Raw genomic sequence first — 115,343 nt, 5'->3', positions numbered from 1 at the left:
TCCTCGCACTCGCGGTCATCGCGGGCGGCCTCTACGGCGGCTACCGCTGGACGCAGACCCAGTACTACGTGGGCACGAAGGACAAGCACATCGCTCTCTACCGGGGCATCGACCAGGACCTGGCCTGGGTCAGCCTGTCGAAGGTGGAGAAGGACCACCCCGAGATCGAACTCAAGTACCTGCCGCCGTACCAGCGCAAGCAGGTCGAGGGGACCATCCCCGAGGACAACCTCGACGACGCCAAGGGCAAGGTCGAGGAGCTGGGCCTGCAGGCTTCCGCGTGCAAGAAGGACGCGGAGCGCCGGGAGGCGGAGCGCCAGAAGAAGGACAAGCCCGGCAAGGACGAGGGCGCGCCCGGCAACGTCGAGGAGAACGCGCCGACGGGCAATCCGACCGAAACCGGCAAGAACGACAAGAACAAGTCCAAGACCGCACCGACTCCCACACCCGGCCCCAGCCTCTCCGACGATGAGCAGAAGCTGGTCCCGCTGTGCGGTAAGCAGTAAGCAGCCGTTGGGGGCCCTTGCACGCCATGAGCAGTACTACACACACGTCGACGATCGGCGCGATCGGGGCGCCGAGCCGGCGCAACACCGAGCTCGCGCTGCTCGCGTTCGCGGTCGTCATCCCGCTGTTCGCCTACATGAACGTGGGCCTCGCCCTTGACGGCAAGGTCCCCACGGGCATGCTCGGCTACGGCCTGGGGCTCGGTCTCCTGGCCGGCGTCGGCCACATCGTCGTACGCAAGTTCGCCGCGTACGCCGATCCGCTGCTGCTGCCGCTCGCGACGCTGCTCAACGGACTCGGTCTGGTGATCATCTGGCGCCTCGACCAGTCGGAGAAGCTCCGGCAGCGCAAGAACTTCGTCGAGGCCGCGCCGGACCAGCTGCTGTACTCCGCGATCGGCGTCGCGCTCTTCGTCGGTGTGCTGCTCCTGCTCAAGGACCACCGCGTCCTGCAGCGCTACACCTACATCTCGATGGTCGGCGCCCTGATCCTGCTGCTCCTGCCGCTCGTGCCGGGTCTCGGCATGAACGTGTTCGGCGCCAAGATCTGGATCCGGGTCGGTGGTTTCTCCATCCAGCCCGGTGAGTTCGCGAAGATCGTCATCGCGATCTTCTTCGCGGGCTATCTGATGGTGAAGCGCGACGCGCTCGCGCTCGCCAGCCGCCGCTTCATGGGCCTGTACCTGCCGCGCGGCCGTGACCTCGGCCCGATCGTGGTGGTCTGGGCGATGTCGATCCTGATCCTGGTCTTCGAGACCGACCTCGGTACGTCGCTGCTGTTCTTCGGCATGTTCGTCGTGATGCTCTACGTCGCCACGGAGCGCACCAGCTGGATCGTCTTCGGTCTGCTGATGTCCGCGTTCGGCGCGGTCGGCGTGGCCACCTTCGAACCGCACGTGCAGCAGCGCGTGGACGCCTGGCTGAACCCGTTCGCCCCGGAGACCATCGCCCAGACCGACCAGATCGCCCAGTCGCTGATGGCCTTCGGCTCCGGCGGCGTCCTCGGCACCGGCCTCGGCCAGGGCAACTCCGACCTCATCGGCTTCGCCGCCAACTCCGACTTCATCCTCGCCACCTTCGGCGAGGAGATGGGTCTGGCGGGCGTCATGGCGATCCTGCTGATCTACGGCCTGATCGTGGAGCGCGGCGTGCGCACGGCGCTCGCCGCCCGCGACCCGTTCGGCAAGCTGCTCGCGATCGGCCTCTCCGGAGCCTTCGCCATCCAGGTCTTCGTCGTCTCCGGCGGCGTCATGGGCCTGATCCCGCTGACGGGTATGACCATGCCCTTCCTGGCGTACGGCGGTTCCTCCGTCATCGCCAACTGGGCCCTGATCGGCATCCTGATCCGGATCAGCGACACCGCACGCAGGCCCGCCCCGTCCCCCGCACCGAACCCCGACGCTGAGATGACCCAGGTGGTCCGCCCGTGAACAAGCCCCTGCGCCGGATCGCGATCTTCTGCGGGCTCCTCGTGCTGGCCCTGCTCGCCCGGGACAACTGGCTCCAGTACGTCCAGGCCGACTCCCTGGCCAAGCACGAGAAGAACCGCCGCGTCACCATCGAGCGCTACGCCCAGCCGCGCGGCGACATCATCGTCGACGGCAAGCCCATCACCGGCTCGAAGGCCACCCCGGGCAGCGACCTGAAGTACAAGCGCACCTGGAAGGACGGGCCCATGTGGGCCCCCGTCACCGGCTACTCCTCGCAGCGCATCGGTGCCAACCAGCTCGAGTACATCGACGACGGCATCCTCACCGGCAACGACGACCGGCTCTTCTTCCGCCGCACGCTGGACATGCTGACCGGCGAGAAGAAGGAGGGCGGCAACGTCGTCACCACCCTCAACTCCGCCGCGCAGAAGGCCGCGTACAACGGCCTGAAGAGCAAGGGCAAGGGCGCCGTCGCCGCGATCGACCCGTCCACCGGCGCGATCCTGGCGCTGGCCTCCACTCCGTCGTACGACCCCGGAAGCTTCGCGGGCAACACCAACGACGAGGCGCAGCACTTCCTGGACCTCGACAAGAACAAGGACAAGCCGCTGGTCAACCGCGCGCTGCGCGAGACCTACCCGCCCGGCTCCACCTTCAAGGTGGTCACGGCGGCGGCCGCTCTGGAGCACGGTCTGTACACCGACATCGACAGCAAGACGGACTCCCCGCTGCCCTGGACGATGCCGAACACCCAGACCGAGCTGAAGAACGAGGGCCCCATCCCCTGCAAGAACGCCACGCTGCGCGAGGCGCTGCGGGTGTCCTGCAACACCGTCTTCGGCAAGATCGGCTCCGATCTCGGCAAGGACAAGATGCTGGAGACGGCGAAGAAGTTCGGCTTCAACTCCGAGCAGTTCACGCCGGTCCGCTCCAACGCCTCCAACTTCCCCGAGGACATGGACAAGCCGCAGACCGCGCTGTCCTCCATCGGTCAGTTCGAGACCGCCACGACGCCCCTGCAGATGGCCATGGTCACCGCCGCGATCGCCAACGACGGCAAGCTCATGGAGCCGTACATGGTCAGTGAGCTGCAGGCCCGCAACCTGGACACCATCGAGAAGCACTCGCCCAAGGAGATGAGCGAGCCGCTCTCGAAGGAGAACGCCCAGAAGGTCCAGCAGATGATGGAGACGGTCGTCGAGAAGGGCACCGGAACCAACGCCAAGATCCCCGGCGTCACCGTCGGCGGCAAGACGGGTACGGCCCAGCACGGCGTCGCGAACAGCAAGAACCCGTACGCCTGGTTCATCTCGTACGCGAAGACGGACTCCGGTTCGCCGGTCGCCGTCGCCGTGGTGGTCGAGGACAGCGACGCCGACCGGGGCGACATCTCCGGTGGTGGCCTCGCCGCTCCCATCGCCAAGGACGTGATGAAGGCAGTCATCGACAGCAAGAAGTGACCCCCGTCACGGCCTCTCCACATCGGTGCACGTTGCGGTACCGGTCCGATATCGGGTGACGGTCGCGGCCGGGTCACGCAACTCGAGCCGGGTACGGTATGCCCGGACAGCACACCGCCGGACCACACAAAGGTGCGGTCGGGACCGACGGAGAGGGCTGGATTAGCTATGGAAGAGCCGCGTCGCCTCGGCGGCCGGTACGAGCTGGGCCAGGTGCTCGGCCGTGGTGGCATGGCCGAGGTGTACCTCGCGCACGACACCCGGCTCGGCCGCACCGTGGCGGTGAAGACGCTGCGGGTGGACCTCGCTCGTGACCCGTCCTTCCAGGCCCGGTTCCGCCGTGAGGCCCAGTCGGCCGCCTCGCTCAACCACCCGGCGATCGTCGCGGTCTACGACACCGGCGAGGACTACGTCGACGGGGTCTCCATCCCGTACATCGTGATGGAGTACGTCGACGGCTCCACGCTGCGCGAGCTCCTGCACTCCGGCCGCAAGCTGCTGCCCGAGCGCGCCATGGAGATGACGATCGGCATCCTCCAGGCCCTGGAGTACTCGCACCGCAACGGCATCGTGCACCGCGACATCAAGCCCGCGAACGTCATGCTGACGCGCAACGGCCAGGTCAAGGTCATGGACTTCGGCATCGCCCGCGCGATGGGCGACTCCGGCATGACGATGACGCAGACCGCCGCGGTCATCGGCACCGCGCAGTACCTCTCGCCGGAGCAGGCCAAGGGCGAGCAGGTCGACGCCCGCTCGGACCTCTACTCCACCGGTTGCCTCCTCTACGAGCTCCTGACCGTCCGGCCGCCGTTCGTCGGCGACTCCCCGGTCGCCGTCGCCTACCAGCACGTACGGGAAGAGCCGCAGGCCCCGAGCGTCTTCGACAACGAGATCACGCCCGAGATGGACGCGATCGTCCTCAAGGCGCTCACGAAGGACCCGGACTACCGCTACCAGTCGGCCGACGAGATGCGCGCCGACATCGAGGCGTGCCTGGACGGCCAGCCCGTCGCGGCCACCGCCGCCATGGGCGCGGTCGGCTACGGCCACCCCGACGACCAGCAGACCGCGATGCTGCGCCCGCAGAACGGCGGCGGCCAGACGTCCATGATGCCGCCGGTCAACCCGGACGACGGGGGCTACGGCTACGACGAGGGCGGCCACGGCCGCCGCCAGAAGAAGAGCAACACGTCCACGTGGCTGCTCGTCCTCGCGGGCGTCCTCGTCCTGGTGGGGGCGATCCTCATCGGGAAGTGGGCGTTCAGCGGCGACGGCGGTGACAGCACCACCAAGGCGCCGAACTTCGTGGGCGAGACGTTCAAGGCCGCCAAGGAGTCGGCGGAGAACGTCGGTCTGAAGCTGGAGAAGGGCGAGAGCAAGCCCTGCGAGAAGTACCCGAAGGGCGAGATCTGCGACCAGGACCCGGCGGCCGAAACCGAGGTCGACAAGGGTTCGACGATCACGGTCACGGTGTCCACGGGCGCGCCGAAGGTCGCGGTGCCGAACGTGATCGGCCTGGACATCGACGAGGCCACCAAGAAGCTCGAGTCCGACAAGTACCAGCTCAAGGTCAAGCGCAATCCCGTCGAGTCCACCCAGACCGCGGGCCAGGTCCTGGAGCAGGACCCGACGTCGAGCACCGAGGTGCAGAAGGGCAGCACGGTCACCCTCGACGTCGCCAAGAAGAAGGAACAGGCGACCGTTCCGGATGTGACCGGCAAGACCTGGGAAGAGGCCAAGCAGCAGATCGAGGCCAACGGCCTGGCGGCTTCCCGCGAGGACGTCGCCAGCGAGGACGTCGAGGAGGGCAAGGTCATCAAGACCACGCCCGGCGCCGGCACCGCGGTCGATCCCTCCTCCACCGTCACCGTCCAGGTGGCCAAGAAGGCCGAAGAGTCGACCGTCCCGCCGCTCGCGGGGCAGAAGCTCAAGGACGCCCGCAAGGCCATCGAGGATGCGGGCCTGACGGTCGGCAACATCCAGGGCCCGCAGGACGACGACGCCCTCGTGGTCCTGTCCCAGCCCGGCGCCGGTGAGAAGGCGGCCCCCGGCACGGCGATCAACCTGACCACCGCGGGCGGCAACGGCAACGGCGGGAACGGCGGAGACGACGGCGGCATCGGCGGCGGCTTGGTCGAGGGCATGGGCGGCTGGGGCCGTCACAACCGCGACTGATCAACCACCGCCCCGTCCACGAGAGAGCCCCGGTACCGCTGAGCGGTACCGGGGCTCTCTCGTGCGTACGGCTGCCTACTTCAGCTCGGCGGGCGGCGTCCGCTTGTTGTCGACCTTCTCGATCCGCTCCAGCTCGCCCCACACGATGTAGCGGTAGCGCGAGGTGTAGACCGGCGTGCAGGTCGTGAGCGTGATGTAGCGGCCGGGCTTCTTCACGCCCGACTCCTTGGGGACCTGGTCGAGGACCTTCACGTTGAACTTCGAGGTCTCGGGCAGCGTCTTGTAGACCTTGTAGACGTACCACTTGTCCCGGGACTCGTAGACGATCGCGTCGCCCTTCTTGAGCTTGTCGATCTTGTGGAACTTCGCGCCGTGCCCGTCGCGGTGCGCGGCCAGCGTGAAGTTGCCTTCCTTGTCCTGGGGGAGGGCCGACTTGATCGGGTCCTTGTAGTAACCGGCCACGCCGTCGTTGAGGACCTTGCTGCTGGTGCCCGCCTTGACCAGCACCTCGCCGCCGCCCATCGCGGGTACGTGCAGGAAGCCGATGCCGTCCTTGGTGTCGATGCTCCCGGGGCCGCCCGCCCAGCGGTCGCGCACCCGGTCGCCCTGCCGGTGCGCCTCACGATCCGCTATGACGTTCGTCCACCAGAGCGAGTAGACGACGAAGAGACCGAGCACCAGGCCAGCGGTGATGAGCAGTTCACCGAAGACGCTGACGGCGGTGGCGAGGGGGCCGCGGCCCCCTCGTCGTGGTGCCGGGGCGGGCGCGGGCGCCTCGTCCCGCTTCTCGTCCTGGTCGGTCGTGGCTGCCACTGGATCTGCCCCGTTCTCACCGTTCTAGTTGACGAGCACGCTCGGCTTTCCCTTGCCGCGCGGCCGTTCCTCGACCATCTTGCCCCAGACGATCATTCGATACTTACTCGTGAATTCCGGGGTGCAGGTGGTCAGTGTGATGTACCGCCCGGGTTTGGTGAAGCCCGAACCGGGCGGCACGGGGCCGATGACACTGGTGTTGCCGGGGCTGGTCTGCGGCAGGATGCTCGCCATCTTGTAGACGAAGTACTTGTCCTGCGTCTCCACCACGATGGGGTCGCCCGGCTCCAGGCGGTTGATGTAGCGGAACGGCTCGCCGTGGGTGTTGCGATGCCCCGCGACCGCGAAGTTGCCCTTCTCGGCGTCCGGCATCGGGGTCTTGGTGCTGCCCTCGTTGTAGTGACCGACCATCCCTCGGTCGAGGACCTGCTGCTTGTCGATGCCCTCGGCGATCGGGACGACGACGTCCAGCTTCGGGATGTGCAGCAGGGCGAAGCCCTGTCCTGGTTCGAAGGAGCCCGGCTTGCCCTTGCCCTTGGCCCAGTCGTCCTGCAGGTCGTGGGCGGCGCTGTTGGCCTGCTGGTGGGCCCGGATGTTGGTCCACCACAGCTGATAGGTGACGAAGAGGAGCATCAGGACGCCGACGGTGATGAACAGTTCACCGATTCCCCGGCTGAGCACGGCGCCCGGCGATGGCCTGCGGGCGCGCTCGGCACGGCGGGCCTCCAGGCGGGAGAGCGGGGCCTGCGGCGCCTCTGACGTCCGGCGCGGGGTCGGTGGTGCGCCGCCGCCCTTCTTGGCGGCTCTGCGACGGGCGGCCCGGCCTTCCGCGGGGCGCTCGTGCGCCGTCTCGCGCTCCGGTTCGGCTATTCGACGGGGGTCCGCCGTCCGCAGCCCCACCGTCTCGTCGTCCGGTATCGGTTCGTACGCCTGGGTGGGCCTCTCCGGGGCGTACGCGCCGTACAACTCCTCGTACGTCGGTTCGGGCGCCGGAGGCTGCGGGGAGGCCATCTGGCGCTGCGTCTGAGGCTCCTGCGGCCCGTACCAGTCGCGGACGTACCCCTCGGGGTCGTACCACTCCTGTTCCTGCGGCTGTTCCTGCGGCTGTTCGTGGGCCTCCGGCGGGACCGGCTCCGCGGCCGCGCTGCGGAACCACGGCGAAGGGTGCTGCCCCGGCAGCGGATCGGTGAGGGGGTCGGCCAAGTCGTCGACGGCCGCGGCGAACGCGCCGGCGTCCTCCTGCGCGTAGCCGTTCGCGTCCCCGTGCGCGCTCCCGTGCGCATCACCAGCGGAGTCCCCGTACGCGACGTTCTCGTACGCGACGTTCTCGTCGTCAGGGGCTCCGGAGGAGTCGCGCTCGGGGCGCAGGGCCGTCACGCCGTGGCCCTGCCCACCACCGGGGCGAGCCCGCTCGATCGCTCCACGGCCCCGGTGTCGCCGCACTCCACCAGCCAGTTGGCGAGCATCAGGTGCCCGTGCTCGGTCAGCACGGACTCCGGGTGGAACTGCACGCCCTCGACGGCCAGTTCACGGTGGCGCAGGCCCATGATGATGCCGTCCTCCGTGCGCGCGGTCACCTCGAGCTCGGCCGGCACGGTGGCGGGCTCGGCGGCGAGCGAGTGGTAGCGGGTCGCGGTGAAGGGCGAGGGCAGCCCGGCGAAGACGCCCTTGCCCTCGTGACGCACGAGCGAGGTCTTGCCGTGCAGCAGCTCGGGGGCGCGGTCCACCACGCCGCCGTACGCCACCGCCATCGACTGCATGCCGAGGCAGACCCCGAAGACGGGCACGCCGGTGGCGGCGCAGTGCCGCACCATCTCGACGCAGACGCCCGCGTGCTCCGGGGTGCCGGGGCCCGGCGAGAGCAGGACGCCGTCGAAGCCGTCCTGCGCGTGCTTCAGCTCGACCTCGTCGTTGCGCAGGACCTCGCACTCGGCACCCAGCTGGTACAGGTACTGGACGAGGTTGAAGACGAAGCTGTCGTAGTTGTCGACGACGAGCACGCGGCTGCGGCGGGCGCCGCCGGGGGCGCTCACTGGCCGTCCACGGTGACGTCGTTGAACGGCAGCAGGGGTTCCGCCCACGGGAAGACGTACTGGAAGAGCACGTAGACCACGGCGAAGACGAGCACCAGTGAGATCAGTGCCCTCAGCCACGCGTTTCCCGGCAGATGCCGCCAGATCCAGCCGTACATGCCGTCCCTTCCGTCGCGTACGGCACCGGGCCTCGCTCGCCGTACGGCACCAGACTAACGGCGCAGTGCCTCCGGTTTCCCGGCCTCCACGGGCTGAGTGGCATCGAGATGTGCCCAGGCGATCAGCCGGTGGCTGTGGCCCCACTCCGGTTCACAGGTCGTCAGCGTGAGGTAACGGCCGGGGCCGTCGTAGCCCGACTTGCGAGGGACCGGATCAATGACTCCGATGTCGCTGGGGAGCGTCCGGTAGGGCTTCTTGTCGATGCGGTAGGTGAACCAGGTGGCGCCGTCCGTCAGGACGACGGCGTCGTTCGGCCGCAGCTTCGGGAAGTCCTTGAACGGATCGCCGTAGGTACGGCGGTGCCCGGCCACGGAGAAGTTGCCCTTCTGTCCCAGCTGGGCGGTGGAGGCGTAGTGGCCGAGGCCCTTCTTGAGGACGTCGGTGCCGGTGCCCTGGAGCACCGGCTTGTTCCACGTGAAACCGAACCGCGGGACGTACATGACGGCGAACGCCTTGCCGTCCTTGTAGGGGGCGGGTTTCTGCGGCGCGGCGTCGTCGGCGCCCTTGCCGCCCCCGTCGTCGCCCTCGCCCGCGCCGCCCCGCCCGGTGGAGACCGCGCCCCGCGCCCACTGGTCCTGCAACGCGTCGATCTGGCTGTCCATGGCACTGTCGGCCTTCACGCCGGTCCAGAACAGGACGTACACCACGAAGAGCACGATCAACGTGCCGACGGTGACGCACAGTTCGCTGAACGTCCTGACGAGCACACGCACCGACACAGGACGGCCCCTCCCTGGGTGCTACTCCGGGTGCTACTCGGCTACTCGGCTACTCCACGGGCTTCGCGTAGTGGAGATCCACTGTGCCCGAGTAGCCCGGAAGAGTCACCGCCCCGTCGTCGTCCACTTTCCAGCCGAGGCCGTACGCGTTGACGTACAGCATGTAGTTCTGGATCTCGGGGGACGCGGCGAGCGCGTTCTTGAGCTTGTCGGGGTCGCCGACGGCGGTCACCTTGTACGGCGGGGAGTAGACCCGGCCCTGGAGGATCAGGGTGTTGCCGACGCAGCGCACGGCGCTGGTGGAGATCAGGCGCTGGTCCATGACCTTGATGCCCTCGGCACCGCCCTGCCAGAGCGCGTTGACCACGGCCTGGAGGTCCTGCTGGTGGATGACCAGGTCGTTCGGCTGGGGCTCGGGGTAGCCGGGCAGCTTGGCGGTGGCGTTCGGCGGGGCGTCGGCGAGGGTGACGGTGACCGCCTCGCCGCCGAGCTTCTTGGTCCCCGCGTTCTCCTCCAGGGCCTTGAGCCGGGCGTCGTCGGCCTTGGTGCCGCCGTTGTCGCGCTGCGCGAGCGATTCGACGTCGTCGCGCAGGGAGCCGTTGGACTCGTCGAGCTCGCCGTTCTTGTGGCTGCGCTCCTGGATGAGGTCGGAGAGTTTCAACAGGGAGGCATCGGTACGGATGTTGGTGCCTTTGGCCGTGTTGAAACTGGTGAAGAAGATCAGCCCGGCCAGCGCGAACACAGCGCCCGTAAGCACCCGAACCGGGCGCCAGCGGGGGCGGCGACCGGCACCTTTGTGGGAGTCGGCAGAATTGCTCAACGTACCCTTATCTCCTTCAGCGCCGCGGAAGCACTACGCTAACGGACGCCCGGGGGAGGCCCCAGCTCCCCGTAGCACCCCGCCCGGCGACAGACGACAGTTACCTGCGCGGCCACGCAGCGCATCGACAGGAGAGACCCTCGTGCCGAAGTCACGTATCCGCAAGAAGGCAGACGACTACACGCCGCCGCCCTCGAAGAAGGCGACGAACATCAAGCTGACCAACCGCAGCTGGGTGGCTCCGGTGATGCTGGCGATGTTCCTCATCGGGCTCGCCTGGATCGTCGTCTTCTACGTCACGGACGGCAAGCTGCCGATCGACCCGCTCGGAAACTGGAACATCGTGGTCGGTTTCGGCTTCATCGCGGCAGGATTCGGCGTCTCCACGCAGTGGAAGTAGGCGCGGCACCACGGAGCGCATCCGCGCTCCACGCACAAGCCTTGCCCTGAGTTATCCACAGCGCTATCCACATGGGGAAAAGGTCTGAAGATCTGTGGATAACTCTCCGGAGGTTGACGCCGGTGTGACTGACCCACCGGATCTCTGTTCGCCGCTCGCCCCTTGTCCTTCCTGGGGAAACCCAGGTCAGGGACAAGGGGCACGGTTGTTCCCCACAGCATGCACAAGATCCGGCACACGCTGTGGACAACGCGAGCACGTCAGGTGAGCTGACCGGTCCTGACGAGGACCATGACCAGGGACACCAGAACGATCAGCGCGACGCTGCCGTACTGGATGAGGTTCCGCCGCTCGCGGGGCGCGTGCACCATCGCGTAGCCGACGACGACACCACCGACGAGACCGCCGACGTGGGCCTGCCACGCGATGTTGAATCCCGGTCCGAAGGTGATGATCAGGTTGATCACCAGCAGGGCGATGACCGGCCGCATGTCGTAGTTCAGCCGCCGCATCAGGACCGCTGTCGCGCCGAACAGACCGAAGATCGCGCCGGACGCCCCGAGCGAGGGCTGGTTCGGCTCGGCGATGAGGTACGTCAGCGCGCTGCCCGCGATGCCCGACGCCCCGTAGAGCGCGAGGTAACGAGCCCGGCCGAACGCCGCTTCGAGCGGGCCGCCGATCCACCACAGGCTGAGCATGTTGAAGGCGATGTGCATATAGCTGCTGTGCAGGAACATCGCCGTCACCAGGCGGTACCACTGCCCCTCGGCGACGCCCTCGACCGAGCCGAGCTCCGGCACGAAGGCCCGCCCGATCAGGTCGAACCGGTCGGTGAAGCTGTCACCGACCGAGAGCTGCACCACGAAGAGGGCGAGGTTGATCCCGACGAGGGCCTTGGTGAGCAGGCGCGGATCGGCCGTGACCGCACCGCCCGCGACCGTGCGCGGCTGGTTGGCCGTCGGCGCGTGACCGGTGCCCGAGCCTTCCCTGACGCACTCCGGGCACTGGAAGCCGACCGAGGCACTGATCATGCACTCGGGGCAGATGGGCCGCTCGCAGCGCGTGCAGCTGATGCCGGTCTCACGGTCCGGGTGCCGGTAGCACCCGGGTAGGGCCGACGCCCCTTGCGGCTCCTGCGGGCTGCCTGGCGCCTGGTCCATGGGGTCCCCTCAATCTCCGTACGAAGGCACTGCGACGGCACGCGTGGCAACGCGCCGCCCCGCCCTTCCTTACGGACGGGCGGGGCGGTTTGGTTCCCTCACGCTGACGCACGACGCACCGGCGCGCGTCGGTACGCGTGGATCAGGCGTCGCGGGTCTCGATGACCACGGACTCGATGACCACGTCGTTCACCGGGCGGTCGGTGCGCGGGTTGGTCTGGGTGGCCGCGATGGCGTCCACGACCTTCTTGCCCGCGTCGTTGGCGACCTCGCCGAAGATGGTGTGCTTGCGCGTCAGCCACGCGGTCGGCGACACAGTCACGAAGAACTGCGAGCCGTTGGTGCCCGGACCTGCGTTGGCCATGGCCAGGAGGTAGGGCTTGTCGAAGGCGAGGTCCGGGTGGAACTCGTCCTCGAACTCGTAGCCAGGACCACCGGTGCCGTTGCCCAGCGGGTCGCCGCCCTGGATCATGAAGCCGCTGATCACGCGGTGGAAGACGGTGCCGTCGTACAGGCGGTCCGAGGTCTTCTTGCCGGTCGCGGGGTGGACCCACTCGCGCTCGCCCTGAGCGAGCTCAACAAAGTTCTTGACCGTCTTGGGCGCGTGGTTCGGCAGGAGCCGGACCTCGATGTCGCCCTGGTTGGTCTTCAGGGTGGCGTAAAGCTGCTCAGCCACGATCTGCCTTCCGTTGTCTTCTGTGACCCCCCGATCCTCGCACGGACCGGATTGGGACGAGTAGCCGCCGACTGGGCGCGCACCCGAGCTATCCGTGGCATTGTCGGCGAAGAGCTCTTCTTGCACCGAATCGATCGAATTGAACGGAACGCGCAAGTGACCCGGATGCCCGCCCTCACAGGTCTTCTTCACATCCAGAAGGCATGATCCCTGAAAGGGTGGAAAGGTGACATACCTATACGCCACCGAGGAGGAGGATCCCGTGACCCGCATCGACAGCGTGCGCGCCGCGACCGGCTCGGCCAAGGACAGCGTGCGTCACGCCGCGGACGCGGTGGCGCCCTACGCCGACACGGCCAAGGACCGGGCCGCCCACTACGCCCACGAAGCGCGCGTGCGGCTCGCACCCAAGGTGTCCCAGGCCGCCGAACAAGCCCGTGTCCAGTACGGCGCCCACGTAGCACCCCGCGTCGAGCAGGCCCGCACGCACGTGCCGCCGAAGGTCGACCACGCCGCGCACGAGGCCGCCGTCCGCACCCGCAAGGCTGCCCGGCAGGCCGCCGACTATTCCAAGCCGCGGATCGAGCACGCCGTGGCCGCCGCACAGCCCGTCCGCGACGAGGCCGCCGCCCGTGGCGCGGCCGCACTCGCCGCCCTGCGCGGCGAGGTCACGCCGAAGGAGATCCGGCGCCTGGCCCGCAAGCACGAGCGCCGGGCCAGGGCGGGCCGCCTCACCAAGAGGCTTGCCGTACTCGGCATCCTCGCGGGCGGCGCCTTCGCCGCCTGGAAGTGGTGGGACAAGCAGGCCAACCCCGACTGGCTGGTCGAGCCGCCGGCCGCCACGGAGGTCCCGGACACCACGCTGACCCCCGTCGACGGCAGCGCGCAGGCCGTTCTCGACCCCGAGGTCCAGGCCAAGCAGGCCGAGGCCGAGGCGGACGCGGCCGAGCGGGACAAGTAGCCGGGCTCAGCCGAGCGGACAAGTAGCCGGGCGCAGCCGGGCGAGCAGCCGCAGCGCCGACCACACCACGCCGAGGGGCGGGAGACCAACCGGTCTCCCGCCCCTCGGCGTTTCCCGTGTCCCACCCGTCACCGAACCGCCCGCACCCGTCGATGTTTCACGTGGAACAGCCCGCGAACACCGCTTCCCGAGCCCAAACTCACACTGTTAGAGTGGTCTAACACTGTTAGACAGATCCGCCGGACCAACAGGCGACAGACGACTCGACAGGACGGTGTGTGATGGCGGTCGACGCCCCCGCCCGACAGGGGCCAAGCCCTTACCGGACGCTCCCCGCGCTCTGTGTCCCACTCGCCCTGACGATGCTGCAGAGCACGGTGCTCTCCACCGCGCTGCCCGACATCCAGGACGACCTCAACGGCGGCATCCAGGACATCCAGTGGGTGATCAGCGGCTACTCGCTCGCCTTCGCCGCGCTGATGCTCACCGGCGGCGCCTGTGGCGACCGCTTCGGACGTAAGAAGACGTTCCTCACGGGCCTCGCCGTGTTCCTCGGCGGCGCGGTCTTCTCCGCGCTCGCCGGGTCGGTGTGGGTGCTCGTGGCGGCCCAGGCGGTGCTCGGCGTCGGCGCCGCGCTGCTGATGCCGAACACCCTCTCGATCATCCGGCACGTCTTCACGGACAGCGGCGAGCGCGGCACCGCCATCGGCATCTGGGCGGCGGTGGCGGGCGCCGCGGTGGCCTTCGGCCCGGTGGTGGGCGGCCCCCTGGTGGAGAACTTCGGCTGGGAGGGCATCTTCTGGATGTACGTGCCCATCGCGGTGCTCGGCTTCGTGCTCGCGGTGCGCATGGTCCCCGAGTCGTCCAATCCCGAGCGCCGCCTCGACCCGGCGGGGCTCGTCCTCTCGGTCGCCGCGATGTCCGCGATCGTCTACGCCACCATCGAGGGCGGCTCGCGCGGCTGGAGCGACCGCCTGGTGGTCGGCACCTACCTCGCGGGCGGCGTGCTCCTCATCGTGTTCGTCATCACCGAACTGCGCGTGCGCGAGCCGATGCTCGACCTGTCCTTCTTCCGCGACCGGGTCTTCACCGGCTCGGTGATCGCCGGGTTCGTCCTCTACTTCGGGCTCTTCGCCATCACGTACTTCCTGATGCTCTGGCTGCAGACCGTGCTCGGCTGGTCCGCCGTGGGCGCCGGGCTCGCGATCCTGCCGGGCATGCTGCTCGCCATGGTCTCCGCGCCGCTGGCGGGCTGGATGACGAGCAAGGTGGGCGGCGCGATCCCCCTCGGACTCGGCATCCTGTTCGCCTCGCTGACGATGTTCGGGGCGTCCCTGTACGGCGCGGACGCCCGCTACGCGGAGTACTGGTGGGTCGTCCTGCTCGTCGGCCTCGGCATCGGTCTGACCCTCACGCCGATCTCGACCCTGGTGATGATGCGGGTGCCCGCCGCGCGGTCCGGCATGGCGTCCGGCGCGAGCAACGCCACGCGTCAGCTCGGCAGCGTCTTCGGCGTGGCCGTGCTCGGCACCCTGCTGACCACGCGGATGACGGACAGCGTCCGCGACCGGCTCATCGACGCCCACGTGCCCGCCGCCGCACGCGAGGAGGTGCTGCGCGGCGTCGAGGCGGGCGGCGCGCAGAGCGCGGGCGGCGGGGGCAGCGCGCGGATCACCGCGCTGGTCAACGACGGTTTCGTGGACGGGCTCCACCTGGCGGAGCGGGTCGGCGGCGCGCTGCTCCTGGTGACCGCCGTGGCCGTGTACTTCCTGGTGCGCGGCAGGGACCGCGACGACATCGAGACCGAACTGACGGAGCGTACGGGTACCGAAGGCTCCGGTTCCGCCGGGCAGGTGGCCGGGCGCCTCTGAGGCGCCGCGCCAGCCCTCGCACAGACAGCCGGACGGGCCACCGCATTCCCCCGCCGGGGCCCGTCCGGCGCTCGTGTGTCCGCTCCCGAATGAGGCTCAGCCCGTACTGAGAACTCAGCCCGCACTGGGACTCAGACCTCAATGAGGTTCAGCCCGCCACCCGCACCGGCAGCTCGCACACGCCCCGCATCATCAGGTTGTCGCGCCAGCGCAGCCCCTCCGCGGGGACGGCCAGTTCGAGTCCGGGGAAGCGGGCGAACAGGCGGCCCACCGCGACGCGGCCCTCCGTGCGGCCGACCGCCGCGCCCATGCAGTGGTGGATCCCGTGGCTGAACGCCAGGTGCTGGCGGCCCGTGCGACCGCTGTCGAAGCGGTCCGGGTCCGGGAAGCGCTTCGGGTCGCGGCCCGCCGCGCCGAGCAGGATGAGCACCGGCTCGCCCGCCCGCACCTTCCGGCCGCCCAACTCCATGTCCCGCAGCGGAAACCGCCAGGTCGGGACCTTCACCGGGCCGTCCACACGCAGGACTTCCTCGATCACCCGCTCGACGAGCGCGGGCTCGGCGGCGAGCGCGGCGCGCTCGTCGGGGTGGCGCAGCAGCCGCAGCACGGCGTTGCAGATGAGGTACGCGCTGGACTCGTGGCCCGCGAAGAAGAGCTGGTAGACGAGGGATATCAGCTCGTAGTCGTCCAGTTGTTCCTCGCCGTGCGCGGTCACCAGGGCGCTCACCAGGTCGTCGGCGGGCTCCTCGCGACGGGCCGCGAGGAGCGGGACGAAGTACCCGGCCATCTCGTCCGCCGCGCCGTCGAAGGCGGCATCGTCCTGGAGTTCGGAGCGCACGAGCAGCGCGCCCCACTCCTGGAAGCGCGGGCGGTCGGCCGCGGGGATGCCGATCAGCTCGCAGATGACCTCCACGGCGAGGGGGAGGGCGTAGTCGCCCAGCACGTCGAACCCGGGTTCGCCCCGCGCGTCGAGCTTGTCCAGCAGCGCGTCCGCGAAGTCCCCGATCGGCCCTTCGAGGGCGCGCATCCTGCGGGCGGTCAGCGCGCGGGACATCAGCCGGCGCATCCGGGTGTGGTCCGGCGGGTCGACGCTCAGCAGGTGGCGGCCGAGCAGCGCGGTCTTCTCCTCGGCGCGGCCCACGGCGATGGCGTCCCTGACGGAGTCACCCGTGCTCGCCGGGTCGACGCTGAACAGCGGGTCGGAGAGGACCTCCATCGCCTCGTCGTAGCCGCAGACCAGCCAGGGGTTCAGCCCCGGCCGCAGCCGGACGCGGGTCACCGGATCGACGCGGTGCAGCCGCGCGTAGCCGGGCCCGGGGTCGGCCATGAACGCGGGGTTCAGGAGATCAATTGCTTCGTCAGGTACTCCATCGAGGGCCATGAGGTCGTTGGTAACAGCCGACGAGCGGACACTCAATAAATTCTCGGTTATCCAGTTCAAAGAAGAAGCAAAACGGAATTAGAGTCTTCGTTTACCGCTCAATTGGTCTCGCGAACAAGCCTTGTGCCCTCAGACAAACACTGTTAGTTTGCGGGACCGTGAGCCTGAAGTCAAAGCTCACAAAGCACACAGCAAGAAACATCAACAAGGTACGCAGACAAGGCGAAGAAGTGCGCCGATGTGCTCTGACGCGCACTTGTTCCTTAGGAAGGAGCTGTAATGAAGCTGCAGTCCGAGAAGGTCGCCGAGCACCGCAACAGCACCCCCCAGGCCGCCCTCGAGCCCTTCGGCGCGGGACGCGACGAGGCCGTTCTGGTCCCGGGCGCCTGTTCCTGCTGCTGCGGCGCTGTTGTCCGCAAGTAACCCGCAAAACCACGCGCGGCAGGTCCATGACCTGCCGCGCGTCGGTGAATTCAAAGAACGAAGGGACGCCATTACATGAGCGGTGCGGACAGCCCTGAACAAGCGCGTCTTATTCAATCTTCGGTGGCCACGAGCGCCTATCGGACGATGAGTCCGAACGCCTCGGGAGTCGGCCTGCAAACCAACTCGATGCGCTTCGAGAATCTGTCGTCGGGCACCTTCAGGCGCATCGCGGAAGAGTTCCTGATGGCCACGCGAATGCGGCGCTGGGACCGCTCCGCCCTGCTGTCGATCGGCTATTACTTCTCCGACGTCATGGCCGTGGTCCAATCCCGTCAGGACCGCGTTCCGCACCGGAGCGCACCACGCACTCCCCTCCCCGAAGGCGCGGACATCGACGCGGGCCTCACCGAGACGGTGCTGCGCAGGCGCAGCGGCCGCGACTTCTCCGGAGCCCCCGTCGGCCTCGACGAGATCACCTCCGTCCTGCGCTTCGCGGGCTCGGTCACCGCGGAGGCCGACATCGAGCTCGCCGACGGCGCGCCCCTCACCATGGGCTTTCGCACCGTGCCGAGCGCCGGTGGGCTCTACCCCGTGGAGATCTGGCTCGCCGCGCGGAACGTGGCGGGACTCGAACCGGGCCTTCACCGCTTCCTGCCCGTGGAGGAGTCACTGGCCACCCAGGCGGGCCCGGAGGCCGTCACCGAACTGATCGCCTCCTTCGACCCGCAGGACGGCTCCATCGACTTCGACCGCACGGCCGCGGTCATCCTGCTCGTCGGCAACCCCTGGCGTTCGATGCGCAAGTACGGGCCACGGGGCATGCGTTCGATGTTCCACGAGGCGGGCGGCATCGCGCAGAACGCCCATCTGGCCGCCACCGGACTCGGCCTGGAGAGCGTGGACTTCTCCGGCTTCTACGACGACGAGGCGCACTCCGCGCTCGGTCTCGACGGCGTGCACCGGACGCTGCTGCACACCGTGCTGCTCGGCGCGGCCTGACCTCCCGGACGTACCGAAGGCCGCGGAGAGCGGCAGAGAGGCTTCGCATGACAGACAACCGGCAGCCAACGGACAACGGGCAGCCCCGCGTCCGCCGTTCCTTCTCCGTCATCGGCCACAGCCCCGACGTCGTGGAGCTGCGCACCGGTGTGTGGAACGCCAAGTCCTACACGCTCACCGACGACTCCCGCTCCGGCACCCTCTTCAACCTGATCAGCGGCCTCGACGGCACGCTCTCCCGGCGCGACCTCGCCAAGCGCGAGGGCGTCTCGCGGGTCGAGGTCGAGGCCCTGGTCGACCATCTCTACGGCCTCGACGCCATCGAGGAAGCTCCTGGCAACGCCCTGGACGCCTACCTCGACGACATGGCCGCGCTCGGTGGCCGCACCGCGGAGCCGGTCGCGACGGGCGTCGTCCTGCTCGGCGACACCGACCTGTGCGAGCTCACCGCCTCCCTGCTGCCCGCCGAGGTCACCGGCGACGTCCTCATACCGGGCGCCGACCACCCCGTACGTGCCCGCCTCGACGCCCTCGCCCCGGCCGTGCTGCACGACGGCCTCGCCTTCGAGGAAGCCGTCGAGACGCTGCGCCCCTGGCAGGACAGCTATCTGCTGCTCGCCGAGAGGACCATCGACCCGGTGCGCGCCCAGCTCCTCAACCGGCTCACGCGCGCCGCGGGCATCGACTGGACGTACGCGGCGGTGGACGGCCCCTTCCTCTTCGTCGGCCCCACCATGGTGGCCGGGCGCTCCGCGTGCTTCGAGTGCTTCGAGACGCGCGTGACGATGAACCTCCGCGAGAGCGCCGGATACCAGCGCTACAAGGCGGCGCTCGCCCGCTCCGCCGTCCTCGCGGGAGCCCCGCCCGTCTACGGCCCCGTGCAGTCCCTGCTCTGCTCGCACCTGGCGATGGAGGCGACCAACTACCTCAGCTGCGGCTCGACGTTCACCGTCGAGAAGGTCCTCGGCTGCTACCTGCCGAGCATGGAGATCGCCTACCAGGAGGTGCTTCCGCTGCCCGGCTGCCCCGGCTGCGGCCCGGTGCCCGAGCGTGACGACGAGACGCTCCACTTCGACCCGCGCACCTGGCTGGAGGGCTGATGCGGCTCACCCTCCACCAGGACGAGGACACGCGCGTCCACCGGCTGCGCGCCCGCATGCACGGACCGCTCTGCGGAATCACCACGTCGATGGGCTTCCTGACGCGCTATCCGGGCGGTCCCCGGCTCCTGGTCGGCACCGCCGACATGACGGGCGTGCACGTACGCCAGGACCAGCCGCCGCCGAAGGCGGGGAGCTATCACATCGGCGGCTACGGCATCTTCCCGTTCGAGAGCCACATCCGCTCGCTCGCCGAGACGCTGGAGCGCTACTCCGGATACGCCGCGGCCCTCGACGGACGCTTCGAGATCCACCACCTCTCGTACGCCGAACTGGCCGCGCGTGGCGAGCCCGTGCTGCCGCGGAGCGCCTTCCGGCTCTTCACCGACGAGCAGTACGCGCGGGAGGGCTTCCCCTTCGACCCCTTCGACGCCGATGCGCCCTCCGGGTGGCTGCGGGTCGGCTCGCTGACGGACGGGTCGCGGTGCTGGGTGCCCGCCCAGCGCTTCCTGCTCGGCTACGTCCGTGAGCGCGATGAGCCCTGGACCCTGCCCGCCGTCACCACCGGCACCGCGACACACACCACGCCACAGGCCGCCCTGCGCGCGGCACTTGAGGAAGTCGTGCAGGTCGACGCCGCGATGGGGCACTGGTACGGACGCACCGAGAGCGTCCTGATCCGCCCCGACGCCCGCACCCGCCACCTCGACGCGATCGTCGACACGTACTTCCCCGCCTCCGCCCCGCGTCCCGAGTTCCACGCCCTGCCGAGCCCCGACCTGCCCGGCTTCACCATCGCCTGCCTGCTGCGCCAGCCGCCGGGGCTCGTGCCCGAGGTCGCCATCGGGCTCGGCAGCGGCGCCTCGCTCGCCCGCGCGATGTACCGCGCGCTCCTGGAGGCGGCCGGTGTGCAGTGGCTCGCCGCCTGGGTCGCGGTCGAGCAGGCGGTGCAGGGCACACCCGCCGACGAGGACATCTACGACCTGGAAGGCAACGTCGGCCTGTACGCCACGTCCCAGGGAGCACGCACGGTGGAGCGGCGCTTCGCCCGGCACACCGAACGCGCCGCCTCCGAGCTTCCGCCGGACGACGACCGCCCGGTCAAGGAGGCCGTACGCACCCTGGTCGACGCCTTCGCACACTCCGGGAAGCAGCTCTACTTCGGCGATCTGACCACCCGCGACCTGCGGGCGCTCGGCTTCCACGCGATGCGGGTGTGGTCGCCGGAGACGGTCAGTCTGCCGCTGCCCAGCGCCGTCCCGGCCGCGCACCCGCGCTTCGCCGACTACGGGGGCTTTACCGATGACGTCCCTCATCCATACCCATGAGCTGCGGGAACCGGCACTCGCCGCGCTCACCCTGTGCGCGCTGTCGTGCCTGGCGCTCGCCTCACACCTGCATGTGCGCTTCTTCGACCACCGCGGCGTACACACGCTCCAGGTGTACGCCGCGGTGCTCGCGGTCGTCGCCGGGTGCGGCCTGCTGGTGGTCGGGCCCCGGGTGCTCGGCTCCGGCGTCGGCTGGGGACTGCTGGTCAGCCCGCTGCTCGGCGCCGCCGTCGCCCCCCTCGTGGCCACCGCGGACACGCTGATCACACGGCGGCTCGGGCGACGGGCCGCCCGCTCGGCCGCGCGTGACCAAGGCCGCGGGGCGAACCGTGACGGCACGACCCGCGGCGGCCGGGCCCCCGCCACCGCGCCGCGCGCCCGGGCCACCCGCCCCGTCGGGCAGGCCGCACGGCTCGCGGGCGCCTCGTCGGCCACGACGACCAGGCAGCAGTGGACACCGAGCCACCGGGACACGGACGTGGCACTGCCGCTGGGCTGGCTGGTCGCGGTGGGCGTCCTGGAGGAGTGCGTGTTCCGCGGCACGCTCACCGGCGTCGCTCTGACCCAACACGGCCTCGCGCAGCGGGTGTTGATCCTGCTCGCGGCGACAGGCGCGTTCGCGCTCTCGCACATCTTCTTCGGCTGGGCCCAGGTCGCGGCGAAACTCCCGCTCTCGGTCATCGCGCTCGCCCTCACCCTGGCCACCGGCAGCGCCCTGGGCGCGGTCGTGACGCACGCGCTCTTCAACGTACGGATCTGGCGCTACCAGAACACGGTGCGCGGGGCCGCACCGGACGCACGGGACAAGGACCGTCGGGCGTCACGGGCCCGGGGCCGGACGGTGGCGTCATGAGCGGCCCCGGGCCTGTGGTGGCCGGCGGACTCGTACTCGTGGTGACCTGTGCCGCCTATGGTTTCCTCGCGCCCTGGCTGGCCGGGCGCCTGCGGCGGCTCGCCCCCGCACGGGCCCGCTCCCTCGCGGCCACGGCCGCCGGAGCCCTGACCGTCGCGGCCGCCATCGCCGTCGACGTCCTGCCCTGGCACCCCGCACCGCCCGACGCCACGCTGCTGCCGCTCCTGATCGTCGGACTCGCCCTGGGCTGGGGGGAGTTCGCGGTGGCGGTCTTCCTGACCAGCATCCTGGCGGACACCGTCGACGCCCTGCGCGCCACGCGCCCGGTGCTCGCCGCCGCACGCAGAATGCCCCGGCTCCGGCCCGCCACCGCCACCGCCACGACATCCGCCCGCCCCCGCGCCGCCGCCGGGCGTACGCACTGGCTCTCCCTCACCCGTGGACACGTGGCCGAGGAGGCGAAGGCCCGGGTCGCCGGGCCCGGCGTCTGGGGTGTCGTCACGCTCGCCACGGCCGTGCTCTGCGACGAGACCGTCTTTCGGGCGACGCTCACCGAGGCGCTCGCGGGGGCGGGAGCGGCGATGGCGGTCGGCGTCGCGGTCCTCGCTCAGATCGCCGTCGTCGTACGAGGCATGCCCGCAGGCCGGCGTCGCACTCCGGAGACCTGGGCGCCCGTTGTCCTCATGGCGACCGTGCACACCGTCCTGTACTGGCGCGGCAGCACCCTCGTGCCCCTGCTCGCCGCCGATGCCGCCTTCTTCGCCCTGCTCATCCCGACCGAAGGGAAGCGACCGTTTCACGTGAAACACCGGCTGTTTCACGTGAAACAACGCCCCGCGGCAACCGGCGCAGGCCGCCGGTGATCTCGAAGCCCGACTGAGAGGAAACCACCGTGCAACACGGCATTTCACTGCTTCCGGACTGCCGTCCCGCCACCCGGGGCGCCCGCGAGTACTACGAGGACGTGCTGCGGATATCCCGTCTCGCCGACGAGGCGGGCCTCGACTACGTGAAGATGACCGAGCACTACCTCAAGGAGTACGGCGGCTACTGTCCGAGCCCCCTGACCTTCCTCGCCGCCGTCGCCGCGCAGACCTCCCGGATCCGCCTCATGACCGGCTGCGTCCTGCCCGCCTTCCACCACCCCATCCAGCTCGCCGCGCACACCGCGATGGTCGACGCGCTCAGCGGCGGCCGCCTCGACGTCGGCTTCGCGCGCGCCTGGATGCCGTACGAGTTCACCGCGTTCGGGGTCTCCATGGACGAGTCCAGGGACCGCTTCAACCACACCATCGCGGCCGTCCTGCGGCTGTGGACCGAGGAGAAGGTGAGCGAGGAGAGCCCGTTCTTCTCGTTCCGCGACGCCACCTCGCTGCCCGCTCCGGTGCAGCGCCCGCACCCGCCGGTGTGGGGCGCGGCGGTCCGCTCCCGGCAGAGCTTCGCCTGGCTCGCCGAGCAGGGCTTCGGGCTGCTCGTGACACCGCCGCCCCGCCAGCAGGACCTGGCGGGCGTACGCGACCTCGTGGAGGTCTACCTCGACACGTTCGAGGACGTGCACGGCTCCACCCCCGACGGCCCGCGCCCGCGCGTGGCGGTCTCCATCCCGCTCTACGTCGCCGAGACCGACGACGAGGCGTACGAGACGGCCGACCCGCTGCTCCGCGAGTACCTGACCGTGTGGGCGGAGGCCGCGGAGGCATGGATGCACACCTCGTCCAAGGACTACCCGACGTACTCGCAGATGGCTTTGACCCTGCGCAACCTCGACATCGCCGACTTCCGCAGCCTGGGCACCGCGGTGGTCGGATCACCCGCCACCGTCCTCGAACGGGCTCGCCAGCTGCGGGACTTCCTCTCCGTCGACACCTTCCTGTGGCAGGTCGACTTCGGCGGCCAGGACGGGGCGACGATGGAGCGCAGCTTCCGGCTCTTCAGGGACGAGGTCCTGCCCCAACTGCGCTGAGGAGCGGACGGCCCTGGTCCTCTAACATAGTTAGAGGACCAGCCCGGTTCACCGGGGCGGAGCTTCAGGAGGGAGCCGGCGCATGGGAGCCCAGCGTGCCGCGAACACGACCCGGCGACAGCCACGGCCCGCGATCACGCTGGAGGCCGTCACCGACGCCGCGCTGCGCACGCTCCAAAGGGACGGCCTCGACGCCCTCTCCATGCGCCGCCTCGCCGACGAACTCTCCATCCAGGCACCGTCCTTGTACTGGTACGTCCGCAACAAGGACGAACTCCTCGACCTGCTCGCCGACGCCCTCCTCGCGGAGCTGCGCCTGGACGCCCACGTCCGTACCGATGGCGACTGGCGGACCGAGCTGCGCGACATGATGCTCGAGTACCGCGCCTACCTGCTGTCCAAGCGCGACTCGGGCCGCGTGCTCGCGGGACGGCTCCAGCTGGGGCCGCACTTCCTGCGCCACGCGGAGGTCATCCTCGGCGCGGTGCGCCGCGCGGGCTTCGACGACCAGGACACGGCGGACTCCCTCTACTCCCTGACGCAGTACGTCCAGGGCTTCGTCCTGCACGAGACGTCCCCGCTCTCGGCCGACGTGGCGCGCGGCGCGGACCCCAAGAAGTTCCTGGAGGAGGCACGCGAACGCCTCGCCGGGCTCTCCCCCGAGGAGTATCCGAACGTCGTGGCCGTCGGCGCCCGGCTCGCGCGCCCCGACATCGAGGCGCGCTTCACCTACGGGCTCGACCGTCTGCTCGACGGCCTGCGCAGCCGCCTGGAGAGCCGGGACCGCGACTGAGCCGAGGCGGCGCTCGGCCCGCTCCAGGCGGTGCCCGTCCCGCTAACGGCGGTCGTTCTGCTCGTCGCGCGCCTGCCGAGCGTCCCGCTCGGCCTGTTCACGCTCCTGACGCTCACGGTTACGGGCCTGCTCCGCGTCCTGCTGACGCTGCAGCTCCCGCTGCCGGGCGCGGTTGCGTGCGCGCTCGACGGGGTCGCCCTTCCACGGTGCTCGCATGGAATCTCTCCTCCTGTCGGTTTCCTTCTCACCCGCCGACCCGGCGAACGGGCCTGGCGATCAGCACCGACTGCGGCGGCGTCGCCGGTACGACGCGCTCCAGCTCGAACCCGGCGCGGCCGAGCAGCTCCCGCCACTCGTCCTCGCCGCGCTCACGACCGTCGTTGTCGGCGAGCATCTCGATGTCGATGAGCTTCGCCCAGTGGAAGCCGTTGCCCGGCGGCACCACGACCTCGATGACGAAGAGCCGCGCATCCTCGCCGCCCGCCTCCCGCACCCTGCGCAGCACGGCAAGGGCGGTGGCGTCGTCGAAGCAGTGCAGCATGTTCTTGATCAGGTACGCGTCCCCGCCCGACGGCACCTCTTCGGTCGCGTCCCCCGCCACCAGGCGCGTCCGGTCCACGACGCCGAGCTCGGCAAGGCGCACCCTGGCCCGCTCCACGACGTGCGGACGCTCCACGAGCACGCCCCTGCTCTCCGGGCAGTGCCGCAGCAGGGTGCCGAGCAGCTCACCGTCCCCGCCGCCGAGGTCGACGAGCGTGCCGTAGCCGCTGAAGTCGATCGCCGGTGCCAGTTCCCCGGCCAGCTCCGAGGTGAGCTCGCCCATCGCCGACTCGTAGACGCCGCGGAACTCCACGTCCTTGTCGAGGTGCTCGAACAGCGGCCGCCCGTGCGCCACTTCGAAGGCGGACCGCCCGGTGCGCACGGCCTCCTCCAGCTTCCCGAAGGAATCCCACATCGGACCCTGGTTCAGCATCAGGACCCAGTTGCGGATCGAGTCGGGCGCATCGACCCGCAGGCTCCCGGCCATGGGCGTCAGTTCGTACGTCCCGTCCTCCCGCTCGGCGAAGACACCGACCGACGCGGCGGCGCGCAGACAGCGCCCCAGGGCACCGGGCCGCGCACCGACGGCGGCCGCGAGGTCCTCCACCGCGCGGGGCCCGTCTCCCAGCGCGTCCGCCACTCCCAGGGAGGCCAGGACGGCGATCGGCTGGGAGACCCACTTCGCGGCGGCCAGGGAGAGCACGCGGACGTGCGGGGGATCGTAGGGCCCTCCGGGCAGACCTATCGGAGCGGAAGCATCGGCAGTCACGTAACCCCCTGGACCGGATCCGGTGCCCGCAGAGGCCCCCGGGCACTCTTCCTAACACTGTTAGATAGCCTCAGGCTAGCACCGCACCCCGGGATCGGGCGGGCCCTTGAACGCCACGGCACAGACGCCCTACGGGCGCCCCGTACCCGCACAGAACACGCAAGGACACACAAAAAAGCCCCCGACCTGCATAAACGCAGGCGGGGGGCTTTCGGGCCGTGGAGCCTAGGGGAGTCGAACCCCTGACATCTGCCATGCAAAGACAGCGCTCTACCAACTGAGCTAAGGCCCCGAAAACGATGCACCGGACCGGAAGAACCACGTCCCCGGTGAGCACCGCAGACCAGAGTACCGGGTCACCCCCCGGATCTCGCAAAAGGATTGGGGGTCCCGGTCCACGACCACGCTCCGTAAGATGCTCGACGTGGTTCGCGGCAGCGAAGCACGGTCTTAGGGGAAGCGATGGGGAGACGCAATGGACGCCGCACAACAAGACACCACCGCGAGAGCACGGGAGCTCCAGCGGAACTGGTACGGGGAGCCGCTGGGGGCGCTCTTCCGTCGGCTCATCGATGACCTGGGCCTGAACCAGGCACGGCTCGCCGGAGTCCTTGGCCTGTCCGCCCCGATGCTCTCCCAGCTGATGAGCGGCCAGCGCGCCAAGATCGGCAACCCCGCGGTCGTCCAACGCGTCCAGCTCCTCCAGGAGTTGGCCGGTCAGGTGGCTGACGGCAGCGTGAGCGCCGCCGAGGCGACGGACCGCATGGACGAGATCAAGAAGTCCCAGGGCGGCTCCGTCCTGACCAACACCGCACAGACGGCGACCAGTTCGGGCGCCCCCACGGTCAAGCGCGTGGTGCGCGAGATCCAGTCACTGCTGCGCTCCGTCGCGGCGGCGGGCGACATCATCGATGCGGCGGACTCCCTCGCCCCCACCCACCCGGAACTGGCAGAGTTCCTCCGGGTGTACGGCGCCGGGCGCACCGCGGACGCGGTCGCCCACTACGAGGCGCACCAGAGCTGAGCCGTCGGCCGGGTCGCCGCGCGGCCCGGAAGGGGAGCGGAGCGCGACCATGGGTGAGGTCTTCGCAGGCCGGTACGAACTGGTCGACCCAGTCGGACACGGGGGAGTGGGAGCCGTCTGGCGGGCCTGGGACCACCGGCGGCACCGCTATGTGGCCGCCAAGGTCCTGCAGCAGAGCGACGCACACTCGCTCCTGCGGTTCGTACGGGAACAGGCCCTGCGCATCGACCACCCCCATGTACTCGCGCCCGCCAGCTGGGCCGCCGACGACGACAAGGTCCTGTTCACCATGGACCTGGTCGCCGGCGGCTCGCTGGCCCACGTGATCGGGGACTACGGACCGCTGCCGCCCCGCTTCGCCTGCACGCTCCTCGACCAGCTCCTCTCCGGCCTCGCCGCGGTGCACGCCGAGGGCGTCGTCCACCGCGACATCAAGCCCGCCAACATCCTGCTCGAGGCCACCGGCGCGGGCCGTCCGCACCTGCGCCTGTCCGACTTCGGCATCTCGATGCGCAAGGGCGAGCCCCGGCTGACCGAGACCGACTATGTGGTGGGCACGCCCGGTTACTTCGCCCCCGAGCAGATGATGGGCGCAGAACCGGACTTCACCGCCGACCTCTTCGCCGTCGGCCTGGTCGCCCTCTATCTCCTCGAAGGCGCCAAGCCGGACGCCAAGGCGCTGATCGAGCACTTCGCCGAGCACGGCACCCCGCGCGCCCCACAGGGCATGCCCGAACCGCTCTGGCAGGTCATCGCCACGCTGCTCCAGCCGGACCCCCAGTCGCGCTTCCGCACCGCCACGGGCGCGCGCAAGGCGCTGGCGTCGGCTGCCGAGATGCTGCCCGAGCCGGGCCCGGACGACGAACTCGTCGAGATCTTCGACCAACTCGCGCCCCTGCCCACGGGGTTCGGACCCGACGGGCCCCTCAACTCCGCACGACGACGTCACCCTGCCCCCGCGCCTGCCCCGGGCCACGTACCTCCTGCCCCGGGCCATGCGCCCGCCCCCGTGCTCCCCGTGATCCCCGAGGCACCCGCCACGCCCCCACGCCCGATGGCGGCCCCCGCACCGATCCCCCCATCGACGTCGCACCCGGCCGCGGCCTCCGGTCCGCCCGCCGCACCGGATCGCTCCTTCACATGGGATCCGTCCCTCACACCGGGTCAGCCTGCCGCACCGGATCCGTCTGCCACCACGGATCCACCTGCCGCTGCTGATCCGTCCATCGACTCGCCCCCGTCCGTCGGCTCGGGCCGGCCCGCCAGCTGGGAGCCGTCCACCGCCTCCCGCTGGGATCCGTCCACCGCCTCGGACACCGGCAGCTTCCCTCTGCCGCCGCCCCAGCAGCCGACCGCGCCCCCCTCGCCGTCCACTCCCCCTGTTCCTCGTGCTCCGGTCCCCCCTGCTCCCATTCCCCCGCAGGCACCCACGCCCGAACCCACGCATGTGACCTCCCCCGATCAGGCCCACCGCCACGCTCCTACTTATCCATACACCGCTCACGCCGCTCAGGTTCCGCCTCCGAGCCCGCCGGTTTCGGACCAGGCGATCGCGAGCCGAACGGCCCCGAGTCAGGCCGTGACGCAGCCCCGCCCGGCGCACTCCCGCTCCCACTCCCGCGTCCGGCCGCGCCGACCCGGCCCACCCGCGAAGGTGGCGGTCCCGATGCTGCTGGTCGCGCTGGCCTGCCTCACCGTCGGGTTCTGGGCCCTGGCACAGATCTGACAGGCATCCGACGCCCCAGCCCCGCCACCGCGCCCGCTACCAACCCCGCGGCGGCCCGAACCGCGCCGGAGAAGTCGCCCCCGGCACGGCCGAAGCTCCCCGCAGGGCCACGGCCGCGGCCCTCCGCCGCGCGATCAGCGTCCACACGCCGAGGATCGTCAGCAGCCCCACACCGGTACCGATCCCCCCGACGGCGATCATCACCATCACCCGGTCGTCGCCCCCGCCCCCACCGGTCGAGGTGGCCGAAGCGTCCGACTCCCCCCGCCTCGCGGCCTCCGCGTCCCGCTCCGTGACGCTGAACTCGTCGGCGGGCTTCGCCGATCCGGCGTACGCGGGCCCCGGCCTCGGCGATCCCTCGACGCTGATCCGCAGCGTCACGTCCAGCGGCGCCCTGCCGAACTTCTGGGCCACGTCAGGGTTCAGATGGACCGACAGGTAGTACCAGCCCGCGAAGCGCATCGCGGACACCTTGCGCTCGGGCGCGAAGCGGTTCTCGTAGGCGACAGGCGGCAGCGCCCCCAAGGCCGTGACGTTCTGCTTCCCGTCGTACGCCGTGTCCGCGTCGTCGACCTGCGCCCGCACCGGATTGGTCAGCGACATGACCAGCGCGGTCGAGACGAACCCCCGGTCCTCCGTGAGGCCCCTGCCGGAACTGCCCAGCTCGGCGCCGACCGAGAGGCTCTGTCCCCAGTCGACCGGCACCCGGTAGAAATGCGTCTCCCCGGGCTCCACGCGGTCCCCCCAGACCCCGTTCTCAAGCCCGCGCGCCTTGTTGAAGCTCGTGCCGCCCTCACGCTGCTTCCGGGCGCCGGTCGGCGGCTGGGGAGAGGCGGAATCCCATGTCTCCGGAGGCTTCGTCGTCCCCGCCGTCCGCAAGGCGGGTTCCGAGGCGACACGCAGCTCCAGGTCCCATTCCTCCTGGGTGGTCTCGGGATCGCTGATCCGCTCGACCAGCACGTAGTAAGTGCCCGCCCCCGTACAGCTCTTCTCGGCGGTACCCACCCTCCGGGACGCCGTCGCCGTGATGGGCCGTGCGCTCTCCGACGAACCGAACCGCGCCTTCTCCGAGTCCAGGGGGCTGCAGTTGTAGCCGTTGGCGTCCTGGACGGACACCTTGAGGCCGTCGGCGTAGGAGACCTTCGTACCGAGCCTCGGAACAGCGGTGGCGGAGACGTACGCGTTCTCCTTGGCCTTGAGCTCAAGACGGTAGAAGCGCTGTCCCACGCGCGGGAGGGAGCTTTTGTACGTCGAACCCGCCACGAGCAGAGGCCCTTCGACGTTGCTCGCCGCACCGTCGATCTCCTCGGCTCCCTCGGCGAAGGCATAGGGACTCGGCGTCCCCGCGGCGACTCCCTGGCCCGCAAGCCCCGCCACCACGCACGTCGACAGGGCGGCGACCACGGCTGCCGCCCGACACCTGCCCCGCCGCGCCGCCCGGCGCCCGCCCCCTCGCGCCGCCCGGCCATCGATCAGCCGCCGCCCCATCACGCGCCACCCCTCGTCGTGAACCCAGCCGTCCCACCCATCCCGACCGTCCTGCCCGCGCGACGCCGCGGAAACACCACCGTGTACCCGCCATCGGCGGTCCCGCCCCACCCCTCACGTTCGCTTACGCAATCAACTCGTTCACGCAAGCGAATATCGCGGGCACATCCGGTCGGTCCAGGCAACACGAAGCCCCGGCCGCAAAGCGACCGGGGCTTGTGAAGTGACTGTTGTCGATACTCACGAACCCGTGGGCACGGAGTCAGTCGCCTCCGTCCACAGATCCTGCTCGGCGCGATCCGCCTGGATCTGGCGGTACACGAGGAGCCCGCCGATGGCGGCCAGTGCGACCAGGAGAAGCTTCTTCACCGCGCGACCTCGTCTTTCCTTGACGTAGGGGACTTCTGGCGCCCGACTATACACACCGATCGATATCGATCGGTGACCTGGATCCACCCCAACTACCGCCCCCCGCGCAGCAGTCGAAACGGATGCCGCCGCTCCCAGCGGATCCCGCCCGTTGTGACTTTCGCCGCTCTTGCCCCCTCTCGGGGCCCTTGGGGCCATCCGGGTGGTGTTCATCTGAACATCGACGCGGCGCGTGCGTCGGTCCACCACTCTCGGCCCCCGATACACATCATGAGGAAAGTACGCAAATCGCCCAACCTGAATTGAGGGGCCATGACCGGCACCAAGGCCATGAAGCTGTGGACCACGATCGTCACCGCCTTCCTCGCGCTGTTCGCCGCGCTGGGACTCACCACGACGGCCACCGCGGCCACGGCGGTACAGGACACCACGAACGCACGCAACGCCACGGTGTGTGCGCCCGCACCGGCCACGGCCCACTGGACGACGGCGTACGAACGGTCCTTGCCCCCGACGATGAAGCAGCGCATCCGCGCCGAGGCCCACGGATCGTCACCCAGCTGCCGGCACCTGCCCACGACGGACACGGAAGCCGAGGCTGAGACCGACGCGCAAGAACCCGCACTCGCCGCGGAGCCGTAGTCACCACGGTGTCGCCGGGCTCACCGCCCCCGCACCATCAAGACTCCGAAGACCCCCGGCCCGCCGTACGGACCGGGGGTCTTCGCACGTCCGCTCCCAGCAGACGGCTCGCTACAGGACCGCTCCTCCCTACCGGCCGCTCCTACACAGCGACCTCCAGAACCCTCCGCACGGCCCGCGACGTGTTCACCAGTCGCAGGCGCCGCCCCCTCATCGGCCAGAAATCGAGCACAAGGAAGAGGCCGGAATCGCAGAAGGTGACCCGGGAGGTGTCCAACGTCAGGCCGGTGTACCCCTGGGCGGCCGCCGACGCCAGCATCACGCGCAACGGACCGGCACTGTAGTGGTCGATCTCGCCCACGAGCTGGACGACCAAGGTGTCGCCGACCCTGGTGCAGGAGAGGACGACTATGTCGCAGGGCGCGGCGTCAGCGCCCCTGCCCAGATCGGTGCGGCCGGGAGTGACGGACAGTATAGGGCTGGTGGTTGAAGTACTCACGCCTCCACCAACAACAACTCCACCCCACCAGGAAACGAGCAGACACCCCGCTTCACCCCTGTGAGCAGCCCAGATCGCCGCTCCGGGGGACGGACGCACGAAGGCTCCAGGGCACGGACACACGAAGAAGGCCGGTGGATCTTCCGATCCACCGGCCTTCTCGGCGTTACGCCACTGTGGGGCTAACAGGATTTGAACCTGTGGCCTCATCCTTATCAGGGATGCGCTCTAACCAACTGAGCTATAGCCCCGCCGCGCTGCGGTATGTCCCGCGCGCTGACCTCTGAAGATTAGCGCACCTGCGGGCCAGTCCCAAAATCGATACCCGAGCGCCGGGAAACCGGGGCTCTACTCGTCCTCGGCGAGGGTCAGCTCGACGCCTCCGACGAAGCCCGCGGAGAGGTTGTAGATGAAGGCGCCGAGCGTCGCGAGAGCCGTGGCGAGCACGACGTCGATGACCGCGATGATCGACGTGAACATCAGGACGCGCGGCAGCGACAGGAAGGACTGCAGGTCGAAGCCGTTGGACTCGTTCGAGCCCGTCGCCTCCGAGATCGTGCCGCCCACCGTCGAGAAGACGCCCATCGCGTCCATGACCATCCACAGGACGGCGGCCGCGACGATGGTGCAGATGCCCAGCGCGATGGAGAGCAGGAAGCTGACCTTCATCACCGACCACGGGTCGGCCTTGGCCACGCGCAGGCGCGCCTTGCGCGTACGAGGCGTCGTACGGGCCCCTGTGCGCGGCCTGCGCACCGAACCCGTCTGCGAGCCCTGCTGATACGCCTGCGGCGGGTGGTAGGGCCCTGAGGCCTGCTGCGGCTGCCGCTCACCGGGGAGCGCCCCGCCGCCGCCTCCTGATGTCTTGCCCGCCGCGTACGCGGCGTCGTACTGGCCTGACGTCTGACCAGAAGTCCCCGGCCCTCGGGTGTCCGTCACAGTCCCCCCCTGGGATCCATGAGACTCGTGAGAGTCATGTGCGTCAGTGGCAGAGCCACGGGCACTGTCCGTGCCGGTGGTACCGGTCTGCTTCGATCCGGCGCCCGTGGCTCCACTCACGATGACTCACTCCTCGCGCTACTCGGCCGAGGAGTCCATGCCCTCGTCCGTACCGGCGGCCGGCTCGGCACCGTCCGATTCGTCGACGACGATGTCTCCGTCGACTTCCTCGGCCTCGCGCCCGGCCTCGGCGTTACGAGCGATACCGACCACGGCATCGCGCTTGCCCAGGTTGATCAGTTGGACGCCCATGGTGTCACGGCCCGTCTCCCTGACCTCGTTGACTCGCGTACGAATCACACCGCCGCTGAGCGTGATCGCCAGGATCTCATCGGTCTCCTCGACCACCAGCGCGCCCACGAGTTCGCCGCGGTCCTCCACGATCTTGGCGGCCTTGATGCCCAGGCCACCGCGACCCTGAACGCGGTACTCGTCGACGTTGGTCCGCTTCGCGTACCCACCGTCGGTGGCGGTGAAGACGAACGTACCCGGACGAACGACATTCATCGAGAGCAGCTCGTCGCCGTCGCGGAAACTCATTCCCTTGACGCCCGAAGTGGCGCGGCCCATCGGGCGCAGCGCGTCGTCCGTTGCGGTGAACCTGATCGACTGGGCCTTCTTGCTGATGAGCAGCAGGTCGTCCTCGGCCGACACGAGTTCGGCGCCGATCAGCTCGTCGTCCGAACCGTCCTCCGTCTCGCGGAGGTTGATGGCGATGACGCCGCCCGAGCGGGGCGAGTCGTAGTCCTTGAGCGAGGTCTTCTTCACGAGGCCGCCCTTGGTGGCCAGGATCAGATAAGGCGCCGCTTCGTAGTCACGGATCGCGAGGATCTCGGCGATCTGCTCGTCCGGCTGGAAGGCGAGCAGGTTCGCCACGTGCTGGCCGCGGGCGTCGCGTCCGGCGTCGGGCAGTTCGTACGCCTTGGCGCGGTAGACACGGCCCTTGTTGGTGAAGAACAGCAGCCAGTGGTGCGTCGTCGACACGAAGAAGTGGTCGACGATGTCGTCCTGCTTCAGCTTCGTGCCGCGCACGCCCTTGCCGCCGCGCTTCTGCGAGCGGTAGTCCTCGGTCTTGGTGCGCTTGATGTAACCGCCGCGCGTGATGGTGACGACGATGTCCTCTTCGGCGATCAGGTCCTCCATGGACATGTCGCCGTCGAAGGGCACGAGCGCCGAGCGACGGTCCTCGCCGAACTTGTCGACGATCGCCGCGAGCTCCTCGCTGATGATCTGGCGCTGCTTCTCGGGGGAGGCCAGGATCGCGTTGTACTCGTCGATCTTCGCCTGGAGGTCGTCGTGCTCGGCGACGATCTTCTGGCGCTCCAGGGCGGCCAGGCGGCGCAGCTGCATCTCGAGGATGGCGTTGGCCTGGATCTCGTCGATCGACAGGAGGCCCATCAGGCCCTCGCGCGCGATGTCGACGGTCTGGCTGCCGCGGATGAGCGCGATGACCTCGTCGATGGCGTCCAGGGCCTTGAGGAGGCCGCGCAGGATGTGCGCCCGCTCCTCGGCCTTGCGCAGCCGGAACTTCGTGCGCCGGACGATGACCTCGATCTGGTGCGTCACCCAGTGCCGGATGAACGCGTCGAGGGAGAGGGTGCGCGGCACACCGTCGACCAGCGCCAGCATGTTGGCGCTGAAGTTCGACTGCAGGTCGGTGTGCTTGTAGAGGTTGTTCAGTACGACCTTGGCGACCGCGTCGCGCTTCAGGACGATGACCAGACGCTGGCCGGTGCGCGAGGACGACTCGTCGCGGACGTCGGCGATGCCGCCGACCCTGCCGTCCTTCACCAGGTCGGCGATCTTCTGCGCGAGGTTGTCGGGGTTGGTCTGGTAGGGGAGTTCGGTGACCACCAGGCACTGGCGGTTCTGGATCTCCTCGACCGCGACGACCGCGCGCATCGTGATGGAGCCACGGCCCGTGCGGTACGCCTCCTCGATGCCCTTTCGGCCCACTACGAGGGCGCCGGTCGGGAAATCGGGGCCCTTGATGCGCTCGATGAGAGCGTCGAGCAGCTCCTCGTGCGAGGCGTCGGGGTGCTCGAGCGCCCACTGCGCGCCCGCCGCGACCTCACGGAGGTTGTGCGGCGGGATGTTGGTGGCCATGCCGACCGCGATGCCCGCGGAGCCGTTGATCAGCAGGTTCGGGAAGCGCGCCGGCAGGACCGTCGGCTCCTGGTTGCGGCCGTCGTAGTTGTCCGTGAAGTCGACGGTGTCCTCGTCGATGTCACGGACCATCTCCATGGCCAGCGGCGCCATCTTGCACTCGGTGTAGCGCATGGCGGCCGCCGGGTCGTTGCCCGGGGAGCCGAAGTTGCCGTTGGAGTCCACCAGCGGCATCCGCATCGACCACGGCTGGGCGAGGCGCACCAGGGCGTCGTAGATGGAGGAGTCGCCGTGCGGGTGGTACGTACCCATGACGTCGCCGACGACGCGGGCGCACTTGTAGAAGCCCTTCTCGGGGCGGTAGCCGCCGTCGTACATCGCGTACAGGACGCGGCGGTGGACGGGCTTGAGACCGTCCCGTACGTCGGGCAGCGCGCGGGACACGATGACGGACATCGCGTAGTCGAGGTAGGAGCGCTGCATCTCCGTCTCGAGCCCGACGGGCTCGACACGCATGCCCACGCCGGGAACGGCGGGTTCCTCTTCGGGCGTCACAGGGGTGTTCTCGTCGGCCATTGCTGGTCAAAGTCCTTTCGAGGTGCGGCTGGTACGGGCCGACTCAGATGTCGAGGAAGCGAACGTCCTTGGCATTGCGCTGGATGAACGAGCGCCGTGCCTCGACGTCCTCTCCCATCAGCACCGAGAAGAGGTCGTCGGCCTGCGCCGCGTCGTCCAGGGTGACCTGGCCGAGCACGCGGTGTTCCTGGTCCATGGTGGTGACGCGCAGCTCCTCGGCGTTCATCTCACCGAGGCCCTTGAAGCGCTGGACCGAGTCGTCCCTGACGCGCTTGCCCGCCTGGCGGCCGAGCTCGATCAGGGCGTCGCGCTCACGGTCCGAGTAGGCGTACTGGAAGTCGTCCCTGGACCACTTGATCTTGTAGAGCGGCGGGCGCGACAGGTAGACGTGCCCGGCCTCGACCAGCGGCCGCATGAAGCGGAACAGGAACGTCAGGAGCAGCGTGTTGATGTGCTGACCGTCGACGTCGGCGTCCGCCATCAGGATGATCTTGTGATAGCGGAGCTTCTCGATGTCGAAGTCCTCGTGCACACCCGTACCGAACGCCGAGATCAGCGCCTGGACCTCGGTGTTGTGCAGGATCTTGTCGACGCGCGCCTTCTCGACGTTCAGGATCTTGCCTCGGATGGGCAGGATCGCCTGGTACATCGGGTCGCGGCCTGACTTCGCCGAACCACCGGCGGAGTCACCCTCGACGATGAAGATCTCGCACTTCGTCGGGTCGTTCGACTGGCAGTCCGAGAGCTTGCCGGGCAGGGACGCCGTCTCCAGGAGGCCCTTGCGGCGGGTCAGGTCGCGCGCCTTGCGGGCGGCGACGCGGGCCGTGGCGGCCTGGATGCCCTTGCGGATGATGTCCGCGGCCTCGTTGGGGTTCCGGTCGAACCAGTCCGTGAGGTGCTCGTGCACGACCTTCTGGACGAAGGTCTTCGCCTCCGTGTTGCCCAGCTTGGTCTTGGTCTGGCCCTCGAACTGGGGCTCGCCGAGCTTCACCGAGATGATCGCGGTCAGACCCTCGCGGATGTCCTCGCCCGTGAGGTTGTCGTCCTTCTCGCGGAGCAGCTTCTTGTCGCGCGCGTAGCGGTTGACCAGGCCCGTCAGCGCGGCCCTGAAGCCCTCTTCGTGCGTACCGCCCTCGTGCGTGTGGATGGTGTTCGCGAAGGAGTACACGCCCTCGGTGTACTGCGAGTTCCACTGCATCGCGATCTCGGCCGAGAGCATGCGCTCCTTGTCCTCGGCCTCGACGTCGATGACGGTGGGGTGGATGACCTCGCCCTTGCGGGAGTTGAGGTACTTCACGAAGTCGACGATGCCGCCTTCGTAGTGGTACGTCACCGTGCGGACCTCGTCGTCGGCCGCCTCGGCCGTGTCCGCGCCCGCCACGGCCTTCGCCGACTCGCGCTCATCAGTGAGTTTGATCGTCAAACCCTTGTTGAGGAACGCCATCTCCTGGAAGCGCCGCGCGAGCGTCTCGAAGGAGTACTCGGTCGTCTCGAAGACGTCCGCGTCGGCCCAGAAGGTGACCGACGTGCCGGTCTCCTCGGTGGCCTCGTGCTTGGCAAGCGGCGCGGTCGGAACGCCCGCCTTGTAGTCCTGCGTCCAGCGGTAGCCGTCGGTCCTGATCTCGACGGCGAGCTTGGTGGAGAGCGCGTTCACCACGGAGACACCGACGCCGTGCAGACCACCGGAGACGGCGTATCCGCCGCCGCCGAACTTGCCGCCCGCGTGCAGCACGGTGAGCACGACCTCGACGGCCGGCTTCTTCTCCACGGGGTGCATGCCGACCGGGATGCCTCGGCCGTTGTCGATCACGCGCACGCCGCCGTCGGCGAGGATCGTGACGTCGATCATGTCCGCGTGACCGGCCAGGGCCTCGTCGACGGAGTTGTCCACGACCTCCTGCACCAAGTGGTGCAGGCCACGCTCACCGGTCGAGCCGATGTACATGCCGGGTCGCTTGCGGACCGCGTCCAGACCCTCGAGGACGGTGATCGCACTGGCGTCGTACGCCGTGGAAGAGCCCTCGGCGGTTGCGGCCAGGGCCTCGGTGGACGGGATGTTCTCGTTGGGGTTGCCGGAATCGGCCACGAAGCGCCCTTTCTGGCACAGCACAAGCCAAGCTCCCGGCGGTGGCCGGAGCGGCTGCGTCGTTCAGCGATAGTCAGCGTTGCTCGGTGCGTCCCACAAGTGGGGCGGGATTAGCTTCCAGTCTACCGGTAGCGCCGACAGTGATGGGGGTTTGCCGGTACCTGAGTCCGCATGTGCCGCCCTGAACCGGTCTCGGCCGACTCCCCATATGCGGAACGGGGCTCCAAAGGGCTCACAGCGGCACTCAGCGCTTCGGGCCGTCAACCGCCAGCTACCGCCCGGAACGGGCTCATCCGTAGGTGTCGCCGGGACCCGTGCTACCGGGTGCGCGCAGGGGTCCGAAGCGGCGCGGGGGACCCCCGGGACCGAGCACCTTGATGAGGCGTACGGTGCCGTGGCCCAGGTCCTCGTTGAGGCGCGCGACCAGCTGCGGGGCCATGAGCCGCAGCTGCGTGGCCCACGCCGTCGAGTCGCACTGCACGGTCAGGACGCGCTCGTCCTCGTCGTACCGCTGCGGGACGCAGTGCTTGGCCAGGTCGTCGCCGACGATCTGCGGCCAGCGGCCCATCACCCCGCCGACCGCGGCCGGGGTCTCCCAGCCGCGCTCGGTGATCAGCCGGTTGATCGCGGAGCCGAGCGGCTGCGGGTCGCGCCCGTCGGCCCGCGCCCCGGAGCGCAGCCCGCCGCGACGGGCCTGCTTCTTCTGCTGCGCGGCGTCCCCACGCGCGCGTGCCTGCTCCTTCGCGGCGCGCAGGGCGACCCGTGCGAGATCGACACCGGAGGGCTCGGGGGTCTTCGGTGTGGCACCGGAGGGTTGCTCGGCAGCGTCCTTGGAGGCGTTCTTGGCGGACTCTTCGGCACTCATACGCGCTCCACCGCACCGTCGGACACCGCATAGCGCGTCCCGGCGAGCACGCCCGGGACGTCGTCGTCCACCGCGGCGGTGACAAGGACCTGCTCGCCCGGCGCCACCAGCTCGGCGAGGCGCTCCCTGCGGCGGGCGTCCAGTTCGGCGAAGACGTCGTCGAGAACGAGCACCGGCTCGTTGCCCTCGGCCCTGAGCAGGTCGTACGAGGCCAGACGCAGCGCCAGCGCGTACGACCAGGACTCGCCGTGGCTCGCGTACCCCTTCGCGGGGAGCTGGCCGAGCTTGAGGGTCAGCTCGTCGCGGTGCGGGCCGACCAGCGTGACACCGCGCTCGATCTCCTGCTTGCGGGCCTCTTCCAGGGCGGCGATCAGCTGCTCGTACAGCGCCTCGCGCGTGTGGCCATCGCCCGGCGCGGACGGCTTGTACTCCAGGGAGATCGGGCCGCCGCCGGGGGCCAGCTGCTCGTACGCCTTGTCCGCCAACGGCTGCAGCGCGGCGATCAAGTCGAGCCGCTGCGCGAGCAGTTCGGCTCCCGCACGCGCCAGGTGCTGGTCCCAGACGTCGAGCGTGGACAGGTCCATGGAGCGGCCGCCGTGTCGCCGCGCGAGGGCGGCCGACTTCAGCAGGGTGTTGCGCTGCTTCAGGACACGGTCGTAGTCCGAACGCACGCCCGCCATGCGCGGCGAGCGCGCGGTGATCAGCTCGTCGAGGAAGCGCCGCCGCTCGCCGGGGTCGCCCTTGATCAGCGCGAGGTCCTCGGGCGCGAACAGCACCGTGCGCACAATGCCGAGCACGTCGCGCGGCCTGACCTGCGATGACCTGTTGATGCGCGCGCGATTGGCGCGGCCGGGATTGAGTTCGAGCTCGATCAGCTGGGAGCGCTCGCCCTGGGTGACGGCGGCACGGATGACGGCCCGCTCCGCGCCCATACGCACCAGGGGCGCGTCCGAGGAGACCCGGTGGCTGCCGAGCGTGGCGAGGTAGCCGACGGCCTCGACGAGGTTGGTCTTGCCCTGGCCGTTCGGGCCCACGAACGCGGTGACGCCCGGATCGAGAGGGACCTCGACCCGGGCGTAGGACCGGAAGTCGGCCAGCGACAGATGCGTGACGTGCATGGTGTGCGCCGACCTCCCCCGGCAAACCCGTGCTCAGTGCACAGGCTGTGGACTACTTCTTCTCCACCGCGTGGCCACCGAACTGGTTGCGCAGCGCGGCGATCATCTTCATCTGCGGCGAGTCGTCCTGCCGGGACGCGAAGCGCGCGAAGAGCGAGGCGGTGATGGCGGGCAGCGGCACGGCGTTGTCGATGGCCGCCTCGACGGTCCAGCGGCCCTCTCCGGAGTCCTGTGCGTAGCCGCGCAGGTCCGTCAGGTGCTCGTCGTCGTCCAGGGCGTTGACCGCGAGGTCGAGCAGCCAGGAACGGATGACCGTGCCCTCCTGCCAGGAGCGGAAGACCTCACGGACGTCCGTGACCGAGTCGACCTTCTCCAGGAGCTCCCAGCCCTCGGCGTAGGCCTGCATCATCGCGTACTCGATGCCGTTGTGGACCATCTTCGCGAAGTGGCCCGCACCGACCTTGCCCGCGTGCACGGAGCCGAAGTCACCCTCGGGCTTGAGCGCGTCGAAGATCGGCTGCACCTTGGCGACGTTCTCCTTGTCGCCGCCGTACATCAGCGCGTAGCCGTTCTCCAGGCCCCAGACGCCGCCGGAGACGCCGCAGTCGACGAAGCCGATGCCCTTGGCCTTCAGCTCCTCCGCGTGCTTCTCGTCGTCGGTCCAGCGGGAGTTGCCGCCGTCCACGACGACGTCGCCGGGCTGCAGGAGCTCGGACAGCTCGTCGATGGTGGACTGGGTCGCGGCGCCCGCCGGGACCATCACCCACACCACCCGCGGGCCCTTGAGCTTGCCCACCAGCTCTTCGAGACTTGCGACATCCGCGAGATCCGGATTGCGGTCGTATCCGATGACGGTGTGACCTGCGCGGCGGATGCGCTCGCGCATGTTGCCGCCCATCTTGCCGAGGCCGACGAGACCGAGCTCCATCAGAGGTTCCTTCACTAGCGAGGTGGCGTGAGGGCACTTTCGTACCTGCGTCCGAGCCTACGCCCGGACGCACGCACACACCTGTGGGCTCAGCCGCTCAGACGTACGGGCATGATCAGGTACTTGTAGGCCTCGTCCGCCTCGGCGTCCACGGCCGGCTTGCCGCTCAGCAGAGCGGGCTTCGTCGACGTCGTGAACGACAGCTGGGCGACCGGGGAGTCGATCGCGGACAGGCCGTCCAGCAGGAACGTCGGGTTGAAGGCGATCGAGACGTCGTCGCCGTCGAGCTGGGCGTCGACCCTCTCCACAGCCTGTGCGTCGTCGCTGGAGCCCGCCTCCAGGATCAGCACGCCCTGCTCGAAGCTGAGCCGGACCGGAGTGTTCCGCTCGGCCACCAGGGCCACGCGCTTCACGGCCTCGACGAACGGGGCGGTCTCGATGACCGCGATCGAGTTGAACTCCGTGGGGAAGAGCGTCTTGTACTTCGGCAGGTCGCCCTCGAGCAGACGCGTCGTCGTACGCCGCCCGGCGCCCTCGAAACCGATCAGGCCCTCGCCCGCACCGGAGCCGGAGAGCGCCAGGGTGACCGTGTCGCCGCTCGTGAGCGCCTTGGCGGTGTCCAGGAGCGTCTTGGCGGGCACCAGGGCCACAGCGGACGCCTCGGGGTTCTCCGGCTTCCACAGGAACTCGCGGACCGCGAAGCGGTAGCGGTCGGTGGAGGCCAGGGTGACCGTGTCGCCCTCGATCTCGATGCGCACACCGGTGAGCACCGGCAGCGTGTCGTCGCGGCCCGCGGCGATGGCCACCTGGGCGGCGGCGGAGGCGAAGACCTCACCGGGAACGGTGCCCGTGGCGGTGGGCATCTGCGGCAGCGCCGGGTACTCCTCCACAGGAAGCGTGTGGAGTGTGAATCGCGAGGAGCCACAGACCACCGTCGCCCGTACACCGTCTGTGGAGATCTCCACCGGGCGGTTGGGGAGCGCGCGGCAGATGTCCGCGAGCAGTCGGCCCGACACGAGGACCGTGCCTTCTTCGTCCACCTCGGCATCCACCGAGACACGTGCCGAGACTTCGTAGTCGAAGCTCGACAGGCTCAGCGCGCCCTCTTCGGCCTTCAGCAGCAGGCCCGCGAGGACGGGCGCTGGCGGCCGTGCCGGGAGGCTGCGTGCCGCCCACGCCACTGCCTCCGCGAGTACGTCGCGTTCCACCCGGATCTTCACCGTAAGCCGCCCTCCTGCATTTGCTGGCTGCTCTCGCCCGCTGGGCCCGAGGCCCTCGTCGTCTGACTCGGTGTCTCTCAGCCATGCCGTGGGAAGGACACCGGGGAACAGTCTGACGCACCGCACTGACAGTCGGTGCCCGTCGGGGTCAAGTCGTGCCGAGCGGCAGGGGAGCTCCGAAGCGCGAGTTGTGCACAGCCCCCCCTTCCAAACAATTTCCCCGGACTCTCTAGTTGTCAGTAGTAGTAGGGGCTGTGGAAACCGTGGATAACCGCGAAAGCGCAGGTCAGCACCGGTTTTTTATCCACTGAGCCTGTGGGCGGCACCCGTGGACAACCCGGTGTTTCTGTGGACGGCCGAAAGTTCTGCACACCCGATGCACAGGGAGGGGCTACTTCTCCCCAGCGCCGTCCCCAGCTTTACCCAGCTTCCCCACAGGCCAACCGACCACCTTGGTGTGACGCCTTTCACTCGACCCGGTGAGAGGGCGCGTCGCGTTGCCGAACAGTGGACAGCTGTGTGGAGAAGCTGGGGAAAGCTGGGGACAACGCGCTCGAGCCTGTGGGTCACCGGTGGACAACTTCATGCACAGCCTGTGGACGAGATTTTCCTCCACAGGCTGTGGACAGTCTTCGTCCACGAATCCACAACCTGTTGACCTGGCCTGATGATCCCTCAGCAGCCTCCCCTGTGGACAGCGTCTGGACAACTTTCCAGTCCCCAGGGTGTGGACGCGAAAAAGTCCCCACATCTGTGGAGAACCCCCGTCTGACCAGGGGAAATCGAACAGCGGTTGAGCTCTGTGCGGCTGGCCTTCGCTCCGTGGACAGCTCCGTGACATCTCCGTAGACCTCTCCGTAGGCATCGAAAAGGCGCCCCAGGAGGTCTCCTGAGGCGCCTTCAGCGACGAATCGGGCGGGCTGTCAGCCGTTCTTGATGCGGTTCGTGAGCTCGGTGACCTGGTTGTAGATGGAGCGCCGCTCGGCCATCAGAGCGCGGATCTTGCGGTCCGCGTGCATCACGGTCGTGTGGTCACGGCCGCCGAACTGCGCGCCGATCTTCGGCAAGGAGAGGTCGGTCAGCTCGCGGCACAGGTACATGGCGATCTGCCGTGCCGTCACCAGGACCCGGCTGCGCGAGGATCCGCACAGGTCGTCCACCGTCAGGCCGAAGTAGTCCGCGGTCGCGGCCATGATGGCCGGAGCCGTGATCTCCGGAGAGGCGTCCTCGCCGCCGGGGATCAGATCCTTGAGGACGATCTCCGTCAGACCGAGGTCGACGGGCTGGCGGTTGAGGGACGCGAACGCCGTGACGCGGATTAGCGCGCCCTCCAGCTCACGGATGTTCCGCGAGATGCGCGACGCGATGAACTCAAGCACCTCCGGAGGAGCGTTGAGCTGCTCCTGCACCGCCTTCTTACGAAGGATGGCGATACGGGTCTCCAGCTCCGGCGGCTGGACGTCGGTGATCAGTCCCCACTCGAAGCGGTTGCGCAGCCGGTCCTCCAGGGTGACCAGCTGCTTGGGCGGCCGGTCGCTGGAGAGCACGATCTGCTTGTTCGCGTTGTGGAGCGTATTGAAGGTGTGGAAGAACTCCTCCTGCGTCGACTCCTTGTCCGCGAGGAACTGGATGTCGTCGACGAGCAGGATGTCCATCTCGCGGTAGCGCTTGCGGAAGCTGTCGCCCTTGCCGTCGCGGATGGAGTTGATGAACTCGTTGGTGAACTCCTCCGAGCTCACGTAGCGCACGCGCGTGCCGGGATAGAGGCTGCGGGCGTAGTGCCCGATCGCGTGCAGCAGATGCGTTTTGCCGAGCCCCGACTCTCCGTAGATGAAGAGGGGGTTGTACGCCTTCGCGGGCGCCTCGGCGACCGCCACCGCGGCCGCGTGCGCGAAGCGGTTGGACGCCCCGATGACGAAGGTGTCGAAGAGGTACTTGGGGTTGAGGCGCGCGGTGGGCTCACCGGGGCCCGTCGCGGGCGCGGGCTGCGCGGCCAGCGGACCCGGGGCGCCGCTCGACGAGGTGGGACCGACGGGGCCGCCCCGGTGCACGCCGCCGTGGCCGTTGCTCCGGTGGTCGTTGCTCCGGTGGTCGTTGGAGGAGTCCGGCATGTCGTGGCGCTCGCGCCGGTCCTGCGGCTCGTGGCGCTGCTGGTTGTACGGCGAACGCTCCTGCGGCGGCTGCGAGCGGTAGTCGTGCTGCGGCTGCTGGACGGGGTTCGCGTACGGGTCGCGGTCCGGGAAGCCGAGCCGCGGCTGCTGCCAGCCGTAGTCGTCCTGCGGCTGCTGGTGCTGGGGCTGGTGCTGCGGCCAGGCGCCGGGAGCGGGGCGCTGGTAGTCCGGGTACGCGGGGCGGGCGGTCGGCATCTGGTCGGGACGCGGCCCCGACGTGTGCTCGTCCTGGTGGCGGCGGCCGTAACCGTCGTACGCGTCGCGGCCCTGGCCCAAGCCCTGGCCTTGCCCTTGTCCCTGCCCCTGTCCGTGTCCCTGCCCGGACGACAGATCGGGCTCGTCGTAGTGCTGCTGCTGGTGTTGCTGCTGGATCGGCGGCGCCGGCGGGCCGAGGGGTTCGCCGACGGAGTCGTCGACCGTGATGGCGATGCGGATCGGGCGGCCGCACTCACGGCTCAGCGTCTCGCTGACCACGGGTGCGAGACGGCCTTCCAATACGCCCTTGGCGAATTCGTTCGGCACGGCGAGCAGCGCGGTGTCGGCGACCAGCGCCAACGGCTGGCAGCTCCTGAGCCACCGTTCGTCCTTCGCCTCGACGCCCTGCCCGCGGCCCTCACCCAGCAGATGTTCCAGAACTCGTGGCCACACTGCGGCAAGATCGGCAGGTACGTCAGCCACAGGGCACGCTCTCTCACGGGGTCCCACGAAGGTGTGGTTCTTGGGACGGAAATCGGGATGGGGAGGGGGAAGGGAACGAATCGGAGTTCAGCCACGGTAGTCAGGGCGACGGGTGCGGTTCAAGTTGTTGTCCACAGGCTGTGCACAGTGTCTCCCTCCAGCGGTCGGTTTGACCGGATGGCGTAGCCCCGCGTACCGTGACCAGGTCGAGTTGTCGATGGCTGCTGCCGCCTGCCTCCGATGGGCAAAGATCACGATCTGTGATTGTGAAGCGGTGCACTCGGTGCGTATACGCGAGCTTCTCGTGGGCGCACGGTGACAGCCAGGCGATGTCCCGCCACCACACGATCATTTCTGGAGCCCCCGAGTGAGCAAGCGCACCTTCCAGCCGAACAACCGTCGTCGTGCCAAGACCCACGGCTTCCGCCTGCGGATGCGTACCCGTGCCGGTCGCGCGATCCTCGCGAACCGTCGTGGCAAGGGTCGCGCCAGCCTTTCCGCCTGATCTCAGTCAGGTCATGACGTCGTGCTGCCTACCGAGCATCGGCTGAGGCGGCGCGAAGACTTCGCGACCGCGGTACGCCGAGGACGCCGGGCCGGACGCCCGCTTCTCGTCGTCCATCTACGCAGCGGCGCAACGGACCCGCACGTGCCTGGGGAGACCATTCCCCCGACACGTGCGGGTTTCGTCGTCAGCAAGGCAGTGGGCGGCGCGGTCGTTCGTAACGTGGTGAAGCGCAGACTTCGCCACTTGATGCGCGATCGGCTGGCCTCGTTGCCCCCCGGTAGCCTGGTAGTCGTACGAGCGCTGCCCGGTTCGGGCGACGCCGACCATGCACAGCTGGCCCGAGACCTGGATGCCGCCCTGCAGCGGCTGCTGGGAGGGGGCGCGCGATGAAGTACCCGCTGCTGGCTCTGATCAAGCTGTACCAGTGGACGATCAGTCCGCTCCTGGGCCCGGTGTGCAAGTACTACCCATCGTGTTCCCGCTACGGCTACCTGGCCATCGACCGGCACGGTGCGATCAAGGGAACGGCGCTCACCGCCTGGCGCATCCTGCGGTGCAATCCGTGGTCGCTGGGCGGTGTCGATCATGTTCCGCCGCGCAAGCGTCCGCGGTGGCACGAGATGCTGCGCGCTGCCTGGCGCGAACGCAAGGGCGGGCACTCCGCCGCTGGCACGCCGACCGGGAACCCCACCCCGGCTCCGGCCGCCGAGACCGAGACCCCGTCCCATGCTCAAGGAGCTTGATTAGTGGACACGATTGCCAGTCTCTTCAGCTTTATCACCACACCAGTCTCGTGGGTCATCGTCCAGTTCCACTCGGTGTACGGGAAGATCTTCGGTCCCGACACGGGCTGGGCCTGGGGCCTGTCCATCGTGTCCCTGGTGATCCTGATCCGGATCTGCCTGATCCCGCTCTTCGTGAAGCAGATCAAGGCCACTCGGGCGATGCAGACGCTGCAGCCCGAGATGAAGAAGATCCAGGAGCGCTACAAGAGCGACAAGCAGCGCCAGTCCGAAGAGATGATGAAGCTGTACAAGGAGTCGGGTACCAACCCGCTCTCCTCGTGCCTTCCCATCCTGGCGCAGTCACCGTTCTTCTTCGCCCTGTACCACGTGCTCAACGGCATCGCGACGGGCAAGACGATCGGCGTCATCGACGATCAGCTCCTGGAGAGCGCGCGTAAGGCGCACATCGTCGGTGCCCCGCTGGCCGCGAAGTTCACCGACGGTGCCGACAAGGTCGCCTCCCTCGGCGCCACCCTGACGGACGTCCGGGTCGTCACCGCGGTCATGATCGTCCTGATGTCGGCCTCGCAGTTCTTCACGCAGCGCCAGCTGATGACGAAGAACGTCGACACCACGGTCAAGACGCCGTTCATGCAGCAGCAGAAGATGCTGATGTACGTCTTCCCGGTCATGTTCGCCGTGTTCGGCATCAACTTCCCCGTCGGTGTCCTCGTCTACTGGCTGACCACCAACGTGTGGACCATGGGCCAGCAGATGTTCGTCATCCGACGGAACCCCACCCCCGGCTCCAAGGCCCAGGCCGCCTTCCTCGAGCGCCTGCAGAAGCAGATCGGGCACACCAAGAAGGTGCGGGGCCGCGGCAACACGAACGTCATCAAGGCGATCGTCGCCAAGGGCCGGGACCGCAACGAGTTCGAGCGGAAGTTCATCAACGGTCTGACGAAGGCGGGCCTCGCGGCCCAGGCCGACGGCACCGTGGTGGAGAGCGAGTCCGCCGTCGCCACGGAGACCGAGGACGGCACGCCCGCCGGTGGCGCCCCCAAGCGTCAGCAGCCGAAGCGTCAGAGCAAGGCCAAGCGCCAGTCCGCCACGGGCCAGGGCGCGGCCAAGGACGACGCTCCTTCGGACGATGCGAAGACCTCGCTGGAGAAGTCCGACGAGGAGCCCGCGGACGCCGCCCCCAACACCAAGCAGGCCGGTGACAACAAGCAGGGCAACAAGCCCGCCGCCGGTCAGCGCAGCCGAGCCAAGTCGGGACAGCAGCGCAAGGGCCAGCAGCGCCCCAAGCACCCGTCCTCCAAGAAGTAGAAGGAGTCCATCCCGTGACGGAAGGCACCACCACCTCCGCCGCAGCTGAGGCCGGCGACACTCTCACCCGCCTCGAGCAGGAGGGCGAGATCGCGGCGGACTACCTCGAGGGTCTGCTGGACATCGCCGATCTCGACGGCGACATCGACATGGACGTCGAGGCCGACCGCGCCGCTGTCTCGATCATCAGCGACAGCGGCAGCCGCGACCTGCAGAAGCTGGTCGGCCGTGACGGCGAGGTCCTGGAGGCGCTCCAGGAGCTCACGCGTCTCGCCGTGCACCGCGAGACGGGCGACCGCAGCCGCCTGATGCTGGACATCGCGGGCTACCGCGCCAAGAAGCGCGAGGAGCTCTCCGAGCTGGGCGCCAAGGCCGCGGCCGAGGTGAAGAGCTCCGGCGAGCCGGCCAAGCTCGATCCGATGACGCCGTTCGAGCGCAAGGTCGTGCATGACGCGGTCAAGGCCGCCGGCCTGCGCAGCGAGTCCGAGGGCGAGGAGCCGCAGCGCTTCGTCGTCGTTCTCCCCGCCTGATCGGTACAGCGTTCTTCCGGCCCCGTCTGTTCGCAGGCGGGGCCGATCTTTGTCAGCCTGATAGTCAGCCACACCAGTGCGGTACGGAAGGACGGTCCCCGTGACGGAGGCAGCGGAGCTCCCCCCGGCGCCCGAGGAGGCGCGCACGGTATTCGGCGATCGCTACGCGGACGCGGTCCGGTACGCGGAACTGCTGGCCGATGCCGGAGTGCAGCGCGGTCTGATTGGGCCTCGTGAAGTGCCCCGGCTGTGGGAGCGGCACCTGCTGAACTGCGCGGTGCTGTCCGAGGTGGTGCCCGAGGGCGTCACGGTGTGCGATGTGGGCTCCGGCGCCGGACTGCCCGGAATCCCGCTCGCTCTCGTCCGCCCCGATCTGAAGATCACGCTCCTCGAACCCCTGCTGCGGCGCACGAACTTCCTCACCGAGGTCGTCGAGCTGCTCGGCCTCGATCATGTGACGGTCGTGCGCGGTCGTGCCGAAGAGGTCCTGGGGAAGCTGCCGCCCGTCCATGTGGTGACCGCGCGAGCCGTGGCTCCGCTGGACCGCCTGGCGGCCTGGGGTGTCCCCCTGCTCCGTCCGTACGGAGAGATGCTTCTCCTCAAGGGCGACACCGCCGAGGAAGAGGTCAAGGCGGCAGGGGCCGCCCTGAGCAAGCTCGGCGCGGTGGACACTTCGGTCCTGCACGTCGGCGAGGGTGTGGTCGATCCGCAGTCCACGGTCGTACGGGTCGAGGTCGGCGAGAGCCCCGGTGGTGTCCGCTTCGCGGCGAAGCGGGCCAAGGCCGCGCGTACGGGACGGGCTCGCCGCCGTCGCTGACGGTGTCGTACGGCAGAAATCAAAGAGGCGCCCCCACCGAATGGGGGGCGCCTCTTTGATTTGCCGCGTGCAAGGGTGGCTGATCTGGTTACGGAAATGCCTCTAATCGGAGTGTTGCGGACAAAAAGGTCTAGCTATTGGCATCGTGTTTCACGTGAAACGTCGCTCACTGCTGCATGGCATCATCAGTCGCGGCCGCGCTGCGGAACCTCGCGACCGTCGGCCACTCGGTTCCCTCGATAAGGGGACGGAGTTGTCCACAGAGGTGGATTCGTCCACAGAAGACCGGGCCTCGCTGGTTCACGATCCCGAAAGCATGGGAGGCTCTGTTCATTGCGAGCCTGATGTCGAGGAGAGTGAATCCTTGCGGTCCGACGCCAACATCGCGGGACCGATGACCGATCCGGTCCCCGGTCCCCGTACCGAGTCGGCGGGGGAGGATGTTTCACGTGAAACACCGACCCCGATGGACGACACACCCATCGGTCGTGCTGCCCAACTGGCGGTGGAAGCCCTGGGCCGTGCAGGCGAAGGCCTGCCGCGCCCGGAGCAGACACGCGTCATGGTGGTCGCCAACCAGAAGGGCGGAGTGGGCAAGACGACGACGACCGTCAATCTCGCCGCTTCGCTCGCTCTGCACGGCGCACGCGTCCTGGTGATCGACCTGGACCCGCAGGGCAACGCCTCCACGGCTCTCGGTATCGACCATCACGCCGAAGTGCCGTCCATCTACGACGTCTTGGTCGAGAGCAAGCCGCTCTCCGAGGTTGTTCAGCCGGTGCCCGATGTCGAGGGACTCTTCTGCGCCCCCGCCACCATCGATCTCGCCGGTGCGGAGATCGAGCTGGTGTCGCTGGTGGCTCGTGAGAGTCGACTGCAGCGGGCCATCCAGGCGTACGAGCAGCCGTTGGACTACATCCTCATCGACTGCCCGCCGTCGCTGGGTCTGCTGACGGTCAACGCCCTGGTTGCCGGTGCGGAGGTGCTGATCCCCATTCAGTGCGAGTACTACGCACTGGAGGGCCTCGGTCAGCTCCTGCGCAACGTCGACCTGGTGCGGGGTCACCTCAACCCCAACCTGCACGTGTCGACGATCCTGCTCACCATGTACGACGGCAGGACCCGACTCGCCTCCCAAGTGGCGGACGAGGTCCGCAATCACTTCGGTGACGAGGTTCTGCGGACGAGCATCCCGCGGTCGGTACGTATCTCCGAAGCGCCGAGCTACGGACAGACGGTGCTCACCTACGACCCGGGATCGAGTGGCGCCCTGTCCTACTTCGAAGCGGCGCGAGAGATCGCGCTGCGCGGAGTCGGCGTGCGGTACGACGTCCAACACGCCCACGCGGGCGTTCAGAACGACCAGCAGAGCATGACGGAGGGGATGCAGTGAGCGAGCGACGCAGAGGGCTGGGGCGGGGCCTCGGAGCCCTGATTCCTGCAGCCCCGACGGAGAAGCAGGTCCCCCAGCCGGCGGGCGGCGCCTCGACCTCTCCCTCGGCGGTTCCGGTATTGACCGCCGAGCGAGGCGTGGCGGCCGCGAAGGTGGCGGCACTCCCGCAGAGCACCGTTTCACATGAAACGGCGGAGCCGGTGAGTGAACCGGTCCAGACGCCGGAGAACCAGCCCGTGGCGGGTGCGTACTTCGCGGAGCTGCCGCTGGACTCCATCAAGCCCAACCCCCGGCAGCCGCGTGAGGTGTTCGACGAGGACGCCCTCGCCGAGCTGGTGACCTCCATCAAGGAGGTCGGCCTTCTCCAGCCGGTCGTCGTACGGCAATTGGGACCGGCGCGCTACGAGCTCATCATGGGTGAGCGTCGCTGGCGGGCCTGCCGTGAGGCGGGCCTGGAGCGCATCCCGGCGATCGTGCGGGCCACGGACGACGAGAAGCTCCTCCTGGACGCGCTGCTCGAGAACCTGCACCGCGCCCAGCTGAACCCGCTGGAAGAGGCCGCTGCCTACGACCAGCTGCTCAAGGACTTCAACTGCACGCACGACCAGTTGGCGGACCGGATCGGCCGATCCCGCCCGCAGGTCTCCAACACGCTGCGTCTGCTGAAGCTCTCTCCCGCGGTCCAGCGTCGGGTGGCCGCCGGAGTGCTCTCCGCGGGACACGCCCGTGCTCTGCTCTCCGTCGACGACTCGGAGGAGCAGGATCGGCTCGCCCACCGGATCGTGGCCGAGGGCCTCTCGGTGCGCGCTGTGGAGGAGATCGTGACCCTCATGGGGTCGCGTCCGCAGAGTGCTCCGAAGGCCAAGGGACCGCGTGCGGGCACTCGCCTGTCGCCTGCTCTCAGCGACCTGGCGACCCGGCTCTCGGACCGCTTCGAAACTCGGGTGAGGGTGGACCTGGGTCAGAAGAAGGGCAAGATCGTCGTCGACTTCGCCTCTCTCGAGGACCTGGAGCGCATCCTCAGCTCGCTCGCCCCGGGCGAGGGCCCGGTCCTTCCGAGCGGCTCCGTAGAGGACTCCGAGGAGCAGGCCTCCTAGGACGGCAGGGGCCTGGTCCCCAGCCACCCGCACTGCGAGAGCGGGCCGTGTCCGGTGTGTACCGGAACACGGCCCGCTCTTTGCTTTCTCACGGTATCGATGCAATCGCATCGTGGATACGATGCGTTCGGGTATGGCGCATCCACCTGACGGCACCTCATTGGGGAGGCGGGGGCCATGCGAACGATGAGCCGCACCGGACTGATGACCGCGGGCCTGGGGCTGGGAGCGGTCGGCGGGTTCGTCGGCAGCTTGCTCAAGGAGCACAGTGCTCTGACAGCCGCCCGCAGCGCGGCGGGCGAAGGAAGTGAGGAACTGCCTTCATGGGGCGTCGGCTCGTACCGCTCACGCTGGACAACCTCCCGGACCTCCCCAACCGTTGCCGTGCGTGCGTCTTCTGGGAGCTCGACCCGGTCAGCGGCCAAGCTGCGGTAAAGGCCGGAACGCCGGAGCTGGAGAAGGAGGCGTGGATCTCCGCCGTCCTGTTGGAGTGGGGATCCTGCGGCCGGGTCGTCTACGTCGACGATGTGCCGGTGGGCTTCGTGCTCTACGCGCCACCGGCCTACGTCCCGCGCTCCACGGCCTTCCCCACGAGCCCCGTGTCCTCGGACGCCGTCCAGCTCATCACCGCGTGGATCATGCCCGGCTACCAGGGCCAAGGACTCGGACGCGTCATCGTGCAGACCGTGGCGAAGGATCTGCTGCGACGAGGAGTCAAGGCGATCGAGGCGTTCGGCGACGCGCGCTGGGAGAAGCCAGCATGTCTCCTGCCCGCGGAACACCTCCTGGCCGTGGGGTTCAAGACGGTCCGCCCGCACCCGGCCTATCCCCGGTTGAGGCTTGAGCTGCGGACGACGATCTCCTGGAAGGAAGACGTCGAGTTGGCGCTCGACCGGCTGCTGGGCGCGGTGCAGAAGGAACCCGCACTGCGTCCTCTCTAACTCCGGAACGACGAATGGACCAGCCCCCGCGGGGACTGGTCCATTCGTGTTTCACGTGAAACATCGCCACTGACTACTCGGCGATGAAGTCCTCCAGGTCGCGAACGATCGCGGCCTTCGGCTTGGCACCGACGATGGTCTTGGCGACCTCTCCACCCTGGTACACGTTCAGGGTCGGGATCGACATGACGCCGTACTTGGCGGCCGTGCCCGGGTTCTCGTCGATGTTGAGCTTGACGATCTCGATCTTGTCGCCGTACTCGGCGGCGATCGCCTCGAGCGACGGCGCGATCTGACGGCACGGTCCGCACCAGGCGGCCCAGAAGTCCACCAGGACGGGCTTGTCGTTCTTCAGGACGTCCTCGTCGAAGGAAGCGTCGGTCACGTTCTTCAGGGTGCCGGCCACGGCAGTCTCCTTAGCTTGGTGCGGTGGGGAAGAGGGGGGTCAGACGGTGGCGGTCGCGGTCTCGCTGTCGGCGAGAGCGGCGAGGAAGCGCTCGGCGTCGAGAGCGGCGGAGCAGCCGGTGCCGGCCGCCGTGATCGCCTGACGGTAGGTGTGGTCGACGACGTCACCGGCGCCGAAGACACCGGTCAGGTTCGTCCGGGTCGAGGGCGCATCGACCTTGAGGTAGCCCTCGTCGTCCAGCTCGAGCTGACCCTTGAAGAGCTCCGTACGCGGGTCGTGGCCGATCGCGATGAACAGGCCGGTCACCGGCAGCTCGGACGTCTCACCCGTCTTCAGGTTGCGCAGGGTCAGCCCGGAGAGCTTCTGGTCGCCCTTGATCTCAGCGACCTCGTTGTCCCAGATGAACTTGATCTTCGGGTCGGCGAAGGCGCGCTCCTGCATCGCCTTGGAGGCGCGCAGGCTGTCGCGGCGGTGCACGATCGTCACGGACTTGGCGAAGCGCGAGAGGAAGGTGGCCTCCTCCATCGCGGTGTCGCCGCCGCCGATCACGGCGATGTCCTGGTCCTTGAAGAAGAAGCCGTCGCAGGTGGCGCACCAGGAGACACCGCGTCCGGAGAGGGCGTCCTCGTTCGGCAGGCCGAGCTTGCGGTGCTGAGAGCCGGTCGTGACGATGACGGCCTTCGCGCGGTGCACGGTGCCCGCGGTGTCCGTCACGGTCTTGATCTCGCCGCTCAGGTCCACGGCGACGACATCGTCGGGCACGAGCTCGGCACCGAAGCGCTCGGCCTGGGCGCGCATGTTGTCCATGAGGTCGGGGCCCATGACGCCGTCCTGGAAGCCCGGGAAGTTCTCCACCTCGGTGGTGTTCATCAGCGCACCGCCCGCGGTGACGGCGCCCTCGAACACCAGCGGCTTCAGCGACGCGCGCGCGGTGTAGAGCGCCGCCGTGTAGCCGGCGGGCCCGGAGCCGATGATGATCACGTTACGGACGTCGGTCACGGCTTGATTCCTCGTCTCTGGGGACTGCTGCGTAGTGCTGGCGGGTGTCCGTATCAGGACTCTCACCCCACCCAACGGATCCTACGGGGCATGCATTCCCCGACGTGTCCGAGCGCACGGAAGCGTGTCAGAACGGGAGAGTGCCATGCACCACAAGGCTCCTGGCAGCAGCGTTCCGGGCCCGTGAACCGGCCCGGGAAAATCCCTCCGCGAGATCAGCCCTGAGGGTAGGAGTGCTCCGTCAGAACCTTGCCCTTGGACGGCGAGGACTTGCCCACGCAGGCGGCGTCGACGACGTAAGCGGACACCTTGGTGGCGTCCGTGGGATGAGGCATCACGACGAGGTAGGCCTTCTTGCCCTCGTAGGTGCCTTCCTCGGCTGCGAGCGGCGTGCCCTCACCGATCCCGCGCTGAACGCACGTCGGAACGTCGATGGTGGCAGCGCTCAGCGGGGTCTTCGACTTGGGGGACTCCGGACTGGAGCGGGTGTCGAAGGAGGGCTTGGAACCGTCGGTCTTCCCGGAGCTCTTCCCCGGGCTCTCGACCGAGTTCTTGGCGAGGAGCTCGGCGACCCTGCCCTTGAGCTTCTCGTCGGCGAAGGAGCTGGCCGAGGTCCGTCGGCCCGCCGTCGTATCGGTGGACCCACCGGAATCGTCACTCAGGCTGTACACCAGCAGGGAGCCGATCCCGATGGCGGCTGCCGTGAAGACGGCACCGAGCACAGTGGTGCGTCGACGCGTGCCCCGCAGCCGCCCGCCACGCCCCGGACCGGTCGCCACACGGGCATGTCCCGCCGGACGGTCGCTGGATGCTCGCGATGCCGACGCGGGCGATGTTTCACGTGAAACACGCGCGGTGTGCGAAGGGGCGGTGGCTGAGGTGCTGGCTGCGGGGGTCGATCCGGGTTCCGCTACGACCGCCTCTGTCTCTGCCTCTGTCGCCTCTCCCTCTGCCTCCGCCTCCGTTGACGCGAAGGGGGCATCGGGCGAAGTGGAATCCAGCAGGGCCTCCGCCGCCAGGGCCGCGTCGATGCGCCCGGCGATGTCTGCGGGCATGCGCGGGGGACCCGGCAGCGTGCCGAGCATGCCGCGGATCTCCTCCAGGGAGGCGTAGACGTCGGCGCAGAGCTCGCAGCCGTCCAGATGCCGCCGTACATCACTCGTACGCGACGGGGAGAGAAGGCCCTCGGTCAGATCCGAGATCTCCGTGACTTCCGGGTGCCCGGCCGATTCGGTCGTGGTTGTCACGCTCGCCCACCTCCGCCCTTCACAGCAGCTGAATCGCTTGGTCCCGCATCCCGTGGCCCTGCTGCCGGTGGGACGGATGTCCCCTGCGTCCGGTTCCGCCCTGAGCCCGGCTTCTTGCTTTCGCCTGTGTCGCCGTCCCCTTCCCCGTTCCGCGTGGGAATCTCCGTCCGCAGATGGGTGAGGAGCGGCAGCAGTCTGGCTCTGCCCCGCGCGCAGCGGCTCTTGACCGTGCCGGTGGGGACGTCGAGGACGCGGGCTGCCTCGGCCACCGGATAGCCCTGCATGTCGACGAGGACGAGTGCCGCGCGCTGGTCGTGGGGCAGGGTGCCCAGCGCCTCCAGGAGCTCCCGGTGCAGATCGCCGCGCTCCACGGGCGCGGCGGCCGATTCCTCGGGCTCCAGGAGCTGCTCGAGGCGCTCGGTGTCGTCGATCGGGGAGGTCTTGCGGGAGGCGGCCTTCCGCGCCCGGTCGAGGCACGCGTTCACGGTGATGCGGTGCAGCCAGGTCGTCACGGCGGACTGGCCCCGGAAGGTGTGTGCCGCGCGATAGGCCGAGACGAGCGCGTCCTGGACCGCGTCGGCGGCCTCCTCGCGGTCGCCCAGGGTGCGCAGCGCCACGGCCCACAGCCGGTCGCGATGGCGCCGCACGAGCTCGCCGAAGGCGTCCTTGTCGCCGTCCACATGGCAGGCGAGGAGGTCCTGGTCGCTCATGTCACCGTGCTCGGTGCCGTCCACCTGGAACCCCTCCCCCCGGCGAGCCTTGTCGAACCGGTCCTTCAGCCCGTGAACTTCACGTCCTTGATGGCCTGTTTGAAGCCCGCACTGTAGTAGCCGTCGGTCGCCGACTTCGGTACCGCCGTCATCCAGAGCAGCACGTAGCGGGACTTCACCGGCTTCTTGCCGGCCTTGATCTTCAGGGTCGTCCCCGACGTCGTACCCGTGCCGATCTTCTTCATCGAAGAGACCGGCGTCGAGGGCGACAGCGAATCCGCGGAGTACAGCGTGGCCGACGTGTGGGGACCGCCGTACAGCACGCCGATCGACGCGGCGGACACCTCCTGCTCCGAGCCGAGGTCGTAGACGATACCGACACCGGGCTTGTACGGAGCGAGTTCGGGGCCGTCGTTGTACGTCTTGGTGCGCCACAGCGTGGCGTCGTTCCCGTCGTACGTGCCGCCGACCTTGTCCGGGTCCTGCGTGCGGTTCTCGACGACGAGCTCCCTGGCGTCCTTGACGGTCAGGTTCTTTGCGGACTTGGACTCGCCCTTGTCGCCGCCCCCCGAGGTCTCCGAGGAACCCGGCTCGCTGGAGTTCTCGCGGTCCATCAGGGCGTCCGCCAACTGCCAGCTGCCCAGACCGAGGGCCGCGATGAGCAACGCGGACACGGCCCACTTGAGCGCCCTGCCGGTCCGGCTCTGGAGCGGGGGCGGCGGAGCCGGCACGGGCTGCGTGACGCCGGGGTGGGCGGCAGGACGGCCGTACGTGCCCTGCTGGTAGGTCGTGCGCTGGTACTCGGGCGGCGCGGTGAAGGTGGGCTCCGGCGGGCGGATGCGGGGCATCTCGCCGATGGCCTTCACCAGCTCCTCCGGAGTCGTGCACGGAGGTTCCTGGCGTGACGCGGTCGCACCGTCGTTGACGAGCGCGCGCATGGCGAGCTCGGAGAGGCCGCGGTGCACGCCCGCGCGCACCTGGTCGGGGGCGATGAGCCCGACGCCCTTGGGAAGCCCGGAGAGGCCGTACGCGTCGTCCTCGTAGGGCCAGCGCTGCGTCAGCGACGCGTACAGCAGGGCGCCGATCGCTTCGGTGTCGGTGCGCTGGGGGGTGTCGGAGCTGATGCCGCGCAGCGCGGCGTTCACCGCGAGACCGCGGATGCGGTACTGCCCGGTCGAGGTGCGAAGCACGGCGCTGGGCGTCAGCCGCAGATGCGCGAGCCCCTCGCGGTGCGCCGCGGCCATCGCCTGGGAGGTCTGGGTGACGAGCTGGTACGCGTCGTGCGCCTCCAGCGGGCCTGCCGCGAGGACCGCGGTCAGCTCCGTGGCGTCCGGCAGCCACTCGTGGACCACGTAGACGAGGTCGTTCTCCTCGACCGCGTCCAGGACCTGCACGAAGCGCGGATCACCCAGCAGCGCCGAGGACCGGGCCGCCGCGAGGACCGAACGGGCCCGCGGATGATCGGCGGGCAGGAGGTGCACGCCGACCGCTCGGCGGAGCTTCTCGTCCACCGCACGCCAGCTGCTGAAACCGTCCAGACGGGTGACGCACTCCTCGAGCCGATAGCGTCTGGCCAGCTTGTGGCCGCTGTGCAGTTCCGGGGGTGAGGAGGCCCCGCGGCTCGTGGGCTCGTCGTTCTCCGCCACGTCTTCGTCTGCTGCCGTGTCCCGCTCCCGGGTCTGGGCCACCCCGTCGGCCGTGGCCTGCTCCGCCTTGGCGGTCAGCGGCTCATCGCCGCTGTTGTCTGCCACGTCGACGGCAGCCGTGCTCCGTTCCGCCACCGTCGTTCCTGCCTCCCCATCCGTTGCGCTTCGTCAGACGCCAAAGCCAATTGTGCCCACAGTCCGGTGCTATGCACGACACACGGTGGCCGACGATGGTTGTGCGAACCTCTCCATCTCAGCGACCGAGACGTCCGCGGACCATACCGACCATCGAGTTGAGCTCCGCGATCCGCATGCGCTTCGCGGCGATGAAGAAGACGCCGAGCAGTACCGCACCGCCCGCGATCAGTGCCGCGAGTGACCCGAGGACGCCCTGTCCGAGCCCCTGGGTGACCGCGTAAGCGGCTCCGCCGCCAAGGAGCGCAGCGGGCAGCGCGGCGATCGCGAGACGGGCGTAGGTGCGCATCACATGGGCGCCGTCCAGGTCGCCGCCGAGCCGCTTGCGCAGTCGGCGCCAGGCGATGCCGACGCCGGTCGCGTACGCGAGTCCGTAGACGGCCGCCATGCCGGTGACCGCCCAGCGGGTGGGCAGCAGCATGTAGCAGGCGGCGGACGCGGCGGCGTTGACGACGGCGACGATGACCGTGTTGTAGAAGGGCGTCCGGGTGTCCTCGTAGGCGTAGAACGCGCGCAGCACGACGTACTGCACGGAGTAGGGGATCAGGCCGAGGCCGAAGGCCATCAGCATGAAGCCCATGTTCGTGGCCTGGGCGCTGCCCGAGGAGCCGAAGATCAGGGTGCACATCGGGATGCCGAGTGCGACGAACCCGAAGGAGATGGGGACGATGGCCACGGCCGTCGTGCGCAGGCCCTGCGAGATGTCGTCGCGTACCGAACCGGTGTCCCCGTCCTGCGCGGACCGGGAGAGCCGGGGCAGCAGGGCCGCCATCAGGGAGACCGTGATGATGGCCTGCGGCAGGCCCCAGATGAGCTGGGCGTTCGCGTAGGCCGCGAAGCCGATGCCGCTGGTCGACGGCAGGTTGGTGGTGGCCGCGGTCGCCAGCTGGGTGACGACGAGGGCGCCCGCCTGGTTGGCCAGCACGAAGAGGATGGTCCACTTCGCGAGCTTGGCGGCCTTGCCCAGGCCGTGGCCCTTCCAGTCGAAGCGCGGGCGCAGCCTGAAGCCGGTCTCCCGGAGGTACGGGATCATCGCCAGGGCCTGGACGACGAGACCGAGCAGGATGCCGATGCCGAGGAGCTTCTCGGCCTGCGGCGGGATGCTGTTGACGGACATGCCGGATTCCGCCGACGACCCGTACACCCAGATGAACATGCCGAGCGTGAAGATGATGACGACGTTGTTGAGGACCGGCGTCCACATCATCGCGCCGAACTTGCCGCGTGCGTTGAGGATCTGCCCCATCACCACGTGGACGCCCATGAAGAAGATCGAGGGCAGGAAGTAGCGGAGCAGGGTGGTGCCGACCTCGGTGGCCGCCGGGTCGTTGGCGACCGGTACGGACATCAGCCGGACCAGTTGCGGGGCGAGGACGATGCCCAGGGCGGTGAGCACGCCGAGCGCCACCATGACGAGGGTCAGCAGGCGGTTGGCGTAGGCCTCGCCGCCGTCCTCGTCCTCCTTCATGGAACGCACCAGCTGCGGTACGAACACGGAGTTGAGGCCACCACCGACGGTGAGGATGTAGATCATCGTCGGGATCTGGTAGACGACCTGGAAGGTGTCACCGAGCAGGCCGACGCCGAGCGCCGAGACGATCAGGGCGGAACGGATGAAGCCGGTGAGGCGCGAGACGAGCGTGCCCGCCGCCATGACGGCGCTGGACTTCAGCAGGCTCGACGCGCGGCCGCCCGACTTGGCGGGCGGCGCGGGAGCGGGAGTCGGGGCGGGGGCGGCCGCGGGGGCCGGGACCACCGGCTGGTCGGCGGGCGGATAGACGCCGTCGACCGGCTGCTGATAGCCGTTGCCCTGCTGGTACCCGTTGCCCTGGGAGTAGCTCTCGCCCTGCTGGTATCCGCCGCCCTGCTGATAGCCGTTGCCCTGGGGATAGCCGCCTTGCTGGTAGCCGTCCTGCTGATAGGCGGCCTGCTGGTACCCCTCCTGCTGGTACCCGCCCTGTGGGTACGCGTCCTGCTGGTAGGGCGCCTGCTGGCTCCGGTAGCCGCCGGGCTGCTGGTCACGGAAGAGGTGGGCGAAGGCGTCCGGCTCGTGGTGCTCCTCGCCGGCCTGGGTGACCAGGTCGTCGACGCCCACGAACTGGGTCGTCCTGGCGTCGTCGCCGTACGGGAGGTGGCGGGTGGGGCCCTCCGGCTCGGGGGCCGGGGTCTGGGCCCATACGCGCGGGTCGGGGGCGTGCTGCGACGTGGGCGGCTGGGCGTACAGCGGCTGCTGTTGCTGGTAGGTGCCGGGCGGCGGCGGTGGGTGCGCCGCGCGGTCGTAGAGCGCCTCGTTCACTGGGTCCTGGGCCGAGAGGTCCTGAGCCCGGTAGGGATCCTGGTCATAGGCGTCCTGGAGGTACATGTCCGGCGCTGGCTGCGGTGGCACCTGCCCGTGCTCGGGCGAGCCGGGAGGCGGGCCTCCGGGCGAGGCGGAGCCGCCCGCGCCCTGGCCACGGTCACCGTCGTACGGCGCGTTCATGGTTACCCCACCTCATCGTCCCCGGGCCCACCGGCCACGACATCGCTCAACGGTCCACTCTCTCACCCGTGTCCGACGGGTCGGTGCTTTCAGGAGCGGTGTCCGGCGTCGGGTCACTCGGCTGCTCGGGGTCGTCTTCCCCGGACTCGGTGCCGGATTCGCCCTCGGGGCCCTCGTCGGGCCCCTCCAGAGCGCGTTTCCGGGCCGCGCGCTTGCGCTGGGTGTACATGCGGAATCCGGCGAGCACGAGCAGCAGGAGGCCACCGGCGATGACGAGCATCACCGTGAGGGTGATCTCGGTGACGTTGACTTCGAAGCGGACCGCGTCGCCGTACGGCTCGCCGTCCTCAGTGAAGAGCTGGGCGTAGACCGGAACCGGACCGTTGGCGTTGGCGTTGGTCGTGAACTTGACCGACTGGGAGTGGCCTCCCGAGATCTTGATCGGGTGCTCTTCGTACGGCCCGTCGCCGATCTTCAGACGGGTGGGGTTCATGGAGGTCAGGCGCAGCACCAGGTGGTCGACGCCCTGCACCAGGTTGTTCTGCACCGACACCGGGATCGTGGCGCTGCGCCCGGACAGCTTCGCGTCGGACTTCTTGATCAGCGTCACCTGCTCGGTGAGCGTGGTCAGGTAGGCCGTGACGCCTTCGCGGTAGGCCTTCGCCTCGCCCGGACGGCCGCGCCAGGCGGTCGCCATCTCACGGTCTATGGCCCTCCCGAACGGCGTGACCACCCGGTCCTTCTCGGTGAGGATCACCTGGAACCGCTCGAGCATGCTCTGGGTGCTCTGGATGGACTCGAAGGCCGACTGCGGCAGCTCCTGCTTGCGCAGTGCCGCCGGGTACGCGCCGGCCGACGGGACCCGGGTCGTGGCGCTCGGGTCCGGCTTCGCCTTCGCGGCCGCGGCCAGGCCCTGGGGCTGTGACCAGCGTCCCTCGCCGAGGGCCTTCAGTGCCTTCGCCATGGCCTGGGCCTGGCTGACGGACGGCATGCGCTGGGGCGCGACGACGATGCTGCGCTGCTTCTCCGGATCCTGCATCGTGATCATCAGGCTCTGGGCGAGGAACCCCTGCACGGCGAGCGTGGAGCGCTCGGCGCCCGTCATGTCGCCCTCGAAGGCGGTCGAGAGCCGTGCGTCGGCCACTACCGCCGTCGTGCCGCCGCCGATGGGACGGGCGGCGTTGGGCGTGTACGGAAGGCCCCCGGTCTCGCGGAGGCTGTCGCTGCGGGCGATCACGGAGTGGGCGCCCGCCGAGGTGGCGACATCGACGATGGAGGGGTCGATCGCGCCGTCCGCGGGCCACGTGAAGTCGGTGCTCGGCTTCACCTGGAGGATGGCGTCCACCGCCTTCGCGCCGACCTCGGTGGCCTCCTTGAGGCGGCCCAGCGAGCCCGTGACGGCCTTGCCGGTGTGGGCGAGGGACGCGAGGTCGGGGTCGGCGAAGGGCAGGGCGACGACCTTCTGGCCCTTGACCGCGTCTCCGAGGTCGTTGAGCCACTGGTTGGCGGCCGCCTGGTGCTTGCCCGCGACGGTGGACTTACCGTCCTTGGTCCGGATCCGGTAGTTCTTCGTCATGGCCTCCACGGAGGCCAGCAGGTCCGGGTCGATGACCCACGTGACGTCGAGCTCGCGGCCCAGCGACACGAGCTGTTCCAGGCGTCCGCCGGGAGCGATCTCCTTGGCCAGGCCGTCGTCCTTGAAGACCGGCGTCTGCTGCTCGTCGGAGCCCGTCTCGGCGGTGAGGTGGGTCTTGGAGATGAGCGGCCACAGATACGTCGTCTTCGTCTTCGTGTCGGTGGCGTCGGGCTGCCACGGCAGGAAGGTGCGCTCGAAGCCGAGCACCTGCGGGTAGGGCTGCGCGGAGGACTGGCCGGTGACCGCGACGCCCAGCTGGTAGACGCCGTCGGCGCCGAGGTTCAGCTCCTTGACCGGGATGGAGATGCTGAAGTCCTGCCGGACGCCGGGCGCCAGCTTGGCGAACTTCTCGACGTACTTGCCGCCGACCTCGCTGCCGTCGGAGCCCGGCACGTATCCCTTGCGCTTGGCGGCGCCATCGATCGAGCTCCGGCTGTTCAGGGTCGGTCCCAGACGCAGTCCGACCTCGGCCTTGGTCACCGTCTGCTTGCTGTCGTTGGTGACCGTGCCGGAGACCGTGAGCGTGTCGTCCTCACCGGGAACGGTGGGGGTCAGCGCGTCCAGCGACACGTCGACGGTGTTGGAGCCGGTGGCGGCGGTCTTCGTCGCTCTCGGTACGGCGGCGTGCGCGGCGGGTCCTGCCGGTACGTGCAGGAGTCCGGCCAGCAAAGGGGTACCCACCAGCAGTGCTGCGGTGCGCCGCAGCCACCGGCGGGCAGGTGAGGGGCTTGTCCCCGGGATGTCTGCCGCCTCGGCCACGCGTTCGCCCGTTCCTCGTCGTCGTCGGCTTCATCGATGGTTCTCGGTTCCTGCGTCCACGCATGGTAACGATGCGCGCTGTGGCGAAGTGCCGCGGACTGCTCCACGTGATCCGAAGAACTGGCCGGGGCGGGAGTGAGGGGCCTCCCGAGGCCCCGCGGGAATACGGGTCGGCCCCTGGCGTCCGGGGCACGTACCCTTTTCTGTTGTGCCGAACGCCAATGAAGACAATCCCAGCGCACTGAGCCAGGTGCAGCGCCGCGCGGTCACCGAGCTGCTGCGTGTGTCCCCTGTCGCGGACGATCTCGCCCGCCGTTTCCAGGAGGCGGGTTTCGCCCTCGCCCTGGTCGGTGGCTCGGTCAGGGATGCCCTGCTGGGCCGGCTCGGCAATGATCTGGACTTCACCACCGACGCCCGCCCCGAGGACGTACTGAAGATCGTGCGTCCGTGGGCCGACGCGGTCTGGGAGGTCGGGATCGCCTTCGGCACGGTCGGCTGCCAGAAGGAGGGTTACCAGATCGAGGTCACGACGTACCGCTCCGAGGCGTACGACAGGACCTCGCGCAAGCCCGAGGTGTCCTACGGCGAATCCATCGAGGAAGACCTCGTACGCCGTGACTTCACCGTGAACGCGATGGCCGTGGCGCTCCCCGAGAAGGAGTTCATCGACCCGCACGGTGGTCTCGACGACCTTTCCGAGCGGGTTCTGCGGACCCCGGGGACGCCCGAGGAGTCCTTCTCGGACGATCCGCTGCGGATGATGCGGGCCGCGCGCTTCGCCGCGCAGCTGGACTTCGAGGTGGCCCCCGAGGTCGTCGCGGCCATGAAGGCGATGGCCGAGCGCATCGAGATCGTCTCCGCGGAGCGGGTGCGGGACGAGCTGAACAAGTTGATCCTCTCCGCACACCCGCGCGAGGGCCTTGCCCTCCTCGTCGACACGGGCCTGGCCGACCGGGTCCTGCCCGAGCTTCCCGCGCTGCGCCTGGAGCGGGACGAGCACCACCGCCACAAGGACGTCTACGACCACTCGCTGATCGTCCTGGAGCAGGCGATGGCGCTGGAGACCGAAGGTCCCGACCTGACGCTGCGCATCGCGGCGCTGCTGCACGACATCGGCAAGCCGAAGACGCGGCGCTTCGAGGACGACGGCCGGGTCTCGTTCCACCACCACGAGGTGGTCGGCGCCAAGATGGTCAAGAAGCGCATGACGGCGCTCAAGTACTCCAACGAGCTCGTGAAGGACGTCTCGCGTCTGGTCGAGCTGCACCTGCGCTTCCACGGCTACGGCACGGGAGAGTGGACGGATTCGGCGGTACGCCGCTATGTGCGGGACGCGGGCCCGCTCCTCAACCGACTGCACAAGCTGACCCGCTCCGACTGCACGACGCGCAACAAGCGCAAGGCGAATGCCCTGTCGCGCGCGTACGACGGCCTGGAGGAGCGCATCGCCCGCCTCCAGGAGCAGGAGGAGCTGGACTCGATCCGGCCCGACCTCGACGGCAACGACATCATGGAGATCCTGGGCGTGCGCCCCGGGCCCGTGATCGGCAAGGCCTACAAGTTCCTGCTGGAACTGCGCCTCGAGAACGGTCCGATGGAACGGGACGCCGCGGTGGCGGCGCTCAAGGAGTGGTGGGCCGAGCAGGACTGAGCCGGGCGATGGCTTGTTCTGACAGTGGCTTGTTCCGTTGTTTCACGTGAAACAAGCCAATCTTGAATGCGCCGAGGGGCGCTGTTTCACGTGAAACCGTGAACAGCGCCCCTCGGTCGTCTTCTGCTCGGCCTATCAGGCCGACTGGGCCTACTTGGCCTTCTTCAGGCAGAGCACGACGTTGTGACCCTTGCCCTGCTGGTAATAGGCGATCTCGGAGGTCTTGACGGCCTCGCACTTGTTGCTGTCGCTGGTGTTGTCGAACTTCTCGACGACCTCGAACTCGGAGTCGCTGGAGGAGCAGTCGACTTCCTTGAGGTCGGGCGATATCTGCGTGCCGTTGTTGTGCATGCAGCTACCGACCGAGATCGTCTCGGCGTCGCTCTTGCCCATCTGCCACTTGACGACGCCGATGATGATCGCGACCAGGATGAAGCCACCGATGCGCAGGAGCAGCTTCCTGCCTTTGCGGGAAGGAGCCGCGGGCGGGGGGACCGGACCACCCTGGTGCGGCGGGTAGGGCGCACCCTGCTGGGGCGGGTACGGGGCGCCCTGCTGCGGCGGGTACGGCGCCGGGGCCTGCTGGCCGTACGGAGCGACGCCCTGGGGCTGGCCATACGGGTTCTGACCCTGGGGCGGGTACGGATTCTGGCCCTGGGGCGGCGGAGTGGTCACTTTGGGGGTCCCCCTCGAACGAGAGCGCGATGGCGCGAATACGACGCCCGTAAGTTATCCGGGAGCGGTGACATCCAAGAAGCCCAGAGGGGCTCTGTGTCATTGATGTGACACTTACTGCAAGCTAAATCGGGCCATAGCCGCAGTAATTGCCGCGTAGAGCACGGCCACCCCGACCACCAGCGGAACCGACCGTCCATCAGGCGGCAGCAGCAGCGCGGCCACCGCCGCCGCGCCCACGAAGGCGACGTTGAACAGCACGTCGTAGACCGAAAAGATCCGTCCGCGGAAGCCGTCGTCCACCGAGGACTGCACCACCGTGTCCGTGGCGATCTTTGCGCCCTGGGTCGTCAGGCCGAGGAAGAAGGCGGCGACGAGCAGCGGCACGGGCGCGAACGGGAGGCCGAGCGCCGGTTCCAGGACCGCCGCCGCACCCGCACAGGCGATGATCCAGCCGCCCGCTCCCAGCCGCCCCACCGCCCACGGCGTCACCAGGGCGGCCACGAAGAACCCGGCCCCGGAGATCCCCACGGCGAGCCCGAGCAGCGCGAGCCCGTCGGACTCCGTCGACGACCAGGCGTACCGGCACAGCATCAGGACCATGACCGTCAGGGCGCCGTAGCAGAACCGCATCACCGTCATCGCGGCCAGCGCGCGGGCGGCCGCCGGGCGTTGTGCCAGGTGCCGCACCCCCGCCGTCAGTCCGCGGGCGGTTCCGGCGAGCGCGGCCCAGAGGCGTGGCTGCACCAGCTCCGGGTCCGGGCCGAGCAGTTCACGGCCCATGCGGAGCGAGGCGAGCGCCGCGCAGAGGTACAGGGCGGATCCGAGGAGGACCACCGCCGCGTCCGAGTCCGAGCCGGTCAGGCGCACGACGAAGGCGAGTCCGCCGCCCGCCGTCGCGGCGAGGGTCCCCGCGGTCGGCGAGAGGGAGTTGGCGATGACGAGGCGGTCCGCGTCCACCACCCGCGGCAGCGCGGCCGAGAGTCCGGCGAGGACGAAGCGGTTGACGGCCGTGACGCACAGCGCGGAGACGTAGAAGAGCCAGTCCGGTACGCCGCTCAGCATCAGCACGGCGGTCACCGAGGCCAGTGCGGCCCGCAGCACGTTGCCGTACAGGAAGACCTGTCGGCGCTGCCAGCGGTCCAGGAGGACGCCCGCGAAGGGGCCGATCAGTGAGTAGGGAAGCAACAGCACCGCCATCGCGGAGGCGATCGCTCCGGGGGATGCCTGCTTCTCCGGAGAGAAGACCACGTACGTGGCGAGCGCGACCTGGTAGACGCCGTCCGCGCCCTGGGAGATCAGCCGTACGGCGAGCAGCCGTCTGAAGTTCCGCAGCCGCAGCAGTATCCGCAGGTCACCGACGACAGCCATGGAGCACACCCTCACATATGAGGAGGGTCCCCGGGCGTAATGCCCGGGGACCCTCGACAAGCGACTACGGAGAGAGCTGTTTAGCGCTCGACGTCGCCCTTGATGAACTTCTCGACGTTCTCGTAGGCCTCGTCGTCGAAGTACTGCACCGGCGGGGACTTCATGAAGTACGAGGACGCGGAGAGGATCGGGCCACCGATGCCCCGGTCCTTGGCGATCTTCGCGGCGCGCAGGGCGTCGATGATGACACCGGCGGAGTTCGGGGAGTCCCAGACCTCGAGCTTGTACTCCAGGTTCAGCGGGACGTCACCGAAGGCACGGCCCTCGAGGCGGACGTACGCCCACTTGCGGTCGTCGAGCCACGCGACGTAGTCCGACGGGCCGATGTGGACGTTGTTCTCGCCCAGCTCGCGGTCGCGGATCTGCGAGGTGACGGCCTGCGTCTTCGAGATCTTCTTGGACTCGAGGCGCTCGCGCTCGAGCATGTTCTTGAAGTCCATGTTGCCGCCGACGTTGAGCTGCATGGTGCGCTCGAGACGGACACCGCGGTCCTCGAACAGCTTCGCCATCACACGGTGCGTGATGGTGGCGCCGACCTGCGACTTGATGTCGTCGCCGACGATCGGGACGCCCGCCTCGGTGAACTTGTCCGCCCACTCCTTGGTACCGGCGATGAAGACCGGCAGAGCGTTGACGAAGGCGACCTTGGCGTCGATGGCGCACTGGGCGTAGAACTTTGCCGCGGCCTCGGAACCGACGGGCAGGTAGCAGACGAGGACGTCGACCTGCTTGTCCTTGAGGACCTGGACGACGTCGACCGGGGCCTCGGCGGACTCCTCGATGGTCTGGCGGTAGTACTTGCCCAGACCGTCGTGGGTGTGGCCACGCTGGACCTGCACGCCGGAGTTCGGCACGTCGCAGATCTTGATGGTGTTGTTCTCGCTGGCGCCGATGGCGTCCGCGAGGTCGAGGCCGACCTTCTTCGCGTCGACGTCGAAGGCGGCGACGAACTCGACATCACCGACGTGGTAGTCGCCGAACTGGACGTGCATCAGGCCCGGGACCTTGGTGTCCGGGTCGGCGTCCTTGTAGTACTCGACGCCCTGGACCAGCGAGGCGGCGCAGTTGCCCACGCCGACAATGGCTACGCGAACCGAACCCATTCCGGTTGCTCCCTGTGTGATCTCGGTATTCCGGATAAGACCCTGCGGAACGCTGGGTCTTACTTGGCGGGGTCATCGGACGGATCCGGCGGCGGGTTGTTGTCCCGCCGCCGGGGCAGGTCCGCCGACTCCCCAGATGTGCTGTCCTGCTGAGCGGAGCCGTGGGGGGTGGACCGCTGTTGGTCCCGCCCCGCCCGCTCGCTCTCGATGAGCTCGTTCAGCCAGCGCACTTCGCGCTCCACGGACTCCATGCCGTGCCGCTGCAGCTCAAGCGTGTAGTCGTCCAGGCGCTCCCGGGTACGGGCCAGGGAGGCGCGCATCTTCTCCAGGCGTTCTTCGAGACGGCTGCGTCGGCCCTCGAGCACCCGCATGCGTACGTCCCGCGAGGTCTGCCCGAAGAAGGCGAAGCGGGCGGCGAAGTGCTCGTCCTCGTACGCGTCGGGGCCGGTCTGCGAGAGCAGCTCCTCGAAGTGCTCCTTACCTTCCGCCGTCAACCGATAGACGATCTTGGCGCGACGCCCTGCGAGTGGAGCCGCGAGGGCGTCTTCAGGCGTGCTGCCCGACTCTTCGATCAACCAGCCGTTGGCGACCAGCGTCTTGAGGCAGGGATAGAGCGTTCCGTAGCTGAACGCGCGGAACACTCCCAGCGACGTATTGAGTCGTTTCCGCAGCTCATAGCCGTGCATCGGGGACTCGCGGAGCAGACCGAGCACGGCGAACTCGAGGATGCCGGAGCGCCTGCTCATCGTCGCCTCCCGTCCGCCGCAAGTCCCTCAGTACGGCCTTTATGCCGAGCTGATGTATCGACTCGATACATCGAGACGATAGAACGGGGATCCGGTTGAGACAAGAGGGGGCACGGTGAACGGCGTCACATCACCGATTCGTAGGAAGTAACTTGCCTGATTTGGGGTGAACTTCGGCTCTACGAGGGTTTTGACGGTGCGTAGTCTGTGCGCCATGCAGACCGCCGGGAACCACGTGACGTCAGGGGGCGTCGTTGTCCCCGGTGCAGTGCGGGTGAGTGCCGGAATGGGCGCATCCGTACTTCGGGGGGACCGGAAATCAGCCGCCGTTTCCAGGCGTGGACAGCTGCGCCTGCCCGAGGAGTAATCGTTCGATGAGCGAGCACCGTCGCAAACCGCCGCAGCCTCAGGGCGGCGGACGCGCCGCGGCCAGGCGTGGCGCCCCAGGAGCGTCGTCGGGCCGCCGCGCGGCACCGCGAGGCACCACGGGGTCGCCCTCTTCCTCGTACGGATCGCAAGGATCCGGGACGTCGGATGAAGGGGACCGTCCTTATGGCGGCCGGGCCGAGGCCCGCCGCGCGGCACAGCGCAGTGGTGCGGCCGGAAGTCGACGCAGGGCGCCCGACGGCGCCGGCGGCGGCCGCTCCGGTGGCGGCGGCCGCCGTGGCGGTGGCGGTGGCTCCAGCGGGCCCGGACGCGGCAGGGGCCGCGGCGCCGAGCCTCCCCGCAAGAAGCGCTTCATCGACTACCCGCGCGCGGACAAGGACGGTCTGCGCCGCTGGGTCCCGTCGTGGCGCCTGGTCACCGGTATGTTCATCGGCTTCCTCGGCAGCCTGATGGCCGTCGCGGGCATCGCGTACGCGCTGGTGCAGGTGCCGGAGGTCGACAAGGCGGCCAAGGCCCAGAACAACGTCTACTACTGGAGCGACGGCAAGCAGATGGTCGCGACAGGCGGTGAGCGCAACCGCCAGATCATCGACTACGACGACATCCCCAAGGAAATGCGCTTCGCCGTCATGTCGGCGGAGAACAAGACGTTCGAGAAGGACAAGGGCGTCGACCCGATGGGCATCACGCGTGCCCTGGTCAACATGGCCAAGGGCGGGCAGACCCAGGGTGGCTCCACCATCACCCAGCAGTACGTGAAGAACGCGCGCCTGGGTGACCAGTCGCAGACGTTCACCCGTAAGTTCAAAGAGCTCTTCATCTCCATAAAGGTCGGCCGCACGGTCTCCAAGGAAGACATCATGGCGGGGTACCTCAACACCGCCTATTACGGGCGCGGTGCCTACGGGATCCAGGCCGCGGCGCGGGCGTACTTCGACAAGGAAGCCAGCGAGCTGGACCCGAGCGAGTGCGCGCTCCTCGCGACGGTGCTCAAGGGCGCGACCTACTACGACCCGGCCGGCTCCCCCGAGATCGACCCCGCGGCGAGCAAGGAGGACAACACCGCGCGCGCGAAGAAGCGGTGGGCGTGGATCCTCGACGAGGAGGTCAAGGACAACCGCCTGACCGCCGCGGAGCGGGACAAGTACCGGACGTTCCCCAAGCTCCAGAACCCGCGGTCGAACGCCGACCTGGCCGGTCAGACCGGTTACCTGGTGGACCTGGCCAAGGCGTACGTCATCAAGAACACGAACATCACCGCCGATCAGCTCCAGCAGGGCGGCTACGAGATCCACACGACCTTCGACCGGAAGAAGGTCAAGGAGCTCGAGAAGTCGGTCAACAAGGTCCGCAAGGAGAAGCTCAACACGAAGCTGCGGCCCAAGAAGGACACGCACGTGCAGTTCGGCGGTGCCTCCGTGGACCCGAAGGACGGCGCGATCAGGGCCATCTACGGCGGTGAGGACGCGACGAAGCACTTCACCAACAACGCCGACCAGACCGGTGCCCAGGTCGGTTCGACGTACAAGCCCTTCGTGCTGGCCGCCGCCTTCAAGTACGGCGTCCGCGACCCGAAGGGCGTAGAGGTCCAGAGCGAGTCCGAGCGCACCATCGTCAACCCGAAGAGCCTGTACAGCGGCAAGAACAAGCTCAAGATCCAGAAGTACAACGGTGACGTCTGGACCGACCGCGACGGCAAGGAATGGCTCCAGCGGAACGACGGTGACCAGGACTACAACCCGCCGACCTATCAGATCGACCTTCGCGAGGCGATGAGGGAGTCGGTCAACTCCGCCTACGTGCAGCTCGGCATGGACGTCGGTCTGGACAAGGTGAAGGAGTCGGCGATGGACGCCGGCCTCAAGGACGACAGCTCCATGGCCGGAGCCACCTACCCGTCCTTCTCCCTCGGTACCTCCTCGCCGAGCGCGATCCGCATGGCCGGTGCCTACTCCACCTTCGCGGCGAGCGGGAAGCAGAACGACCCGTACTCGGTCAAGGAGGTCAAGCACGAGGGCAACACGGTCTACCAGCACGAGAAGCAGACCAAGCAGGCATTCGACCCTGAGGTCGCCGACAACGTCACCGACGTGCTGAGGACGGTCGTGGACAAGGGCACCGGCACCTCGGCCAAGCTGCCGGGGCGCCAGGTCGCGGGCAAGACGGGTACGACCGACGGCAACAAGTCCGCCTGGTTCGTCGGCTACACCCCGCAGTTGTCGACGGCGGTCAGCATGTACCGCCTCGACGACAACGAGAACAACAAGAAGCGCGAATTCCTGGAGATGTTCGGCACGGGCGGCGAGAAGAAGATCCACGGCGCCTCGTTCCCCGCGCAGATCTGGCAGGACTACATGGCGGAGGCGCTCAAGAACGCGCCCGTCAAGAACTTCCCCGTGCCCGGGCCGATCGGCAAGGTCGTCGGTGAGACTCCGCCTCCGCCGCCCACTCCGACGGAGACCAAGGAGCCGGAGGAGACCACGAAGCCGACGCCCACGCAGTCCGAGACCACGAAACCGCCTACAGAGTCGCCTGATCCCGGGGACACCTGCGATCCGCTCGACTGGGACTGCAACCACGACGGCGGTACGGAGAACGGCGGTGCCGACGGAGGCGCCGACGGAGGCCCTGGCGGTGGGACACCAACTGCCACCGAGGATCCGGCCGGTGGCGGAGCGAACAACGGGAACGGCCATGGCGGCGGAGGGGGCTTCATCTCCGGCTCGGACGGCTGAGCCACAGGGACTCCCCCGCTCGTGTTTCACGTGAAACGAGGGCCGCCGCACCGACCGGTGCGGCGGCCCTCTCCGCGTTCCCAGTCGCATACGGCAGGATGTCCGCATGCCTAGTGCGGACCCCAGCGCAGAGACATCACCCTCGAGCCCGTACGAGCCCGTGGGCGCGGAGGAGCCGGATCCTGTACGGCCCACGAAGGAGGACGAGGTCGCCGAGGCCGGCAGCGAGCTGATCGGCGGTCCCATCGGGCGCAGAGTGCTGTACGCGGCGACCTGGTGGACCCCCGTACGCGTCATCACGCTCGTCGCGATCGGGATGTTCGCTCTCGGGATGGTCCAGAAGATGCCGTGCTACAACGGCGCGTGGTTCTTCGGGGCGAGCTCGCAGTACACGCACGCGTGCTACTCCGACATCCCGCACCTCTACGAAGGGCGCGGCTTCGCCGACGGGCTCATCCCGTACTTCGACAAGCTGCCCGGCGACATGGAGTACCTCGAATACCCGGTCCTGACCGGGATGTTCATGGAGATGGCGTCGTGGGTGACGCCCGGCAGCGGCTCCATCCAGCATCAGGAAAAGATCTACTGGATGGTCAACGCCGGGATACTGATGGCCTGCACCGCGGTCGTCGCCGTCTGCGTTACGCGCACACACCGGCGCCGCCCCTGGGACGGTCTGCTGGTCGCCCTGGCCCCCGCCCTCGCGCTGACGGCCACCATCAACTGGGACCTGCTCGCCGTCGCCCTCACCGCCGCGGCGATGATGATGTGGTCGCGCTCGCGGCCCCTGGCCTTCGGCGTGCTGCTGGGGCTCGCGACGGCCGCCAAGCTCTATCCCGTCCTGCTGCTCGGGCCCCTGCTGATCCTGTGCTGGCGCGCGGGCCGCTGGCGGGAGTTGGGTACCGCGCTGCTCGGCACGGTCGGCACCTGGCTGGTCGTCAATCTGCCGGTGATACTGCTCGCGAGCGACGGCTGGTCGAAGTTCTACTCGTTCAGCCGGGAACGCAGTGTCGACTTCGGCTCCTTCTGGCTGATCCTCTCCCAGCGCATGGACTCACCGCTGACCACCGACACGGTCAACACCCTGGCGGTGGCCCTGATGCTCCTCGCCTGCCTGGGCATAGGAGCGCTCGGCCTCACCGCGCCGCGCCGCCCGCGCTTCGCCCAGCTCGCCTTCCTGGTGGTCGCCGCCTTCGTCCTCACCAACAAGGTCTACTCGCCGCAGTACGTTCTGTGGCTGATCCCGCTGGCGGCGCTGGCCAGGCCGCGCTGGCGCGACTTCCTGATCTGGCAGGCGTGCGAGGTCGCGTACTTCCTCGGGATCTGGCTGTACTTGGCGTACACGACGAGCGGCGACGCCCACAAGGGACTGCCGACCGAGGGCTACCAACTGGTCATCGTCGTCCACCTGCTGGGCACGCTGTACCTGTGTGCCGTGGTCGTACGGGACATCCTCATGCCGGAGCGGGACGTGGTGCGAAAGGCCGGGGACGACGATCCCTCGGGGGGTGTTCTGGACGGCGCGCAGGACCGCTTCGTCCTGGGCCCCGCGCCCTACGGGACGCCGCCCGTGGCGCAGTCCACCGGGGCGCCTCCGGTGAGGTGGGGGTCGGCGACCTCGGCGACCGAACTGCCTCGCTGAGCGGCTGCTCCTGGGATTCAGCTTCCCCTTCTGGGGTGTTCGCTGAGAGCGAACAGGAGCCCGAAACGCCGGAGGGCCGGGCACGACGCGCGTCGTGCCCGGCCCTCCGGCGTACTGAACTGAACGGTCTCAGCGAACGGTCTCAGCGGTCGACGATGCGGTCGAACTGCGTGGTGGTGTGCCGCAGATGGGCCACCAGCTCCTCGCCGACCTTCGGCTCCGTGGCGTCCGAGGGCACGAACAGGATGGAGACCTGCATGTGCGGGGGCTCAGCGAACCAGCGCTGCTTGCCCGCCCAGACGAACGGCGAGAGGTTGCGGTTGACCGTCGCGAGGCCCGCGCGGGCCACGCCCTTGGCCCGCGGCATCATGCCGTGCAGGGCCTTCGGGGCCTCCAGGCCGACACCGTGCGACGTGCCGCCCGCGACCACGACCAGCCAGCCGTCGGAGGCGGCCTTCTGCTGGCGGTAGCCGAAGCGGTCGCCCTTCGCGACGGCGGTGACGTCGAGGACGGCGCCGCGGTACTCGGTGGCCTCGTGGTCGCCGAGCCAGAGGTTCGTGCCGATGCGCGCGCGGAACCGGGTCTGCGGGAACTGCTGTTGCAGCCTGGCGAGTTCACCGGCCTTGAGGTGGCTGACGAACATCGTGTGCAGCGGCAGCCGCGCCGCGCGCAGCCGGTCCATCCAGCCGATGACCTCCTCGACGGCGTCCGAGCCGTCGGTGCGGTCCAGCGGAAGGTGGATCGCGAAGCCTTCGAGGCGTACGTCCTCGATGGCGGCGTGCAGCTGCGGGAGCTCCTGCTCGGTGATGCCGTGACGCTTCATCGAGGACATGACCTCGATGACGACGCGGGCGCCCACGAGGCCGTGCACGCCGTCCAGCGACGATACGGAGCGGATGACGCGGTCGGGCAGTGGCACGGGCTCCTCGCCCCGCCGGAACGGGGTCAGGACCAGCAGGTCGCCGCTGAACCAGTCCTTGATCCTGGCGGCTTCGTAGGTGGTGCCCACGGCGAGGACGTCGGAGCCGAAGCGCGTGGCTTCCTCGGCCAGGCGCTCATGACCGAAGCCGTAGCCGTTGCCCTTGCAGACCGGGACGATGCCCGGGAACTGCTCCAGCATGTGCTTCTGGTGTGCCCGCCAGCGCGCGGTGTCGACATAGAGCGTGAGCGCCATGGCTGGATCCCGGAACCTTTCTCGTGTCTGCGGTGTATCAGAGTTATGGAAGGAAATTGTGCGGGATCAGCGGCGCGACATGTAGATGTCGAGCGCCTTGTGCAGCAGCTTGTTGAGCGGGAAGTCCCACTCGCCGATGTACTCGGCGGCCTCGCCGCCGGTGCCGACCTTGAACTGGATCAGACCGAAGAGGTGGTCGGTCTCGTCGAGGGAGTCGGAGATGCCGCGCAGGTCATAGACGGTGGCACCCATCGCGTACGCGTCGCGGAGCATCCGCCACTGCATCGCGTTCGAGGGCCTGACCTCGCGTCCGATGTTGTCCGATGCCCCGTAGGAGTACCAGACGTGGCCGCCGACGACGAGCATGGTCGCGGCCGACAGGTTCACGCCGTTGTGCCGCGCGAAGTACAGCCGCATGCGGTTGGGGTCCTCGGAGTTGAGGGCCTGCCACATCTGCTGGAAGTAGCCGAGGGGCCGCGGGCGGAACTTGTCGCGCACCGCGGTGATCTCGTAGAGGCGCTGCCACTCGGCGAGGTCCTGGTAACCGCCCTGGACGACCTCGACACCGGCCTTCTCGGCCTTCTTGATGTTGCGTCGCCACAACTGGTTGAAGCCCTTCTGGACCTCGTCCAGGGAGCGGTTGGCCAGCGGCACCTGGAAGACGTAGCGGGGCTGGACGTCACCGAAGCCCGCGCCGCCGTCCTCGCCCTGCTGCCAGCCCATGCGGCGCAGCCGGTCCGCGACCTCGAAGGCACGCGGCTCGATGTGCGTCGCCTCGGTGTCGCGCAGCCGCTTCACGTCGGGGTTCTGGATGCCTGCCTTGATCGCCGGAGCGTCCCAGCGGCGGATCACGACGGGCGGGCCCATCTTCACGGAGAACGCGCCCTGTTGCTTGAGGTGCGCCAGCATCGGCTGCAGCCACTCGTCCAGGTTCGGGGCGTACCAGTTGATGACCGGACCCTCGGGGAGGTACGCGAGATAGCGCTTCAGCTTGGGCAGCTGTCGGTAGAGCACCAGGCCGGCACCGACCAGCTGTCCGGTCCTGTCGTCGAACCAACCCAGGTTCTCCGAGCGCCATTCGCTCTTCACGTCAGCCCATGCCGGGACCTGGCAATGACTCGCCGACGGCAGTGTCTGGATATATGCCAGATGCTGCTCGCGACTGATGGTCCTCAGGGTCAGACTCATATCGGGGCGCTCCTCGGGCTGGTGTGTCCCCATGGGTACAGGGGCTCCGGCTCTCGCGCGAAGCCTACTGCGCCCTGCGAGCGACCCGTCTGGGCGTACGGGACCTTGGCCCCCGGCCGGTCGCGCGGCCGGGGTGCCGGGAGGCCCTCAGCCGACGATTCCTCCGAAGAGGCCGCCGTGCGCCATGCCGAGGAAGAAGCCGACCGCCGATGCGCCGAGCCCCAGGATCAGGCCGAAGCGCTCGCGGGTCGTCACGGAGATGAACTGGCCGTACGCGCCCGTGGCGATCCCGACCAGTCCCGCCCACGAACTGAGCAGATGGAGGTTGTGGAACATCGCCGTCACGAAGGCGATCGCCCCCAGCACCAGGGTCACGCCGACCAGCGCGTCCTGGAAAGGATGGGCCTTGCCATCGGTGGCGAAGAGAGAGATGGCGGTGTTCGGTCGCATTGCCTGTGCCATGTGAGGCACCTCCTGCGTAAGGCGGCGCATCGTAGCGCCATAGACACCCGATGTGTACAGATTCTGCCCGTCCGACGGCGGATTTCAACCGGAAGCACAGGTGCGGGTACTCTGTACCCTCTGCACCGGTGTCTGCCCAGACCACAGCAAGCGCCCCCGTTCGCGGGAGCCGATTGTCAGTGGCGGCCGATACCGTTGCGTACGCATCACGACCCTCCTGCCACGGAACGACCGTGGCCGCTGAGTCCAAAGGAGGTGGGTTCCACATGCGTCACTACGAAGTGATGGTCATCCTCGACCCCGATCTCGAGGAGCGCGCTGTCTCCCCGCTGATCGAGAACTTCCTCTCCGTCGTCCGTGAGGGCAACGGAAAGGTCGAGAAGGTCGACACCTGGGGCCGTCGTCGTCTGTCCTACGAGATCAAGAAGAAGCCCGAGGGCATCTACTCGGTCATCGACCTGCAGGCCGAGCCTGCGGTCGTCAAGGAGCTCGACCGACAGATGAACCTGAACGAGTCGGTCCTCCGGACCAAGGTCCTCCGTCCCGAGATGCACTGAGCTCTTTAGCTCAGTAGCACCCGGGAATCGAGTAGCAGCAACAAGCAGCCAGCAGCAAACCCGCCGAGAGGTTCCCCCATGGCAGGCGAGACCGTCATCACGGTCGTCGGCAATCTTGTCGACGACCCCGAGCTGCGCTTCACCCCCTCCGGTGCGGCGGTCGCGAAGTTCCGTGTCGCGTCCACCCCCCGCACCTTCGACCGTCAGACGAACGAGTGGAAGGACGGCGAGAGCCTGTTCCTGACCTGCTCGGTCTGGCGTCAGGCGGCGGAGAACGTCGCGGAGTCGCTTCAGCGAGGCATGCGCGTCGTCGTGCAGGGCCGCCTGAAGCAGCGGTCCTACGAGGACCGTGAGGGCATCAAGCGCACGGTCTACGAGCTGGACGTCGAGGAAGTCGGCGCCAGCCTGAAGAACGCCACGGCCAAGGTCACCAAGACCACGGGTCGAGGCGGCCAGGGCGGTTTCGGCGGCGGTGGCGGCGGCCAGCAGGGCGGCGGCAACTGGGGCGGAGGCTCCGGTGGCGGTCAGCAGCAGGGCGGCGGCGGTGCTCCCGCCGACGACCCCTGGGCGACCGGCGCGCCGGCCGGCGGCGGCCAGCAGCAGGGCGGCGGCGGTGGCGGCTGGGGCGGAAGCTCCGGCGGCTCCGGTGGCGGCTACTCGGACGAGCCCCCCTTCTAAGCCTCCGGGCTTGTGGCCTCAGGGCCGAGGGTGGGCCGTACCCACACTTCTTGATCACACAGGAGAAACACCATGGCGAAGCCGCCTGTGCGCAAGCCTAAGAAGAAGGTCTGCGCTTTCTGCAAGGACAAGGTCACGTACGTGGACTACAAGGACACGAACATGCTGCGGAAGTTCATTTCCGACCGCGGCAAGATCCGTGCCCGCCGCGTGACCGGCAACTGCACGCAGCACCAGCGTGACGTCGCCACGGCCGTGAAGAACAGCCGTGAGATGGCGCTGCTGCCCTACACGTCCACCGCGCGATAAGGGAAGGGTGACCGAATAATGAAGATCATCCTTACCCACGAGGTCTCCGGCCTCGGTGCCGCTGGCGAGGTCGTAGACGTCAAGGACGGCTACGCCCGCAACTACCTGATCCCGCGGAACTTCGCGATCCGCTGGACCAAGGGTGGCGAGAAGGACGTCGCGCAGATCCGTCGTGCTCGCAAGATCCACGAGATCGCGACGATCGAGCAGGCCAACGAGATCAAGGCCCAGCTCGAGGCCGTCAAGGTCCGCCTGGCCGTCCGCTCCGGCGACGCCGGTCGTCTCTTCGGTTCCGTCACCCCGGCTGACGTCGCTTCGGCGATCGAGGCTGCCGGTGGCCCGAAGATCGACAAGCGCCGCGTCGAGCTGGGTGCGCCGATCAAGACGCTGGGCGCCCACGCGACGTCCGTGCGTCTGCACCCCGAGGTTGCCGCCAAGGTCAACGTCGAGGTCGTCTCCGCCTAAGCACTGCGCTTGGCAGAGCTGAAGCACTGCGTTGGGCCGCACCCCTTGGGGTGCGGCCCAATGTGTTTCACGGATCTCCTGGCGCTGTTTCACGTGAAACAGCGCAGAGTTTCACGTGAAACGGGCAGGGATTCAGCGGGTGGCTCCCGTGACGATCCAGCGGCCGGAGCGGGAGCGCAGCCACAGGGTGAGCATCCGCACCGTCATCATCAGCGTCATCGCTCCCCACAGTGCGGTCAGGCCGCCGCCGAAGGTCGGCACCAGGAGGGCCACGGGCGTGAAGACCGCGAGCGTGGCGATCATGGCCCAGGCCAGATACGGACCGTCCCCGGCCCCCATCAGGACACCGTCGAGTACGAAGACGATGCCGCAGATCGGCTGGGCGAGGGCGATCACCACGAGAGCGGGCAGCGCCGCGTCCTCGACGGCCGCGTCACCCGTGAAGAGTGGGATGAGTACGGGTCGCGCGAGCACGACCAGCAGGCCGAGGACGATGCCCGACGCGATGCCCCACTGCACCATCCGCCGACAGACGGCACGTGCGCCGTCCGCGTCGTCGGCGCCCAGATAGCGTCCGATGATGGCCTGCCCGGCGATGGCGATGGCGTCGAGAGCGAAGGCCAACAAACTCCACAGGGACAGAACGATCTGGTGGGCGGCCACGTCGGCGTCACCGAGGCGCGCGGCCACGGCCGTCGCGATCATCAGGATGGCCCGCAGCGAGAGCGTGCGGACCAGGAGCGGTGCTCCGGCCTGGGCGCAGGCCCGGATCCCGGCGGCGTCGGGACGCAGCGAGGCGCCGTGCCGCCTGGCACCGCGTACGACAACGACGAGATAGATGGCGGCCATGCCGAACTGGGCGATGACCGTGCCCCAGGCGGATCCGGCGATGCCCAGGTCCGCCCCGTAGACCAGGCCGACATTGAGGACACCGTTGGCGACGAAGCCACCGATGGCGACGTACAGCGGGGTCTTGGTGTCCTGGAGGCCGCGGAGTACGCCGGTGGCGGCGAGGACGATGAGCATGGCGGGGATGCCGAGTGCGGAGATACGCAGATACGTGATCGCGTACGGGGCCGCGGTGTCCGAGGCGCCGAAGAGATCGACGAGCGCGGGTGCCGTGGGCAGGACGACGGCGATGACCACGGCACCGAGCAGCAGGGCGAGCCAGATGCCATCCATGCCCTGGCGGATGGCGGCCTGGAGATCGCCGGCGCCCACCCGGCGTGCGACAGCGGCCGTGGTGGCGTACGCGAGGAAGACGAACACGCTCACCGCGGTGGTGAGGAGCGCCGCAGCGATGCCGAGACCGGCCAGTTGCGCGGTGCCGAGGTGGCCGACGATGGCGCTGTCGGCCATCACGAAGAGCGGCTCGGCGACCAGCGCGCCGAAGGCAGGGACGGCGAGGGCGATGATCTCTCGGTCGTGTCTTCGCCGGACGGCCTTGGGCGCTGCGGGAGCCTGTGTCATGGGCACCAATCTAATCTTCCACAGGTAAGAGATGCAATGTTCTTTAGACCCTTACTTGGGTGCTCGTCGCGCGCTCCCTCGCGCGCCGTTTGTCGTGATCTTGGTCCGAGTGGAGAAGTTTTTCTTCTGCACAGCCGGTGGATGGGAAAGTCCCAGGTCAGAGGAGCTTTTCTGAGTTGGCTGAGGGCTTGTTCACAGGGCTGTCCACCGGGCCGTGCACAGGTTTGGCGGGGTTCTCCACAGCATCGGGCCCGTCATCCACACCGCCTGTGGATAACCAGATTGGCTGACGGTGCCCACGGGCCTACCGTGGTCCGGCGCCCGCCTCGTCTTTCGACCTCGGAAACCCCGCAAAACCGACGCGTCAGAACCGGAGTTGGGCCCCCTTATTTGTCAGTGTCGTGCCGTAGGAAGAGGCATGGCGAGGTCCGCGCGGCGGACGGGAGGAGGTGGCCCGGTGAGTATCTCCGAGCCTTTGGACGACCCCTGGGCCGACAGCGGTCCCAGTGACCGTCTGCCCGTTTCCCGACCGCGCCGCGACGGAGGCCGGGGCGGCCGCGACGAGCAGCACGACCGAGGACGCGAAGGCGGCTGGGACGGCGGCGGTTCGTCCTTCGAGCGCGTTCCCCCGCAGGATCTCGACGCCGAGCAGTCGGTGCTCGGCGGCATGCTGCTCTCCAAGGACGCCATCGCCGATGTCGTCGAGGTCCTCAAGGGCCACGACTTCTACCGGCCCGCGCACGAGACCGTCTACTCGGCGATCCTCGACCTGTACGCGAAGGGCGAGCCCGCCGACCCGATCACCGTCGCGGCCGAACTCACCAAGCGCGGCGAGATCACCAAGGTCGGCGGCGCATCGTATCTGCACACCCTGGTCCAGACGGTCCCGACCGCGGCGAACGCCGAGTACTACGCGGAGATCGTCCACGAGCGCGCGGTCCTGCGCCGCCTCGTCGAGGCAGGCACGCGCATCACGCAGATGGGATACGCGGCCGACGGCGACGTCGACGAGATCGTCAACAGCGCCCAGGCCGAGATCTACGCGGTCACCGAGCAGCGCACCACCGAGGACTACCTGCCGCTCGGCGACATCATGGAGGGCGCGCTCGACGAGATCGAGGCGATCGGCTCGCGCTCCGGGGAGATGACCGGTGTGCCGACCGGCTTCACCGACCTCGACCAGCTCACCAACGGCCTGCACCCGGGCCAGATGATCATCATCGCCGCCCGCCCCGCCATGGGTAAGTCGACGCTGGCCCTCGACTTCGCGCGGGCCTGTTCGATCAAGCACAACATGCCGAGCGTGATCTTCTCGCTCGAAATGGGGCGCAACGAGATCGCGATGCGTCTGCTGTCCGCCGAGGCCCGGGTGGCGCTGCACCACATGCGCTCCGGCACGATGACGGACGAGGACTGGACCCGGCTGGCCCGCCGGATGCCGGACGTCTCGGCCGCGCCGCTCTACATCGACGACTCCCCGAACCTGTCGATGATGGAGATCCGCGCCAAGTGCCGCCGCCTCAAGCAGCGCAACGACCTCAAGCTCGTCGTCATCGACTACCTGCAGCTGATGCAGTCCGGTGGCTCCAAGCGGTCCGAGAGCCGACAGCAGGAAGTCTCGGACATGTCGCGAAACCTGAAGCTCCTCGCCAAGGAGCTGGAGCTGCCGGTGATCGCGCTCTCGCAGCTGAACCGTGGCCCCGAGCAGCGTACGGACAAGAAGCCGATGGTGTCCGACCTGCGTGAATCCGGCTCGATCGAGCAGGACGCGGACATGGTCATCCTGCTGCACCGCGAGGACGCGTACGAGAAGGAGTCACCCCGCGCGGGCGAGGCCGACATCATCGTCGGCAAGCACCGTAACGGCCCGACGGCGACGATCACGGTCGCCTTCCAGGGCCACTACTCGCGCTTCGTGGACATGGCACAGACCTGATCCCGTGCTGACGGCCGGGCTCAGAAAGCGCTGAGTCCGGTGAGTTCGCACGAGAGGTCCCAGAGCCGCGCGGCCGCTTCCGGGTCGACGGCCCAGGGCTTGACGCCGCCGACGAGCATGTCGTCGCCGGTGGCGGGCTCGGCGATGTCGCAGTCCTGGCAGTAGGCGCCTCCCTGTCCTTCGAGCTGCGGTGACGTCGCCGCCCAGAGGGCTGTCGCCGCGCCCTGTTCCGGGGACTTGAAGCCGTCGGCCGGTGCGCCGTCGGGGGTCACCCAGCCGTGCGCGAGCCACTCGTCGCGGGGGATGTGCCGCTGCAGCGGCGTCAGGATGCTTCCGGGATGCACGGCGAAGGCGTGCAGGCCGAGGTCGGCGCCGAGGCGGTCGAGGTGCAGGGCGAAGAGGGCGTTGGCGGTCTTGGACTGGGCGTAGGCGAGCCAGCGGTCGTAGCCGGTGCGCCAGTGCGGGTCGACCCAGCGGATGTCGGACAGGAAGTGCCCGGAGGAGGCCACGGACACCACCCGCGCGCCCTTGGGGGCGAAGGCCGGGCGGAGGTGGTGGACGAGCGCGAAGTGCCCGAGGTGGTTGATCCCGAAGTGCGCTTCCCAGCCCGGGCCGACGCGCGTTTCGGGGCAGGCCATCACGCCCGCGCCGTTGATGAGGACGTCGAGGGTGCGACCGGTCTCCAGGAAGCGTTCAGCGAAGACGCGCACGCTGTCCGGGTCCGCCAGGTCGAGGGCGCCCACCTCCGTCCCGGGGAGGCCGCGCAGGGCGGCATCGGCGGTGTCGGGACGGCGCGCGGGGACGATGACGTGCGCGCCCGCGCGGACGAGGGCGCGGGTCGTTTCGAGGCCGAGGCCGGAGTATCCGCCGGTCACCAGGGCGGTGGTGCCCGTCAGGTCGATGCCGGTGAGGACGTCGTCGGCAGTGCTGTGGGCGCCGAACCCCGTACCGATCTTCCGCTGTTCCGTGATCATGCGTAGGACGCTAAGACCTAGAGCGTGCGCTAGGTCAAGGGAGCGCTACGGTCGTGGCATGAGCGCGGATGCGGACGGGCTGTCGCCCACGGAGGAAGCGGTCGGTCTCTCCATCGGGAGGGTCGCCGAGACGACCGGACTGAGCGTGCACGCGCTGCGGTTCTTCGAGCGCGAGGGGCTCTTCCTGCGCGAGATCCCCCGCTCCGGCGGCGGTCAGCGGATCTACGCACAGGCGGACGTGGACTGGCTCCTGCTGTGCGGTCGGCTCCGTGCGTCGGGGATGCCGATCGCCACGGTCAAGCGGTTCGCCGCGCTGGTGCGTTCGGGGCCGGGCAACGAGGAGGAACGGCTCGCGCTGCTCCAGGAGCACGAGAGGAACGTACGCGCCAAGATCGACGACCTGGGCTCCTGCCTCGACGTCATCCACAACAAGGTCGTCATCTACGAGCGGCACGTACGGGAGGGCACGGCCGCGGGGGTCTGGGCGCCAGGGAATCCGCTCGACGCGGCGCCGTCTCCCAGGTGAACTGGTCCCATGACGACACCCCGTGAAGAGTTGCTGCCCGCCACCCGCCGAGCTCTGCTGCACCGCATCGCCACCGCCCAGACGGAGGGGCGGACTCCCTCCCTCGTCGCCTCGGTGGCCCGTGACGGTGAGTTGGTGTGGACCGGCGGCCGCAGCATGGTGGACGGTCACGCGCCGGACGAGAACGTCCAGTACCGCATCGGTTCGATCACCAAGACCTTCACCGCCGTGCTGGTGATGCGGCTGCGGGACGAGGGGGTGCTCGATCTCGGTGACGCCCTGGAGAAGCATCTGCCGGGCAGCGGCGCGGGGGAGGCGACGATCGCCGAACTCCTGGCGCACACCGGCGGTCTCGCGGCCGAGACGCCAGGGGCATGGTGGGAGCGCACCCCGGGATCGACGCGTCCTGAGCTCGCCGACGTCCTGGGAGAGCAGCCCTTCAGGCACCCCGTCGGCCGTCGGCACCACTACTCCAACCCCGGCTATACGTTGCTGGGGGCGCTGGTGGCGGCACTGCGCGGCGCCCCGTGGGAAGAGGTGCTGCGGCGTGAGGTGCTTGAGCCGCTGGGGCTGACCCGCACGAGTGCACAGCCGCAGGCCCCGCACGCGGGTGGGTGGGCCGTGCACCCCTGGGCGGACGTGATGATGCCCGAACCCGCCGAGGACCTGGGCCTGATGGCCCCGGCCGGTCAGCTGTGGTCCACCACGGCAGACCTGGTGCGCTTCGCGTCCTTCCTGGTCAAGGGCGACGATCGGGTGCTGGGCGCCGATTCCGTACGCGAGATGCGTACGCCGTCGGCGCCGTCGCAGCCGGGGGACTGGGACAGGACGTACGGCCTCGGACTGGATCTGCTGCGGTGGGAGGGGCACGACCTGGCCGGGCACACGGGCTCGCTCCCCGGCTTCCTGGCCGGTCTCTGGGTGAGCGAGAAGGACGGCGTGGCCGCGGTCGCGCTCGCCAACTGCACCTCAGGGCCGCTCGTGGCGACCCTGACCGCCGACCTGGTGAAGATCGTGGCCGAGGCGGAGCCGCGCATCCCTGAGCCCTGGCGGCCCCTCCCCGAAGTCGACGAGAAGGCGCTGGAGTTGACGGGCCCTTGGTACTGGGGGACTCAGGTGCTCGCGCTCCGGCTGACGGCCGACGGCGGGGCCGAGCTCGGCCCGCTCTCCGGCGCGGGACGCCAGGCGCGTTTCCGCTCCAACGGCGACGGCACGTGGACCGGGCTGAACGGCTACTACGCGGGCGAACTGCTGCGGGCGGAACGGCGGCCGGACGGTTCGGTGAGCCATCTCGACCTGGGGTCGTTCGTCTTCACCCGGGAGCCGTACGAGAAGGGGGCGCCGGTTCCTGGCGGAGTGGACCCGCAGGGGTGGCGCGGCTTCGAGTAGGCGCTGCGGAGCGGCACTTGGAGGTGCTGAGGAGCGGCACGTGATGAGGAGGCGGCCTGTTTCACGTGAAACAGGCCGCCTCGCTCTGTCCGGAGCCCACCGGAGCCCAAGCCTCAGAGCTGCAGTTTGAACCCCACGTGCGACGCCGTGAAGCCGAGCCGCTCGTAGAAACGGTGGGCGTCGGTGCGGGTGGCGTCGGAGGTCAGCTGCACCAACTGGCAGTTCTGGCGCCGCGATTCCTCGACGGCCCATTCGATGAACCGCGTGCCGAGCCCGCTGCCGCGCTCGTCGGCGTGCACGCGGACGCCTTCGACGATCGACCGGGTGGCGCCCTTGCGGGAGAGTCCGGGAACGATCGTCAGCTGAAGCGTGCCCACGACCCGCCCTTCGCGCACGGCGACGACCAGGTGCTGATGGGGGTCGTCGGCCAGCCTCTCGTACGCCGTGACGTACGGGGTGAGGTCGTCCGGCGACTCACGCGTGGCGCCCAGGGGGTCGTCGGCGAGCATGCCCACGATGGCGGGCAGATCGTCGACGACGGCTGGACGTATTTCAAGATCTCCCATGGCCGCAGCCTATGCGGGCCGTGAGGCACACAACAGATGCTCCGGGCGCACAACGGCTGTGGCTCAGGCGGGCACGCGCAGCGTCTCGACGGCCGTGACCAGCGGGGCGAGCTCGGGGTCGCGTGCGGCCTCGTCGAGTGCCTCGCGCAGGGCGGCGTCATTGGTGGGACGCGCCTGGGCGAGCAGCGCGGCCCCGGCCTCGCTCACGTCCGTGTAGATGCCGCGGCGGTCGGTGGGGCAGAGGTAGCGGGACAGCAGCCCGCGGTCCTCCAGGCGGGTGACCAGGCGCGTGGTGGCGCTCTGGCTCAGCACCACGGCGTCCGCGACCTGCTTCATCTGCAGATGGCCGCCCTCCCCGTCGTGCTGGCGGCTGAGTACGTCGAGCAGGGAGTACTCGCGCACGCTCAGGCCGTGCTCGGCCTGGAGGGCGCGCTCGATGTGGGTCTCGATCTGCCCGTGGAGCAGGGAGAGCGCGCACCAGCCCTGAGCAAGGGCGGTGAGTGCGGGGTCCGTCGCTGTCATGGCTCTTGTTTCCTCCGTCCCGGAGTCCCGGAGTGACTGTCACCAGGATAGTCCACCGATGCAATATCCCGCGCTTGCAATTAACCAGCGTCTGCAACTATTGTGGACGGACGTTAAGCGCACCTGCAACCGTCTGGAAGGTAGATCCATGCCTCTCGCGCTACTGGCCCTCGCGATCGGGGCCTTTGGAATCGGCACCACCGAGTTCGTGATCATGGGGCTCCTCCCCGAGGTCGCGGGTGACTTCGGCGTCTCCATCCCCACGGCCGGGTTCCTCGTGACCGGTTACGCCCTGGGTGTCGTCCTCGGCGCCCCCCTGATGACCGTCCTCGGCACCAAGATCTCCCGCAAGCGGATGCTGATGCTGCTGATGGGCCTGTTCATCGCAGGCAATCTGCTCTCCGCCGTCGCACCCGTCTTCGGCGTGATGCTGGCGGGCCGCGTCGTCGCCTCCCTCGCCCACGGCGCCTTCTTCGGCATCGGCTCGGTCGTCGCGGCCGAACTGGTCGCTCCCGAGAAGAAGGCCGGAGCGATCGCCATGATGTTCACCGGCCTGACCGTGGCCAACGTGGTCGGCGTACCGCTCGGCACCTTGGTCGGTCAGACGCTCGGCTGGCGGATGACCTTCGCCATCGTCGCGGGGCTCGGGGTCCTCGGCCTCGCGGGCATCGCCAAGCTCGTCCCGGACCTGCCGAAGCCCGAAGGCGTGCGGCTCCGCCACGAACTGGCCGCCTTCCGCAACGTGCAGGTGCTCCTCGCCATGGCGATGACGGTGCTCGGCTTCGGCGGAGTCTTCGCCGCCGTCACCTACCTGGCGCCGATGATGACGGACGTCGCGGGCTACGCGGACTCGTCCGTGACCTGGCTGCTCGTCCTCTTCGGCCTCGGCATGGTCACCGGCAACCTGGTCGGCGGGAAGTTCGCGGACCGCGCGCTGATGCCGCTGCTCTACATCTCGCTGGGGGCCCTGGCCGTCGTGCTCGCCCTCTTCACGCTCACCGCACACAACAAGATCTCCGCTGCCGTGACCATCACGCTCATCGGCGCCCTGGGCTTCGCGACCGTGCCGCCGCTCCAGAAGCGCGTGCTCGACCAGGCGTCCGGTGCTCCCACGCTCGCCTCCGCCGTCAACATCGGCGCCTTCAACCTCGGCAACGCCCTGTCGGCCTGGCTCGGCGGCATCGTGATCGCCGCGGGCCTCGGCTACACCGCCCCGAACTGGGTGGGCGCCGCCCTCGCCGCGTCAGCCCTCGCCCTGGCCATCCTCTCGGCCGTGCTGGAGCGCCGCTCGACCACGGCCCCGAGCGTGGTCGTGACCGGCGGTGCGCCCATCGAGCGGGCGACGCCCGTCCACCACTGACCCCCACTCCCTCCCCCACCCACCTCAGCACCACCCCGCAAGGAGAAAACCCCTCATGAGCACCACCACCGCCGTCGCCCCGCTGACCATCGGCGACGCCGAGACGCTCGTCGACGCGGCCCGCCGCGCCGCCGAGGCCGCCGGTGTCACCGTCAGCGTCACCGTCCTCGACGCGGGCGGCCACCTGCTCGCCTTCCGCCGCGACGACCGGGCCGTGCTGATCTCCGGCGAGACCAGCACCCGCAAGGCGTACACCGCCCTCCAGCTGAACGCCCCGACCGCCGACCTCGTCGACGCGGTCCAGCCCGGCGCCCCCTTCCACACCCTGCCCACCGCCCTCGACCGGCCGCTGCTCTTCATCGCGGGCGGCGTGCCGGTCCACCGCGACGGCCGTCTGATCGGCGCGATCGGCGTCGGCGGCGGTGCGCCCGAGCAGGACCACGGCTTCGCGACGACGGCTGTGGAGTCCCTCGCGTAACACGACGGGCGTACAGAAAGGCCCGCCCCCAAGTGCCGGAAGGATCATGGCACTTGGGGGCGGGCCTTTCCGCGTCGGTAGGACGTCAGCCGGCCGCCACGGTCAGCGGTGCGAAGCGGCGGGTCCAGTCACCGGGCAGCTCCGAAGTGCCGTACGTCATCACGGCGTTGAAGGCGACGGGCTCGAGGCCGCTCTCCTTCACCCACGCAAGGAGCTCTTCGTGCCGTACGTCGATGTCGGTGCGCAGCGGCCGGTCCGTGCGGGTGCCGAGCGAGGCGATGAGGGCCTTCGCGGTCTCCGTGTCGCGCGCGATGAGCGGGCCGACCACATGGGTCTCCATGTTCGGCCAGGCGCCCGCGTACCCGATGATCTCGCCGTCGGCCTCCGCGACCCGGAGCTGGTCGGTGAAGGCGGGCAGCCGGGTGATCACATGGGTGCGGTCGTGCCCGAAGACCTCGGTGTCGAGCCGGAGGATGGCCGTCAGGTCCTCCGCGGTGGCGGGCCGCGTGGCGATGGAGGGCAGCGGACCCGCGGGGGCGAACCGGCCGCGGACCATCTCGGCACGGCCGATCGACTTGAAGCCGAGCTGTTCGTAGAGGGGGCGGCCGTACGGCGTGGCGTGCAGGGTCAGCGGGACGGTGACCGCTTCCTCGACGGCGTACTGCATCAGGCGGCGGCCGATGCCCTGGCGGGCGTAGCGCTCGGCGACGAGGACCATGCCGATCGCCGCGAGGCCGGGGCGCTCGTGCGGGCCGTACTGCGTCACTACGTAGGCGCCGATGAGGCCGTTGCCGTCGGGGTCGTCGATGCCGTAGCCCGTTCCGGCCGAGAGCAGCAGGCCCCATTTGTGTTCCTCGCGCGGCCAGCCCCGGTCCTCGGACAGGTCGGCGCAGGAGGTCAGATCACGGAGGGTGAGCCGGCGGATGGGCAGTGCGGAGAGGGAAGGTGTCGACACCCGGGTCAGGCTGTCTGACGTACGTCCTCGTCGTCCACCCGTTTGTGGGTAGAAGCACGTTGCTCGTCCGCTGAACCACGCTGCTTTTGGCCACGTTCCTTCTGCCCGGGCTCCTTCTGTCCACGTTGCTGCTGGCCACGCTGCTTCCGCTCGCGTTGCTTCCGGCCGCGGCGCGTGAGCCCCCAGGGCTTGAGGACCGAGATGACCGTCATGAAGACGTAGGCGCTCAGCGAGACGATCGGCCCGGCGATGAGACCGGAGGGGTCGGTGATCGGGTTCCCCGCGGCCACCGTAGCGGCCGAGTCGTTGACCCCGGGGCGCAGCGCGAAGGCCGAGGCGGCGGTGGTGGCCAGCGTCAGCCAGAACTTCGTGTAGACCCAGCGGTGCTTGGCCAGCCCCCAGGGCGTGCCCAGGGACAGCGGCAGACCGCTCAGCAGCGTGATCAGGGCGAGCGGGATCACCAGCCAGTCCGTGAAGACCTTCATCGAACGGACGGCGGCCTCGACGACCGCGGGGGACTGCGTGGTGATCGCGGTCAGGGCGAGAGCCAGCAGCCCGAGCGTGAGCCCGAGCCAGCCGGCCGCGCCGACTACATGGACAACCAGGGTGGCCCGTCGAGCGGGGCGGCTTAGTTTCACGTGAAACACGGTGCCCATCGGGGCGGCCAGGGGCGTCTGACAGAGGGAGTAACCGTGGGTACTAGCCACATGGCACGCCTTCACCTCTTTGACCTGGACGGAACGCTGCTGCACGGCACAGCCGCTCCCGTGGAGATCTCGCGGCAGCTGGGCCTGGACACGGAGATCGCCGCGCTGGAGCGCGATTTCGTGGCGGGACGCGTCGATTCACCGCAGTACGCGGCCCGTGTCCATGAGCTGTGGGCGGAGCTCACGGACGAGCATGTGACGGGAGCCTTCGAGGGGGCGCCGTGGCTGTCGGGCATCCGGGAGACGTGGGCCGAGATCCGCGCGGGCGGCGACTACTGCGCGGTGGTGTCGCTGTCGCCGTCCTTCTTCGTGGAGCGCCTCCTGGGCTGGGGCGCGCACGCCGCCCACGGGTCGGTCTTCCCCGCCGTGCCGTTCACCGAGCCCGTCAATCCGGCGGGCATCCTCGACGCTGCGGCCAAGGTGAAGATCGCGAACCGGCTCTGTGAAGAGTTCGGGGTGGGCCTCGGCGATTGCGTCGCGTACGGAGACTCGCTTTCCGACCTGGAGTTGTTCGGTGTCGTGCCGGTTTCCGTCGCCGTCAATGCGGATCAACGGCTGGTGAGCCTGGCTACCCACTCTTATGTCGGGAGGGATCTCCGTAAGGCGTACGAATTGGTGCGGGCCGCCCGGTAATTGAGGCAATTGAGGGGCAGGGGCGTTGAATTCGGGGCGAAGGGAAGGGGGACTTGTGCGCCGGACGGCTGCCGGTATGGTCGACTCCGGTCCGTGCCGGGTGCCCTCTTCGCACCCAGGGGGGTACGCGCGCAGGTCAATGAAGCCTAACGGGGGGAAGAGATCCAGAACCCGTACTTCTCGTTATGCGGTCGGCACGTCGACGCTGAATGGGATGCTGCGGTGAGATGACTGCGGCCAATGTCACATTCTCGACCTACTTGTCCGTAGGGTCCGGGAATCCGGGGTTCAATGTGGCCGTATTGGCCACCCAGACAGAGCGGGGAAAGCAGGCAGCTTCCGACGGGAAGTGCGCAGACCGACTGAGAGAAGCTCGAGGCGAGGCACAGCATGGACGCTCCGACCACCACGTCGTCGGACGACGACACTTCCGGCGAGGGAGGCGGCTGGTTCACCCCACGCAAGCCACCGAAGCGGCAGGAGGACGGGGAGCCACAGCAGTCCGGTGCCGACGGACCAGGGCCCGCCGAGGCGCGCCGCATGGCATCGATACGTCCTCTGGCGAGGCCCGGATCCGCCACGGCTGAGGCCACCGGCCCCACGCCCGCCACGGAGAGCGGTGGCGCCGCGCTCGCCACCGAGCCGCCAGAGGGGCGAATACCGGCCGCACGGGAAGCCTCCGAGCCGACCGACGTGCTGACACACGCACGCGTCGCGCCCACGGAGACCCGCCCGGACACAGGACCGGCGGCACAGCACAACGCGGGACCGGCGGCGCAGCCGGACACACGACCGGAGAGCCGACCGGCGGCGCAGGTGGAGACGCGATCCCCCGACGCCGTCCTCGTGCAACGCACGATGGCCGAAATCGGCCCTGTCTCCGACAAGGTCACCTCGTACTTCTACGCGCTGCTCTTCACCCGCCACCCCGACCTCCGCGCCCTGTTCCCCGCGGCGATGGACACCCAGCGCGACCGGCTCCTCAAGGCACTCCTGACCGCGGCCGAGCACATCGACAACACCGACGTACTCGTCTCGTATCTGAAGAACCTGGGCCGCGGACACCGCAAGTACGGCACCCAGCCCGAGCACTATCCGGCCGTCGGCGAGGCGCTGATCGGCTCGCTGAGCCGGTACGCGAGTGCGGTCTGGGACGAGGAGACCGAGGCCGCCTGGGTCCGGACGTACACGACGATCTCCCAGGTCATGATCGACGCGGCCGCGGAGGACGAACTGCGCGCCCCTGCCTGGTGGTTCGCCGAGGTCGTCGCGCACGACCTCAGGACCCCGGACATAGCCGTCGTCACGGTCCGCCCCGACCAGCCGTACCCCTTCCTGGCCGGGCAGTACACCAGCCTGGAGACCCCCTGGTGGCCGCGGATCTGGCGGCACTACTCCTTCGCCTCCGCGCCCCGCTCGGACGGGCTGCTGTCCTTCCACGTCAAGGCCGTCCCGGCCGGTTGGGTCTCCAACTCGCTGGTGCACCGCGCCCGTCCCGGTGACGTCCTGCGGCTCGGGCCGCCCAGCGGATCGATGACCGTCGACCACACCACCGACAGCGGGCTGCTCTGCCTGGGCGGCGGCACCGGTATCGCGCCCATCAAGGCGCTGGTCGAGGACGTCGCCGAGCACGGCAGACGACGCCCGGTCGAGGTGTTCTACGGAGCCAGGACCGATCACGACCTGTACGACATCGACACGATGCTGCGGCTCCAGCAGACCCACCCCTGGCTCGCCGTCCGCCCGGTCGTGGACCAGCGGGCACAACTGCCCGACGCCGTCCGTGAGTACGGCCCGTGGAACGAGTACGACGCGTACCTCTCGGGCCCGCCCGGCATGATCCGCAGCGGTGTCGATGCGCTGCGGGACGTGGGCATCCCGGCGGGCAGGATCCGCCACGACTCCGTCGAGGAACTGGTCGCCGCGGCGACTTAGCCCAGGTCGGGGGCGTGCATCGCGCGTACGCCCTCGATGTTGCCGTCCAGGTAGTGGCGCAGCGACAGCGGTACGAGATGGACCGAGGCGATCCCCACCCGGGTGAAGGGCACGTGGACGATCTCGTACTCGCCGCACGGCTCCTCGATCTCGGGGCCGTGCCGCAGGCCGATGTCCATGGATTCCAGGCGGCAGACGAAGAAGTGCTGCACCTTCACACCGGTGGCGCCGCCGTCCTCACCGATGTGCTCCACGGTGTCGACGAAACAGGGCACGACATCGACGATCTTCGCGCCGAGTTCCTCGTGCACCTCGCGGTGGAGTGCGTCGACGACGGTCTCGTCCTCCGGCTCCACGCCGCCGCCGGGGGTGACCCAGTACGGATCGACGCCGGGCTTGGTCCGCTTGATCAGGATCAGGTCGTCGCCGTCCAGCAGGACGGCGCGTGCGGTGCGCTTGACCACGGGTCGGACGGTCATGGGGGAAATGTGGCCCGGACTGTTCCACGTGAAACATCGTGAGCCGTTCGGAGCCGCCATCAGGCCCAGTGGACGGCAGCGCGCAGCAGCCACTCATGCGCGCGCACGATGTGTGGCATGGCGAGCGTCCCTGTCCGCACCACCAGGAAATACGTGCGCAGAGGGGGCACCGCGGGGTCGAGCAGGGCGACGACCTCGCCGCGTTCCAGGGCCTCGGCGCACAGATAGCGGGGCAGCACGGCCAGACCGGCGCCGGAGGCCGCGCAGGCGAGGACCGCGCGGAGGTCGGGGACGATGACCGCGCCGGACGAGGCGGGGAGGGTGTCGAAGACGGAGGCCCAGTAGCGCGCGACGAACGGCAGCGACTCGTGCACCTCGACCACGGGCAGGTTCTCCAGGGCGAGCGCTCCCTTGCGGCGGAGCTTGCCGGGGCCGACCCGGGCCGCCCACCGCTCCCCCGCGACCAGGACGTGCTCCTCGTCGCAGAGCGGGGTCGCGGTGAGCAGGGCGCCGCGCGGCCGGGCCGTGGTGATGGCCAGGTCGTGGTGCCCGGCGGCGAGTCCTTCGAGGACCTCCTCCGCGTTGCCGAACGAGGCACGCAGGGCGTAGCTGTGGCCGTCCTGCCCGGTGAGTCCCGTGAGGGCGGGCAGGGCGCGCTCCGCGGTGAACTCGGGCGGTCCCGCGAGGTGCAGGGTGCGGATGGAGGAGTCCTCGTCGATCCCCGTCTCGGCGATCTCCACCAGGGCGTCCAAGTGAGGTGCGGCCTTGTGGGCGAGCTCGTCCCCGATGGTCGTGGGGGTCACCCCACGGGCCTGACGCAGGAAGAGGGGACGCCCCAGTTGCCGCTCCAGCGTGCGTATCTGGGACGTGACGGCGGGCTGCGAGAGTCCGAGGAGCGCGGCGGCGCGGGTGAAGGAGCCGGCCCGGTGCACCGTCACGAAGGTGCGCAGCAGGGCCAGGTCCATGACGACGTCCCTCCCCTCCGGCACTCGGAGCGCGCCCAACTATAAATATGTCGATAGCTTTCTGTCGCTAGCGTGATTGGACACTGACACAGAGTCAACTAGCCTTGTTCGCGCGGTTCTTCGCGCGCAGAACCGGAACGGTCCGAGCCACGAGGGGGGAGGCTCGGACCGTTCGTTGTGCGTAGAGCGGGCGCCGAAGCGGCCGCCGAGGGGTCAGTCCACCGCCACAGCGGACTCGTCCAGCGCACGCAGCACGTCCGCCACCAGGTCATCGGTGTCCTCGGCGCCCGCGGAGAAGCGGATGAAGCCCTCGGGGACCGCGTCACCGCCCCAGCGGCGGCGGCGTTCGGCCGTGGAGCGTACGCCGCCGAAGCTCGTCGCGTCGTCGACCAGGCGCAGGGCGTCGAGGAAACGGTCGGCACGCGCGCGCGTGGGCAGCGTGAAGGAGACCACGCATCCGAAGCGCCGCATCTGCTGCGAGGCGATGGTGTGCGAGGGGTCGTCGGACAGCCCGGGGTAGCGCAGGTCCGCGACGTCGGTGCGGGTGCGCAGGGCCTCGGCGAGAGCCAGGGCGTTGGCGTTCTGGCGGTCGGCGCGCAGCTGGAGCGTGGCCAGGGAGCGGTGGGCGAGCCAGGCCTCCATCGGCCCCGGGATCGCACCGACGATCTTGCGCCAGCTCCGTACGGAAGCGGTCAACTCCGCGTCCCCGCACGTCACGTAGCCCAGGAGGAGGTCGCCGTGGCCGGTGAGCATCTTGGTGGCGCTGGCCACGGAGAAGTCCGCGCCGAGCTCGAGGGGGCGCTGCCCCAGCGGGGTGGCGAGGGTGTTGTCGACCGCCACCAGGGCACCACGCGCGTGTGCCGCATCGGCGAGCCTGCGCACGTCGCACACGTCGAGGCCGGGGTTGGACGGCGTCTCGATCCACAGCAGCTTGGCGCCGTCCAGGACGTCGAGCTGGGCGTCGCCGCCGGTCGGGGCGGTGCGCACCTCGATGCCGTACGCGATGAGCTGTTCCTTGACCAGCGGAAGCACCTGGTAGCCGTCGTCCGGCAGGACGACCACGTCACCGGCGCGCAGCTGCGAGAAGAGCACCGCCGAGATCGCTGCCATGCCCGAGGCGAAGGCCAGCGTCTCGGCGTCGTCGGCACCCGGGGCCTCCAGCTCGCCGATGGCGCGCTCCAGATGCGTCCAGGTGGGGTTCTCGTCGCGCGCGTACGCGTAGCCGCCCGTGGGGTCGCCCGGCAGGTGGAAGTGGGCCGCGAAGACCGGTCCCGGAAGCGTCGGTTCGTGCTTCACCGGTTCGGGGAGACCTGCCCGCACCGCGCGCGTGCCGTCGCCCATGGGTGCCGATTCCGTCATGTCGCCCGCCTTTCCACCGCTTCCCGTACGACGTCGAACAGTCCTTCGCTCGCCGCCTCCACCATTCTCAGGCACTCCTCGAACCCGTCGAACTCCCCGTCGTAGGGATCCGGGACCCCGCGATAGGTGGCGGCGGGGCCGGGCGCCGGACGGAGGCGGTGCGGACCCGCGCACCGCCTCCGTCCTGCCATCCGTCGGTGCCCGCGCTGTCCACCCGCATCGGTCCTGGTCAGTCCTTGTCGTCGGGGAGCACGACGTTCATGGCCCAGGAGACGATCGAGATGACCAGGCCGCCAAGGACGGCGGTCCAGAAGCCCTCAACGTGGAAGGGCACGTCGAACTTGTCGGCCAGCCACGAGGTGAGCAGCAGCATCAAGGCGTTGATCACGAGCGTGATCAGACCGAGGGTCAGGATGAACAGCGGGAACGTGAGGACCTTCACCACCGGCTTGACCAGGAAGTTCACCAGGCCGAAGAGCAGGGCGACGATGATCAGCGTCCCCACCTTCTTGCCCGTGCTGTCCCCGGTCAGGGTGATCTTGTCGAGCAGCCACACGGCGACGGCCAGGGCCGCCGCGTTGGCGGTCGTCTTGACTACGAAATTCTTCATGTGTCTGATCGTGGCAGACGACGGTCAAGAGCGGTCGGTCGAGAACCGCCGGTCCAGGAGCAGGGCAAGGGGCGTACGAGGGCGATGAAGGCATTCCGACTGGACGAGCTGGAGGCGGAGCGTGCCGCCAACGACGGCGCGTATCTGCAGTTCCTGCGGGAGCGGAACATGTCGGTCGGGCTGTACGCGCTCGATGCCGGGGACTCCGATCCGCAGCAGCCGCACGGGCAGGACGAGGTGTACATGGTCGTGAGCGGCCGGGCGTCGATCACGGTGGGGATGGAGACCACGGAGGTGGCGCGCGGCAGCGTCGTCTACGTGCCCGCGGGAGTGGCCCACAAGTTCCACCACATCAGCGAGGACCTGCGGGTGCTCGTCGTCTTCTCCCCGCCCGAGGGCTGAGCCTCCCGATCCCCCTGGAGTCTGACCGAATCAGGGCCCCGACCTCGGGGTTCCCTCAGGGTCAGGTCAGGGGAGGACAAGGGATCCGAGGCCCCCACAGAGCACTTCGGCCGCCTAGCATCGAATGCAAGAAGCCGGGAGCCTGCGAAGGAATCAGGAACCCGCACGATGCGGAGAGAGGTAAGGACGATGGCGGCGAAGGAGATCTTTGCGGGAATGCCGTGGTGGGTGAAGTGGATCGCGGTGCCGGTCATCGCCCTGGTCGTGTTCGGCAGCGTGATAGCGAGCGTCGTCGGTTTCGTCGTCGCCCTGCTCTTCAAGGCACTGATATTCGTCGCGCTGGTCGGTGGACTCATCTATGTCGTACGGAAGTTCATATCCGGCTCGTCCTCGTCGCGCAGCGACTGGTGACGTTTCACGCGACGCCCGCTGAAGCGTGTTCGCATGAAGCGCGTTCGGTGAGTTTTCGCAAGGGTTCCCTCGGCCGGGGGAAGTTTCCCCGCAGGAGGTCGTAGCGCGGTTGCCAGGGGCTAGAGTCCGAAAACCGACGCGGGGGTACGAGCCCCGCGGACGGGCGCCCGTTCCCCTCCCATGTCGTTCCGGGCAGGGGCGGCCCCCCACGCGCTTCGGGAGTGAACCTTGGCCGCGGTCGACCTCACCAGCTCATCGGCAGACGCCACGCCTACGGCAGACGCCACCCCTTCGGGAGCCGACACGGCCTCCACGACCGGGGCGCCCACCCTCATCGGCTCCGTGCAGCGGGCGATGCGGTTGCTGGAAGCCGCAGCCTCACATCTGCACGGCGCGCCCGCCAAGCAGTTGGCCAGAGAGGCGGGGCTCGCCCTGCCCACCGCGTACCACCTGCTGCGCACCCTGACCCACGAGGGCTATCTGCGCCGGGACAAGGGGCTCTTCGTGCTCGGCGAGGCAGCCGAGCGGCTGGGCAACAGCGGGGCGCAGCAGAGCCGTCGCGGCACGATCCGGGAGGCACTCGACCACTGGCGCGACACCATCGGCGTCCCGGTGTACTTCGCCATGTACCGCGAGGGCGAGATCGAGCTCGTGTCCGTCGCCGACACCCCGGGCAACCCCGCGGTCGAGGAGTGGGCGGACTTCCGTGAGACGGGGCACGCCCACGCGATAGGCCAGTGCCTCCTCGCCCAACTCGACGACGCGGCACGGCAGGACCACCTCGACCGCTATCCGGTCCAGTCGATCACGCGCTATTCGGTACGGGACGATCGCACGTTCATGCGCAGGCTCGACGCGATGGGGCGCATGCGGCCCGTCGTGGAGCGTCAGGAGTACGCGCTGGGGACGGTCTGCGCCGCGATTCCGATCACGGTGGGGGACACGGCGGCGACTTTGGCCATTTCCGTCCCCGCCTGTCAGGCGGACCGGCTGCTGCCCGCCGCGCAGCGATTGCAGAGTGAGCTCGGAAAGCTACTAGGGACACTCGCCTTCTCTATCAGCATCTGAAAACTCACTCCTTGTGATCTGGTGTGCACGTTAAGCAAGATGCCAGGAGTGTCAGGGAGTTGGTTCCTGGCCACTTGAGGGCCAAGTGACGGGGTAGGGCGCGATGGGCGAGTCGGTGCAGGCAGAGGTCATGATGAGCTTCCTCGTTTCCGAGGAGCTGTCGTTCCGCATCCCGGTGGAGCTGCGCTACGAGACCGGCGATCCCTATGCCGTGCGGCTGACGTTCCACCTGCCCGGGGATGCCCCGGTGACCTGGGCGTTCGGGCGGGAGTTGCTGGTCGACGGGGTGGGCAGGCCGTGCGGTGACGGGGACGTGCGCATCGAGCCCACCGACCCGGACCTGCTCGACGACGCCCTGATCAGGCTTCAGGTCGGCGCTGATCAGGCGCTGTTCCGGGTGGGGATCCCGCCGCTGCTCGCGTTCCTCGACCGTACGGACAAGCTGGTGCCGCTGGGGCAGGAGCGGGCGCTGGCCGACTTCGAGACGCATCTCGACGAGGCGCTCGACCGGATCCTCGCCGAAGAGCAGAACGCGGGCTGAACCGACGCCGTCAACGGACGGAAGCGGGTGGCAGATTGCTGCATTTCATGGCATCCGCAGGGAGGCGCCCGCCCCGGGAGACCTCGCAGCCGACGTCACGGCTTGCGGCGTCGACCCCTGCCCCCGCCCCGGGACGGCCGGGCGGTGCTTGAAGCCGTGACGGAAGCCCCACCGGACGTTCCGCCGAGCGTTCCACCGGACACCCCACCGGAGACCGAAGCCGCGGGCGAGCGGTCCGCGGAGACCACGAGTGCGGCCAGCGCGGTCGTCACCGGCACCGAGGCGACCAGGCCGATCGAGCCGATCAGGGTGCGGACGATCTCCTCGGCGACGAGCTCGCTGTTGGCCACCGTGCCCACGCTGGACTGTGCGATCGAGAAGAGGAGCAGCAGGGGCAGCGCCGCGCCCGCGTAGGCGAGGACGAGGGTGTTGACGACCGAGGCGATGTGGTCGCGGCCGATGCGGATGCCCGCGCGGTAGAGGCCGCGCCAGCCCATCGTCGGGTTGGCCTGGTGCAGTTCCCAGACCGCCGATGTCTGGGTGACGGTCACGTCGTCGAGGACGCCGAGCGAACCGATGATGACGCCCGCGAGCAGCAGACCGCTCATGTCGATGGACGGATACAGGCCGTGGATGAGCCCGGTGTTGTCGTCCGTGTTGCCGGTCAGCGCGGCCCAGCCGATGAAGAGGGAGCCGAGCAACCCGATCAGCAGGAGGGAGATCAGGGTGCCGAGGACCGCGACCGAGGTGCGGGCCGTGAGCCCGTGGCACAGATAGAGCGCGATCAGCATGATGGCGCTCGCCCCGATGACCGCCACGACCAGCGGGTTCGAGCCTTGCAGGATGGCGGGCAGGATGAAGAACGTCAGGACCATGAAGCTGATGGCGAGCGCGACCAGGGCCATCAGACCGCGCAGCCTGCCCACCACGACGACGGCGAGCGCGAAGATCCCGGCGAGCAGCGCCATGGGGATCTTGCGGTTCACATCGGTGACGGAGTACTGCAGCCCCTCGGGTGCCTTGGGCTCGTAGGCGACCACCACCTCTTGGCCCGTACGGAGTTGGCGGGGCGAGTCGGGCTGGATGATCTCGTGGAAGGTGCGGCCCTCATCCTTGCCGCTGCTCACCTCGATCGTCGCCTTCTTGCAGATGCCGTCGGCGCGGGACTGCGCGGACTGGCCCTCCGCGGTGGAGGTGTCGCCGTTCGGCGGGGTCTGCGAGGCGTTGAGGTCCTTGCAGGGCAGCTCGAGGACCTTGGTGACCTTCGCCGACTGCATCTGCCGGTCGAAGCCGACACCGGTCCGCTCGTGCGCGGGCGCGCCGCCGGGCCAGAGCACCACGAGCCCCACGACCACCGCCGCCGCGAACGGGATCAGCACCGCCGCGATGACCTTGCGCAGGTGCTTGGAGACCGGCGCGGCCGGGCCGTGGCTGTGCGAATGGCCGTGCGAGTGCCCAGGCGCATTCCCGTGGGAATGCCCGTGCCCGTGGCCCCCTGGAGGCGGGCTGGGGGAGGGCGGCGGGGACGGCGGCTCTGTGGTGGTCACAGCCCGATCATCGCAAGAACGGAGGGGGCCCTCTGTTCAGCGCGCCCGACATGACGCTAGCGTGGAGGCACCTTTGCAATCGCGGGAGCTCGGAGCACCGGGCTGAGAGGGCGCTGACCTCCGTACGCAACGGCACGAACGCATCGTGCACGAGCCGTACGGAATCCGCTGCGTCGACCGCCGAACCTGTTACCGGGTAATGCCGGCGTAGGGAGTAGGTCTCATGACCACATCGGACGCACGCACGCCTGCCTCCAGCACGCCCGAGGGCGCGGAGGCCGGGAAGTCCATCGGCTGGCACAAGGCGTACGTCGAGGGTTCGCGCCCCGATCTGCGGGTGCCGGTCCGTCAGGTGCACCTCACCAACGGCAAGGCCGTCACGCTGTACGACACGTCGGGTCCTTACACCGACCCGTCGGCCGAGACCGACGTCCGCCGCGGCCTTCCGCCGCTGCGGGAGAACTGGATCATCGCCCGCGGCGACACCGAGGAGTACGCGGGCCGCCCGCCCCGTCCCGAGGACGACGGGATCAAGCACACCTCGCCGCGCGGTGGCCTCAAGAACCTCGACGCGGTCTTCCCCGGCCGCCCGCGCCAGCCGCGCAGGGGCCGCGCGGGCCAGGCGGTGACGCAGCTCGCGTACGCCAGGCGCGGGGAGATCACGCCCGAGATGGAATTCATCGGGATCCGCGAGAACCTCGACCCCGAGGTGGTGCGCGCCGAGGTCGCCGCGGGCCGCGCCGTGATCCCGGCGAACGTCAACCACCCGGAGATCGAGCCGATGATCATTGGCAAGAGGTTCCTGGTGAAGGTCAACGCCAACATCGGCAACTCCGCGGTCACTTCCTCCATCGAGGAGGAGGTGGACAAGATGACCTGGGCGACCAAGTGGGGCGCCGACACGGTCATGGACCTGTCCACGGGCCGCAACATCCACACCACCCGCGAGTGGGTCCTGCGCAACTCCCCCGTCCCGATCGGCACCGTGCCGCTCTACCAGGCCCTGGAGAAGGTCGACGGCAAGGCCGAGGAGCTGACCTGGGAGATCTACAAGGACACGGTCATCGAGCAGGCCGAGCAGGGCGTGGACTACATGACGGTCCACGCGGGCGTGCGCCTTCCGTACGTCCCGCTCACCGCGCGCCGCAAGACCGGCATCGTCTCGCGCGGCGGTTCGATCATGGCCGCCTGGTGCCTGGCGCACCACAAGGAGAGCTTCCTCTACGAGCACTTCGAGGAGCTGTGCGAGATCCTCGCGGCGTACGACGTGACGTACTCGCTCGGCGACGGACTGCGTCCCGGGTCGATCGCTGACGCCAACGACGAGGCGCAGTTCGCCGAGCTCAGGACCCTGGGCGAGCTCAACACCATCGCCAAGCGGCACAACGTCCAGACCATGATCGAGGGCCCGGGACACGTCCCGATGCACAAGATCAAGGAGAACATCGACCTCCAGCAGGAGATCTGCGAGGAGGCGCCGTTCTACACGCTCGGCCCGCTGACCACGGACATCGCGCCCGCCTACGACCACATCACCTCCGGCATCGGTGCCGCGATGATCGGCTGGTGGGGCACGGCCATGCTCTGCTACGTCACGCCCAAGGAGCACCTCGGCCTGCCGAACAGGGACGACGTGAAGACGGGCGTCATCACGTACAAGATCGCCGCGCACGCCGCCGACCTCGCCAAGGGGCACCCGGGCGCGCAGGACTGGGACGACGCGCTCTCCGACGCGCGCTTCGAATTCCGCTGGGAGGACCAGTTCAACCTGGCCCTCGACCCGGTCACGGCACGGGAGTTCCACGACGAGACGCTTCCCGCCGAGCCCGCGAAGACGGCGCACTTCTGCTCGATGTGCGGGCCGAAGTTCTGCTCGATGAAGATCTCGCAGGACATCCGGCGCCAGCACGGCGGTGACCTGGCGGAGGACGACATCGAGGCGGGCATGGAGCAGAAGTCCAAGGAGTTCGCCGCGGCGGGCAACAGGGTCTATCTGCCGATCGCCGACTGACCCGACGCACGGACTGAGTTCCTGGTCAGGGCCCCGGCCACCGCGCCCGGGGCCCGCCAGGCACCGGCCGACCTGCCCGGGCGCCCACCAGCCCTGCCAGGGGCGCCCATCAGCCCGTCCCGCGTCGTAACGGAACAGCCAAGATCGCGCACGGCCCGATCCGCGTCCCTACCCTGCCTGACATGGGCGGGATAGATGTGGCCAACGGGGTTGTCGGCGCGGTGCTGGGGATGTTGTTCGCCGTGCTGTTCCAACAGCCGTTGCAGAACTCCTGGTACAGACTGCGGACCCGCTCCACGAGAGCGGTGCGCAGCCTGCGGCAGCGGGAGGAGTCCAGCCCCGCGTGGCGGACCTTCTCGCTGGGGCCCCTCCACACGTCCGCCCTGATCGTGGAGGGTGACGGCGAGACGTCCATACCCGGTGACGCGATCTACGTCCAAGTACTCGACCAGGAGATCGAGTTGCCGTCGGAGATGGACGGCTGGCGCACCGAGATCGAGGCCGAGAGCGCGCGGCTGCGTGCGGAGGGCCGGACACCGCTGTGGAACGGCCCTCGCTACGCGGTCGACTCCTTCGACGTCTCCCGCACCGCCCTCGACGAACAGCCGGAAGTGCACCTGCGGTTACGCCCCACCGATTACTACACGTTCCTCGCGGCACAGCAGCTCGACCGCAGGATGGCGGACGGGACGACTCCGCGGTCCCGCTACCTCGACCCGGACAGTCCACTCCAGGCACCCGCGTTTCTGCAGTGCAGTTTCGCCACCAACGTCGCGGTGGTGACCGCCGACGACATGCTGGTCGTGAGCCAGCGCAGTGAGCGGGTCCGGATGGCGCCGGGCGTCTGGAACTCCTCGGTCAACGAGGGCATGTCACGGCACATCGACTCCTCCGGCCGCAGCGCGCCCGACCTGCACGCCGTCGCGCGACGCGGTATGCGCGAGGAACTCTCCCTCGAACCGGGCGAGTACACGATCGAACTGCTCGCCTTCGTGCTGGACATCGACAAACGCCACTGGAGCGCCCACTTCTACGCCAGGCTGAAGGACCTGACCCGCGAAGGACTCCAGGAGCGGATGAGTAGAGGCGTCGCGGACCGATGGGAGCACGAGACCATCGACTGCGTGCCGTTCCGTCCGGCGGCAGTGATCAGATACCTCTTGCGTGCCGACCGGATCCACCGGTGGGCCCCTCTCGCACCGGCGCTCTTCCACCTCGCGCTGGTGCACGTCTACAGCCGTACGACGGTCGAAAGGGCGGGGGCGCAGATCCTTCGGCGTATGGAGCGGCGGACGCCGGCCGTAGGCAGAGGGCGGCTCACGCCCGGACCGTAGACGGGCGCGTCCGCACAGTGCCATTCTCCTTGGACCACACAGTTCAGGACATAGGTGCCATTGGTGGTGCGATATGGCGACGTCTCTTCGGACGCCTCGGCCGGCCGTTCTCCTGCTTCTGAGCCTCTTGTGCCTGCCCGCCCTCGCCTGCGGGAGCCATGACGATGACGACGGGAGCGGTGGATCGAGTACGTCCGGTGGCGGAGTCGCCGCTTCCGGGGGCGGCATCATCGGCGGCTCGACCTCGGACAGCTCCACCTCGGACGGTTCGACCGCGGGCGGCACGGGGGACACCGGTGACGGCGGGAGCACCGATGGCAGTGGGGACGCCGGAGGCGGTAGTGACACCGGAGCCGGTGGAGACGTCGGCGGCGGGGACAACGGCGGTGGCAAGGTGCCGACCTCCCCGCTGCGCATTCCCGCCATCAACTACAAGGGCCTGCCGTTCGACGCCGTCACCGACTTCGGCAAGCAGACGTGGGAGTCGATCAGGAACGACGTACGCACCGCCTGCAAGGACGGCACGGTCTGTCTGCAGCTGGAGCGGCTGTACAGCGTCGATCTCCCCGCGTCCGAGACCGCGACCGTGTCGGAGTGCGGCTTCGTGAAGATCTCGCCGGCCGCGGGCAACGAGATCGACCGGGGCGCGCCCCTGACGATCATCGGTCTCGGGCCCTGCCTGGGCGGGACGCCGGGTGAGGGCTCGCCTCCCGAGACGCCACCGCCCGACAGCCCGACGCCCAAGAGTCCCTCGCCCGACGGCGCGCCCCCCGATGATTCCGTCTCCGTCTCCCCACCGAGCATCGCCCCCGCTCCATGACCGCACCGGAGCCGCCCGAAGGGACGCTCGGCATCCAGCAGTTGTGGACCATCGTGGGCACGATCATCGCCCCCACCAGCATGATCACCGCGCTCCTGTACTACTTCGGCTGGCACCACGCGTACTGGTTCTTCGACTACTTCGGCGTGAACTCCACCGTCCTCGGCTTCGGCACCACCGACTACCTGATGCGCAGCCTGGACGCGCTCTATGTGCCGCTCACGGTCGCGGCGGGCGCCGCGCTGCTCGCCTTCTGGGGCCATGACCTGCTGCGCAGGCGCCTCACGGCCGGTGCCGAGGTCCGTCTGCTGCGGCGGTCGCTGCCGGTCATGGCGGGCGTCGGCGCGCTGCTCACGCTCGGCGGCTTCTGGTCCGTGCTCGCCCGGAGCTTCTTCCTGCGCCGCATCCTCGTGGCGGCGCCGCTGAGCCTGGCGTTCGGCGTGCTGCTCCTCGCGTACACGCTCCATCTCTGGCGCAGGCTCCCGGCCCTGCCGCCGGACGACGCCCGCGCTCCCGAGCCTGAAGGCGGCCAGGAAGGCGACGACACGGAGCCCCCTGAGCCCTCTGAGCCCTCACCCGCACCTTCAGCCCCACCCGAACCCGCACCAGCCCCGAGCCCGCCCCGCCCGGCGGCGGCCGCGCTCGCCGAGTGGGGTGTCGTCCTCGTGCTCGTGGGGCTCGGTCTCTTCTGGGCGGCCAATGACTACGCGGCCGCCGTCGGCGAGACCCGTGCCCGCGAGTTCGCCGCGGACCTGCCCACCTATCCGTACGCGATCGTCTACAGCGCGGACAGCCTCAGCCTCACCGCACCGGGCGTGCGCGAGACGCGCTGCAAGGACCCCAAGGCCGCCTATCGCTTCCGCTACGACGGGCTCAAGCTCATGATCCAGTCCGGGAATCAGTACGTCCTCGTCCCCGAGCGCTGGTCCCGGGTCGACGGAGTGGCCGTACTCCTTCCCCGATCCCCCTCCGTGCGCATCGAGTTCGCGCCGCCGCTCGCCGGCAGCGGCGCCTCGAAGAGGTGTTGAATTCTCCGGCTACGACTGCTCCGGCCGACTACTCCGGCTTGTGATCGGGCCCGCCGAAGTCCGGGCTGGAGAAGTCGGGGCTCGAGTAGCTCGGCCGCGGACCTGCCGTAGGCCCGCCATCAGGGCTGCTGAACCCCGGCCGGTGGTAGCCGAGTTGGGGCATGCGGTTGTTCCCCGCGTCGGATCCCGACGTCAGAGTGCGGGCCGCGCGGCTCGTACTCGGATCCGTCAGGGCCTCCCGCAGGAACGGCAGGACGCCCCGCTCCATGAGGGCCCGGCCCCAGGCTTCCCTGGCCCGGTCCACCTCCTTGTACCGCTCGCCGTGCGATCCCGCCGCCTGGAGCGAGGTGGCGCCGTTGCGCAGGGCGGTCAGGAGCAGACCGACCGCGGCGACCAGGATGCCCCCTGCGGTGAGCGCGCCGAACAGCCATCCCGCGGTGAGCAGGGTGTCGGCGAAGGCGGGCTCGGGGTTGAGCATCTTCAGGATGTACCCGACGAGCAGGAAGATCGCGGCGGCCGTCCCCGCGAGGACGGGTGCGAGGACCGCGACGACGGCGATCGCCCCGGCTCCCGCTGCCGCTGGTTCGGCCACCTCGCCCATCGTGGTGGCGAGGCTGACGCCGCCGGAGCCCGACTCCGCGGCGGTCTGTCCACTCCCTTCGCGGATCGACGTGGACGACGGTCGAGGTTCGCGCAACTCCTCGCGAACCTTCACGTAGTGCGCGTACTCGGTCGCTGCCGCGGCCGTGATCAGTGCTGTCGCGTTCAGGGCCATGGTGCGCAGTTGTTCGGTGTTGAGCCGCTGGCCCACTGCGGCGAGTTCCGGGTGGTCAGGTGCGGTGCGCAGCGCCTCATCGAGGATCCGCTCATACTCGGGGCGGTCCTCATTGAGCAGGTGTGGAGCGCTGTTCATGTGCATCCCCCGATGCTCCGTAGGGCTAGGGCTCGCATGGCTACGAGCCGTTGGGCAGAAACGGAGGGGAGCCTGCTACGGATAAGCCGATGGTAGAGCCGTGACGGCACGCGGTGACAGGGGGTTTCCAGAAATAGGCCCCCTGGCCAGCGTGATCCTGTAATGCAGCCCCTGCCCAGCTAACGCTCAGATACCCAGGGGGAGTTGTCGGACCAGTAGCTTTCCGGCCATGGTCACTCCGCCGTCCATGGCGATGGCAAGCCCTTCGGCGTAGACGTGCGGGCCCTCGATGACCGGACCGCCCCCGTCCGACTCGTCCTCGGAGCCGACGTCGCCCAGGAGGTAGGGGATGGGGCTGTGACCGTGCACGATGCGCGTGCCGCCGTACATGTCGAGGAGTTCGCGTACGGCCGAGGGGCCCGACTCGTCGCGGAAGGCGAAGCGCTTGGTGAACTTGCGGAAGAGGTCCCAGCACTCGTCGGCGTCGTTGCGCGTGAGGGTCTCGCGGATCGTGTCGTTCACCGCCTCGATCGAGTCACCGTAATCCAGGTAGGCGGTCGTGTCGGAGTGCACGAGGAGATGGCCGTCGGCCTCCTCCATCGCGTCCAGGCGGGCCATCCACTGGAGGTGGTGGTCCTCCAGGCGCTCCATGTCGGTCTTCTGGCCGCCGTTCAGGAGCCAGGCCGCCTGGAAGGTGGCGGTGCCCGCGCCGGAGTTGACGGGGGTGTCCCCGAAGCGCTTGGCGCCGAGCAGGAGCAGCTCGTGGTTGCCCATGAGCGCCTTGCAGTAGCCGCCCGCGGCCGCGGCCTCCGCGGAGAGCCGCATCACGAGGTCGATGACGCCGATGCCGTCGGGCCCGCGGTCGGTGAAGTCGCCGAGGAACCAGAGCCGCGCGTTGCCCGCGGACCAGTTGCCCTCGGCGTCGATGAGGCCCTGCTCCTGGAGCGCCGCGACGAGCTCTTCCAGATAGCCGTGCACGTCGCCGACGACGTACAGCGGGCCGTGCTCGTCGCTCGCCCGCGGCTGCGGGGGCTCCGGCATGGTCTGCACCTGCACCTGGACGGTGTCCCCCCGGTTGATGACCGGCAGGTCGCGCTGGGTGGGGGTGTAGCCGTCGTCCGACGGTTCACCCCCGCCGGGGGCGCTCTCCTGGGGGTTCCCGGTGGTCTCATGGACGTACGCCGGTACGCGGAAGTCGCGCAGCGTCGCCGTCCGCACATCGGGTCCCTGACCGGCCCCCTGAGTCATCGACCCCTCCACCACCATTGCGCCGCGTCTGCACCGAGATCGGACTGCTTGGTCGCAGCGGCCCGCGGTGTCGTCCGCCCATCATAGGAATGCGGCTACCGCTGTGTGGTGCACCAGGGGTGGTCAATCGATGCTGGACCCCAGTTCACCGCGGTTTTCTCCCGAATTGGGCAGAGGTTTCCCCGCTGGTGGGGGGACCTCTGCCCGGTCGTCCTCGGGGTCAGCCCTGGCCGGAAGAGCGGGGCGGGCTGACCGTCGTGCGCGGTGGACGTCGCTCGGACGAGGTGCGCACGATCAGTTCGGTCGGTATCACCTGCTCGACCGGACGCCCCGCGTCGAGGCCCTCGATGGCGTCGATGAGGAGCTGGACGACGGCCGTGCCGATGCGCCGCGGTTTGAGGGAGAGCGTGGTGATGGGCGGTTCCGTGGTGGCGTACACGGTGGACTCGCTGCAGCAGACGAGCAGCAGGTCGTCGGGGACGCGCAGGCCGTAGCGGCGGGCGGCGGCGAGCAGATCGGTGCCGTTGGGGTCGAAGAGGCCGTAGACGGCGTCGGGCCTGTCGGGTCTGGCGAGCAGCCGGTCGGCCGCGACGGCTCCCGCGCACGGGTCGTGGGCGGGGTACGACTCGTAGACGGGGTCCTGGCCGACGCGTTCGCACCAGCGCAGGTAGGCGGTCGTGGACAGATGGGTGTAGGTGTCCGTGGTGGTGCCGGTGAGCAGGCCGATCCGGCGTGCCCCGGCGGCCGCGAGGTGGTCGAGGATCTCCAGGACCGCGGCCTCGTGGTCGTTGTCCACCCAGGCGGTGACCGGCAGGGAGCCCGCGGGGCGCCCGTCGGAGACCACCGGCAGGCCCTGTCTGACCAGCTCGCTGACGACCGGGTCGTGGTCGGAGGGGTCGACGACGACGGTGCCGTCGAGCGCGACGTTCGACCACACGTCGACCGGGCTGCGGCGCGAGGTCGCCGGCAGGATCACCAAGGCGTAACCACGGGCGAGCGCGGCGGAGGTGGCGGCTCTGGCCATCTCCGCGAAGTACGCGAACTCGGTGAAGGTGAAAGGTTCATCCCCGTATGTCGTCACGGTCAGGCCGATGAGGCCCGACTTGCCGGTACGGAGCGTGCGGGCCGCGGCGGACGGGCGATAGCCCAGCCGTTCTGCGACCTCGCGGACGTGGCGTCGGGTGGCGTCGGGCAGCCGTCCCTTGCCGTTGAGGGCGTCGGAGACAGTCGTGATGGAGACACCGGCTGCGGCGGCCACGTCTCTGATACCCGCTCGACTCTGCCGGTTGCCCCGGCGGGCGGTCTCCGCTCGACTCACCTGGTGCTTCCCTGCTGCTGTCATGGCGAGCCGATAGTAGGGCTCATGGGGGTGGGTAGGGCGGGCGCATATTCACTCGTTGACAGGCACGTTTCTGCATGGCGCTGAGGGGTCAATGACCTTGGAATGCAAGGGAGTTGGCGCGATCAATAGGCAGCTGCACCTGATCGTCGCGCACGGGCCTGCCAAATGCGCGAGGTCTCGAAGAGGTCTCAACTCACCTTCACGAGGGATGCGCGCCACGGAGTGAGCCACCGGCGCGTGGACGAAAGCGGGGCGCTCCCCCTCTCCGCGCGCCGTCCACAAGCGGATCTCCTGAGCCCATTCGCAGCGGCGCGGAATCCTCATAAGGTGAGCAGTATTCGAACGTCGAACTGAACCGGTAGTCGAACTGAACCGGTACCGGTACGAGGAGGACTGCGGTGAGCGAGATGAGCCCGAGGCTGCGCGCCGAGCTGGAGGGTGTGCCCACCTACAAGCCCGGCAAGCCCGCCGCGGCCGACGGACCGGTGGCGTACAAACTGTCCTCCAACGAGAACCCCTACCCGCCGCTCGCCGGTGTCATGGAGAGCGCGCTCGCCGCGGCGGGGTCCTTCAACCGCTACCCCGACATGGCGTGCACGGGCCTGATGGCCGAGCTGGCCGACCGCTTCGGGGTGCCCGTCTCGCACATCGCCACCGGCACCGGGTCGGTCGGCGTCGCGCAGCAGCTGCTCCAGGCCACCTCGGGCCCCGGCGACGAGGTCATCTACGCCTGGCGCTCCTTCGAGGCGTACCCGATCATCACGCAGGTCAGCGGCGCGACGTCGGTGCGGGTCCCGCTGACCGACGGCGAGGTGCACGACCTGGACGCGATGGCCGACGCCATCACCGAGCGGACCCGCCTGATCTTCGTCTGCAACCCGAACAACCCGACCGGCACGGTGGTCCGCAGGGCCGAGCTCGAGCGGTTCCTCGACCGGGTGCCGAGCGACGTCCTGGTCGTGCTCGACGAGGCGTACCGCGAGTTCATCCGCGACCCCGAGGTGCCGGACGGCATCGAGATCTACCGCGACCGCCCCAACGTCTGCGTGCTGCGCACCTTCTCCAAGGCGTACGGTCTCGCGGGCCTGCGCGTCGGCTTCGCGGTCGCCCACGAGCCCGTGGCCGCCGCGCTGCGCAAGACGGCGGTGCCCTTCGGAGTGAGCCAACTCGCCCAGGACGCGGCGGTGGCCTCGCTGCGCGCGGAGGACGAGCTGATGGGCCGGGTCGGCTCGTTGGTCGCCGAGCGCACGCGCGTGGTCGAGGCGCTGCGCGGACAGGGCTGGACGGTGCCCGAGACGCAGGCGAACTTCGTGTGGCTGCGGCTGGGGGACCGTACGACGGACTTCGCCGCGGCGTGCGAGCAGGCCGGTGTGGTCGTACGGCCGTTCGCGGGCGAGGGGATGCGGGCCACGATCGGGGAGACCGAGGCCAACGACATCTTCCTCCAGGCCGCGGAGGCGTTCCGCAAGGAGCTCTAGCCGTCGGTGAGCGGTCGGGCCGTCGGCGAGTGCCCTGCCGTCGGTCCATGAGGTGATCTTGGGAAGGCCCCGGAGGAGCTCCTCCGGGGCCTTCCGCGTTCCGGCCACGGGGATGGCGCGTTCCCGTCGGTAAGGGGGACCCCCCTTTCGGGTGCCGACAGTCAGTACGACATAATGCTTGTGAATGTGAACGCGTTCACAAGCGTGTCCCGGTTCCTCCGGAGATCAGTGGGATAAAAGGGGCAAACTGCCGCTATGACCACGGCGAGTAAGGAGAAGACGCAGTGGACCTGGCTCTAGCGCCGGAGACCCTGGCGCGATGGCAGTTCGGCATCACGACCGTCTACCACTTCCTGTTCGTTCCTCTGACGATCTCTCTCGCCGCTCTCACGGCGATCCTCGAGACGGCGTGGGTGCGGACCGGCAAGGAGCACTACCTCAGAGCCACCAAGTTCTGGGGAAAGCTGTTCCTGATCAACATCGCGATGGGTGTCGTCACCGGCATCGTTCAGGAGTTCCAGTTCGGCATGAACTGGTCCGACTACTCGCGCTTCGTCGGTGACATCTTCGGGGCGCCGCTCGCCTTCGAGGCGCTGATCGCCTTCTTCTTCGAGTCGACCTTCATCGGGCTGTGGATCTTCGGCTGGGACAAGCTCCCGAAGAAGCTGCACTGCGCGACGATCTGGATCGTCTCCATCGGCACCGTGCTGTCGGCGTACTTCATCATCGCCGCCAACGCCTTCATGCAGCACCCGGTCGGCTACAAGATCGTGGAGCGGGACGGCACCAAGCGCGCGGAGCTCACCGACTTCGCGAAGGTGCTCTTCCAAGAGACGACCATCGTCAACTTCGCCCACGTCATCTCGGCGGCCATCCTGGTCGGCGGCGCCTTCATGACCGGCATCGCCATCTTCCACCTGCGCAAGAAGCAGCACGTCCGCACCATGCGGATGTCGATGCGGCTCGGCCTGGTCACCGCGTTCGTCGGCACCCTGCTCACCGTGATCAGCGCCGACACCCTCGGCAAGGTCATGTACGAGCAGCAGCCGATGAAGATGTCGGCGGCCGAGGCGCTGTGGGAGACCGAGAAGCCCGCGCCGTTCTCGCTCTTCGCCTACGGCGACGTCTCCAAGGGCCACAACGACGTCGCCATCGAGATCCCCGGAATACTGTCCTTCCTCGCCAAGAACAACTTCAACGCCGAGATCCCCGGCATCAACGACCTCAACAAGGAGGCGCAGGAGAAGTTCGGGCCCGGCGACTACCGGCCCAACATCCCCACCGCCTACTGGTCGTACCGCTGGATGATCGGCTTCGGCGGCGTCTCGATGGCCCTGTGCACCGCCGGTCTCTGGCTGACGCGGAAGAAGTTCTGGCTCGCTCCGGAGCACCGCACCGGCGCGGACGACGTGCCCAAGCTGATGCTCACCAAGAAGCGTGAGCTGACGCCCAAGCTCGGCACGTGGTGGTGGCGGCTCTCCCAGTGGACGCTGATCTTCCCCCTCATCGGTACGGCCTGGGGCTGGATCTTCACCGAGACGGGCCGCCAGCCCTGGGTGGTCTACGGGGTGCTCCGCACCGAGGACGCGGTCTCGCCGGGGGTCTCGCAGGGCGAGGTGCTCACCTCGCTGATCGGGTTCACGCTCATCTACGCGATCCTCGCCGTGATCGAGGTGAAGCTCCTGCTCAAGTACATCAAGAAGGGGCCGCCCGAGCTGACCGAGGCGGACCTCAACCCGCCCACCAAGATCGGCGGACCGGGCTCGGGCAAGGGCTCCGACTCCGACTCCGATGACGACGCCGACCGGCCCATGGCCTTCTCGTACTGAAGGAAGGAGCGACCAGGACATGGAACTTCACGACGTCTGGTTCGTACTGATCGCCGTCCTGTGGATCGGCTACTTCTTCCTGGAGGGCTTCGATTTCGGGATCGGCGTACTGACCAAGCTGCTCGCCCGGAACCGGGTCGAGAAGCGGGTCCTCATCAACACCATCGGTCCCGTCTGGGACGGCAACGAGGTGTGGCTGCTCACGGCGGGCGGCGCGACCTTCGCCGCCTTCCCCGAGTGGTACGCCACGCTCTTCTCCGGGTTCTATCTGCCGCTGCTGATCATCCTGATCTGCCTGATCGTGCGCGGTGTGGCCTTCGAGTACCGGGCCAAGCGGCCCGAGGAGCGCTGGCAGACCAACTGGGAACACGCGATCTTCTGGACCTCGCTGATCCCCGCGCTGCTGTGGGGCGTGGCCTTCGGCAACATCGTGCGCGGCGTGAAGATCGACGCCCACAAGGAGTACGTGGGCAACTTCTGGGACCTGCTCAACCCGTACGCGATCCTCGGCGGGCTCGTCACCCTGACGCTGTTCACCTTCCACGGCGCGGTCTTCGCCTCGCTCAAGACGGTGGGCGACATCCGGGTGCGGGCACGGAAGATGGCGCTCGGCCTGGGTCTCGTCACGGCCGTCCTCGCGCTCGGGTTCCTGATCTGGACCCAGGCGGACAAGGGCGACGGCAAGAGCCTGATCGCGATGATCGTGGCGGTGCTCGCGCTGGTCGGAGCCATCGCGGCGATCAGGATCGGGCGCGAGGGCTGGTCGTTCGCGCTGTCGGGGATCACCATCGCGGCGGCCGTGGCGATGCTCTTCCTGACGCTCTTCCCGAACGTCATGCCGTCGTCGCTGAACGCGGAGTGGAGCCTCACGGTCACCAACGCCTCGTCCAGCCCGTACACCCTGAAGATCATGACCTGGTGCGCAGGCGTCGCGACCCCCGTGGTGCTGCTCTACCAGTCGTGGACGTACTGGGTGTTCCGCAAGCGGATCGGCACGCAGCACATCGCCGACGCCGCGCACTGAGTCTGTACTGAGCTCCTGATGTTCCTGGCCGAGCTCCCGATGTTCCTGCTGGTTTCTCGGAGGGTGTGTTTCACGTGAAACCGATCGACCCGCGTCTGCTTCGCTACGCCCGCGCCACTCGCTTCTTCCTGGTGGCGGTGGTGGTTCTGGGGCTCGTCGGAGCGGGCCTGGTCATCGGGCAGGCGATGCTCATCGCCGAGATCGTGGTGGGCGCGTTCCAAAAGGGCCACTCCGTAGGCGACCTGAGCACTCCTATGGTGCTGCTCGCCGTGGTCGCCGTCGGACGGGGGCTGGTCTCCTGGCTGACCGAGCTCGCCGCACACCGGGCGAGCGCGGCGGTCAAGTCGGAGCTGCGGGGACGGTTGCTGGAGCGGGCGGGGGAGCTCGGTCCCGGATGGCTGACCGGGCAGCGGACGGGGTCGCTGATCTCGCTCGCGACGCGGGGAGTGGACGCGCTCGACGACTACTTCTCGCGCTATCTGCCGCAGCTGGGTCTCGCGGTGGTGGTTCCGGTGGCGGTGCTCGCCCGCATCGTCACCGAGGACTGGGTGTCGGCGGCGATCATCGTCGTGACGCTGCCGCTGATCCCGGTCTTCATGATTCTGATCGGCTGGGCCACGCAGAACCGGATGGACCGTCAATGGCGGCTCCTCTCCCGCCTTTCGGGGCACTTCCTGGACGTGGTGGCGGGGCTGCCCACCCTGAAGGTGTTCGGCCGCGCCAAGGCGCAGGCCGAGTCCATCCGCAAGATCACCGGCGAGTACCGGCAGGCCACGATGCGGACGCTGCGCATCGCCTTCCTCTCGTCGTTCGCCCTGGAACTGCTCGCCACGATCTCGGTCGCCCTGGTCGCGGTCACCATCGGCATGCGGCTCGTGCACGGCGAGATGGACCTCTACGACGGTCTCGTGGTCCTCGTCCTCGCGCCCGAGGCGTATCTGCCGCTGCGCCAGGTCGGTGCGCAGTACCACGCGGCGGCGGAGGGGCTCTCGGCCGCCGAGGAGATTTTCGAGGTCCTGGAGACCCCGGCGCCCACCGCCGGTACGGGGCCCGCGCCCACCGGCGCCATCGCCTTCGAGGGCGTGACCGTCCGCTACCCGGGCCGGTCGACGGACGCCGTGTCGGACGTCTCCTTCGAGGTCGGATCCGGCGAGACGGTGGCGCTCGTGGGGCCCAGCGGCGTGGGCAAGTCGACCCTTTTGAACGTGCTGTTGGGCTTCGTACGACCTGATCGCGGACGGGTCCGCATCGGGGACGTCGACCTGGCCGACGTCTCCTTGGAGCGGTGGCGGGAGCGCATCGCCTGGGTGCCGCAGCGGCCGCACCTGTTCGCCGGGACCATCGCGGAGAACGTACGGCTCGCGCGGCCGGAGGCGACCGACGCGCAGGTGCGCGATGCGCTGCGCTCGGCAGGGGCGCTGTCCTTCGTCGATGCTCTGCCCGGCGGGGCCGACACCGTGCTCGGTGAGGACGGCGCCGGGCTCTCCGCGGGGCAGCGGCAACGGCTCGCCCTCGCGCGGGCCTTCCTCGCGGACCGGCCCGTGGTGCTGCTCGACGAGCCGACGGCCGCGCTTGACGGTGGGACCGAGGCGGAAGTGGTCGAGGCGGTTCGGCGGCTTGCTGTCGGGCGGACTGTGCTGCTCGTTGTGCATCGGCCTGCGCTTTTGGCTGTCGCCGGGCGGGTTGTGCGACTCGATGTCCCCGTGAGCGATGCTCGGAGCCGGGGGTTGTGCCCACCCTTCCCCAAGCTCTCGGCTTCGCTCGAGCAGGGGAGGCCCCACTCGCCCAGCGGCACGATTGCCCACAACGGCGACGACCTTGCCGCTCAGCCCGGTGAGTCGGAGACCGCTGCTCCCGGAGGGCGGGTGCTCGCCCGGGTGCGGCATGCCGCGCGGGCCCGGCGGGGGCAGTTGGCGCTGGCCCTGTTGCTCGGGGCCCTCGCGCTCGGCAGTGCCGTGGGGCTCATGGCCACCTCAGGGTGGCTGATCTCCAGGGCGTCGGAACAGCCGCCCGTGATGTACCTGATGATCGCCGTGACGGCGACCCGCGCCTTCGGCATCGGCCGTGCCGTCTTCCGGTACGCCGAGCGCCTCGTGTCGCACGACGCCGTGCTGCGGATGCTCGCCGACACCCGCGTCGCCGTCTACCGGCGCCTGGAACGGCTCGCCCCCGCCGGCCTGCGGGGCACCCGGCGCGGCGACCTCCTCTCCCGCCTGGTGGCCGACGTGGACGCGCTGCAGGACTACTGGCTGCGCTGGCTGCTGCCCGCGTCCGCCGCGGCCGTCGTGAGCGCGGGTGCCGTCGGCTTCACCGCCTGGCTGCTGCCCGAGGCGGGCGCCGTGCTCGCCGCGGGCCTGCTCCTCGCGGGCGTCGGCGTGCCGCTGGTGAGCGGCGCCGTGGCCCGGCGCGCGGAGCGGCGCCTGGCCCCCGCGCGCGGGGCGCTGGCCACCCGCGTGGCCGACCTGCTCACCGGCACCGCCGAGCTGACCGTCGCCGGTGCGCTGGCGCGGCGTACGGCCAAGGCGCGGGAGTCCGACGCCGCGCTGACCCGGATCGCCTCCAGGGGCGCCACCGCGACGGCACTCGGCGACGGCCTCGGCGCCCTCGTCACCGGCCTCACGGTCGCCGCGGCCGCGCTGGTCGGCGTGCAGGCCGTGCACGACGGACGGCTCGGCGGCATCACCCTGGCCGTCGTCGTCCTCACGCCGCTCGCCGCCTTCGAGGCGGTGGCGGGTCTGCCGCTCGCCGTGCAGTACCGCCAGCGGGTCAGGAAGAGCGCTGAGCGCGTCTACGAGGTCCTCGACGCTCCCGTGCCCGTCCCCGAGCCCGCCGAGCCCGTACAGGCGCCCTCGACGCCCTTCCCGCTGCGGGTCGAGGGACTGCGCGCCCGCTACGAGGGCCAGGACGCGGACGCGCCCGCGCTCGCGGGCGTGGACCTCACGCTGGAGCGGGGGCGGCGGATCGCCGTGGTCGGGCCCTCGGGGTCCGGCAAGACGACGCTCGCCCAGGTGCTGCTGCGGTTCCTCGGGTCCTACGAAGGGACGTACACGCTCGGCGGCACGGACGCGGCCGCGCTGGACGGCGACACCGTGCGCGGGCTCGTCGGTCTGTGCGCGCAGGACGCGCACATCTTCGACAGCTCGGTGCGCGAGAACCTGCTGCTCGCGAAGCGGGACGCCACCGACGCGGAGCTCCGCGACGCCCTGGTCCGCGCGCGCCTGGACGACTGGGCCGACTCGCTGCCCGACGGCATCGACACGCTCGTCGGGGAGCACGGGGCGCGCCTCTCCGGAGGACAGCGTCAGCGTCTCGCCCTGGCCCGCGCGCTGCTCGCGGACTTCCCGGTACTCATCCTCGACGAGCCCGCCGAGCACCTGGACCTGCCGACCGCCGACGCGCTCACCGCCGACCTCCTCGCCGCGACCGAGGGCCGTACGACGCTGCTGATCACGCACCGGCTCGCCGGGCTCGACGCGGTGGACGAGGTGCTCGTCCTCGACGCGGGCCGGGTCGCGCAGCGCGGCGCGTACGCCGAGCTGGCCGCGCTCGACGGGCCGCTGCGGCGGATGCTGGAGCTGGAGCGGGCGGCGGACCTGCTGACGGCGGGGGCGCGCTAGCGGGCTGGAGGAGGCGTGCCGGTGGGCTGGAGACAAGGGCCTCGACTTTCCCCTGCAAATAGGACTTACTAGGCTCAAAGACATGTCAGCACCAGCGGCCTCCGCCGACTCACCGTTCCCCGACGGCACACCGGACTCGGCGGAGGCAGCGGCGCGGGCCACCCGCAGCCTGCAAGGGCTCTCGCCCGAGCTGACCTCACGGGTGCCGCAGCTGCTCGAAGCCATGCGGTCGGTCGGCACGGGCCTCGAACTCCACACCACCCTGGACCGCATCTGCGAGACCGCCGCCGAGCTGGCCGACGCCCACTACGCGGCGATCGGCGTCGTCTCCGAAGACGGCGAAGGGCTCTCCGACTTCGTCTACTTCGGCATCGATCCCGAGACGGCCGAGCGGATCGGGCGGCTGCCCGACGGCCACAAGGGACTGCTCGGCGCCCTCATCCACCAGCCCACGACGCTGCGCCTCGCCGATCTCTCCGCCGACCCGCGCTCCTGCGGCTTCCCGCCCCACCATCCGCCGATGCGGTCCTTCCTCGGCGTTCCCATCCGGGTCCAGGGCGAGATCTTCGGCAACCTCTATCTGACCGAGAAGCGCGGCGGGGCGGAATTCAACGACTACGACGTGCACATGGTCCGCGTACTCGCGACGGAGGCGGGCATCGCCATCGGAAACGCACGCCTCTACGAAGCCGCCAAGCAGCGGGAGCGCTGGATCGACGGCTCCGTGGCGGTCACCACGGCCCTGCTCTCCGGCAGCGACGCCGAGGAGGCATTGGCTGTCGTCGCCGAGCAGGCGAGGCACCTGGCGGACTCGGCCGCGGGGATCGTGCTGCTGCCCGACGAGGAGGGCGGCATGGAGATCGTCGCCGTCTCCTCGGACGATCCCGGCGGGGCGCTGGGCGTGATCGTCCCTCCGGAGAGCCGCATCGTCAGCCAACTGCTCGAAGGGCAGGCCGTCTTCATCGACGACGCGGCGACCGACCCGCGCGTGATGACCGACCTGGCGCGCCACTACGGACCCGTCATGATGCTGCCGTTGCAGAGCGACGGCCGGGTGCTCGGGACGCTCGTGACGCCACGCGCGCGTGGGGGACGTCCGTTCAGCGAGGCCGAGCGGACGCTCGCCGCGCAGTTCGCCTCGCAGGCCGCGCTCGCCCTGATGATGGCCGACGCGCAGCGCGACAGGGAGCGGCTCGCGGTCTACGAGGACCGGGACCGGATCGCCAGGGACCTGCACGACCTCGTCATCCAGCGGCTCTTCGCCACCGGCATGATGCTGGAGAGCGCCCAGCGCAGGTCCGTGGTGCCGGAGGTGCAGGTCGGCGTCGGCAAGGCCGTCGACGAGCTGGACGT

At 69.2% G+C, this 115,343-nt stretch carries 104 protein-coding genes, 2 tRNA genes and 1 riboswitch (2 of these 107 only partly in view); of the genes, 54 read left to right on the top strand and 52 right to left on the bottom strand.

The genetic code is table 11. The features are described 5' to 3' along the window. The 4 genes from KY5_RS20815 to pknB all read left to right on the top strand — a co-directional run. Positions 1-506: the final stretch of a Stp1/IreP family PP2C-type Ser/Thr phosphatase gene (locus KY5_RS20815; protein ID WP_098247377.1), read on the top strand. It extends 1,015 nt beyond the left edge of the window; only the last 506 of its 1,521 coding nucleotides appear in the window; its start codon lies beyond the left edge, outside the window; it ends in the stop codon at positions 504-506. Between the two features lie 26 nt (positions 507-532). Further along, positions 533-1,936 carry an FtsW/RodA/SpoVE family cell cycle protein gene (locus tag KY5_RS20810; protein WP_098243669.1) on the top strand — a complete coding sequence of 468 codons (1,404 nt, stop codon included), beginning with the start codon at positions 533-535 and terminating at the stop codon, positions 1,934-1,936. Beyond that, positions 1,933-3,396: a peptidoglycan D,D-transpeptidase FtsI family protein gene (locus KY5_RS20805; protein WP_098243668.1), complete on the top strand. Its 1,464-nt coding sequence runs from the start codon at positions 1,933-1,935 to the stop codon at positions 3,394-3,396. Before KY5_RS20810 ends, KY5_RS20805 begins: the two co-directional genes overlap by 4 nt. Positions 3,397-3,564: 168 nt before the next feature. Next, positions 3,565-5,574 (top strand): Stk1 family PASTA domain-containing Ser/Thr kinase, encoded by a 2,010-nt coding sequence (gene pknB, locus KY5_RS20795; protein ID WP_098243667.1) that lies wholly within the window; start codon positions 3,565-3,567, stop codon positions 5,572-5,574. Between the two features lie 75 nt (positions 5,575-5,649). Here the strand turns inward: pknB and KY5_RS20790 are convergent, their stop codons facing one another. From KY5_RS20790 to KY5_RS20765, 6 genes are read right to left on the bottom strand one after another with little or no spacing between them, the layout of a single operon-like run. Continuing rightward, complete coding sequence (locus KY5_RS20790) at positions 5,650-6,387, bottom strand: class E sortase (RefSeq protein ID WP_098243666.1); 738 nt, start codon at positions 6,385-6,387, stop codon at positions 5,650-5,652. A gap of 24 nt (positions 6,388-6,411) precedes the next feature. Beyond that, positions 6,412-7,764 carry a class E sortase gene (locus tag KY5_RS20785; protein ID WP_418952802.1) on the bottom strand — a complete coding sequence of 451 codons (1,353 nt, stop codon included), beginning with the start codon at positions 7,762-7,764 and terminating at the stop codon, positions 6,412-6,414. After that, positions 7,761-8,420, bottom strand: a complete 660-nt coding sequence (locus KY5_RS20780) for an aminodeoxychorismate/anthranilate synthase component II (protein WP_098243664.1) — start codon at positions 8,418-8,420, stop codon at positions 7,761-7,763. Before KY5_RS20780 ends, KY5_RS20785 begins: the two co-directional genes overlap by 4 nt. Then, positions 8,417-8,578 (bottom strand): hypothetical protein, encoded by a 162-nt coding sequence (locus tag KY5_RS20775; RefSeq protein ID WP_098243663.1) that lies wholly within the window; start codon positions 8,576-8,578, stop codon positions 8,417-8,419. The genes KY5_RS20780 and KY5_RS20775 overlap by 4 nt, the downstream gene beginning before the upstream one ends. Before the next feature lie 54 nt (positions 8,579-8,632). After that, complete coding sequence (locus KY5_RS20770) at positions 8,633-9,352, bottom strand: class E sortase (protein ID WP_098247376.1); 720 nt, start codon at positions 9,350-9,352, stop codon at positions 8,633-8,635. Between the two features lie 55 nt (positions 9,353-9,407). Next, a complete protein-coding gene (locus tag KY5_RS20765; RefSeq protein WP_098243662.1) occupies positions 9,408-10,178 on the bottom strand; it encodes a DUF881 domain-containing protein in 771 nt (256 codons plus the stop codon). Between the two features lie 142 nt (positions 10,179-10,320). Between KY5_RS20765 and crgA the strand changes: the two genes are divergently transcribed. Next, entirely contained in the window at positions 10,321-10,578 is a 258-nt protein-coding gene (gene crgA, locus KY5_RS20760) for a cell division protein CrgA (protein ID WP_098243661.1), read from the top strand. 260 nt (positions 10,579-10,838) lie between these two features. Here crgA and KY5_RS20755 read toward each other — a convergent pair whose 3' ends face one another. Together KY5_RS20755 and KY5_RS20750 are read right to left on the bottom strand one after the other, a co-directional pair. Further along, on the bottom strand, positions 10,839-11,738 hold the full coding sequence (locus KY5_RS20755; protein WP_098243660.1) for a rhomboid family intramembrane serine protease: 900 nt from the start codon (positions 11,736-11,738) through the stop codon (positions 10,839-10,841). A gap of 142 nt (positions 11,739-11,880) precedes the next feature. Next, positions 11,881-12,414, bottom strand: coding sequence for a peptidylprolyl isomerase (locus KY5_RS20750; RefSeq protein ID WP_098243659.1), 534 nt, complete (start codon positions 12,412-12,414; stop codon positions 11,881-11,883). A gap of 262 nt (positions 12,415-12,676) precedes the next feature. Here KY5_RS20750 and KY5_RS20745 point away from each other — a divergent pair, with 262 nt between their 5' ends. Then, on the top strand, positions 12,677-13,375 hold the full coding sequence (locus KY5_RS20745; RefSeq protein WP_098243658.1) for a DUF5324 family protein: 699 nt from the start codon (positions 12,677-12,679) through the stop codon (positions 13,373-13,375). 281 nt (positions 13,376-13,656) lie between these two features. After that, complete coding sequence (locus KY5_RS20740) at positions 13,657-15,246, top strand: MFS transporter (protein ID WP_098243657.1); 1,590 nt, start codon at positions 13,657-13,659, stop codon at positions 15,244-15,246. 148 nt (positions 15,247-15,394) lie between these two features. Here KY5_RS20740 and KY5_RS20735 read toward each other — a convergent pair whose 3' ends face one another. Further along, entirely contained in the window at positions 15,395-16,627 is a 1,233-nt protein-coding gene (locus KY5_RS20735) for a cytochrome P450 family protein (protein ID WP_159072567.1), read from the bottom strand. A gap of 279 nt (positions 16,628-16,906) precedes the next feature. On the opposite strand from KY5_RS20735, the gene KY5_RS41855 reads away from it, so the two are divergent. The 8 genes from KY5_RS41855 (at position 16,907) to KY5_RS20700 (ending at position 24,089) form a co-directional block, all read left to right on the top strand. Next, complete coding sequence (locus KY5_RS41855) at positions 16,907-17,050, top strand: hypothetical protein (protein WP_157877791.1); 144 nt, start codon at positions 16,907-16,909, stop codon at positions 17,048-17,050. Positions 17,051-17,239: 189 nt separating this feature from the next. Continuing rightward, on the top strand, positions 17,240-18,052 hold the full coding sequence (locus KY5_RS20730) for a SagB/ThcOx family dehydrogenase (protein WP_159072566.1): 813 nt from the start codon (positions 17,240-17,242) through the stop codon (positions 18,050-18,052). A gap of 47 nt (positions 18,053-18,099) precedes the next feature. Continuing rightward, positions 18,100-19,152, top strand: a complete 1,053-nt coding sequence (locus KY5_RS20725) for a TOMM precursor leader peptide-binding protein (RefSeq protein WP_098243654.1) — start codon at positions 18,100-18,102, stop codon at positions 19,150-19,152. Continuing rightward, a complete protein-coding gene (locus tag KY5_RS20720; RefSeq protein WP_098243653.1) occupies positions 19,152-20,480 on the top strand; it encodes a YcaO-like family protein in 1,329 nt (442 codons plus the stop codon). The genes KY5_RS20725 and KY5_RS20720 overlap by 1 nt, the downstream gene beginning before the upstream one ends. Continuing rightward, positions 20,455-21,333 carry a CPBP family intramembrane glutamic endopeptidase gene (locus KY5_RS20715; RefSeq protein WP_098243652.1) on the top strand — a complete coding sequence of 293 codons (879 nt, stop codon included), beginning with the start codon at positions 20,455-20,457 and terminating at the stop codon, positions 21,331-21,333. The genes KY5_RS20720 and KY5_RS20715 overlap by 26 nt, the downstream gene beginning before the upstream one ends. After that, entirely contained in the window at positions 21,330-22,196 is an 867-nt protein-coding gene (locus KY5_RS20710; RefSeq protein ID WP_159072565.1) for a hypothetical protein, read from the top strand. The genes KY5_RS20715 and KY5_RS20710 overlap by 4 nt, the downstream gene beginning before the upstream one ends. A gap of 29 nt (positions 22,197-22,225) precedes the next feature. Further along, positions 22,226-23,296 carry an LLM class flavin-dependent oxidoreductase gene (locus KY5_RS20705; protein ID WP_098243650.1) on the top strand — a complete coding sequence of 357 codons (1,071 nt, stop codon included), beginning with the start codon at positions 22,226-22,228 and terminating at the stop codon, positions 23,294-23,296. An 82-nt stretch (positions 23,297-23,378) separates the two neighbouring features. Further along, the gene (locus KY5_RS20700; RefSeq protein ID WP_098243649.1) at positions 23,379-24,089 is read left to right on the top strand and encodes a TetR/AcrR family transcriptional regulator; all 711 of its coding nucleotides are present in this window, start codon (positions 23,379-23,381) and stop codon (positions 24,087-24,089) included. Positions 24,090-24,131: 42 nt separating this feature from the next. On the opposite strand, the gene KY5_RS41850 is transcribed toward KY5_RS20700, so the two are convergent. The 3 genes from KY5_RS41850 to KY5_RS20690 all read right to left on the bottom strand — a co-directional run bounded on the left by KY5_RS41850 (position 24,132) and on the right by KY5_RS20690 (position 25,690). Then, complete coding sequence (locus KY5_RS41850; RefSeq protein ID WP_157877789.1) at positions 24,132-24,305, bottom strand: hypothetical protein; 174 nt, start codon at positions 24,303-24,305, stop codon at positions 24,132-24,134. Positions 24,306-24,333: 28 nt separating this feature from the next. Beyond that, complete coding sequence (locus tag KY5_RS20695; protein ID WP_159072564.1) at positions 24,334-25,398, bottom strand: methyltransferase; 1,065 nt, start codon at positions 25,396-25,398, stop codon at positions 24,334-24,336. Between the two features lie 219 nt (positions 25,399-25,617). Then, positions 25,618-25,690: transfer RNA gene (locus KY5_RS20690), tRNA-Ala, on the bottom strand. A 183-nt stretch (positions 25,691-25,873) separates the two neighbouring features. Here KY5_RS20690 and KY5_RS20685 point away from each other — a divergent pair. Together KY5_RS20685 and KY5_RS20680 are read left to right on the top strand one after the other, a co-directional pair. Next, on the top strand, positions 25,874-26,422 hold the full coding sequence (locus KY5_RS20685) for a helix-turn-helix domain-containing protein (RefSeq protein ID WP_055527494.1): 549 nt from the start codon (positions 25,874-25,876) through the stop codon (positions 26,420-26,422). Between the two features lie 49 nt (positions 26,423-26,471). After that, entirely contained in the window at positions 26,472-28,148 is a 1,677-nt protein-coding gene (locus KY5_RS20680; RefSeq protein ID WP_098243647.1) for a serine/threonine-protein kinase, read from the top strand. A gap of 36 nt (positions 28,149-28,184) precedes the next feature. Here the strand turns inward: KY5_RS20680 and KY5_RS20675 are convergent, their stop codons facing one another. Both KY5_RS20675 and KY5_RS42570 read right to left on the bottom strand, forming a co-directional pair. Next, positions 28,185-29,552, bottom strand: a complete 1,368-nt coding sequence (locus tag KY5_RS20675; RefSeq protein ID WP_199843168.1) for a hypothetical protein — start codon at positions 29,550-29,552, stop codon at positions 28,185-28,187. A gap of 324 nt (positions 29,553-29,876) precedes the next feature. After that, positions 29,877-30,005, bottom strand: a complete 129-nt coding sequence (locus tag KY5_RS42570) for a DLW-39 family protein (protein WP_003999697.1) — start codon at positions 30,003-30,005, stop codon at positions 29,877-29,879. Between the two features lie 312 nt (positions 30,006-30,317). Between KY5_RS42570 and KY5_RS20665 the strand changes: the two genes are divergently transcribed. Next, entirely contained in the window at positions 30,318-30,647 is a 330-nt protein-coding gene (locus KY5_RS20665) for a DUF6344 domain-containing protein (protein ID WP_098243646.1), read from the top strand. Between the two features lie 142 nt (positions 30,648-30,789). Here the strand turns inward: KY5_RS20665 and KY5_RS43095 are convergent, their stop codons facing one another. The 10 genes from KY5_RS43095 to dnaA form a co-directional block, all read right to left on the bottom strand. After that, positions 30,790-31,356 (bottom strand): STAS domain-containing protein, encoded by a 567-nt coding sequence (locus KY5_RS43095; RefSeq protein ID WP_098243645.1) that lies wholly within the window; start codon positions 31,354-31,356, stop codon positions 30,790-30,792. Further along, positions 31,324-31,397 (bottom strand) — tRNA-Ile (locus KY5_RS20655). Before KY5_RS20655 ends, KY5_RS43095 begins: the two co-directional genes overlap by 33 nt. A 97-nt stretch (positions 31,398-31,494) precedes the next feature. Then, positions 31,495-32,205 carry a DUF3566 domain-containing protein gene (locus KY5_RS20650; protein WP_098243644.1) on the bottom strand — a complete coding sequence of 237 codons (711 nt, stop codon included), beginning with the start codon at positions 32,203-32,205 and terminating at the stop codon, positions 31,495-31,497. 18 nt (positions 32,206-32,223) lie between these two features. Further along, the gene (gene gyrA, locus KY5_RS20645; RefSeq protein ID WP_098243643.1) at positions 32,224-34,827 is read right to left on the bottom strand and encodes a DNA gyrase subunit A; all 2,604 of its coding nucleotides are present in this window, start codon (positions 34,825-34,827) and stop codon (positions 32,224-32,226) included. A 43-nt stretch (positions 34,828-34,870) separates the two neighbouring features. Next, positions 34,871-36,937 carry a DNA topoisomerase (ATP-hydrolyzing) subunit B gene (gene gyrB, locus KY5_RS20640; protein ID WP_098243642.1) on the bottom strand — a complete coding sequence of 689 codons (2,067 nt, stop codon included), beginning with the start codon at positions 36,935-36,937 and terminating at the stop codon, positions 34,871-34,873. 265 nt (positions 36,938-37,202) lie between these two features. After that, the gene (locus KY5_RS20635; RefSeq protein ID WP_098243641.1) at positions 37,203-37,778 is read right to left on the bottom strand and encodes a DUF721 domain-containing protein; all 576 of its coding nucleotides are present in this window, start codon (positions 37,776-37,778) and stop codon (positions 37,203-37,205) included. Further along, positions 37,775-38,896, bottom strand: a complete 1,122-nt coding sequence (gene recF, locus KY5_RS20630; RefSeq protein ID WP_098243640.1) for a DNA replication/repair protein RecF — start codon at positions 38,894-38,896, stop codon at positions 37,775-37,777. Before recF ends, KY5_RS20635 begins: the two co-directional genes overlap by 4 nt. A gap of 52 nt (positions 38,897-38,948) precedes the next feature. Beyond that, positions 38,949-39,824 (bottom strand): phosphogluconate dehydrogenase (NAD(+)-dependent, decarboxylating), encoded by an 876-nt coding sequence (gene gnd, locus KY5_RS20625; protein WP_098243639.1) that lies wholly within the window; start codon positions 39,822-39,824, stop codon positions 38,949-38,951. Positions 39,825-39,913: 89 nt separating this feature from the next. Then, positions 39,914-41,044 carry a DNA polymerase III subunit beta gene (dnaN, locus tag KY5_RS20620; RefSeq protein WP_098243638.1) on the bottom strand — a complete coding sequence of 377 codons (1,131 nt, stop codon included), beginning with the start codon at positions 41,042-41,044 and terminating at the stop codon, positions 39,914-39,916. Positions 41,045-41,967: 923 nt separating this feature from the next. After that, positions 41,968-43,863: a chromosomal replication initiator protein DnaA gene (dnaA, locus tag KY5_RS20610; RefSeq protein ID WP_234362793.1), complete on the bottom strand. Its 1,896-nt coding sequence runs from the start codon at positions 43,861-43,863 to the stop codon at positions 41,968-41,970. Positions 43,864-44,260: 397 nt separating this feature from the next. Between dnaA and rpmH the strand changes: the two genes are divergently transcribed. The 9 genes from rpmH (at position 44,261) to KY5_RS20565 (ending at position 51,233) form a co-directional block, all read left to right on the top strand. After that, the gene (gene rpmH, locus KY5_RS20605) at positions 44,261-44,398 is read left to right on the top strand and encodes a 50S ribosomal protein L34 (RefSeq protein ID WP_006381191.1); all 138 of its coding nucleotides are present in this window, start codon (positions 44,261-44,263) and stop codon (positions 44,396-44,398) included. Positions 44,399-44,419: 21 nt separating this feature from the next. Continuing rightward, positions 44,420-44,791 (top strand): ribonuclease P protein component, encoded by a 372-nt coding sequence (rnpA, locus tag KY5_RS20600; RefSeq protein ID WP_079043244.1) that lies wholly within the window; start codon positions 44,420-44,422, stop codon positions 44,789-44,791. Beyond that, positions 44,788-45,144, top strand: a complete 357-nt coding sequence (gene yidD, locus KY5_RS20595) for a membrane protein insertion efficiency factor YidD (RefSeq protein WP_098243636.1) — start codon at positions 44,788-44,790, stop codon at positions 45,142-45,144. The genes rnpA and yidD overlap by 4 nt, the downstream gene beginning before the upstream one ends. Positions 45,145-45,147: 3 nt before the next feature. Further along, positions 45,148-46,455 (top strand): membrane protein insertase YidC, encoded by a 1,308-nt coding sequence (gene yidC / locus KY5_RS20590; RefSeq protein WP_098243635.1) that lies wholly within the window; start codon positions 45,148-45,150, stop codon positions 46,453-46,455. A 14-nt stretch (positions 46,456-46,469) separates the two neighbouring features. Then, a complete protein-coding gene (locus KY5_RS20585) occupies positions 46,470-46,985 on the top strand; it encodes a protein jag (RefSeq protein ID WP_098243634.1) in 516 nt (171 codons plus the stop codon). 100 nt (positions 46,986-47,085) lie between these two features. Next, entirely contained in the window at positions 47,086-47,802 is a 717-nt protein-coding gene (gene rsmG, locus KY5_RS20580) for a 16S rRNA (guanine(527)-N(7))-methyltransferase RsmG (RefSeq protein ID WP_098243633.1), read from the top strand. Between the two features lie 316 nt (positions 47,803-48,118). Then, positions 48,119-49,195 (top strand): ParA family protein, encoded by a 1,077-nt coding sequence (locus KY5_RS20575; RefSeq protein WP_098243632.1) that lies wholly within the window; start codon positions 48,119-48,121, stop codon positions 49,193-49,195. Further along, on the top strand, positions 49,192-50,292 hold the full coding sequence (locus KY5_RS20570; RefSeq protein ID WP_098243631.1) for a ParB/RepB/Spo0J family partition protein: 1,101 nt from the start codon (positions 49,192-49,194) through the stop codon (positions 50,290-50,292). The genes KY5_RS20575 and KY5_RS20570 overlap by 4 nt, the downstream gene beginning before the upstream one ends. Before the next feature lie 323 nt (positions 50,293-50,615). Then, positions 50,616-51,233 (top strand): GNAT family N-acetyltransferase, encoded by a 618-nt coding sequence (locus KY5_RS20565; RefSeq protein ID WP_098243630.1) that lies wholly within the window; start codon positions 50,616-50,618, stop codon positions 51,231-51,233. Between the two features lie 73 nt (positions 51,234-51,306). Here KY5_RS20565 and trxA read toward each other — a convergent pair whose 3' ends face one another. From trxA to KY5_RS20530, 7 genes are all read right to left on the bottom strand, one after another. After that, the gene (gene trxA, locus KY5_RS20560) at positions 51,307-51,639 is read right to left on the bottom strand and encodes a thioredoxin (RefSeq protein ID WP_055544620.1); all 333 of its coding nucleotides are present in this window, start codon (positions 51,637-51,639) and stop codon (positions 51,307-51,309) included. Between the two features lie 39 nt (positions 51,640-51,678). Beyond that, complete coding sequence (gene trxB, locus KY5_RS20555) at positions 51,679-52,638, bottom strand: thioredoxin-disulfide reductase (protein WP_098243629.1); 960 nt, start codon at positions 52,636-52,638, stop codon at positions 51,679-51,681. Between the two features lie 215 nt (positions 52,639-52,853). Then, positions 52,854-53,885, bottom strand: a complete 1,032-nt coding sequence (locus KY5_RS20550) for an anti-sigma factor family protein (protein WP_098243628.1) — start codon at positions 53,883-53,885, stop codon at positions 52,854-52,856. After that, positions 53,882-54,619 (bottom strand): RNA polymerase sigma factor SigM, encoded by a 738-nt coding sequence (gene sigM / locus KY5_RS20545; protein ID WP_098243627.1) that lies wholly within the window; start codon positions 54,617-54,619, stop codon positions 53,882-53,884. Before sigM ends, KY5_RS20550 begins: the two co-directional genes overlap by 4 nt. Positions 54,620-54,660: 41 nt before the next feature. After that, positions 54,661-56,376: a protein kinase family protein gene (locus KY5_RS20540; protein WP_098243626.1), complete on the bottom strand. Its 1,716-nt coding sequence runs from the start codon at positions 56,374-56,376 to the stop codon at positions 54,661-54,663. Between the two features lie 118 nt (positions 56,377-56,494). Next, on the bottom strand, positions 56,495-58,915 hold the full coding sequence (gene murJ, locus KY5_RS20535) for a murein biosynthesis integral membrane protein MurJ (RefSeq protein ID WP_098243625.1): 2,421 nt from the start codon (positions 58,913-58,915) through the stop codon (positions 56,495-56,497). Positions 58,916-58,961: 46 nt separating this feature from the next. Next, complete coding sequence (locus KY5_RS20530) at positions 58,962-61,310, bottom strand: DUF6049 family protein (protein ID WP_098243624.1); 2,349 nt, start codon at positions 61,308-61,310, stop codon at positions 58,962-58,964. A 208-nt stretch (positions 61,311-61,518) separates the two neighbouring features. Here KY5_RS20530 and KY5_RS20525 point away from each other — a divergent pair, with 208 nt between their 5' ends. Then, positions 61,519-62,961: a CCA tRNA nucleotidyltransferase gene (locus KY5_RS20525; protein ID WP_098243623.1), complete on the top strand. Its 1,443-nt coding sequence runs from the start codon at positions 61,519-61,521 to the stop codon at positions 62,959-62,961. Positions 62,962-63,111: 150 nt separating this feature from the next. Here the strand turns inward: KY5_RS20525 and KY5_RS20520 are convergent, their stop codons facing one another. The 4 genes from KY5_RS20520 to KY5_RS20505 form a co-directional block, all read right to left on the bottom strand. Beyond that, positions 63,112-63,636, bottom strand: coding sequence for an LppU/SCO3897 family protein (locus tag KY5_RS20520; protein WP_098243622.1), 525 nt, complete (start codon positions 63,634-63,636; stop codon positions 63,112-63,114). Between the two features lie 114 nt (positions 63,637-63,750). Continuing rightward, complete coding sequence (locus tag KY5_RS20515) at positions 63,751-65,007, bottom strand: MFS transporter (RefSeq protein ID WP_098243621.1); 1,257 nt, start codon at positions 65,005-65,007, stop codon at positions 63,751-63,753. 80 nt (positions 65,008-65,087) lie between these two features. Beyond that, positions 65,088-66,170: an inositol-3-phosphate synthase gene (locus tag KY5_RS20510; protein WP_098243620.1), complete on the bottom strand. Its 1,083-nt coding sequence runs from the start codon at positions 66,168-66,170 to the stop codon at positions 65,088-65,090. A gap of 59 nt (positions 66,171-66,229) precedes the next feature. Then, the gene (locus KY5_RS20505; protein WP_098243619.1) at positions 66,230-66,916 is read right to left on the bottom strand and encodes a PadR family transcriptional regulator; all 687 of its coding nucleotides are present in this window, start codon (positions 66,914-66,916) and stop codon (positions 66,230-66,232) included. 374 nt (positions 66,917-67,290) lie between these two features. Between KY5_RS20505 and KY5_RS20500 the strand changes: the two genes are divergently transcribed. Together KY5_RS20500 and KY5_RS20495 are read left to right on the top strand one after the other, a co-directional pair. Next, positions 67,291-70,038, top strand: coding sequence for a transglycosylase domain-containing protein (locus KY5_RS20500; RefSeq protein WP_098243618.1), 2,748 nt, complete (start codon positions 67,291-67,293; stop codon positions 70,036-70,038). Between the two features lie 106 nt (positions 70,039-70,144). Continuing rightward, entirely contained in the window at positions 70,145-71,680 is a 1,536-nt protein-coding gene (locus tag KY5_RS20495) for a glycosyltransferase family 87 protein (RefSeq protein ID WP_098243617.1), read from the top strand. A gap of 142 nt (positions 71,681-71,822) precedes the next feature. Here the strand turns inward: KY5_RS20495 and KY5_RS20490 are convergent, their stop codons facing one another. The 3 genes from KY5_RS20490 to KY5_RS20480 form a co-directional block, all read right to left on the bottom strand. Next, on the bottom strand, positions 71,823-72,854 hold the full coding sequence (locus KY5_RS20490) for an alanine racemase (RefSeq protein WP_098243616.1): 1,032 nt from the start codon (positions 72,852-72,854) through the stop codon (positions 71,823-71,825). A 66-nt stretch (positions 72,855-72,920) separates the two neighbouring features. After that, positions 72,921-74,042 carry a lipid II:glycine glycyltransferase FemX gene (locus KY5_RS20485; RefSeq protein WP_098243615.1) on the bottom strand — a complete coding sequence of 374 codons (1,122 nt, stop codon included), beginning with the start codon at positions 74,040-74,042 and terminating at the stop codon, positions 72,921-72,923. 147 nt (positions 74,043-74,189) lie between these two features. Beyond that, a complete protein-coding gene (locus KY5_RS20480) occupies positions 74,190-74,504 on the bottom strand; it encodes a hypothetical protein (RefSeq protein ID WP_098243614.1) in 315 nt (104 codons plus the stop codon). A 266-nt stretch (positions 74,505-74,770) separates the two neighbouring features. On the opposite strand from KY5_RS20480, the gene rpsF reads away from it, so the two are divergent. From rpsF to rplI, 4 genes are all read left to right on the top strand, one after another. Then, a complete protein-coding gene (gene rpsF, locus KY5_RS20475; RefSeq protein ID WP_016644628.1) occupies positions 74,771-75,061 on the top strand; it encodes a 30S ribosomal protein S6 in 291 nt (96 codons plus the stop codon). 78 nt (positions 75,062-75,139) lie between these two features. After that, positions 75,140-75,739 (top strand): single-stranded DNA-binding protein, encoded by a 600-nt coding sequence (locus KY5_RS20470; protein WP_098243613.1) that lies wholly within the window; start codon positions 75,140-75,142, stop codon positions 75,737-75,739. Between the two features lie 72 nt (positions 75,740-75,811). Beyond that, the gene (rpsR, locus tag KY5_RS20465; RefSeq protein WP_003949403.1) at positions 75,812-76,048 is read left to right on the top strand and encodes a 30S ribosomal protein S18; all 237 of its coding nucleotides are present in this window, start codon (positions 75,812-75,814) and stop codon (positions 76,046-76,048) included. An 18-nt stretch (positions 76,049-76,066) separates the two neighbouring features. After that, positions 76,067-76,513: a 50S ribosomal protein L9 gene (gene rplI, locus KY5_RS20460; protein ID WP_098243612.1), complete on the top strand. Its 447-nt coding sequence runs from the start codon at positions 76,067-76,069 to the stop codon at positions 76,511-76,513. Positions 76,514-76,645: 132 nt separating this feature from the next. Here rplI and KY5_RS20455 read toward each other — a convergent pair whose 3' ends face one another. Then, on the bottom strand, positions 76,646-77,983 hold the full coding sequence (locus KY5_RS20455) for an MATE family efflux transporter (RefSeq protein ID WP_098243611.1): 1,338 nt from the start codon (positions 77,981-77,983) through the stop codon (positions 76,646-76,648). 457 nt (positions 77,984-78,440) lie between these two features. On the opposite strand from KY5_RS20455, the gene dnaB reads away from it, so the two are divergent. Further along, on the top strand, positions 78,441-79,919 hold the full coding sequence (gene dnaB / locus KY5_RS20450; protein WP_098243610.1) for a replicative DNA helicase: 1,479 nt from the start codon (positions 78,441-78,443) through the stop codon (positions 79,917-79,919). A gap of 20 nt (positions 79,920-79,939) precedes the next feature. Here the strand turns inward: dnaB and KY5_RS20445 are convergent, their stop codons facing one another. After that, a complete protein-coding gene (locus KY5_RS20445) occupies positions 79,940-80,893 on the bottom strand; it encodes an SDR family NAD(P)-dependent oxidoreductase (protein WP_098243609.1) in 954 nt (317 codons plus the stop codon). Between the two features lie 58 nt (positions 80,894-80,951). Between KY5_RS20445 and KY5_RS20440 the strand changes: the two genes are divergently transcribed. Both KY5_RS20440 and KY5_RS20435 read left to right on the top strand, forming a co-directional pair. Continuing rightward, a complete protein-coding gene (locus tag KY5_RS20440) occupies positions 80,952-81,419 on the top strand; it encodes a MerR family transcriptional regulator (RefSeq protein ID WP_098243608.1) in 468 nt (155 codons plus the stop codon). Between the two features lie 9 nt (positions 81,420-81,428). Next, positions 81,429-82,808, top strand: a complete 1,380-nt coding sequence (locus tag KY5_RS20435; RefSeq protein WP_098243607.1) for a serine hydrolase domain-containing protein — start codon at positions 81,429-81,431, stop codon at positions 82,806-82,808. Between the two features lie 113 nt (positions 82,809-82,921). On the opposite strand, the gene KY5_RS20430 is transcribed toward KY5_RS20435, so the two are convergent. Together KY5_RS20430 and KY5_RS20425 are read right to left on the bottom strand one after the other, a co-directional pair. Continuing rightward, the gene (locus KY5_RS20430; protein WP_098243606.1) at positions 82,922-83,374 is read right to left on the bottom strand and encodes a GNAT family N-acetyltransferase; all 453 of its coding nucleotides are present in this window, start codon (positions 83,372-83,374) and stop codon (positions 82,922-82,924) included. 63 nt (positions 83,375-83,437) lie between these two features. Further along, positions 83,438-83,896, bottom strand: a complete 459-nt coding sequence (locus tag KY5_RS20425; RefSeq protein ID WP_098243605.1) for a MarR family winged helix-turn-helix transcriptional regulator — start codon at positions 83,894-83,896, stop codon at positions 83,438-83,440. A 148-nt stretch (positions 83,897-84,044) separates the two neighbouring features. Here KY5_RS20425 and KY5_RS20420 point away from each other — a divergent pair, with 148 nt between their 5' ends. Next, positions 84,045-85,256 carry an MFS transporter gene (locus tag KY5_RS20420; protein WP_098243604.1) on the top strand — a complete coding sequence of 404 codons (1,212 nt, stop codon included), beginning with the start codon at positions 84,045-84,047 and terminating at the stop codon, positions 85,254-85,256. A 55-nt stretch (positions 85,257-85,311) separates the two neighbouring features. Continuing rightward, the gene (locus tag KY5_RS20415; protein WP_098243603.1) at positions 85,312-85,734 is read left to right on the top strand and encodes a GlcG/HbpS family heme-binding protein; all 423 of its coding nucleotides are present in this window, start codon (positions 85,312-85,314) and stop codon (positions 85,732-85,734) included. Positions 85,735-85,819: 85 nt separating this feature from the next. Here KY5_RS20415 and KY5_RS20410 read toward each other — a convergent pair whose 3' ends face one another. Together KY5_RS20410 and KY5_RS20405 are read right to left on the bottom strand one after the other, a co-directional pair. Then, entirely contained in the window at positions 85,820-86,689 is an 870-nt protein-coding gene (locus KY5_RS20410; RefSeq protein WP_098243602.1) for a GNAT family N-acetyltransferase, read from the bottom strand. A 5-nt stretch (positions 86,690-86,694) separates the two neighbouring features. Beyond that, the gene (locus tag KY5_RS20405) at positions 86,695-87,345 is read right to left on the bottom strand and encodes a DUF2269 domain-containing protein (protein WP_418952873.1); all 651 of its coding nucleotides are present in this window, start codon (positions 87,343-87,345) and stop codon (positions 86,695-86,697) included. 51 nt (positions 87,346-87,396) lie between these two features. On the opposite strand from KY5_RS20405, the gene KY5_RS20400 reads away from it, so the two are divergent. Both KY5_RS20400 and KY5_RS20395 read left to right on the top strand, forming a co-directional pair. Beyond that, entirely contained in the window at positions 87,397-88,029 is a 633-nt protein-coding gene (locus KY5_RS20400; protein WP_098243601.1) for an HAD family hydrolase, read from the top strand. Positions 88,030-88,419: 390 nt separating this feature from the next. After that, positions 88,420-89,964: a globin domain-containing protein gene (locus tag KY5_RS20395; RefSeq protein ID WP_098243600.1), complete on the top strand. Its 1,545-nt coding sequence runs from the start codon at positions 88,420-88,422 to the stop codon at positions 89,962-89,964. On the opposite strand, the gene KY5_RS20390 is transcribed toward KY5_RS20395, so the two are convergent. The 4 genes from KY5_RS20390 to KY5_RS20370 all read right to left on the bottom strand — a co-directional run bounded on the left by KY5_RS20390 (position 89,961) and on the right by KY5_RS20370 (position 93,377). Continuing rightward, complete coding sequence (locus KY5_RS20390; protein ID WP_098243599.1) at positions 89,961-90,443, bottom strand: NUDIX domain-containing protein; 483 nt, start codon at positions 90,441-90,443, stop codon at positions 89,961-89,963. The two genes, KY5_RS20395 and KY5_RS20390, sit on opposite strands and share 4 nt — an antisense overlap. Before the next feature lie 59 nt (positions 90,444-90,502). Next, entirely contained in the window at positions 90,503-91,408 is a 906-nt protein-coding gene (locus KY5_RS20385) for a LysR family transcriptional regulator (protein WP_098243598.1), read from the bottom strand. A 213-nt stretch (positions 91,409-91,621) separates the two neighbouring features. Continuing rightward, positions 91,622-92,767 carry a cystathionine gamma-lyase gene (locus KY5_RS20380; protein WP_098243597.1) on the bottom strand — a complete coding sequence of 382 codons (1,146 nt, stop codon included), beginning with the start codon at positions 92,765-92,767 and terminating at the stop codon, positions 91,622-91,624. 229 nt (positions 92,768-92,996) lie between these two features. Then, on the bottom strand, positions 92,997-93,377 hold the full coding sequence (locus KY5_RS20370; RefSeq protein WP_055551518.1) for a phage holin family protein: 381 nt from the start codon (positions 93,375-93,377) through the stop codon (positions 92,997-92,999). Between the two features lie 84 nt (positions 93,378-93,461). Here KY5_RS20370 and KY5_RS20365 point away from each other — a divergent pair, with 84 nt between their 5' ends. The 4 genes from KY5_RS20365 to KY5_RS20350 all read left to right on the top strand — a co-directional run bounded on the left by KY5_RS20365 (position 93,462) and on the right by KY5_RS20350 (position 95,799). Then, positions 93,462-93,779 (top strand): cupin domain-containing protein, encoded by a 318-nt coding sequence (locus KY5_RS20365; protein WP_098243596.1) that lies wholly within the window; start codon positions 93,462-93,464, stop codon positions 93,777-93,779. Between the two features lie 189 nt (positions 93,780-93,968). Beyond that, on the top strand, positions 93,969-94,190 hold the full coding sequence (locus KY5_RS20360) for a DUF5326 family protein (RefSeq protein ID WP_055551522.1): 222 nt from the start codon (positions 93,969-93,971) through the stop codon (positions 94,188-94,190). Between the two features lie 342 nt (positions 94,191-94,532). Continuing rightward, positions 94,533-95,258, top strand: coding sequence for a helix-turn-helix domain-containing protein (locus KY5_RS20355; RefSeq protein WP_098247374.1), 726 nt, complete (start codon positions 94,533-94,535; stop codon positions 95,256-95,258). Positions 95,259-95,361: 103 nt separating this feature from the next. Further along, the gene (locus KY5_RS20350) at positions 95,362-95,799 is read left to right on the top strand and encodes an SsgA family sporulation/cell division regulator (protein ID WP_098243595.1); all 438 of its coding nucleotides are present in this window, start codon (positions 95,362-95,364) and stop codon (positions 95,797-95,799) included. A gap of 95 nt (positions 95,800-95,894) precedes the next feature. Here the strand turns inward: KY5_RS20350 and KY5_RS20345 are convergent, their stop codons facing one another. Beyond that, complete coding sequence (locus KY5_RS20345; protein WP_098243594.1) at positions 95,895-97,346, bottom strand: YibE/F family protein; 1,452 nt, start codon at positions 97,344-97,346, stop codon at positions 95,895-95,897. A 71-nt stretch (positions 97,347-97,417) separates the two neighbouring features. After that, positions 97,418-97,577, top strand: a riboswitch (TPP riboswitch). Between KY5_RS20345 and thiC the strand changes: the two genes are divergently transcribed. The 4 genes from thiC (at position 97,570) to KY5_RS20325 (ending at position 102,539) form a co-directional block, all read left to right on the top strand. Continuing rightward, positions 97,570-99,357 (top strand): phosphomethylpyrimidine synthase ThiC, encoded by a 1,788-nt coding sequence (gene thiC / locus KY5_RS20340; RefSeq protein WP_098243593.1) that lies wholly within the window; start codon positions 97,570-97,572, stop codon positions 99,355-99,357. Its footprint overlaps the riboswitch before it by 8 nt. A gap of 182 nt (positions 99,358-99,539) precedes the next feature. Further along, positions 99,540-100,691, top strand: coding sequence for a hypothetical protein (locus KY5_RS20335; RefSeq protein ID WP_098243592.1), 1,152 nt, complete (start codon positions 99,540-99,542; stop codon positions 100,689-100,691). Between the two features lie 127 nt (positions 100,692-100,818). After that, the gene (locus KY5_RS20330) at positions 100,819-101,511 is read left to right on the top strand and encodes a hypothetical protein (RefSeq protein ID WP_098243591.1); all 693 of its coding nucleotides are present in this window, start codon (positions 100,819-100,821) and stop codon (positions 101,509-101,511) included. Further along, positions 101,508-102,539: a hypothetical protein gene (locus KY5_RS20325; RefSeq protein ID WP_098243590.1), complete on the top strand. Its 1,032-nt coding sequence runs from the start codon at positions 101,508-101,510 to the stop codon at positions 102,537-102,539. The genes KY5_RS20330 and KY5_RS20325 overlap by 4 nt, the downstream gene beginning before the upstream one ends. 28 nt (positions 102,540-102,567) lie before the next feature. Here the strand turns inward: KY5_RS20325 and KY5_RS20320 are convergent, their stop codons facing one another. From KY5_RS20320 to KY5_RS20310, 3 genes are all read right to left on the bottom strand, one after another. After that, entirely contained in the window at positions 102,568-103,458 is an 891-nt protein-coding gene (locus KY5_RS20320) for a hypothetical protein (RefSeq protein ID WP_098243589.1), read from the bottom strand. A gap of 180 nt (positions 103,459-103,638) precedes the next feature. Continuing rightward, a complete protein-coding gene (locus KY5_RS20315) occupies positions 103,639-104,700 on the bottom strand; it encodes a metallophosphoesterase (RefSeq protein WP_098243588.1) in 1,062 nt (353 codons plus the stop codon). Between the two features lie 220 nt (positions 104,701-104,920). After that, positions 104,921-106,042, bottom strand: coding sequence for a LacI family DNA-binding transcriptional regulator (locus KY5_RS20310; protein ID WP_055551272.1), 1,122 nt, complete (start codon positions 106,040-106,042; stop codon positions 104,921-104,923). A gap of 398 nt (positions 106,043-106,440) precedes the next feature. On the opposite strand from KY5_RS20310, the gene hisC reads away from it, so the two are divergent. From hisC to KY5_RS20285, 5 genes are all read left to right on the top strand, one after another. Next, the gene (gene hisC, locus KY5_RS20305; RefSeq protein ID WP_098243587.1) at positions 106,441-107,520 is read left to right on the top strand and encodes a histidinol-phosphate transaminase; all 1,080 of its coding nucleotides are present in this window, start codon (positions 106,441-106,443) and stop codon (positions 107,518-107,520) included. A gap of 284 nt (positions 107,521-107,804) precedes the next feature. Further along, entirely contained in the window at positions 107,805-109,349 is a 1,545-nt protein-coding gene (locus tag KY5_RS20300) for a cytochrome ubiquinol oxidase subunit I (RefSeq protein WP_098243586.1), read from the top strand. A 19-nt stretch (positions 109,350-109,368) separates the two neighbouring features. Then, positions 109,369-110,373 carry a cytochrome d ubiquinol oxidase subunit II gene (gene cydB / locus KY5_RS20295; RefSeq protein WP_098243585.1) on the top strand — a complete coding sequence of 335 codons (1,005 nt, stop codon included), beginning with the start codon at positions 109,369-109,371 and terminating at the stop codon, positions 110,371-110,373. 74 nt (positions 110,374-110,447) lie between these two features. Continuing rightward, positions 110,448-113,990: a thiol reductant ABC exporter subunit CydD gene (gene cydD / locus KY5_RS20290; RefSeq protein ID WP_098243584.1), complete on the top strand. Its 3,543-nt coding sequence runs from the start codon at positions 110,448-110,450 to the stop codon at positions 113,988-113,990. Between the two features lie 82 nt (positions 113,991-114,072). Next, positions 114,073-115,343, top strand: partial view of a GAF domain-containing sensor histidine kinase gene (locus tag KY5_RS20285; RefSeq protein WP_098243583.1) — the 5' portion only. Its footprint extends 466 nt past the window's final position; 1,271 of the gene's 1,737 nt are visible here — the first part of the coding sequence; the start codon lies at positions 114,073-114,075; its stop codon lies off the right edge, out of view.

This window comes from Streptomyces formicae (assembly GCF_002556545.1).
In the GTDB taxonomy this organism is placed as follows: domain Bacteria; phylum Actinomycetota; class Actinomycetes; order Streptomycetales; family Streptomycetaceae; genus Streptomyces; species Streptomyces formicae_A.
The sequence above is the reverse complement of the archived record's forward strand: the minus strand, read 5'-3'. Positions and strand labels throughout refer to the sequence as shown.

Excerpts from the sequence above, each read along its gene's own strand:
- KY5_RS20755 (WP_098243660.1), bottom strand. The coding sequence starts at position 11,738 with ATGGACCAGGCGCCAGGCAGCCCGCAGGAGCCGCAAGGGGCGTCGGCC.
- KY5_RS41850 (WP_157877789.1), bottom strand. The coding sequence starts at position 24,305 with ATGCGAGCACCGTGGAAGGGCGACCCCGTCGAGCGCGCACGCAACCGC.
- KY5_RS20390 (WP_098243599.1), bottom strand. The coding sequence starts at position 90,443 with ATGACCGTCCGACCCGTGGTCAAGCGCACCGCACGCGCCGTCCTGCTG.
- KY5_RS20700 (WP_098243649.1), top strand. The coding sequence starts at position 23,379 with ATGGGAGCCCAGCGTGCCGCGAACACGACCCGGCGACAGCCACGGCCC.
- pknB (WP_098243667.1), top strand. The coding sequence starts at position 3,565 with ATGGAAGAGCCGCGTCGCCTCGGCGGCCGGTACGAGCTGGGCCAGGTG.
- KY5_RS20440 (WP_098243608.1), top strand. The coding sequence starts at position 80,952 with ATGAGCGCGGATGCGGACGGGCTGTCGCCCACGGAGGAAGCGGTCGGT.
- KY5_RS20730 (WP_159072566.1), top strand. The coding sequence starts at position 17,240 with ATGCGCTTCGAGAATCTGTCGTCGGGCACCTTCAGGCGCATCGCGGAA.
- KY5_RS20720 (WP_098243653.1), top strand. The coding sequence starts at position 19,152 with ATGCGGCTCACCCTCCACCAGGACGAGGACACGCGCGTCCACCGGCTG.
- recF (WP_098243640.1), bottom strand. The coding sequence starts at position 38,896 with ATGCACGTCACGCATCTGTCGCTGGCCGACTTCCGGTCCTACGCCCGG.
- KY5_RS20455 (WP_098243611.1), bottom strand. The coding sequence starts at position 77,983 with ATGACACAGGCTCCCGCAGCGCCCAAGGCCGTCCGGCGAAGACACGAC.
- KY5_RS20370 (WP_055551518.1), bottom strand. The coding sequence starts at position 93,377 with ATGAAGAATTTCGTAGTCAAGACGACCGCCAACGCGGCGGCCCTGGCC.
- KY5_RS20495 (WP_098243617.1), top strand. The coding sequence starts at position 70,145 with ATGCCTAGTGCGGACCCCAGCGCAGAGACATCACCCTCGAGCCCGTAC.
- KY5_RS20420 (WP_098243604.1), top strand. The coding sequence starts at position 84,045 with ATGCCTCTCGCGCTACTGGCCCTCGCGATCGGGGCCTTTGGAATCGGC.
- KY5_RS20395 (WP_098243600.1), top strand. The coding sequence starts at position 88,420 with ATGGACGCTCCGACCACCACGTCGTCGGACGACGACACTTCCGGCGAG.
- cydB (WP_098243585.1), top strand. The coding sequence starts at position 109,369 with ATGGAACTTCACGACGTCTGGTTCGTACTGATCGCCGTCCTGTGGATC.
- KY5_RS20680 (WP_098243647.1), top strand. The coding sequence starts at position 26,472 with ATGGGTGAGGTCTTCGCAGGCCGGTACGAACTGGTCGACCCAGTCGGA.
- gnd (WP_098243639.1), bottom strand. The coding sequence starts at position 39,824 with ATGGAGCTCGGTCTCGTCGGCCTCGGCAAGATGGGCGGCAACATGCGC.
- KY5_RS20565 (WP_098243630.1), top strand. The coding sequence starts at position 50,616 with ATGGGGCGTCGGCTCGTACCGCTCACGCTGGACAACCTCCCGGACCTC.
- KY5_RS20350 (WP_098243595.1), top strand. The coding sequence starts at position 95,362 with ATGGGCGAGTCGGTGCAGGCAGAGGTCATGATGAGCTTCCTCGTTTCC.
- KY5_RS20415 (WP_098243603.1), top strand. The coding sequence starts at position 85,312 with ATGAGCACCACCACCGCCGTCGCCCCGCTGACCATCGGCGACGCCGAG.
- rpsR (WP_003949403.1), top strand. The coding sequence starts at position 75,812 with ATGGCGAAGCCGCCTGTGCGCAAGCCTAAGAAGAAGGTCTGCGCTTTC.
- KY5_RS20445 (WP_098243609.1), bottom strand. The coding sequence starts at position 80,893 with ATGATCACGGAACAGCGGAAGATCGGTACGGGGTTCGGCGCCCACAGC.
- KY5_RS20365 (WP_098243596.1), top strand. The coding sequence starts at position 93,462 with ATGAAGGCATTCCGACTGGACGAGCTGGAGGCGGAGCGTGCCGCCAAC.
- KY5_RS20685 (WP_055527494.1), top strand. The coding sequence starts at position 25,874 with ATGGACGCCGCACAACAAGACACCACCGCGAGAGCACGGGAGCTCCAG.
- KY5_RS20810 (WP_098243669.1), top strand. The coding sequence starts at position 533 with ATGAGCAGTACTACACACACGTCGACGATCGGCGCGATCGGGGCGCCG.
- KY5_RS20335 (WP_098243592.1), top strand. The coding sequence starts at position 99,540 with ATGGGCGGGATAGATGTGGCCAACGGGGTTGTCGGCGCGGTGCTGGGG.
- KY5_RS20485 (WP_098243615.1), bottom strand. The coding sequence starts at position 74,042 with ATGAGTCTGACCCTGAGGACCATCAGTCGCGAGCAGCATCTGGCATAT.
- KY5_RS20360 (WP_055551522.1), top strand. The coding sequence starts at position 93,969 with ATGGCGGCGAAGGAGATCTTTGCGGGAATGCCGTGGTGGGTGAAGTGG.
- KY5_RS20505 (WP_098243619.1), bottom strand. The coding sequence starts at position 66,916 with ATGAGCAGGCGCTCCGGCATCCTCGAGTTCGCCGTGCTCGGTCTGCTC.
- KY5_RS20425 (WP_098243605.1), bottom strand. The coding sequence starts at position 83,896 with ATGACAGCGACGGACCCCGCACTCACCGCCCTTGCTCAGGGCTGGTGC.
- yidD (WP_098243636.1), top strand. The coding sequence starts at position 44,788 with ATGAAGTACCCGCTGCTGGCTCTGATCAAGCTGTACCAGTGGACGATC.
- KY5_RS20500 (WP_098243618.1), top strand. The coding sequence starts at position 67,291 with ATGAGCGAGCACCGTCGCAAACCGCCGCAGCCTCAGGGCGGCGGACGC.
- KY5_RS20575 (WP_098243632.1), top strand. The coding sequence starts at position 48,119 with ATGGGAGGCTCTGTTCATTGCGAGCCTGATGTCGAGGAGAGTGAATCC.
- KY5_RS20325 (WP_098243590.1), top strand. The coding sequence starts at position 101,508 with ATGACCGCACCGGAGCCGCCCGAAGGGACGCTCGGCATCCAGCAGTTG.
- murJ (WP_098243625.1), bottom strand. The coding sequence starts at position 58,915 with ATGAACGCGCCGTACGACGGTGACCGTGGCCAGGGCGCGGGCGGCTCC.
- KY5_RS20725 (WP_098243654.1), top strand. The coding sequence starts at position 18,100 with ATGACAGACAACCGGCAGCCAACGGACAACGGGCAGCCCCGCGTCCGC.
- KY5_RS20635 (WP_098243641.1), bottom strand. The coding sequence starts at position 37,778 with ATGAGTGCCGAAGAGTCCGCCAAGAACGCCTCCAAGGACGCTGCCGAG.
- KY5_RS41855 (WP_157877791.1), top strand. The coding sequence starts at position 16,907 with ATGAAGCTGCAGTCCGAGAAGGTCGCCGAGCACCGCAACAGCACCCCC.
- gyrA (WP_098243643.1), bottom strand. The coding sequence starts at position 34,827 with ATGGCCGACGAGAACACCCCTGTGACGCCCGAAGAGGAACCCGCCGTT.
- KY5_RS20435 (WP_098243607.1), top strand. The coding sequence starts at position 81,429 with ATGACGACACCCCGTGAAGAGTTGCTGCCCGCCACCCGCCGAGCTCTG.
- KY5_RS20510 (WP_098243620.1), bottom strand. The coding sequence starts at position 66,170 with ATGGGTTCGGTTCGCGTAGCCATTGTCGGCGTGGGCAACTGCGCCGCC.
- KY5_RS20385 (WP_098243598.1), bottom strand. The coding sequence starts at position 91,408 with ATGGACCTGGCCCTGCTGCGCACCTTCGTGACGGTGCACCGGGCCGGC.
- KY5_RS20775 (WP_098243663.1), bottom strand. The coding sequence starts at position 8,578 with ATGTACGGCTGGATCTGGCGGCATCTGCCGGGAAACGCGTGGCTGAGG.
- KY5_RS20470 (WP_098243613.1), top strand. The coding sequence starts at position 75,140 with ATGGCAGGCGAGACCGTCATCACGGTCGTCGGCAATCTTGTCGACGAC.
- thiC (WP_098243593.1), top strand. The coding sequence starts at position 97,570 with ATGACCACATCGGACGCACGCACGCCTGCCTCCAGCACGCCCGAGGGC.
- rpsF (WP_016644628.1), top strand. The coding sequence starts at position 74,771 with ATGCGTCACTACGAAGTGATGGTCATCCTCGACCCCGATCTCGAGGAG.
- KY5_RS20380 (WP_098243597.1), bottom strand. The coding sequence starts at position 92,767 with ATGACGGAATCGGCACCCATGGGCGACGGCACGCGCGCGGTGCGGGCA.
- KY5_RS20665 (WP_098243646.1), top strand. The coding sequence starts at position 30,318 with ATGACCGGCACCAAGGCCATGAAGCTGTGGACCACGATCGTCACCGCC.
- KY5_RS20710 (WP_159072565.1), top strand. The coding sequence starts at position 21,330 with ATGAGCGGCCCCGGGCCTGTGGTGGCCGGCGGACTCGTACTCGTGGTG.
- KY5_RS20400 (WP_098243601.1), top strand. The coding sequence starts at position 87,397 with ATGGCACGCCTTCACCTCTTTGACCTGGACGGAACGCTGCTGCACGGC.
- KY5_RS20515 (WP_098243621.1), bottom strand. The coding sequence starts at position 65,007 with ATGGCTGTCGTCGGTGACCTGCGGATACTGCTGCGGCTGCGGAACTTC.
- KY5_RS20715 (WP_098243652.1), top strand. The coding sequence starts at position 20,455 with ATGACGTCCCTCATCCATACCCATGAGCTGCGGGAACCGGCACTCGCC.
- KY5_RS20490 (WP_098243616.1), bottom strand. The coding sequence starts at position 72,854 with ATGGCGCTCACGCTCTATGTCGACACCGCGCGCTGGCGGGCACACCAG.
- rplI (WP_098243612.1), top strand. The coding sequence starts at position 76,067 with ATGAAGATCATCCTTACCCACGAGGTCTCCGGCCTCGGTGCCGCTGGC.
- KY5_RS20430 (WP_098243606.1), bottom strand. The coding sequence starts at position 83,374 with ATGGGAGATCTTGAAATACGTCCAGCCGTCGTCGACGATCTGCCCGCC.
- KY5_RS20740 (WP_098243657.1), top strand. The coding sequence starts at position 13,657 with ATGGCGGTCGACGCCCCCGCCCGACAGGGGCCAAGCCCTTACCGGACG.
- KY5_RS20735 (WP_159072567.1), bottom strand. The coding sequence starts at position 16,627 with ATGGCCCTCGATGGAGTACCTGACGAAGCAATTGATCTCCTGAACCCC.
- KY5_RS20310 (WP_055551272.1), bottom strand. The coding sequence starts at position 106,042 with ATGACAGCAGCAGGGAAGCACCAGGTGAGTCGAGCGGAGACCGCCCGC.
- KY5_RS20320 (WP_098243589.1), bottom strand. The coding sequence starts at position 103,458 with ATGCACATGAACAGCGCTCCACACCTGCTCAATGAGGACCGCCCCGAG.
- KY5_RS20315 (WP_098243588.1), bottom strand. The coding sequence starts at position 104,700 with ATGACTCAGGGGGCCGGTCAGGGACCCGATGTGCGGACGGCGACGCTG.
- KY5_RS20405 (WP_418952873.1), bottom strand. The coding sequence starts at position 87,345 with ATGGGCACCGTGTTTCACGTGAAACTAAGCCGCCCCGCTCGACGGGCC.
- KY5_RS43095 (WP_098243645.1), bottom strand. The coding sequence starts at position 31,356 with ATGAGGCCACAGGTTCAAATCCTGTTAGCCCCACAGTGGCGTAACGCC.
- KY5_RS20480 (WP_098243614.1), bottom strand. The coding sequence starts at position 74,504 with ATGGCACAGGCAATGCGACCGAACACCGCCATCTCTCTCTTCGCCACC.